The 112,973-nt window shown below is 63.1% G+C and carries 110 protein-coding genes, 4 tRNA genes and 1 other RNA gene (2 of these 115 running past the window's edge); 60 read left to right on the forward strand and 55 right to left on the reverse strand.

The features are described from left to right. The 5 genes from ACFQJC_RS05100 to ACFQJC_RS05120 form a co-directional block, all read right to left on the reverse strand. Positions 1–974 carry the 5' portion of a minichromosome maintenance protein MCM gene (locus tag ACFQJC_RS05100; protein WP_390222171.1) on the reverse strand. Its footprint begins 1,126 nt before the window's first position, so the window shows 974 of its 2,100 coding nt (coding positions 1–974); it begins with the start codon at positions 972–974; its stop codon lies off the left edge, out of view. Positions 975–1,216: 242 nt separating this feature from the next. Continuing rightward, positions 1,217–1,756 carry a hypothetical protein gene (locus ACFQJC_RS05105; protein WP_390222172.1) on the reverse strand — a complete coding sequence of 180 codons (540 nt, stop codon included), beginning with the start codon at positions 1,754–1,756 and terminating at the stop codon, positions 1,217–1,219. Next, complete coding sequence (locus ACFQJC_RS05110) at positions 1,753–1,995, reverse strand: hypothetical protein (protein ID WP_390222173.1); 243 nt, start codon at positions 1,993–1,995, stop codon at positions 1,753–1,755. The genes ACFQJC_RS05105 and ACFQJC_RS05110 overlap by 4 nt, the downstream gene beginning before the upstream one ends. A gap of 267 nt (positions 1,996–2,262) precedes the next feature. After that, a tRNA-Thr gene (locus ACFQJC_RS05115) sits at positions 2,263–2,334 on the reverse strand. Positions 2,335–2,412: 78 nt separating this feature from the next. Beyond that, positions 2,413–3,090 (reverse strand): DUF7114 family protein, encoded by a 678-nt coding sequence (locus ACFQJC_RS05120; RefSeq protein WP_390222174.1) that lies wholly within the window; start codon positions 3,088–3,090, stop codon positions 2,413–2,415. A 60-nt stretch (positions 3,091–3,150) separates the two neighbouring features. Between ACFQJC_RS05120 and ACFQJC_RS05125 the strand changes: the two genes are divergently transcribed. Then, positions 3,151–3,846, forward strand: a complete 696-nt coding sequence (locus ACFQJC_RS05125) for an enoyl-CoA hydratase/isomerase family protein (RefSeq protein WP_390222175.1) — start codon at positions 3,151–3,153, stop codon at positions 3,844–3,846. A gap of 23 nt (positions 3,847–3,869) precedes the next feature. On the opposite strand, the gene ACFQJC_RS05130 is transcribed toward ACFQJC_RS05125, so the two are convergent. After that, positions 3,870–4,700: an NAD+ synthase gene (locus tag ACFQJC_RS05130; protein ID WP_390222176.1), complete on the reverse strand. Its 831-nt coding sequence runs from the start codon at positions 4,698–4,700 to the stop codon at positions 3,870–3,872. A gap of 204 nt (positions 4,701–4,904) precedes the next feature. On the opposite strand from ACFQJC_RS05130, the gene ACFQJC_RS05135 reads away from it, so the two are divergent. After that, a tRNA-Gly gene (locus tag ACFQJC_RS05135) sits at positions 4,905–4,975 on the forward strand. 898 nt (positions 4,976–5,873) lie between these two features. On the opposite strand, the gene ACFQJC_RS05140 is transcribed toward ACFQJC_RS05135, so the two are convergent. The 3 genes from ACFQJC_RS05140 to ACFQJC_RS05150 form a co-directional block, all read right to left on the reverse strand. Next, positions 5,874–6,047, reverse strand: a complete 174-nt coding sequence (locus ACFQJC_RS05140; protein WP_390222177.1) for a hypothetical protein — start codon at positions 6,045–6,047, stop codon at positions 5,874–5,876. Between the two features lie 51 nt (positions 6,048–6,098). Beyond that, the gene (locus ACFQJC_RS05145; RefSeq protein ID WP_390222178.1) at positions 6,099–6,389 is read right to left on the reverse strand and encodes a DUF7577 domain-containing protein; all 291 of its coding nucleotides are present in this window, start codon (positions 6,387–6,389) and stop codon (positions 6,099–6,101) included. 115 nt (positions 6,390–6,504) lie between these two features. After that, a complete protein-coding gene (locus tag ACFQJC_RS05150) occupies positions 6,505–7,422 on the reverse strand; it encodes an acyltransferase (protein WP_390222179.1) in 918 nt (305 codons plus the stop codon). Positions 7,423–7,580: 158 nt separating this feature from the next. Here ACFQJC_RS05150 and ACFQJC_RS05155 point away from each other — a divergent pair, with 158 nt between their 5' ends. Continuing rightward, positions 7,581–8,912, forward strand: a complete 1,332-nt coding sequence (locus ACFQJC_RS05155) for a glycoside hydrolase family 68 protein (protein ID WP_390222180.1) — start codon at positions 7,581–7,583, stop codon at positions 8,910–8,912. Between the two features lie 26 nt (positions 8,913–8,938). On the opposite strand, the gene ACFQJC_RS05160 is transcribed toward ACFQJC_RS05155, so the two are convergent. After that, positions 8,939–11,104, reverse strand: a complete 2,166-nt coding sequence (locus tag ACFQJC_RS05160) for a GH32 C-terminal domain-containing protein (RefSeq protein ID WP_390222181.1) — start codon at positions 11,102–11,104, stop codon at positions 8,939–8,941. Positions 11,105–11,319: 215 nt separating this feature from the next. Here ACFQJC_RS05160 and ACFQJC_RS05165 point away from each other — a divergent pair, with 215 nt between their 5' ends. Genes ACFQJC_RS05165 through ACFQJC_RS05180 form a run of 4 tightly spaced genes read left to right on the forward strand, consistent with a single transcriptional unit; the run spans position 11,320 to position 13,313 of the window. After that, complete coding sequence (locus ACFQJC_RS05165) at positions 11,320–12,393, forward strand: aldo/keto reductase (RefSeq protein WP_390222182.1); 1,074 nt, start codon at positions 11,320–11,322, stop codon at positions 12,391–12,393. Next, positions 12,394–12,561 (forward strand): hypothetical protein, encoded by a 168-nt coding sequence (locus ACFQJC_RS05170; protein ID WP_390222183.1) that lies wholly within the window; start codon positions 12,394–12,396, stop codon positions 12,559–12,561. Positions 12,562–12,606: 45 nt separating this feature from the next. After that, a complete protein-coding gene (locus ACFQJC_RS05175) occupies positions 12,607–13,017 on the forward strand; it encodes an SHOCT domain-containing protein (protein ID WP_390222184.1) in 411 nt (136 codons plus the stop codon). A 44-nt stretch (positions 13,018–13,061) separates the two neighbouring features. Next, a complete protein-coding gene (locus tag ACFQJC_RS05180) occupies positions 13,062–13,313 on the forward strand; it encodes a hypothetical protein (protein ID WP_390222185.1) in 252 nt (83 codons plus the stop codon). 215 nt (positions 13,314–13,528) lie between these two features. Here the strand turns inward: ACFQJC_RS05180 and ACFQJC_RS05185 are convergent, their stop codons facing one another. The 4 genes from ACFQJC_RS05185 to ACFQJC_RS05200 form a co-directional block, all read right to left on the reverse strand. After that, positions 13,529–15,100: a heme-binding protein gene (locus ACFQJC_RS05185; RefSeq protein ID WP_390222186.1), complete on the reverse strand. Its 1,572-nt coding sequence runs from the start codon at positions 15,098–15,100 to the stop codon at positions 13,529–13,531. 132 nt (positions 15,101–15,232) lie between these two features. Beyond that, positions 15,233–16,213: an NAD-dependent epimerase/dehydratase family protein gene (locus ACFQJC_RS05190; protein WP_390222187.1), complete on the reverse strand. Its 981-nt coding sequence runs from the start codon at positions 16,211–16,213 to the stop codon at positions 15,233–15,235. Between the two features lie 157 nt (positions 16,214–16,370). After that, entirely contained in the window at positions 16,371–18,164 is a 1,794-nt protein-coding gene (locus ACFQJC_RS05195; protein ID WP_390222188.1) for a site-2 protease family protein, read from the reverse strand. Between the two features lie 71 nt (positions 18,165–18,235). Beyond that, positions 18,236–18,676: a hypothetical protein gene (locus ACFQJC_RS05200; RefSeq protein ID WP_390222189.1), complete on the reverse strand. Its 441-nt coding sequence runs from the start codon at positions 18,674–18,676 to the stop codon at positions 18,236–18,238. A 131-nt stretch (positions 18,677–18,807) separates the two neighbouring features. Here ACFQJC_RS05200 and ACFQJC_RS05205 point away from each other — a divergent pair, with 131 nt between their 5' ends. Both ACFQJC_RS05205 and ACFQJC_RS05210 read left to right on the forward strand, forming a co-directional pair. After that, positions 18,808–19,347: an LURP-one-related family protein gene (locus tag ACFQJC_RS05205; RefSeq protein WP_390222190.1), complete on the forward strand. Its 540-nt coding sequence runs from the start codon at positions 18,808–18,810 to the stop codon at positions 19,345–19,347. A gap of 146 nt (positions 19,348–19,493) precedes the next feature. Beyond that, positions 19,494–20,300 carry a DUF1801 domain-containing protein gene (locus tag ACFQJC_RS05210; RefSeq protein ID WP_390222191.1) on the forward strand — a complete coding sequence of 269 codons (807 nt, stop codon included), beginning with the start codon at positions 19,494–19,496 and terminating at the stop codon, positions 20,298–20,300. Positions 20,301–20,316: 16 nt separating this feature from the next. On the opposite strand, the gene lysS is transcribed toward ACFQJC_RS05210, so the two are convergent. Further along, complete coding sequence (gene lysS, locus ACFQJC_RS05215) at positions 20,317–21,948, reverse strand: lysine--tRNA ligase (protein WP_390222192.1); 1,632 nt, start codon at positions 21,946–21,948, stop codon at positions 20,317–20,319. 1 nt (position 21,949) lies between these two features. Then, the gene (pyrH, locus tag ACFQJC_RS05220) at positions 21,950–22,663 is read right to left on the reverse strand and encodes a UMP kinase (protein WP_390222193.1); all 714 of its coding nucleotides are present in this window, start codon (positions 22,661–22,663) and stop codon (positions 21,950–21,952) included. 93 nt (positions 22,664–22,756) lie between these two features. Between pyrH and ACFQJC_RS05225 the strand changes: the two genes are divergently transcribed. The 4 genes from ACFQJC_RS05225 to ACFQJC_RS05240 all read left to right on the forward strand — a co-directional run bounded on the left by ACFQJC_RS05225 (position 22,757) and on the right by ACFQJC_RS05240 (position 25,801). Further along, complete coding sequence (locus tag ACFQJC_RS05225) at positions 22,757–23,068, forward strand: hypothetical protein (protein ID WP_390222194.1); 312 nt, start codon at positions 22,757–22,759, stop codon at positions 23,066–23,068. Positions 23,069–23,093: 25 nt separating this feature from the next. Beyond that, complete coding sequence (locus tag ACFQJC_RS05230; protein ID WP_390222195.1) at positions 23,094–23,879, forward strand: molybdopterin synthase; 786 nt, start codon at positions 23,094–23,096, stop codon at positions 23,877–23,879. Between the two features lie 309 nt (positions 23,880–24,188). Beyond that, complete coding sequence (locus ACFQJC_RS05235; protein WP_390222196.1) at positions 24,189–24,434, forward strand: DUF7123 family protein; 246 nt, start codon at positions 24,189–24,191, stop codon at positions 24,432–24,434. A gap of 230 nt (positions 24,435–24,664) precedes the next feature. Continuing rightward, positions 24,665–25,801 (forward strand): site-2 protease family protein, encoded by a 1,137-nt coding sequence (locus ACFQJC_RS05240; RefSeq protein ID WP_390222197.1) that lies wholly within the window; start codon positions 24,665–24,667, stop codon positions 25,799–25,801. Positions 25,802–25,810: 9 nt separating this feature from the next. Here the strand turns inward: ACFQJC_RS05240 and thiL are convergent, their stop codons facing one another. Continuing rightward, positions 25,811–26,692 (reverse strand): thiamine-phosphate kinase, encoded by an 882-nt coding sequence (gene thiL, locus ACFQJC_RS05245; protein WP_390222198.1) that lies wholly within the window; start codon positions 26,690–26,692, stop codon positions 25,811–25,813. A gap of 116 nt (positions 26,693–26,808) precedes the next feature. Here thiL and ACFQJC_RS05250 point away from each other — a divergent pair, with 116 nt between their 5' ends. The 11 genes from ACFQJC_RS05250 (at position 26,809) to ACFQJC_RS05300 (ending at position 34,684) form a co-directional block, all read left to right on the forward strand. Further along, positions 26,809–27,837, forward strand: a complete 1,029-nt coding sequence (locus ACFQJC_RS05250; RefSeq protein ID WP_390222199.1) for a lysylphosphatidylglycerol synthase transmembrane domain-containing protein — start codon at positions 26,809–26,811, stop codon at positions 27,835–27,837. 136 nt (positions 27,838–27,973) lie between these two features. Beyond that, positions 27,974–28,429, forward strand: a complete 456-nt coding sequence (locus ACFQJC_RS05255; protein WP_390222200.1) for a 30S ribosomal protein S19e — start codon at positions 27,974–27,976, stop codon at positions 28,427–28,429. Positions 28,430–28,541: 112 nt separating this feature from the next. Then, positions 28,542–28,904, forward strand: a complete 363-nt coding sequence (locus ACFQJC_RS05260) for a DNA-binding protein (RefSeq protein ID WP_390222201.1) — start codon at positions 28,542–28,544, stop codon at positions 28,902–28,904. A gap of 4 nt (positions 28,905–28,908) precedes the next feature. Further along, complete coding sequence (locus ACFQJC_RS05265) at positions 28,909–29,502, forward strand: DUF7411 family protein (RefSeq protein WP_390222202.1); 594 nt, start codon at positions 28,909–28,911, stop codon at positions 29,500–29,502. A 53-nt stretch (positions 29,503–29,555) separates the two neighbouring features. Continuing rightward, on the forward strand, positions 29,556–30,461 hold the full coding sequence (locus tag ACFQJC_RS05270; RefSeq protein WP_390222203.1) for an EamA family transporter: 906 nt from the start codon (positions 29,556–29,558) through the stop codon (positions 30,459–30,461). 84 nt (positions 30,462–30,545) lie between these two features. Further along, positions 30,546–30,767, forward strand: a complete 222-nt coding sequence (locus ACFQJC_RS05275; RefSeq protein WP_390222204.1) for a hypothetical protein — start codon at positions 30,546–30,548, stop codon at positions 30,765–30,767. A gap of 59 nt (positions 30,768–30,826) precedes the next feature. Continuing rightward, positions 30,827–32,122: a histidine--tRNA ligase gene (gene hisS / locus ACFQJC_RS05280; protein ID WP_390222205.1), complete on the forward strand. Its 1,296-nt coding sequence runs from the start codon at positions 30,827–30,829 to the stop codon at positions 32,120–32,122. A gap of 106 nt (positions 32,123–32,228) precedes the next feature. Beyond that, entirely contained in the window at positions 32,229–32,675 is a 447-nt protein-coding gene (locus tag ACFQJC_RS05285; RefSeq protein ID WP_390222206.1) for a universal stress protein, read from the forward strand. A 62-nt stretch (positions 32,676–32,737) separates the two neighbouring features. Then, entirely contained in the window at positions 32,738–33,577 is an 840-nt protein-coding gene (gene truA, locus ACFQJC_RS05290; RefSeq protein WP_390222207.1) for a tRNA pseudouridine(38-40) synthase TruA, read from the forward strand. A 48-nt stretch (positions 33,578–33,625) separates the two neighbouring features. Next, positions 33,626–34,273, forward strand: coding sequence for an HAD family hydrolase (locus ACFQJC_RS05295; protein ID WP_390222208.1), 648 nt, complete (start codon positions 33,626–33,628; stop codon positions 34,271–34,273). A 108-nt stretch (positions 34,274–34,381) separates the two neighbouring features. Then, on the forward strand, positions 34,382–34,684 hold the full coding sequence (locus ACFQJC_RS05300) for an amphi-Trp domain-containing protein (RefSeq protein WP_390222209.1): 303 nt from the start codon (positions 34,382–34,384) through the stop codon (positions 34,682–34,684). Positions 34,685–34,723: 39 nt separating this feature from the next. Here the strand turns inward: ACFQJC_RS05300 and ACFQJC_RS05305 are convergent, their stop codons facing one another. Then, positions 34,724–36,061, reverse strand: a complete 1,338-nt coding sequence (locus ACFQJC_RS05305) for a M28 family peptidase (protein ID WP_390222210.1) — start codon at positions 36,059–36,061, stop codon at positions 34,724–34,726. 111 nt (positions 36,062–36,172) lie between these two features. On the opposite strand from ACFQJC_RS05305, the gene ACFQJC_RS18235 reads away from it, so the two are divergent. Together ACFQJC_RS18235 and pepF are read left to right on the forward strand one after the other, a co-directional pair. Continuing rightward, complete coding sequence (locus ACFQJC_RS18235) at positions 36,173–36,328, forward strand: DUF7563 family protein (protein WP_465261374.1); 156 nt, start codon at positions 36,173–36,175, stop codon at positions 36,326–36,328. A gap of 80 nt (positions 36,329–36,408) precedes the next feature. Beyond that, positions 36,409–38,208, forward strand: a complete 1,800-nt coding sequence (gene pepF / locus ACFQJC_RS05310; protein ID WP_390222211.1) for an oligoendopeptidase F — start codon at positions 36,409–36,411, stop codon at positions 38,206–38,208. A gap of 43 nt (positions 38,209–38,251) precedes the next feature. On the opposite strand, the gene ACFQJC_RS05315 is transcribed toward pepF, so the two are convergent. Then, a complete protein-coding gene (locus tag ACFQJC_RS05315) occupies positions 38,252–38,569 on the reverse strand; it encodes a hypothetical protein (RefSeq protein ID WP_390222212.1) in 318 nt (105 codons plus the stop codon). Between the two features lie 501 nt (positions 38,570–39,070). Between ACFQJC_RS05315 and ACFQJC_RS05320 the strand changes: the two genes are divergently transcribed. Next, complete coding sequence (locus ACFQJC_RS05320; protein ID WP_390222213.1) at positions 39,071–39,649, forward strand: hypothetical protein; 579 nt, start codon at positions 39,071–39,073, stop codon at positions 39,647–39,649. A 27-nt stretch (positions 39,650–39,676) separates the two neighbouring features. Here the strand turns inward: ACFQJC_RS05320 and ACFQJC_RS05325 are convergent, their stop codons facing one another. After that, on the reverse strand, positions 39,677–40,120 hold the full coding sequence (locus tag ACFQJC_RS05325) for a group I intron-associated PD-(D/E)XK endonuclease (protein ID WP_390222214.1): 444 nt from the start codon (positions 40,118–40,120) through the stop codon (positions 39,677–39,679). Between the two features lie 188 nt (positions 40,121–40,308). Further along, positions 40,309–40,417 (reverse strand) — tRNA-Lys (locus ACFQJC_RS05330). Between the two features lie 83 nt (positions 40,418–40,500). Between ACFQJC_RS05330 and ACFQJC_RS05335 the strand changes: the two genes are divergently transcribed. After that, complete coding sequence (locus ACFQJC_RS05335; RefSeq protein WP_390222215.1) at positions 40,501–41,745, forward strand: M20/M25/M40 family metallo-hydrolase; 1,245 nt, start codon at positions 40,501–40,503, stop codon at positions 41,743–41,745. A gap of 9 nt (positions 41,746–41,754) precedes the next feature. On the opposite strand, the gene ACFQJC_RS05340 is transcribed toward ACFQJC_RS05335, so the two are convergent. Together ACFQJC_RS05340 and ACFQJC_RS05345 are read right to left on the reverse strand one after the other, a co-directional pair. After that, complete coding sequence (locus ACFQJC_RS05340; protein ID WP_390222216.1) at positions 41,755–42,426, reverse strand: DUF7119 family protein; 672 nt, start codon at positions 42,424–42,426, stop codon at positions 41,755–41,757. A gap of 67 nt (positions 42,427–42,493) precedes the next feature. After that, entirely contained in the window at positions 42,494–42,673 is a 180-nt protein-coding gene (locus ACFQJC_RS05345; RefSeq protein WP_390222217.1) for a hypothetical protein, read from the reverse strand. A gap of 304 nt (positions 42,674–42,977) precedes the next feature. Here ACFQJC_RS05345 and ACFQJC_RS05350 point away from each other — a divergent pair, with 304 nt between their 5' ends. From ACFQJC_RS05350 to ACFQJC_RS05365, 4 genes are all read left to right on the forward strand, one after another. Continuing rightward, positions 42,978–43,298: a DUF8134 family protein gene (locus ACFQJC_RS05350; RefSeq protein WP_390222218.1), complete on the forward strand. Its 321-nt coding sequence runs from the start codon at positions 42,978–42,980 to the stop codon at positions 43,296–43,298. A gap of 91 nt (positions 43,299–43,389) precedes the next feature. Next, positions 43,390–45,162 carry a nitrite/sulfite reductase gene (locus tag ACFQJC_RS05355; RefSeq protein WP_390222219.1) on the forward strand — a complete coding sequence of 591 codons (1,773 nt, stop codon included), beginning with the start codon at positions 43,390–43,392 and terminating at the stop codon, positions 45,160–45,162. After that, complete coding sequence (locus tag ACFQJC_RS05360; RefSeq protein WP_390222339.1) at positions 45,159–45,443, forward strand: DUF6360 family protein; 285 nt, start codon at positions 45,159–45,161, stop codon at positions 45,441–45,443. Before ACFQJC_RS05355 ends, ACFQJC_RS05360 begins: the two co-directional genes overlap by 4 nt. A 364-nt stretch (positions 45,444–45,807) precedes the next feature. Further along, positions 45,808–46,728, forward strand: a complete 921-nt coding sequence (locus ACFQJC_RS05365) for a DMT family transporter (protein WP_390222220.1) — start codon at positions 45,808–45,810, stop codon at positions 46,726–46,728. 69 nt (positions 46,729–46,797) lie between these two features. On the opposite strand, the gene ACFQJC_RS05370 is transcribed toward ACFQJC_RS05365, so the two are convergent. Continuing rightward, complete coding sequence (locus tag ACFQJC_RS05370; protein WP_390222221.1) at positions 46,798–47,019, reverse strand: hypothetical protein; 222 nt, start codon at positions 47,017–47,019, stop codon at positions 46,798–46,800. Positions 47,020–47,089: 70 nt separating this feature from the next. Further along, positions 47,090–48,028, reverse strand: a complete 939-nt coding sequence (locus ACFQJC_RS05375; RefSeq protein WP_390222222.1) for a DMT family transporter — start codon at positions 48,026–48,028, stop codon at positions 47,090–47,092. Between the two features lie 203 nt (positions 48,029–48,231). On the opposite strand from ACFQJC_RS05375, the gene ACFQJC_RS05380 reads away from it, so the two are divergent. Together ACFQJC_RS05380 and ACFQJC_RS05385 are read left to right on the forward strand one after the other, a co-directional pair. Further along, positions 48,232–48,720, forward strand: a complete 489-nt coding sequence (locus ACFQJC_RS05380) for an Lrp/AsnC family transcriptional regulator (RefSeq protein WP_390222223.1) — start codon at positions 48,232–48,234, stop codon at positions 48,718–48,720. A 66-nt stretch (positions 48,721–48,786) separates the two neighbouring features. Next, entirely contained in the window at positions 48,787–49,125 is a 339-nt protein-coding gene (locus tag ACFQJC_RS05385) for a DUF7967 family protein (RefSeq protein ID WP_390222224.1), read from the forward strand. On the opposite strand, the gene ACFQJC_RS05390 is transcribed toward ACFQJC_RS05385, so the two are convergent. After that, the gene (locus tag ACFQJC_RS05390) at positions 49,122–50,879 is read right to left on the reverse strand and encodes a sensor histidine kinase (RefSeq protein WP_390222225.1); all 1,758 of its coding nucleotides are present in this window, start codon (positions 50,877–50,879) and stop codon (positions 49,122–49,124) included. The two genes, ACFQJC_RS05385 and ACFQJC_RS05390, sit on opposite strands and share 4 nt — an antisense overlap. Before the next feature lie 528 nt (positions 50,880–51,407). Here ACFQJC_RS05390 and ACFQJC_RS05395 point away from each other — a divergent pair. Further along, positions 51,408–51,788: an SHOCT domain-containing protein gene (locus tag ACFQJC_RS05395; RefSeq protein ID WP_390222226.1), complete on the forward strand. Its 381-nt coding sequence runs from the start codon at positions 51,408–51,410 to the stop codon at positions 51,786–51,788. On the opposite strand, the gene ACFQJC_RS05400 is transcribed toward ACFQJC_RS05395, so the two are convergent. Next, positions 51,789–53,021, reverse strand: a complete 1,233-nt coding sequence (locus ACFQJC_RS05400; protein WP_390222227.1) for an MBL fold metallo-hydrolase — start codon at positions 53,019–53,021, stop codon at positions 51,789–51,791. 88 nt (positions 53,022–53,109) lie between these two features. On the opposite strand from ACFQJC_RS05400, the gene ACFQJC_RS05405 reads away from it, so the two are divergent. Beyond that, complete coding sequence (locus ACFQJC_RS05405) at positions 53,110–53,403, forward strand: hypothetical protein (RefSeq protein ID WP_390222228.1); 294 nt, start codon at positions 53,110–53,112, stop codon at positions 53,401–53,403. Positions 53,404–53,421: 18 nt separating this feature from the next. On the opposite strand, the gene ACFQJC_RS05410 is transcribed toward ACFQJC_RS05405, so the two are convergent. The 5 genes from ACFQJC_RS05410 to rnpB all read right to left on the reverse strand — a co-directional run bounded on the left by ACFQJC_RS05410 (position 53,422) and on the right by rnpB (position 57,748). Beyond that, positions 53,422–54,654 (reverse strand): digeranylgeranylglycerophospholipid reductase, encoded by a 1,233-nt coding sequence (locus ACFQJC_RS05410; protein ID WP_390222229.1) that lies wholly within the window; start codon positions 54,652–54,654, stop codon positions 53,422–53,424. 178 nt (positions 54,655–54,832) lie between these two features. After that, positions 54,833–55,144, reverse strand: coding sequence for a hypothetical protein (locus ACFQJC_RS05415; protein WP_390222230.1), 312 nt, complete (start codon positions 55,142–55,144; stop codon positions 54,833–54,835). A gap of 108 nt (positions 55,145–55,252) precedes the next feature. Next, positions 55,253–56,128 carry a hypothetical protein gene (locus tag ACFQJC_RS05420; RefSeq protein WP_390222231.1) on the reverse strand — a complete coding sequence of 292 codons (876 nt, stop codon included), beginning with the start codon at positions 56,126–56,128 and terminating at the stop codon, positions 55,253–55,255. Between the two features lie 51 nt (positions 56,129–56,179). After that, positions 56,180–57,235, reverse strand: coding sequence for a matrixin family metalloprotease (locus ACFQJC_RS05425; protein ID WP_390222232.1), 1,056 nt, complete (start codon positions 57,233–57,235; stop codon positions 56,180–56,182). A gap of 97 nt (positions 57,236–57,332) precedes the next feature. After that, positions 57,333–57,748: RNase P RNA component (rnpB, locus tag ACFQJC_RS05430), an RNA gene on the reverse strand. 151 nt (positions 57,749–57,899) lie between these two features. On the opposite strand from rnpB, the gene ACFQJC_RS05435 reads away from it, so the two are divergent. Continuing rightward, complete coding sequence (locus tag ACFQJC_RS05435) at positions 57,900–58,502, forward strand: TIGR00296 family protein (protein ID WP_390222233.1); 603 nt, start codon at positions 57,900–57,902, stop codon at positions 58,500–58,502. Positions 58,503–58,881: 379 nt separating this feature from the next. After that, positions 58,882–59,907 carry an aminoglycoside phosphotransferase family protein gene (locus ACFQJC_RS05440; protein WP_390222234.1) on the forward strand — a complete coding sequence of 342 codons (1,026 nt, stop codon included), beginning with the start codon at positions 58,882–58,884 and terminating at the stop codon, positions 59,905–59,907. A 5-nt stretch (positions 59,908–59,912) separates the two neighbouring features. Here ACFQJC_RS05440 and ACFQJC_RS05445 read toward each other — a convergent pair whose 3' ends face one another. From ACFQJC_RS05445 to ACFQJC_RS05460, 4 genes are all read right to left on the reverse strand, one after another. After that, positions 59,913–61,064 carry a nicotinate phosphoribosyltransferase gene (locus ACFQJC_RS05445; RefSeq protein ID WP_390222235.1) on the reverse strand — a complete coding sequence of 384 codons (1,152 nt, stop codon included), beginning with the start codon at positions 61,062–61,064 and terminating at the stop codon, positions 59,913–59,915. 70 nt (positions 61,065–61,134) lie between these two features. Then, positions 61,135–62,529 (reverse strand): Hvo_1808 family surface protein, encoded by a 1,395-nt coding sequence (locus ACFQJC_RS05450; RefSeq protein WP_390222236.1) that lies wholly within the window; start codon positions 62,527–62,529, stop codon positions 61,135–61,137. A gap of 43 nt (positions 62,530–62,572) precedes the next feature. Continuing rightward, positions 62,573–62,947: a DUF7979 domain-containing protein gene (locus tag ACFQJC_RS05455; protein WP_390222237.1), complete on the reverse strand. Its 375-nt coding sequence runs from the start codon at positions 62,945–62,947 to the stop codon at positions 62,573–62,575. A gap of 41 nt (positions 62,948–62,988) precedes the next feature. Then, positions 62,989–64,452 carry an Hvo_1808 family surface protein gene (locus ACFQJC_RS05460; RefSeq protein ID WP_390222238.1) on the reverse strand — a complete coding sequence of 488 codons (1,464 nt, stop codon included), beginning with the start codon at positions 64,450–64,452 and terminating at the stop codon, positions 62,989–62,991. A gap of 148 nt (positions 64,453–64,600) precedes the next feature. Here ACFQJC_RS05460 and ACFQJC_RS05465 point away from each other — a divergent pair, with 148 nt between their 5' ends. After that, on the forward strand, positions 64,601–65,176 hold the full coding sequence (locus ACFQJC_RS05465) for a cysteine hydrolase family protein (RefSeq protein WP_390222239.1): 576 nt from the start codon (positions 64,601–64,603) through the stop codon (positions 65,174–65,176). A 3-nt stretch (positions 65,177–65,179) separates the two neighbouring features. Here the strand turns inward: ACFQJC_RS05465 and ACFQJC_RS05470 are convergent, their stop codons facing one another. After that, positions 65,180–65,665, reverse strand: coding sequence for a PaaI family thioesterase (locus ACFQJC_RS05470; protein ID WP_390222240.1), 486 nt, complete (start codon positions 65,663–65,665; stop codon positions 65,180–65,182). Between the two features lie 113 nt (positions 65,666–65,778). On the opposite strand from ACFQJC_RS05470, the gene ACFQJC_RS05475 reads away from it, so the two are divergent. Next, positions 65,779–68,373, forward strand: coding sequence for a sensor histidine kinase (locus ACFQJC_RS05475; protein ID WP_390222241.1), 2,595 nt, complete (start codon positions 65,779–65,781; stop codon positions 68,371–68,373). 60 nt (positions 68,374–68,433) lie between these two features. Continuing rightward, positions 68,434–69,567 carry a hypothetical protein gene (locus ACFQJC_RS05480; protein ID WP_390222242.1) on the forward strand — a complete coding sequence of 378 codons (1,134 nt, stop codon included), beginning with the start codon at positions 68,434–68,436 and terminating at the stop codon, positions 69,565–69,567. A 184-nt stretch (positions 69,568–69,751) separates the two neighbouring features. Here ACFQJC_RS05480 and ACFQJC_RS05485 read toward each other — a convergent pair whose 3' ends face one another. Then, a complete protein-coding gene (locus tag ACFQJC_RS05485; protein ID WP_390222243.1) occupies positions 69,752–70,435 on the reverse strand; it encodes a helix-turn-helix domain-containing protein in 684 nt (227 codons plus the stop codon). A gap of 407 nt (positions 70,436–70,842) precedes the next feature. Then, a complete protein-coding gene (locus tag ACFQJC_RS05490) occupies positions 70,843–71,766 on the reverse strand; it encodes a DUF8155 domain-containing protein (protein ID WP_390222244.1) in 924 nt (307 codons plus the stop codon). Positions 71,767–71,820: 54 nt separating this feature from the next. On the opposite strand from ACFQJC_RS05490, the gene ACFQJC_RS05495 reads away from it, so the two are divergent. Beyond that, positions 71,821–72,516, forward strand: coding sequence for a lipoate--protein ligase family protein (locus tag ACFQJC_RS05495; protein ID WP_390222245.1), 696 nt, complete (start codon positions 71,821–71,823; stop codon positions 72,514–72,516). 39 nt (positions 72,517–72,555) lie between these two features. Beyond that, positions 72,556–73,845 (forward strand): dihydroorotase, encoded by a 1,290-nt coding sequence (locus ACFQJC_RS05500; protein ID WP_390222340.1) that lies wholly within the window; start codon positions 72,556–72,558, stop codon positions 73,843–73,845. Here the strand turns inward: ACFQJC_RS05500 and ACFQJC_RS05505 are convergent, their stop codons facing one another. After that, the gene (locus ACFQJC_RS05505) at positions 73,846–74,298 is read right to left on the reverse strand and encodes a hypothetical protein (RefSeq protein ID WP_390222246.1); all 453 of its coding nucleotides are present in this window, start codon (positions 74,296–74,298) and stop codon (positions 73,846–73,848) included. A 100-nt stretch (positions 74,299–74,398) separates the two neighbouring features. On the opposite strand from ACFQJC_RS05505, the gene ACFQJC_RS05510 reads away from it, so the two are divergent. Further along, positions 74,399–74,920: a DUF7529 family protein gene (locus ACFQJC_RS05510; RefSeq protein WP_390222247.1), complete on the forward strand. Its 522-nt coding sequence runs from the start codon at positions 74,399–74,401 to the stop codon at positions 74,918–74,920. Here ACFQJC_RS05510 and ACFQJC_RS05515 read toward each other — a convergent pair. Further along, a complete protein-coding gene (locus ACFQJC_RS05515) occupies positions 74,917–75,717 on the reverse strand; it encodes a DUF5806 family protein (RefSeq protein WP_390222248.1) in 801 nt (266 codons plus the stop codon). The genes ACFQJC_RS05510 and ACFQJC_RS05515 overlap by 4 nt on opposite strands. A gap of 100 nt (positions 75,718–75,817) precedes the next feature. Here ACFQJC_RS05515 and ACFQJC_RS05520 point away from each other — a divergent pair, with 100 nt between their 5' ends. After that, a complete protein-coding gene (locus tag ACFQJC_RS05520) occupies positions 75,818–76,186 on the forward strand; it encodes a universal stress protein (RefSeq protein ID WP_390222249.1) in 369 nt (122 codons plus the stop codon). Next, the gene (locus ACFQJC_RS05525) at positions 76,183–76,722 is read left to right on the forward strand and encodes a GNAT family N-acetyltransferase (RefSeq protein ID WP_390222250.1); all 540 of its coding nucleotides are present in this window, start codon (positions 76,183–76,185) and stop codon (positions 76,720–76,722) included. Before ACFQJC_RS05520 ends, ACFQJC_RS05525 begins: the two co-directional genes overlap by 4 nt. Here the strand turns inward: ACFQJC_RS05525 and ACFQJC_RS05530 are convergent. After that, positions 76,719–77,174, reverse strand: a complete 456-nt coding sequence (locus ACFQJC_RS05530; RefSeq protein ID WP_390222251.1) for a universal stress protein — start codon at positions 77,172–77,174, stop codon at positions 76,719–76,721. The two genes, ACFQJC_RS05525 and ACFQJC_RS05530, sit on opposite strands and share 4 nt — an antisense overlap. Before the next feature lie 99 nt (positions 77,175–77,273). Here ACFQJC_RS05530 and ACFQJC_RS05535 point away from each other — a divergent pair, with 99 nt between their 5' ends. Continuing rightward, the gene (locus tag ACFQJC_RS05535; RefSeq protein WP_390222252.1) at positions 77,274–77,735 is read left to right on the forward strand and encodes a universal stress protein; all 462 of its coding nucleotides are present in this window, start codon (positions 77,274–77,276) and stop codon (positions 77,733–77,735) included. A gap of 75 nt (positions 77,736–77,810) precedes the next feature. Then, positions 77,811–79,034, forward strand: coding sequence for a DHH family phosphoesterase (locus ACFQJC_RS05540; RefSeq protein ID WP_390222253.1), 1,224 nt, complete (start codon positions 77,811–77,813; stop codon positions 79,032–79,034). A gap of 2 nt (positions 79,035–79,036) precedes the next feature. Here the strand turns inward: ACFQJC_RS05540 and ACFQJC_RS05545 are convergent, their stop codons facing one another. The 4 genes from ACFQJC_RS05545 to ACFQJC_RS05560 form a co-directional block, all read right to left on the reverse strand. Then, positions 79,037–79,459, reverse strand: a complete 423-nt coding sequence (locus ACFQJC_RS05545) for a DUF5807 family protein (RefSeq protein WP_390222254.1) — start codon at positions 79,457–79,459, stop codon at positions 79,037–79,039. Positions 79,460–79,531: 72 nt separating this feature from the next. Then, complete coding sequence (locus ACFQJC_RS05550; protein WP_390222341.1) at positions 79,532–80,779, reverse strand: MgtC/SapB family protein; 1,248 nt, start codon at positions 80,777–80,779, stop codon at positions 79,532–79,534. A 180-nt stretch (positions 80,780–80,959) separates the two neighbouring features. Continuing rightward, positions 80,960–81,397: a DUF7112 family protein gene (locus tag ACFQJC_RS05555; RefSeq protein ID WP_390222255.1), complete on the reverse strand. Its 438-nt coding sequence runs from the start codon at positions 81,395–81,397 to the stop codon at positions 80,960–80,962. 20 nt (positions 81,398–81,417) lie between these two features. Then, positions 81,418–81,822: a 30S ribosomal protein S6e gene (locus tag ACFQJC_RS05560; RefSeq protein ID WP_390222256.1), complete on the reverse strand. Its 405-nt coding sequence runs from the start codon at positions 81,820–81,822 to the stop codon at positions 81,418–81,420. A 153-nt stretch (positions 81,823–81,975) separates the two neighbouring features. Between ACFQJC_RS05560 and ACFQJC_RS05565 the strand changes: the two genes are divergently transcribed. Further along, positions 81,976–82,182: a rubrerythrin-like domain-containing protein gene (locus ACFQJC_RS05565; RefSeq protein WP_390222257.1), complete on the forward strand. Its 207-nt coding sequence runs from the start codon at positions 81,976–81,978 to the stop codon at positions 82,180–82,182. Here the strand turns inward: ACFQJC_RS05565 and ACFQJC_RS05570 are convergent, their stop codons facing one another. After that, positions 82,183–82,722: a high-potential iron-sulfur protein gene (locus tag ACFQJC_RS05570; RefSeq protein WP_390222258.1), complete on the reverse strand. Its 540-nt coding sequence runs from the start codon at positions 82,720–82,722 to the stop codon at positions 82,183–82,185. 188 nt (positions 82,723–82,910) lie between these two features. Then, positions 82,911–84,005 (reverse strand): aminopeptidase, encoded by a 1,095-nt coding sequence (locus ACFQJC_RS05575; protein WP_390222259.1) that lies wholly within the window; start codon positions 84,003–84,005, stop codon positions 82,911–82,913. Between the two features lie 100 nt (positions 84,006–84,105). Here ACFQJC_RS05575 and ACFQJC_RS05580 point away from each other — a divergent pair, with 100 nt between their 5' ends. From ACFQJC_RS05580 to ACFQJC_RS05610, 7 genes are all read left to right on the forward strand, one after another. Next, complete coding sequence (locus ACFQJC_RS05580; RefSeq protein WP_390222260.1) at positions 84,106–84,975, forward strand: ATP-grasp domain-containing protein; 870 nt, start codon at positions 84,106–84,108, stop codon at positions 84,973–84,975. Positions 84,976–85,001: 26 nt separating this feature from the next. Further along, on the forward strand, positions 85,002–85,925 hold the full coding sequence (gnd, locus tag ACFQJC_RS05585; protein ID WP_390222342.1) for a phosphogluconate dehydrogenase (NAD(+)-dependent, decarboxylating): 924 nt from the start codon (positions 85,002–85,004) through the stop codon (positions 85,923–85,925). Positions 85,926–86,042: 117 nt separating this feature from the next. Next, positions 86,043–86,627 (forward strand): 2Fe-2S iron-sulfur cluster-binding protein, encoded by a 585-nt coding sequence (locus ACFQJC_RS05590; protein ID WP_390222261.1) that lies wholly within the window; start codon positions 86,043–86,045, stop codon positions 86,625–86,627. Between the two features lie 226 nt (positions 86,628–86,853). Continuing rightward, a complete protein-coding gene (locus tag ACFQJC_RS05595) occupies positions 86,854–88,320 on the forward strand; it encodes an MATE family efflux transporter (protein WP_390222262.1) in 1,467 nt (488 codons plus the stop codon). 53 nt (positions 88,321–88,373) lie between these two features. Next, positions 88,374–88,446, forward strand: a tRNA-Arg gene (locus ACFQJC_RS05600). A gap of 334 nt (positions 88,447–88,780) precedes the next feature. After that, complete coding sequence (locus tag ACFQJC_RS05605) at positions 88,781–89,152, forward strand: hypothetical protein (RefSeq protein ID WP_390222263.1); 372 nt, start codon at positions 88,781–88,783, stop codon at positions 89,150–89,152. Beyond that, positions 89,153–89,482 (forward strand): hypothetical protein, encoded by a 330-nt coding sequence (locus ACFQJC_RS05610; protein ID WP_390222264.1) that lies wholly within the window; start codon positions 89,153–89,155, stop codon positions 89,480–89,482. A gap of 185 nt (positions 89,483–89,667) precedes the next feature. Here ACFQJC_RS05610 and ACFQJC_RS05615 read toward each other — a convergent pair whose 3' ends face one another. Together ACFQJC_RS05615 and ACFQJC_RS05620 are read right to left on the reverse strand one after the other, a co-directional pair. Next, the gene (locus tag ACFQJC_RS05615; protein ID WP_390222265.1) at positions 89,668–90,108 is read right to left on the reverse strand and encodes a hypothetical protein; all 441 of its coding nucleotides are present in this window, start codon (positions 90,106–90,108) and stop codon (positions 89,668–89,670) included. Positions 90,109–90,112: 4 nt separating this feature from the next. Next, positions 90,113–90,628: a DUF7342 family protein gene (locus ACFQJC_RS05620; RefSeq protein ID WP_390222266.1), complete on the reverse strand. Its 516-nt coding sequence runs from the start codon at positions 90,626–90,628 to the stop codon at positions 90,113–90,115. Between the two features lie 359 nt (positions 90,629–90,987). Between ACFQJC_RS05620 and ACFQJC_RS05625 the strand changes: the two genes are divergently transcribed. Together ACFQJC_RS05625 and ACFQJC_RS05630 are read left to right on the forward strand one after the other, a co-directional pair. Continuing rightward, on the forward strand, positions 90,988–91,602 hold the full coding sequence (locus tag ACFQJC_RS05625; RefSeq protein ID WP_390222267.1) for a DUF7437 domain-containing protein: 615 nt from the start codon (positions 90,988–90,990) through the stop codon (positions 91,600–91,602). After that, positions 91,592–92,113 carry a hypothetical protein gene (locus tag ACFQJC_RS05630; RefSeq protein WP_390222268.1) on the forward strand — a complete coding sequence of 174 codons (522 nt, stop codon included), beginning with the start codon at positions 91,592–91,594 and terminating at the stop codon, positions 92,111–92,113. The genes ACFQJC_RS05625 and ACFQJC_RS05630 overlap by 11 nt, the downstream gene beginning before the upstream one ends. A gap of 318 nt (positions 92,114–92,431) precedes the next feature. Here ACFQJC_RS05630 and katG read toward each other — a convergent pair whose 3' ends face one another. Next, positions 92,432–94,582 (reverse strand): catalase/peroxidase HPI, encoded by a 2,151-nt coding sequence (gene katG, locus ACFQJC_RS05635; RefSeq protein ID WP_390222269.1) that lies wholly within the window; start codon positions 94,580–94,582, stop codon positions 92,432–92,434. Positions 94,583–94,932: 350 nt separating this feature from the next. Here katG and ACFQJC_RS05640 point away from each other — a divergent pair, with 350 nt between their 5' ends. Then, positions 94,933–95,862 (forward strand): calcium/sodium antiporter, encoded by a 930-nt coding sequence (locus tag ACFQJC_RS05640; RefSeq protein WP_390222270.1) that lies wholly within the window; start codon positions 94,933–94,935, stop codon positions 95,860–95,862. A gap of 16 nt (positions 95,863–95,878) precedes the next feature. On the opposite strand, the gene ACFQJC_RS05645 is transcribed toward ACFQJC_RS05640, so the two are convergent. Continuing rightward, positions 95,879–96,676: a helix-turn-helix transcriptional regulator gene (locus ACFQJC_RS05645; protein ID WP_390222271.1), complete on the reverse strand. Its 798-nt coding sequence runs from the start codon at positions 96,674–96,676 to the stop codon at positions 95,879–95,881. Positions 96,677–96,904: 228 nt separating this feature from the next. Between ACFQJC_RS05645 and ACFQJC_RS05650 the strand changes: the two genes are divergently transcribed. Beyond that, the gene (locus ACFQJC_RS05650) at positions 96,905–107,344 is read left to right on the forward strand and encodes an Ig-like domain-containing protein (protein ID WP_390222272.1); all 10,440 of its coding nucleotides are present in this window, start codon (positions 96,905–96,907) and stop codon (positions 107,342–107,344) included. Between the two features lie 55 nt (positions 107,345–107,399). On the opposite strand, the gene ACFQJC_RS05655 is transcribed toward ACFQJC_RS05650, so the two are convergent. The 3 genes from ACFQJC_RS05655 to ACFQJC_RS05665 form a co-directional block, all read right to left on the reverse strand. Beyond that, a complete protein-coding gene (locus tag ACFQJC_RS05655; RefSeq protein WP_390222273.1) occupies positions 107,400–109,613 on the reverse strand; it encodes a glycoside hydrolase family 3 N-terminal domain-containing protein in 2,214 nt (737 codons plus the stop codon). Positions 109,614–109,745: 132 nt separating this feature from the next. Beyond that, positions 109,746–111,605 carry a hypothetical protein gene (locus tag ACFQJC_RS05660; RefSeq protein ID WP_390222274.1) on the reverse strand — a complete coding sequence of 620 codons (1,860 nt, stop codon included), beginning with the start codon at positions 111,603–111,605 and terminating at the stop codon, positions 109,746–109,748. Beyond that, positions 111,602–112,973, reverse strand: partial view of a hypothetical protein gene (locus ACFQJC_RS05665; RefSeq protein ID WP_390222275.1) — the 3' end only. 1,415 nt of this gene lie beyond the right edge of the window; the window shows 1,372 of its 2,787 coding nt (coding positions 1,416–2,787); its start codon lies off the right edge, out of view; it ends in the stop codon at positions 111,602–111,604. Before ACFQJC_RS05665 ends, ACFQJC_RS05660 begins: the two co-directional genes overlap by 4 nt.

Genomic DNA, 112,973 nt, shown 5'->3' on the forward strand with positions numbered 1-112,973 from the left:
GTGTCGCCTCGTCGGAAGGTGCCGTCGGGGAGTTCGGCTCGAACGCCGCTAAGCTGTTGCAGGAAGATACCGAGTTTGACGTCTTCGTCACCCTCGTGACTGGGGGCGATAGAATCGACACCGAGTTCGAAGATGTCGGTCTCGGGGTCCTCGACGACGTCGTGGATCTCTTCGATATCCTCGGGCGTGAGGTCGATGTCCTCGAACTCCGTGTCTTTGAGTTCGATGGCCTGCCCTTCGAGGTACGTCGAGAACTTCGCCGTCTTCTGGTTGTTCGACGATTGTTGGCGGAGGTGCAGGATGCCCGAGACGGTCGCTTTGTCTCCCGGCTCGACGACTTCGACCAGGTCGTCCTCGACGTAGACGTCAACGTGCGACGGGTTCTGTCCCTGGGCTATCTCTGGTGGTTCCTCGATGCGGAGCTTCTGGCCGTCGATGATTTCGGATTGGTCGAAGTCGATTTGGAACGGCCCTTGGCGCTCGCACCCCTGGCACTCATGTGGCTCCTGGAAGTCGCCGACGTTCGACGACTGTTCGATATAGCTCATCGTCCCGCAGCGCTGGCACTCGAACGCCGCCTCTTGGACGACGCCGTACACCTCGGTCGCCTTCGAGACCTGCCCTTCGACAGTGATGTAGTCGCCCGACTGGTCGCGAGGAGACTGTTGACCGGGATAGTAGGTGTCCTCGTCGGGGAGGTTTGTCAGGCGCACGTGTGCACGACTGAGCTTCACATCGGCCGGCAGGTCGAACAGTCGAAGTCCTTCTTCGACGTACTCTTGATACTGACTCGGTTTGGACGTCCACTCTTCGGCGAGTTCCGTATCGAAGTTGTGGAGGTCGGTGTAGTCGATGGTGAGCGACCGCTGTTCTTTCGGGTAGTGCTGGGCAAGCGTCCCGATCTCCGAACGGTAGTAGTCGCGGTAGAACGCGATGAACGACTCGGTGAGTTCTCGGTTGGCTGGCGAGTTCATTGGCGGCCTCCCGTGACCGAGTAGAAATTCTTCGACTCGGTTACAGCCGAGTAGAGACCTCGCAGAGCGAGCGGAGCGAGCGGATGACGAGCGGACTTGTGACTAACTGACATTTGATTTTTTGATTTGTTGTGTCTGGATTTTCTCCCAGTGCAACCGTGCTTGTGTTCGAGCACGTTCTGGAGGCGGCTTACACGTGAGGCGAGTCGAAGAATTTCTACTCGTCCTGTACCCGAGTCGAATCACCGCCCGTACTCACCCCCAGCGCGGATGCGGTGACCGGCGATGATGATCCCCTCGACGTCGCCTTCGCGAAGATCCATCCGAAGGTGGTTGAGGCGATCCGCTCCTCGAGGCGTTCGGACGTACTCGACAGCGCCCGACGAAACGTTCCGAGGGACGGCCTCGGTCATCGCGTAGTGAATGTCTTGCTTCTTCGCACCGCCACCGAGCGCCGTCTTACACGACTCCTTGTCGTACTCGGCGACAGGCTCGCCTCCGGCGTCTCCGCGAGCTTTCGCGTCGTTGAACATGTGCTGGACGATGACGGCGGCTCGCTTGTCCGGGTCGTTGGCGCTGTTCTGTTGGATGCCTTTGAGCATCGCATCGAGGCGGCCCTGCTCTTCGATCTCCTCGCGGAGGTAGGCGTTCTCCTCGCGAAGACTCTCGACCTGCGTTTCGAGGTCGGAGATACGACCCATCGCGTTCGAGAGGTTCTTGATGAGACCCTTCTGGTTCTCACGCAGCGCCGAGAGTTCCTCTTCGAGGCTCTCGCCACTCATCGCGACCACTCCTGATGCCGCTGCCACGCGTGGTAGTCGTGCCGAGACCCGTGCTCGAACAGGAGCGCCAGCGTGACGAGGTACATGGCGCTGAGTAGAGTGGCTCCGACGAGGTCGTCAACGGCGAAGGAAACCCACTGCAAGGCGACGAGACCCAGCATGAACGTCATCGAGTCGCCAAAGCCCCACTCGGTGTCGTGGACTTTGATGAGTTCGAGCGACGGTGGGCGCTCACTCATCGTCGAACTCCTCCACGATTTCGTGACCGTTGACGTGGCCTTTGCAGACGACGCGGTGGCCGTGGTCTGGGTGATCGATCTTCGCGTGGGCACCGCGAGTGCAACCCATTCGTCCACAGCCTGCGGCTTTCGAGTAGCGGCCATCACGCACTCACCCCCGATGGAGAAGTCGCTATCGCGGGATGTGGTTGATGACTCTCTGAGGCGTGAGTGCCGAAACAGAAATCAGGCGTTTCAACCCCGTAAGCTTCTGAGGTTGAGGGGTTAAGCCTAGGCCGGGATTTGAACCCGGGCTCTCGTCCTTACCAAGGACGCGCTTTACCGCTAAGCTACCCAGGCAGGCAATCATTCGTTGTCCGGGTTCCTCTTTAGGGGTTTCGATTCGAACCGGCCCGGAACCATGGTAGCGTATGTCGATTACCGGTCCGCAGCGGAGGTCACTCGGTCGTCGGTCGCGTCGCCTCGATAGAGCGTTCCGATACGTTCGACAGTGGATTCAGAAATCGACGTGGCAGCGGGGAGCAGTTGTCCGTCCTGTCCGTGTGCGAGCGTCTCTGCGTAGTCGATGAGCGCCGCTGGTGGGGCGGAGCCGACGGCGGTGGTGCCGGCGATGACCGCCAGCGTGCAGATGTTCACTTCGAGGTTGCGGTCGAGGTCGTGGCGTTCGGCGTCGGTGGCAGCGCGGGCGAGGGTCTGGTCGCGTCCGAACGCGCGAACCGTCTCGACGGCGTGGTCGGCGGCTTCGGTGCGAGCGAGGAGATAGAACCCACGCGAGACCAGTACGTCGGCGGCGAGGATATCCAAATCGGCGGCAGTGTCGTCCGAAACGGCGTCGAGATGGGCCCACGGCTCGTCGGCGGCGAGGCTCCGCGTGAGGCGGAGTCCTTCGTAGATGAGTTGCACGCCCGCAGCGCGCTCCGATAGCCCACTCAAATCGACGTTCGGGTCAACAGCCCGCGCGCTCACGAACGTGAGAACCGCCGGCGTGACCGAGGCGGTGTCGAGACGCTCGTTTAACGCCGCCAAGAGTGTCTCCGGCTCAATGTCCGAGAGCGCCTCTTTGGCGGCCTCACGGGCTCGAACGGCGTCGTCCATTAGTCGGGGGTTACGGGTGTGAGGGCAAAGACCTTTGGAAAACCACAGCCCACCGGGAGTATGATACGAACGACGGACGACGACGGGCTTCGCGTCGTCACCATCGACCGGCCGAGTCGGCGCAACGCGCTCCGCCCGCAGGACCTCGAAGCGCTCGATACGGCCATCACAGAAGCCGAGACACCAGTTGTCCTGCTTCAGGGCGCGGGCGAGGCGTTCTGTGCCGGTGCCGACCTCGACAGCGTCGCCGACCTTTCCGACCCCGAGTCGTTCGCCCGATTGGGTCAAAAGGTCGCTTCGACCATCGAATCCTCACCAGCGGTCGTCGTCGCCGGAATCGACGGCCCGGCGCGTGGCGGCGGGGTCGAACTCGCGCTCGCCTGCGACGTTCGCGTCGCCACCCCGTGGGCCACACTGGGCGAACCGGGCGTCAAACTCGGTCTCTTCGGGGCGTGGGGAGGAACGGTTCGGCTCCCGCGAATCGTCGGTGAGGGCCACGCACTCGAATTCTCGCTCTCCGGGCGCGTGGTCGATGCCGACGAAGCGCTCCAGATGGGTCTCGTCTCGCGCATCGAGGACGACCCTCGAACCGTCGCCGACGAAATCGCCGCCAACGACCACCGGTCGCTCCAGGTGATCAAAGCGCGGCTCAGAGACCGAGGTCCCGATGCCGACCGATTCGAAGCCGAAGCCGCGAGCTTCGGTGAGCTACATCGTGCGAACGTCGAAGATATCGCGTCGAGTCGTGAGAAGTAGTCGAAGTTGCGTTACTGAGCGGCTTACAGCGAGAGCGCGTCCGGCGCGGGCGGCATCGAACGCTTGTGTTCGCTGCGTTCGACCAGTTCGACCACTCTGTCGATTTGCTCGGCGGTCACGCCGAGGTGGCGACTCGTCACCGACTTCGTGAGCGGGCCATCGACGTGGAGTGCGAGAATTGCGTCGAGCACGTCGTAGGTGAGACCGAGTTCCGCTTCGTCGGTCTGGCCCGACCACATCTCGGCCGACGGCGTCTGCATCACGAGGTCCTCGGGGACGCCGACGTGGGCGGCGAGTTGGCGAACTTGCTGTTTGTAGAGATTTCCAATCGGGTTGCAATCGACGGCTTGGTCGCCGTACTTCGTGAAGTAGCCCGTCATCGCTTCGGCGCGGTTGCCCGTCCCGAGGACGATGCGGTTCTCGTGGTTGGCGACGAAGTAGTTGAGCACGCCGCGGGTGCGAACGTAGACGTTCCCGGCGGCCATGCGGTCGTCGGCCGCTTCGGGGAACACGTCGAAGAACGCCTCCGCGATGGGCTGAATCTCCACCACGTCGTAGGCGATTTCGAGTTGCTGGGCGACACCCTCGGCGTCGCTCATCATGTCTTCGGCGTTCGCCACGCTCGGCATCACCAGCCCGTGGACGTTCTCCTTCCCGAGTGCTTCGACGGCGAGGAAGGCGGTGAGCGTCGAGTCGATACCGCCCGACAGCCCGATGACGGCACCCTCGGCGCCGGCGGCTTCGACGGTGTCGGCGATGAACGAGGTGATGTGTTCGCGGTGGGCTTCGAGTTCCTCGTCGGACAGACGGAGGTCCAGCGGGGCGTCCGCGGAGAGGATGTCGGCTTCTGACATGGAGACGGATTGGGACCGGAGGGGCAAATAGTCACTCGTTGGCGAGGAATGCTGGACGGGCGTCCAATTATTGGACAGAATGTGGTCAGTGAAGCGCTATGTTCAAGTGTCAGCGCGGTCTACGAGTTTTTGCTCAGTTCCAGAGCATTGAGCGCCGATGTGTTGTCGAACGAAGTGAGACAATGCTCGGGGCGAACGAAGTGAGCGCCGATGGTCCAATGGTAGGACACGAGCTTCCCAAGCTCGAAGTCCGGGTTCAATTCCCGGTCGGCGCATTTCTGTCGAACGGAGTGAGACGAAATGCGCTCCGGAGGGAATCTGAACCCTGCCAGTCGCAGCCGACGAGCGAAGCGAGGAGGACCGTCTGGCTCAGGTTCAATTCCCGGTCGGCGCACTCCCTGTGGTCGTTTGCCGACCGACCTTCGCAAACCTTCGGTTTGCTCAGTCCCGGTCGGCGCATCTTCTGAACGGAACCAGACGAGGAGCCGAAGGCTTCGAGTCCCGCGGAGTGAAGAGATGCGGCCCAAAGGGAATTGAATCAAGGAGCGACCGCAAGGGAGCGACTGGGGTTCAATTCCCGATGAAACCTCGTTTCATCAACGCCCCGCTCACACTGTTCGCGGGATTCCCGGTCGGCGCACTTCCGGCGAAGCTTCGCTTCGCCGACGTACCACTCGCCGTACTCGTGGTACTCCCTGCGGTCGTTTGCCGACCGACCTTCGCAAACCTCCGGTTTGCTCAGTCCTGACGAGACGCTGTCTCGTCAACGTTCACTTCGTTCCACTCAATGAACTCCCGGTCTGCTCGTATTCGTAGACGAAATACGGTTGTCAGCTACCGTTTCCGCTGTTCAGAAGTAGTTGATTGCTCTTGCTTACGCTGCTCTCGTCGCAAAGAGCGCCACGGTTGTTGGAAGTACCGCCACTACTATCGCTGCGGCCACAGTTGGCATGTCGGCAGCACCATACCCTGCGACAGAGGTCGTTCCAGCAATCACCGCGAGTAGTACGAGTCCAATATCGATACGTAGCCGGAGGGCTGCGTCCATGAAAGCAGATAAACAGATTATTTTGAATAGTTACTGATTTCTGAACTATCGACTAGCGCATCGTCTGCACTGCAAGCACGCATGATATCGAACACAACGCTCCTCTTGACCGCTTCGGACTCTCCTCAAAAAAACAAATCCTGCACGTCCTCGACCTCACCGGGACCGGACCGAAACACCGGCGTGTGCGCGCGCTGGCGGACCTGCGAGTGGCGGTCGATGGCGTCGTCGAATTCGAGAATCGCCCGTTCGACGTCGCGTGCGAACGCATCGAGTTCGTCGTGGAGGTCCTCGGCCATACCAATCGGTAGTGACGAGTGGGTAAAACGGAATCGACTGCAAAAGACGGGTCAGTGAATCCGGCCGGTGCAGTTCCAACAGAGGTCGAACGTCGGGTCGGGTTCGTTTTCGGTCCCGCAGTGAGGGCAAATACGCTCGCCGGTCGGCGTGCGACGAACCCCCGTGCGGTCGTCGAAGGGAACTGCGAGTTCAGGATGACCGTACCGCTCGGTTCGGTCACTGTCACGCCCCACGCCCTCTCCCATCGTCGGCTCACCGCTCGTGACGAGGTAGCGGTAGACCAACAGCTGGAGGAGGGTCAAGCCGAGGGCGTAGACCACAATCCATCCCCACGTATCCATGTCATGATGTACGTTAGCACGCTATAATTGTTCTTCGGTTAGCCAGCGGATTCGGCAGAAAAACGACGGCGAAAGCCCGCTCCCGATGAGAATATTTTCAGCGACGAGTAGTCGTTTATTCCGACCGATGTGGCTTGACCGGACCACCGAGCGTTCGGCCGAACTCGTCGAACGCGTCGAGGTCGTCGGGGAGGGTGTACGGAATCTCTCGTTCGTCGGCGCGTTTCTCGCCGCCGGCGTCGAGCGGTTCGGCCACGTCTTCGAATCCGGGCTTGATGCGAACGCTCTTGGCGGGCGCGCCGACGACGACGTGGTGGTCCGGAACGTCGCCTTGGACGATGGAGCGAGCGCCGACGATGGCGTTCTCGCCGACGACGGTGCCGGCGTTGACCATGGCGTCGAAGGTGACCCGCGCGTCGTCACGAATCTCGGTGTGGTAGTTTCGGACCTCGGTCTGGTCCACCACGTCGTGCGAGTGGGTGTAGATGTGCGCGCCGTCGGAGATGGAGACGCGGTCGCCGATGGTGAGTTTCCCGCGGTCGTCGAGGTGGACGTCGTCGTGGATGACGGTGTTGTCGCCGATAGAGATGTTGTGGCCGTAGGAGAAGGTGACGCCCTTGAAGATACGGAGGTTGTCGCCGGCGTCTTCGAACAGGTGATTGGCGAGCATCTGACGGAACCGAAGCGCGAAATCGACGTTGTCGGCCATGGGTGTCGCGTCGAACTGTCGCCAGAGCCACTGGAGGTGTTTCGAGCGTTTGAACTGCTCCTCGTCCTTCTCGGCGTAGTACTCTGCTTCGAGCGTGGCGTTGCACGGGTCGTACCCCTGCAATCGGACTTTGGTCGCCGGCGAGACAGGCTTTCCCGACTGCCAGCGCTCCCACGCCTCGCGGTCGCCGAACAGGTCGATAAGCGTGTCTCGAACAACGAGACACGTATCTTCGTCCGAGTCGAGGCGACCGTCTACCTCGTCGATGAAGGCTCGCAACCCTTCTTCGGCGTCCTCCGGAAGCGAAACGTGGACCTTTGTCATTGCACCGTGATTTGGTGGCAGTGTTCATATGGGTTCGGTTGTGCGAACCCTGCGTCAGCGTGCCTGCTGGCAATATTCGCTGGTTTCAGCCGTTTTCTCCGGGAGCCGTCCGGTTCGAATGGTGAAACCTAACTCCCCGCGCCGAAGTTAATTCGGATATGAGTGAAGATGCCGCCGGAGACACGCCCGCGTGGACGCGAGAACACGCCGCAGGTCTCCGCCGCGACGACTCGAACGTCGCACCCATCATCTACCCGCCAGAGGAGCGAATCGACGAGGACCTGCACATCTGGGACACGTGGTTCCTCCGCAACCGCGACGGCTCTATCGCCGAAATCGACGGCTATCGCGTCATCTTCTCGCTGACCTCGCCGTCGAATCTCCTGCCGGGGAAACGCCACGACGTGGCGACCATCCGCTACTTCTACTCGCAGGACGGCGAACACTGGACCACCGGTGGCACCGTCTTCGACGGCGACACGCTCGGCCAGCGCCAGTGGGCCGGGTCGGCGATGTACGACCCCGAGGGCGACGAGGGCGAGATTTACTTCTACTATACCGCCGCGGGCGAAGACGGCGCTGACGAACTGACCTACACCCAGCGACTCGCACTCGCAACCGGCGGGACAGTCTCCACCGACGGCGGTCTCTCCGAAGGAGGGGCCTCGTCGGATGTCCCATCCGACAGCGGATTCAGTATCGAGGGACCGTGGGACCACCAAATCCTCCTCACGCCCGACGGCGACTGGTACGAGCGCGAGGACCAGTCCCGCGGGATGATTTACACCTTCCGCGACCCGTGGTTCTTCGAAGACCCCGAATCGGGTGAGACCTACCTGCTCTTCGAGGCTAACACGCTCGTTCCCGAAGGAACCGGCGCGTGCGACGACCCCGTCTGGGAGGAGTTCAACGGCAGTATCGGCATCGCCCACTCGCCGACGGGCGACCCGACGGAGTTCGAACTTCGCCCGCCGCTCCTCGACGCCGTCTGTGTGAATCAGGAACTCGAACGCCCGCACCTCGTCGTCCGCGACGGTACCTACTACCTCTTCATCTCCAGCCACGTCCACACGTTCGCCCCCGAACTGGAGGGGTACGACGCCCTCTACGGCTTCGTCGCCGACGACTTGCAGGGCGAGTACGAACCCCTCAACGGCCACGGGATGGTGCTGACCAACCCCGCCAACGCACCGTTCCAAGCCTACTCGTGGCTGGTCTACGACCACGGCGACGAGTTGCTCGCCTCGTCTTTCTTCAACTACTTCGACTACAACCGCCCGAATCTGGACGACGTGTCGCTCCTCCCCGAAGACGAGCAGATGCGTCGCTTCGGCGGGACCCTCGCGCCGACTGTGCGACTCGGCCTCGACGGCAAGCAGACGAACGTCATCGACACCCTCGACCACGGCCACTTGCCACTCCAGCGTGAGGCATTACCGAAGTCGTGGTGGGACGCAGAATCGAAAGACGGCGGCGACGGCTACTACTGACTCGGGCTCTCGGTACTGATCTCTCGTTACTCCCCTCGTCTTCGCGCGTCGAACGTCGCGTCGAGTTCCCACGCGTCGAACGAGTGCACGGTCGCCGACTCGCCGGCGGCCGACACGGACACGCCGTCGGCGTCCGAGCGAACCGGGTAGGCGCGCGTCGTGAGACAACGCTCCTCGTCGGCGAACACCTCGATAATCGAGCAATCGACGAAGACGCGAAGCGTCACGGAGTCGCCTTCGACCGGCAGCAAACGCGGTTCCTTTTCGACGCCGTGGTGGCGACTGCTGTGTTCGCGGTCCACGGTGACGTGGTCGCCGTCGTACCAAATCGACGTTCGCTCCAAGCGCGTCGGCGACTCGAACACCGAGAGTTCGAACGCCGACTCGTCCTCGACCGACACCTCGACTTCGAACTCGTAGGCGTTACCCGAGAGGTCGAGCGAGCGCCGCCGGTCGGGGGTGAGTTCGAGCGAGTCGGAGGCGACGTGATGACCGCGGAGGTCGGCGAGTTCGCGGGCGGGGCGTTGTCGGAGTTCGCCGCCCGCCGTGACCGACACCTCGCGCGGGAGCGAGAGCATCCCGGACCACCCGGCCTCCCACTGTTCGTTGACGCCGCGACTCTCTTTCACCCAGCCCCACATGAGCGTTCGGCCGTCGTCTGCGACCGTCGATTGCGGCGCGTAGAACTCGCCGTAGTCGAGGAGTCCCTCGGATTCTGGCTCGAAGTCGGGGGCTTCGAGGTCCGCGTGGCCGACGAAGTAGCGCACGTCCTCGTAGTTCGAGACGTGCAGGAGGTCGTAGTCGCCGAAGTCGAGGAGTTCAGGGCACTCCCAGACGGTCCCGTGGCCCTCAGTGCCGCTGGCGAGTTGGCCGACGAACTCCCAGTCGCGCAGGTCGGCGGAGCGATAGAGGAGCGCGACACCGCCGACGTGGGCGATGGCAGAGCCGATGAGTTGGTACCAGTCGTCGCCGACCTTCCAGACCGCGTGGTCGCGGAACTCGGCCGCCCAGTCGTCGGTGCCGAGGATGTCGAGGTCGGCGGGTGCCGCCTCGATGATGGGGTTCTCGTCGTGTCTGTCCCACCGCCGCAGGAGCGAGTCGTCGGAGGTTGCGAGACACGGGAGTTGGTGGTGGTCGCGTCCGCCCGTGTAGAGAATCGTCGGCGTGCCGTCGTCGGCGACGACCGTACACCCGGACCAACAGCCGTCGCGGTCGGGACCGTCGGGGTCGGGCGCGAGCGCGACAGGCTGGTCTTCCCAGTGGAGCAAGTCGTCGCTCGTTGCGTGGCCCCAGTGAATCGTCCCGTGGAACGGCCCGCCGGGGTTGTACTGGTAGAACAGGTGGTAGGTGCCGTCGTACTGGACGACGCCGTTCGGGTCGTTCACCCAGTGTGCGGGTCCGGCGAGGTGGAATCGCGGGCGGTGATGGTCGTCGCCGAGACGCTCGCGCATCGCCTCGAATCCGGCGGAATCGGCGGGGCGGTCCGTGAACGTCGGTCGCCGAGGTTCGTTTCCGAGGAGTGCGAGCGCATTCCTGAGAAGGTGTTCGTTCGCACCCATCGACTCGAAGTCGTGGCCGTGGTGCGAGAGGAACGAGACCTCAGCGCCGATGCCGTAGACCGCGCCCGCGCCGCGGTGCCACGAGATGGCCGACTTGAGCGCGACGAGGAAGTCCTCGCCGTGAATCGTACTCGCCAACACCTGCCCCTCTTCTGGGAGGATGTGCTCGTACCGAGCGAAGGGTCGGTGCGAGTGCGGCGGTTGCATGTGGACGCCGAGGGTGTCGAATCCCTCGAACAACGGGTGGTCGGCGTGGATAGATTTCGCCAAGAGACCCGACGCATGCGGTGGTTCTTCGCTTCCGACGGCGTCGGGCGCGACCGAGTCGATACCCAGGACATCGACCGCGGAGAGGGCGTGTAAGGTGAGGAGCAGACCGCCACCCGCTTCGAGGTAGTCGTCGAGTGTGTCGGCGCAGTCGGCGGCGAGTTCACGCGTCTCGTCGTCGAGCGGGCGTTCGCTGTGCCACCAGAGCACGTCGAAGGCGTCGAGGTCGGCGGTCCCAGCGGCGACGGCGTCGAGCGTGACGGTCTCGACGGGTGCTATCGTCGCTATCCAGTCGCGCGCGGCGCGCTGTTCGTCCGTGAGGTCGGCCGGAGAGAGGAGCCCGACCCTGACGGAGAGTTCGTCCATTGTCTCCGCCGTTTGGTGCCACCGGTCATGAATCCGCGCATTCGTGCGAAGACGTGCACCGAGCGAATGAGAGTGTGCAACGGACCGGTGAGAATAGGGACGGAACAGGGGGTGAGACGGATACGGGACAGACACGTTCACCCACGGGTGACTGTGTTCTCAGTCCGCGAGAACGAAACACACGCCCTAAGTCACCCGCCTGCTAACGCCAAGGCATGCACTACCGCGAACTCGGCTCGTCTGGTGTCGAAGTTAGCGAGGTCGGCTTCGGCGCGTGGGTCGTCGGAACCGACTGGTGGGGTGACCGCTCCGATGACGACTCCATCGAGATGATTCACCACGCTATCGACCAGGGAATCAACTTCTTCGATACGGGTGACGTGTACGGGATGGGTCACTCCGAGGAAGTCGTCGGCGAGGCCCTCGCCGACTACCGCGACGAGGTGACCGTCGCCACGAAGATTGGCTACGACTTCTACAACAACCCGCAGGCCGGTCACGGCGAGTTGCCCAAGGAAATCTCGGGCGAGTGGGTCCGCGAAGCGACCGAGAAGAGCCTCGAACGCCTCGACATGGAGTACGTGGACCTCCTGCAACTCCACAACGCGAACGTGGACGAGGTGACGCCGGACGTGCTCGAAGCGCTGGACGAACTCAAAGAAGAAGGTCTCATCAAGGCGACTGGCTGGGCGCTCGGCCCGTCTATCGGCTGGTTGGCCGAAGGCGACACGGCCATCACCGAGGAGTTCGACGCGCTCCAAATCGTCTGGAACATGTTCGAACAGGACGTCGGCGACCACTTCCTCGACACCATCGAAGAGACCGGGTCCGCGACGAGTCTCATCGCTCGCGTCCCGCACTCTTCGGGTCTCCTGAACGAGCAGGTTCGCCCCGAGACGGAACTCGGCGCGGGCGACCACCGCGGTTTCCGCCCCGACGAGTGGTACGAGACGGGCTGGGAGAAACTCGAAACCCTCCGCTTCCTCGAACGCGATGGCGAGCGTTCGATGGCACAGGCGTCTATCGCCTACCTCCTCGGCTTCGACGCCACCGCGGCCGTCACACCCACCTTCCGCACGAAGGACGACATCGACGAGTGGGCCGCCGCCAGCGACGTACCGAAGCTCTCCGACGAGGAGATGCAGCGCGTCGCAGACCTCTATGCCGACAACTTCGGCATCGACCGCTTCGACGGGATGGACTCGCTCCGCTCGTCGGTCGATGGCGAGGACATCCGCGAGGCCGGACTCGACAAGCGCGTGGCGAAGGGCGCTCGCAACGAAGCCTGAATGCGAGTTCGTAAGTTCGTCGCACTGACGGCCGTCGCGCACGTCGCCCTCGCGGCGCTCGTCAAACGTGACGCCAGCAAGCGAGGAGTGGACGCCTGTCCGTGGGTCGGGGCGACGCTCCTCACCGGCGTGGTCGGCGCGCTCGGCTACGTGTTGCGCGGTCGCTGACGAACCGACCGAACACTTTTCGCGCGAAGTTGTGAACACGGAGACATGTCTTCGCTCGATACCCTCCGCGAGCATGGATTCGGCACGTTCGTCGAGACACATCCTCTCCAATTCGGACTCGCTGTTGGTCTCTTTGTCGGCGTCTTCGCATTCTTCAACGGTGGGTCACCAACGGCCGCCTTTTTCGGATTTTTCGTCGTCGGGAGTCTCCTCGCACTCGTCTACTCCTACACCTCTGTTTTCTTCCGAGCGGCCCACAGCGTCGCCGAATCGTACACGACCACTGACGAGGCGGACCCGAATCGTGCGCTCCACCAACTCCGCGAACGGTATGCGAAAGGAGAACTGAGCGAAGCCGAGTTCGAGCGCAAACTGGAGCAGTTGCTCGAAACCGAGACGCGTGCGGCCGCCGAAGACCACCTGACTCGGCGCGAGACCGACCTCGCAACCGAGTAGCCAGACCAAAAGAGAGATACTGGCTGAGTGGTTGTCCTCCGATAATGAAACCCGGATTTCTCGAGCTGCTCCCGGAACTCGTCGAACTCGTCATCTTCGGTCTCGGCAGTCTCGGCCTCTCTATCGCCGGCGCGTACGTCGAGCGATTCGCCTTCCTGACGGTCACCGGTGGCGACGTCCAACTCGGCGCGTGGGCCCTCGTCATGGGCGCGGCGATGCTCTACTTCGCCTACCTCCTCGGCACCGACAAGGCGTACCCGAAACTGCGGGCGGTGCAGACGGCGCTGGCAGAGTAGTTAGAAAACGGATTTTCGAAGCAACGAATCGAACCGCGAGTCGAAACTCCGAACGCGGGTTCCGAAGTTACGCGAGGAACACGTGTCGCGGGCGGTCCGCCAACACCCACACGCCACCTTTTGCTGCGCTCGCGCTGCTCGCTGGCAAAATCTGGACCAAAAGGCTCGTCACCCCCTGCAGGGGTTCCTCGCCCCGCTCCCGATGGTCGCGGGCGTTACGCGAGGAACACGTGCCGCGGGCGGTCCGCCAAGACATCTCGGCCCCACTGCACGGTATCACGGAAGGCTTCCGACCGGAAGAAGGCCATCGCGTCCTCTTTCGAGGCCCACTGGCTGGCGATGAACATGTCGTTCTCGTCTTCGAGGTTGACCATCAGGTCCGTATCGAAGTGGCCGTCCATGTCGTCGAGGAGCCCACCGACGACGCCGAACTTTTCGACGAAGTCCTCGCGGGAGTCGGGCTTGACGGTGTAGAACATACCCATCGTCCCGAACCCGGACTCTTCGCCGGCGCGCTCGACGATGCCGGGGAGTTCCGAGAGGAATCCGGCGGCGGTCTCTGCGGCCGACGCCGTCTTCCAGATGGAGACGACGGCGAGGCGACCGCGCTCGTTCGCCTCGTAGACGGCCGTCTTGACGTGCGTCGGGTAGTGGTCGAAGTTGCCGCGCAGGCCCTCGACCTCGTCGAACACCTCGTCCGCGTCGGCCTCGGAGTAGAGCACCGTCGCGTACACGTCTTCGCCGTGAGGCTTGCCCGCGTAGATGTTCAGGTCTTCGAGTTCGCCGCGAATGTCTTCGTCTCCGCTCTCGTCGCCCTTCTGGTGGCTCTCGCCGTGACTGGCGTGGCCGCCGCGTTCGCCGTGGTGTCCACCTTCGCCGTGGCCGTGGCCACCTCCACCGTGGTGATGACCGCTATCGCCGTGATGATGCTCGCTGTCGCCACCGTGGTGATGCCCACCCTCGTCGTGGGCGTGGGCGTGGTGGTGCGATTCACCACCGAACTCGCTCGTCGGGACGCCCTCGCCGGCGAGGAACGCACCGAGGTCGGACGGCGGGAAGCGACGGCCGACGTAGAACTGGCCGAACTCGCCGTACTTGCTCGACGCCTCGTCGAAGCGCATCTCGTAGACGATGTCTTTGATGTCGGTCACGTCGTCGGCGAAGAGCGTGACGCCCCACTCGTGGTCGTCGAAGCCGACAGACGAGGCGATGACCTGCTTGATTTTGCCGGCGTATTTTCGTCCTGTATCGCCGTGGCCGGACATGAGTTCGCGGCGCTCGTCGAACGGCAGGTCGTACCAGTTGTGCGTCTCGCCGCGGCGCTTCGACATCGGGTAGAACGACATGTAGGTGTCGTCCGGAATGTCGGGCTTGAGTTTGCCCTCGATGTATCGAAGGAGGCCGGTGTCGATGTCCTCCTCGTTGCCTTCGAAGTAGTCGTCCGAGACGTAGCCCGAAACCTCGGTCACGGAGACGTAGGAGGTCGGTTGTTCGGTGTACGACGCGAAGGCGGTCTGTTCGAACTGGCGTTCGGCGCGCGAGAGCGCGTCGAGCGACGGTCGGAAGTGGACGATGACGAAGTCGGCCTTGTGGCCGAGCACGGAGAAGACCGCAGACGCGCCCTCCTCGTCGTCTTCGACTGCTTCGTGCGCGTCGAGATACGCCACCGCGTCGTCGAGCGCACGGCGACGTTCGTGGCGGGGCGCGTCCCGCCACGCGTCCCACTCGACGGTTCGGAAGTCGTGCAGCACGAACCAGCCCTCGTCGGTCTGGGGGGCCTCTACCATACGCCCACGTTGGGAGTCATCCCGTATTGCAGTTGCGAGTCAGTGGCGACGTTCGTGCAGTGCGCTGCCGAGCGCCGACGACGGTGAGAGTGCTCCGGACGACGGTGAGAGTGCTCCGGTGAGCAGTGGTAGTCACCCGACCCACTCGTAGCCGTCGGCGGTGTTTCGAATCGTCCCGTCGTCTCGCCACGTCTCGATAACCTGGTCTAATCCCGCACGGTACGTCGGATACTGCGGTTCCCACCCGGTCGCCGCTTTGAACCGGTCCGCACTCGTCGGCATCGAGTTCGTGAGCAGGCGTACCGTCTCCCGTCCGGCGATGAATCGAGCGAGCCACCCGGGGATGCGACGCGGACTCGGCGCGCCCAATCGGTCGGCGAACGCCTCGATGAACTCGGCGAACGTCGCCGGTTCGTCGTCCACGACGTGATACAACCCGGAGAGTTCGGCGTCGATGGCGTCGGCAAATGCTCCGGCGGCGTCGTCGGCGTGGAGCAGCGAGAGTGTCGCGTCCCGACGGCCGAGCAGTCCACCGCCGACGATTGGTACGTCGCGGGACAACAGCGATTCGCCGATGTCGCGGGTGTGGCCAGCATCGGGCGCGTAAAAGAAGCCACAGCGCAGAATCGTCGCGTCGAAACCCTCGGCCTCTGCTGTCTCTCGAAGGTAGTCTTCGACCGTCGCTGCCGACGCAGTCGCGCGGTCCGGATGCCGGGAGGCGTCCTCGTCGAACGCGGAGCCGTCGGGTTGCCGCGCGAGCCACACGATGCTCGGAAAGAGAAATCGGTCGATATCTTGGCCCGCGACGGCGACGAGATTGCGCGCTCCTTCGACCCGAACGCGGTCGTTCCGTTCCCAATCCGCGTCGGTCGGTTTGGTTTTGACCGGAAGCGACGTTGCCGCGTGAACGACCGTCTCGACGCCGGTCAGGGCTTCGACCAGCGAGTCGTGGTCGAGAACGTCTCCCCGGACCGGCGTCCCACCTCTCGATTCGACGACTTCGGCACCCGCGTCGTCGCGGACGAGTCCGTCTACGTCGTATCCGCGTGCGACGAGTCGCTCGACCAGTCGGCGACCGAGAACCCCCGTCGAACCGGTGACGAACACAGTCATGGCACACGATAGGGGCGGAAAATCCATAGTAATGTCTCCGAATTGAAAGACGGTCGTGGCCGAAAGTGGAGTGCCGGCGGGTCGGATTCTATCGGTCGGAACTCGGTAGCCGAGGGCGGTCAACCGAAACTCAGCTACCGAGGACGATTGGTCCGGCCTAACCGCCGAGTACCGTCGGTCCGAACACCATCAGCAACAGCGACATCAGCATCATCAGTCCGATGGAGGTGGTGATAGTGCGAACCAGCGTGTGCCGGTCGCCGACCGGGAGTCGTGAGACGATTGCTTCGGTCCCGGTGCGGAGGATGCGCCCGCCGTCCAGCGGGTAGCCCGGAATGCAGTTGAACAGTCCGAGTTGGAGGTTGATCCACGCCGTCCAGAACAGGAGGTTGGCGAGGAGGAACACCCCGCCGCCGAGGAAGCCGAGCGGGCCACCGACCTGATAGAAGTTCAGGAACTCGCCGGTGAAGCCCGGGAAGTTAGGAATCCCGAGGACGACGGACGCGAACGGGAGCAAGAGCGAGGCGTAGACGAGTTGCAAGGGTGAGCCTGCGAGCGCACTCTGGATGCCGCCTGCGCCTTCGCCGCCGTCACCGCCGAGGAGCGAGAGGTAGGTTCCGGCGGGGTACTCGCGCGTCCCGAAGTCCGAGAAGAGAAGTCCGCTCGTTCCGGGGAAGATGTTGACTCCGAGGAAGCCGTTCCCGTCCTGCGGGTTCTCGTCGAGCGTCACGTCGTACGTCTCGAAGCCACCGTTTCGGTACACTTCGACCGAGACGGTCTGTCCGGGACTGGTCCGGTCGAGCGCCTGCTGGAGGTCGGTCGCAGAGGTGATTCGCTCGCCGTTCAGTTCGGTGACGATGAGCGGGTCGGTCGTTCCACTCGCGTTGTAGAGCGGTTGGTCTTCCGCGACGTTCGTGATGTACGCGCCGACGGGGATGGTTCGCTCGCCGACGGAGGTGTCGAGTCGCGCGAAGCGCGAGTCGCCGACGGCCTCTTCGAACTCACTTTGCGTGTTCACGGTCGTTCCGTTCACCGCCGTGACGCGAATCGGGTCGCTATCGGAGCTGACGGTGATACCCGCCGGGTTGCCCTCGACGGAACCGGCGACGATGAGTTCGCGCGTGACCGAGACGGTCCGCTCGCCGTCGATTTCGACCGAGACGGTTCGAGCTTCGCTCTGGCGGAGCGCGGATTCGAGGTCTTGTGTCGTGTCGATTGCGACACCGTCCACGGCGGTGAGTCGGTCACCACCACCGATGCCGGCCACGTCGGCGGGCGACCCGGCGTAGGCACCATCGACGGCGACACCGGGGGCGACGGAAATCGACCCGATGACCGGACCGAAGAGCAGGGCGAACGCGACGATGGTGATGGCGAAGTTGTTCGTCACGCCCGCGGCGAACATCCGCGACTTGCCGCCGCGGTCCGCCTCTTTCTGGCTCTCCTCGGACGGTTCGACGAACGCGCCGATAGGGAGTATCGCCAATGTGACCAGTCCCATCGATTCGATGTCGATGTCTTCGACGCGGCAGAGGATGCCGTGGCCTCCCTCGTGGACGACGAGACCGACGAGGAGACCGAAGAGAATCTCGGGAGCGACAGACAGCGGGAGGAAGTCGTTGACGCCGGGGATGACGAGGAAGTTCTGCGGTTGGTTGACCGCGGTCGGTGCCGGAGGGTTCTGGATAATGAGACTCGCTTGAAAGACGAGAAGCAGGAACGTTCCGACCATGATGACGAGTGCGACCCCGAGACCGATGTTGCTCCACGCTCGCCAGAAGCGCTTGGGTTTGGCGAGTTTGTCGAGCAACACTCGGCCGCGACGGGTGTGAATCGTCGTCAATGGTCCCTGGACGCGGACGTACTCGGGGAGGATACCGCGCGTTCGGAGGAACGTCGCGAAAAGCGAGTACGCGATGAGCCCGACGAGGACCCAGAGCAACGTGTTCATCGGAGAAACGGAAGTGTCGCGGGCCAAAAGGCGTTCGGGTTACGGATGGGTCAGGCCCGCCTGACAGTCAGCTATTCTTCGTCCGATTCGTCGTCGCCGGGCGCTTCGATTTCGACTTCGACGCCGTCGTCGGACTCGTCGGTATCGGCGTCCGCTTCCTCGGCGGGTTCGTCGGGAATCACGTCGATTTTCGACGTTTCGTCGGTCGATTCTCCGTCCTCGTCGGCGTCGTACTCGACGGTGACAGTCGCGTCCTCGTCGGGTTCGTCGAGGTCGATATCGGTGAACGAGTCGTCGTCGTCGCCGCTCGACGAAGACGAGCGGAAGCGGTAGACCGCGTAGGCGACCGCTGCGAGGAGGACGAGCACGACGACGAGGCGGCCGACCGACCGGCCGCCCGAAGACGTTTCTTCGACGGCGGCTTGTTCGGAGTCCGGGTCGAACTCTTCGAGTTCGACATCGAAGTCGTCTGTCGATTCCTCGACGGCACGGATGAAGTCGATGAGAGACATGTGGTAAATCACTGCGGCGAGTGCCGCGGGCGTCGCTCGCGGGGGGCGAGATGACAGTCCGTGATACGCAGGACTGAGACATAAGTCGTCCCCCACAAGGGTTTTATCCCATCACGCGACCAGTGAGGGCCATGTTCGACGCAAGCCAGTACGAGGTTCGACAGAAGATTTCTATCGGCACGAAGTACACCGTCTACGAGGACGGCACGCCCATCCTCTCGGCGAAGAAGAAGAAACTCAAGCTCAAAGAGGACTTCCGCCTCCACGACTACGACTCCGGCGAAGAGCGCTTCCGCATCAAAGCCGACAGCATCCTCGACGTTTCGGCGGCCTACGACATCGTCGATTCGAAGACCGGCGAGCGCGTCGGCGCGGTCAAGCGCGGCGCCTTCTCCTTCGCCAAACACACCTACCAACTTCTCGGCCCGAACGGGAACGTCGTCGGCCGTATCGTCGAGGACAACGTCCCGATGGCCATCGCACGCCGGTTCCTCTCGACGCTCATCCCCTTCTCTTACCGCATCGAAGGCGCGAACGGCGAACCCGTCGGCTCGATTGGCGAGCAGTTCTCGCTCAAGGACAAGTACACCATCGACCTCGATACGAGCGTCATCGACCCCAGACTCGCCGTCGTCGCCGCCGTCGTCATCGACGCAATCGAAGAGAACTGAGCGACTGCGAGACCGATGACCTCACACGAATAGCGCAGGGCCGAAGAAAGGCCAGGGAGGAAGAGAGACGCCGCACGATAGCCGAATCCTGCCTCGGCGTGCCGCGGAAATGTTGATGCGTCCATCCGACCTATTCGTGAGTGGACATGAGTGCATCCGGCCCACTGACGGCTCAACACGTCTCCGAACTCGTGCTGGCGAACCGAGTGATCAGAGCACCCTCCTACCGTGCCGACCACGACGAAGGGTTCCGTTTCACGGATCTGGAACGAGGTCTCCAGTGGGGTGCCGACGCGATTCCGGCGTTGCTGGGTCTGTTCCGAGTCGAGAAAGACCCGCGGGACGACCACCCCGACGGCTGGGTCGGCTTCGCTCGTCACTGGCGAGGCGGGACACTGCGACTCGACGTAGACGTATTTTCCGGACCCGAATCGGCGGACGAGGTCCTGGTCGTGACCGGGATTTTCGGTCGAGAAGGAGAACAGACCATCGAGGACGCGACGTTCGGAGAAATCGAGCTACCGGAACAAGTTCCGACGCAGGAGCAGTGGGAAGCGCGGCAAAAACAGTACCAGAAGGCTCGGAAGAACGACGAGACCGATGGTTCGACGGCGGTGCACGCGTTCATCGCAGCCTTGCCGGGGTGGAAACGCGACGTTGCCGCACAGTTCGACGAGGTTATCCGACATGAGATTCCCCACGTACGCAGCGCAGTGCGGTATCACCAGCCGTTCTACGGAATCGAAGACGAAGGATGGTTCGCGGCGTTCAGTGCGTTCTCGAAGCACGTGAAACTGTCATTCGTGGTCGATTCGTACCTCGAACCAGAGCCACCGAGCGGAACGGGACCGGAGCGGCAAGCGCTGGACCTGAAAGAGACAGAAACGATGGATACCGAGCAGGTCGCCTCCTGGATACGGCAAGCCGCCGACGCTCCGGGGATGAACTGGTGAGTACGCCCGCGCTCGGCTACTCTTCGCGTCGCAGGCGCTTGACGACGAAGTCCTGTTCTAGCTCGCCGAGGAACTCGCCGAGGCGCGGTCCCTGCGTGTCGTCGAAGAAGAGGCGATAACCAGCGGCGAAGAAGTCGCCCATCTCGATGTCGTGTCGGCGCGCCGTCTCGTAAATCTCGCCTTGAATCTCCTCGCCGTCGTGGCCGTCGGCGACGAAGTCGGCGAGGTCGTCCAGTGCGTCCTCGACCGCGGGGTCGAAGTCGAACTCGGGTAATTCGACCTGCAGGCGGTAGTTGAACTGGTTGTCCATCTTCTCGGCCCAGTGGCGGGCGCGCTCGACGCGGTTGAGCGCCTCGTCGATGACCGCTTCGGGAGTCTCGTCGTCGAAGAAGCCCTCGTTGCGGGCCATCTTGATTCGCAGGTCCTCGTCGTCGGTCATGCCGAGGACGGCCGCGAAGGTAAATGGGAGACGAATCCGGTCTTCGCGCACCTCCTCGACGACGAAGGGGTAGGCGCGTTCGGCGAAGCGCGTGAGGTTTTCGTCCTCGACGTCGCCGAAGTAGGCGCGCTCGAAGCGGTCGAAGTCGTCCACGAGTTGGTCGAGTCGCGTCAGGTCCAGGTCGCGGGCCTTCCGCGGGTTGAGCGCGAAGAAGTACCGAAGCACCTCGGGTTCGAGGAGTTCGAGCATCTCGCCGACGGTGACGATGTTGCCGGCCGACGAGGAGAGCGCCTCGCCGTTGAGCGTGAACCACTCGTAGACCATCGGCACCGGGGGTTCGATACCGAGGACGTTCTCGGCGATGTCCTTGCCAGAGGGCCACGAGCCTTCGGCGTGGTCTTTTCCAAAGGGTTCGAAATCGACGCCCAAGACCTGCCACTGGCCGGGCCACTCGAAGCGCCACGGCAACTTGCCTTCGCGGAAGGTGGCGGTGCCCTCGTGGCCACAGCCATCGATGGTGTTGTCGCCGACGGTCATGTCGGTACACACGTATTCGACGGTTCCGGCCTCGATATCGACCGAGGTGACTGTCTCGGTTATCTTGCCGCACTCGGCGCAGACGGGGTTGAAGGGGACGTAGTCCGCGTCAACCTTCGACTGGTACTCGCTGAGCACTTCGTTCGCGTTCTCGATGTTTGCGAGGACGTGCTCGACGACGGGGTCGAAGTCCCCGTTCTCGTAGAGTTCGGTGTTGGAAATCATTTCCACGGGCACGTCGAGGCGCTCGGCGTCGGCTTTGAGCAGTGCGGCGAAGTGTGCCGCGTAGGAGTCTTCCTCGCCGAACGGGTCGGGAATCGACGTGTATGGCTTGCCGAGGTTGCGGCCGAGCGCGCCGGCATCGACCTCGCCGAGACCGACGATGTTGCCGTCGGCGTCGGCGAGTTTGCGGGGGAGTTTGCGAAGCGGGTCCTTGTCGTCGCTCGTGAAGACCTGTCGGACCTCGTGGCCGCGCTCGCGGAGGACGGCGGCGACGAAGTAGCCGCGCATAATCTCGTTGAAGTTGCCGAGGTGGGCGACACCCGAAGGCGAGACGCCGCCCTTGATGACGACCGGTTCCTCGGGGTCTCGGGCCTCGATTTCGTCGGCCACGTCGTCGGCCCAGAAGGCGTGGTGCGTCGTGTCGTCGGCCGCGTCGGTCTCCTCACTCATCTTACTCGGCCCAGTAGGTCGGTTCGTCGCCACCCTGCGGCACGATGTCCGTCCCGGTGTGCTCGCCGTGGAGCACGGCCGGTTCGATGCGGGTCGGGTCGGTGCCGTCGATGACGATGGTGCGCATCTTCGCGCGCTCGATGAGTTTCGCGGCGAGCAGGTCCACGGGCGCAGAAGAGCCGGCGTTCATCTCGATACCGCCGATGACGTCAACAAGTTCGGCCGCGGTCATCTCCTCGAACTTCGTCGCGGTATCGTCCTCGTTCGGGTCGGCGCTGAAGACGCCATCGACGCTGGTCGCGTAGACGAGCAGGTCGGCATCGACGTACTCGGCGAGTGCGGCGGCCACCGCATCGGTGGTCTGGCCGGGCGTGACGCCGCCCATCACCGAGATGTCGCCGCGGCGAATCGCGTCGCCGGCGGCCTCGTAGTCGTAGGCGACTTTGGGGTCAACCTGCGACCCGAGTGCGGCGATAAGGAGCCGAGAGTTGATTCGCGTCACGTCGATACCGATTTGGTCGAGTTGGACTTCGTTCGCTCCGAGGCTTCGTGCGGTACGGATGTAGTCGCGGGCGACCCCGCCACCGCCGACGACCGCACCGATTTCACACCCCTCGCGGGCGAGTGTTTCTATGACTGCTGCGTGGCCCTCGACTCGCTCCGCATCGAGGTCCGGCGCGAGCACGCTCCCACCGATGGAGATGACGACTCTCATTGCACAGGCCTATCCGGGAACGCATCTTAAGGGTTATCAAGTGCGAGACGGGCGTGTCGAGGCTTTTAACTCTATCTCGGCGCGAGCGAGTGTATGCAACTGCTCACCGTCGAGTTGGTCACCCTGCTCATCGTCGGGTGGGTGCTCGCACTCGGGGCGATTTTCGTCCGCTTCAAGCGCGGTGAGTTCGGCAGTCGGAGCGGTCTCAGTTGGGTGATGGTCGCGTGTTTCGCCGTCGGCTGGGCGCTCTGGCAGTACGAGCGGTTCCCCGCGACGGCCGATACGGTCGTCGGGACGCTCGCACCGTGGGTCGCCGTGCTGTTGAGCATGACCGGCACCGCCGTCGCCTTCTATCTCTACCGGACGCGACCCACCGGAGAGACTCCCGACCCGGAGCAATCTTAAACCGATAGGCTGCCTCAACCCAGATATGCACATCCTCGGTATCGTCGGCGCAGACGCGACGACGCTCTGCGAACGACTGGCGGCCCGGTTGGACGGGCGCGTTGCGACGCTCGAATCGCTCCCGAACGCCGAGACGGACGACGAACCACCGGCGGGTGCCGACGCCGCCTACGGACTGTCGCCGAGTGGCCAGTGGGTCGCCGCCGGCGACGACCGCTCTCTCGACGACCTCGTGGACGACCTCGCCGCTCGATACGACTATCTCCTCCTCTCCGGCTTCGCCGACGCGACCGTACCCACCCTCTCGCTCGGCGGTGCAGACGCGGCGAACGTCGTCGCGGACGCCCCGAGTGCGGACGACGTTGCCCTCGACGAGTTGCGTGAGACTATCGACTCGCACGAACCGCACGTCACCCTCGAAACGCTGGTCGAACGCGTCAAAGCCGACCCGCGAGCGGACTACGCAGGGGCGATTGCGACGTTCACGGGTCGCGTTCGCGCGAAGGAGTCCGAAGACGACGCGCGGACGACGAGCCTCGAATTCGAGAAGTACGACGGCGTCGCCGAGACGCGGATGGACGCCATTTCGGAGGAATTGGAAGCGAGAGACGGCGTCGAGCGCGTGCTCATGTACCACCGCGTCGGCGTCATCGACGACGGCGAGGACATCGTGTTCGTCGTCGTCCTCGCCGGACACCGGACGGAGGCGTTTCGGACGGTCGAAGACGGCATCAATCGTCTGAAAGACGAAGTTCCCATATTCAAGAAGGAGACCACCGTCGAAGAGCAGTTCTGGAAACACGAACGGTGAGGTGTAATCGAATTCGTCGCGCGGACCACTCAACGCGCTGGACGGTCGTTATCCAGATAACTTCCGGCCAAAATGACCGGTTGGTTGGCTCCAAACCGGTGGCCTGAGGCGTTTTTCGACCCATATCTAACCAATACATTACTAAACGAATAAAACGCTGAAAATCGGTTATAAAATATCTAAGCGAGAATAGAAGCGTTGTAAAATGAACAATTTTCCCGAATTTGAGCTGAAAGCGACCGAACTAAGGTCAACGTTCCTTCCTTTATAACACCCCAGACCGGCTTAGAGGGAAGTGAGGTGTATCAGATGAGCGCAACAGCAACTCCCTCCACCGACGGCATCTCCAAGGAAGACCGCCTCAAGCAGTACCTGCTTGACCGAGCGAAAGACGGCGAGATGTACTTCAAGAGCAAGTTCATCGCCGACGACGTTGGACTGTCGCCGAAGGAAATCGGTGCCCTGATGGTCAAGATCCGCGACTCCGCGACCGACCTGACCGTCGAGAAGTGGTCGTACACGAGTGCGACGACGTGGCGAGTCGAAGCCGCGTAAGCCCGTTACTGCCCTGTCCAGCCAGAACTGCCCCACTGTCTAGCTACCAACTGCCCCACTCCCCACAGCTAGTCAACGACTGCCCCCGAGTATCGACGGATTGACGCCCACAGTCCCACGCTTCGTCCCCCGAATCCCGTCGATATCCCGTTTTCACTACCCCCGAGCCGACGGTGTCGAGACCGCTGCCGTCACGGGGTTTATACAGACTGCAACCTTAGTCGTCGCCGATGGAACCGCCCGAGACGACGGCTGACCTTCCGATAGAGGTTCTGGAGGCCGTGTTCGAGATTACCGAGACGCGCCGCGACGGCGACCGGTTGGTGTTCTACGGTGAGTCACTGGTCCCCGAGCGGATGCTCGTCCAAGAGGTGTGGCCCGAGTTTCGGCGCGCTGGCTACGAGATGCACGCCCAACTCTCCCCGATGGGTGAGACGGACGTCGTCGTCGCCGAGCCAATCGCGGCCGGCAACGGCGTGCCGTGGAAGAATCTCGCGCTCTTCGTGGCGACGGTCTTCTCGACGATGTTCGTCGGCGCAGTCGGGTGGTACTACGTCCCCCTCTCGGATATCGTCGCCAACCCGCTCTTGATGCTCACCGCGTGGCCCTTCACCGCCGCTATCCTCGGCGTCCTCTCGGTTCACGAACTCGGCCACTACCTGATGGGCCGCTACCACGGCGTCAACGTCTCGTTGCCGTATCTGATTCCCTTCATCTTCCCGTTCGGGACGCTCGGGGCTATCATCCGTATGCGCGGGCAGATGCCCGACCGGAAGGCGCTGTTCGATATCGGGGTAGCGGGTCCTCTCGCGGGTCTCGCCGCGACGATTGTCGTCACCGCAATCGGGCTTTCGCTCGAACCCATGACCGTGCCCGCGTGGGCGTTTTCGGCGTCGGGCGACGTGATCATCTTCAACAACCCGCCGTTGCTCGATGCGATTGCGGCGGCGCTCGGTCAACCCACGGAGTACGCCGACCCACGAACCGTCGTCCACCCCGTCGTCATCGGTGGCTGGGTCGGGATGTTCTTCACCGTCCTCAACCTGCTCCCTGTCGGCCAACTGGACGGTGGGCACATGATGCGAGCCATGCTCGGTGAGCGCCAGGAGTCGCTCGCGGCCGTCGTCCCCGCGCTCCTGTTCGGTCTCGCGGGCTACCTCTACTACGTCCGCGGTCTCGGCATCAACGAGTCGGTCGGCCTGTGGTTCTTCTGGGGCATGCTCTCGACGTTCATCGCCTACAACGGCCCGGCCGACCCGGTAGACGAGACGCCACTCGACCCGATGCGGGTCGCTATCGGTCTGTTCACGTTCGCACTCGGGGCGGCGTGTTTCCTGCTCGTCCCGATTCAGGTTATCTCGGCCTGAGCGTGAGACTCAGTCGCCGCCGTGGGTGTAGCCGCGGTCCGCGACCGGGTCACCGTCTGCGAGCACTTCTCCGCTGTCAGTGACGCGCCCGACGACCGTCAGCTCTACGTCGAGTTCGTCGCGGGCGGCCGCGAAGTCGGCTTCGGGAACCGTACAGACGAGTTCGAAATCCTCGCCGAACTGCGTTGCGAGGGCGTGGAAATCGTCGTCGTCGGTCGCCACGTCGGCGACGGCGTCGTGTACCGGAAGCGCGTCGAAGTCGAGGTCGAACCCGCAGTCGCTCGCCTCGGCGAGTTGGTGAACCGACCGAACCAGTCCGTCGCTGGAGTCCATCATCGCCGACGCGTATTCCCGGAGGACGAGACCGGCCGCGACGCGGGGGGTGAACCGAAAGAGGTCGTTCGCGCGGTCGGAATCGCCACGTTCGAAGAGCCTGACGGCCGCCGCAGAGCGACCGAGTTCGCCGGTGACACAGAGCAGGTCGCCCGGTTCGGCCCCCGAGCGAAGTACCGGGTCGTCGGTCTTCCCGATTGCAGTCGTGGCGGTGGTGAACTCCTCGTGGGTGTCGAGGTCGCCGCCGACGTATGACGCGCCGACTTCGGCGCACACGTCCCGTGCGCCGGCGATGAAGTCGTCGAGCTCGCCTTCGTCGAGTTCCGGGGCGGCGTAGACGGCGACGGCGCACGTCGCGGGTGCGCCCATCGCAGCGACGTCCGAGAGCGACGCGCCGACCGAGCGCCACCCGGCGGTGTAGCGAGTCGTTCCGGTGGGGAAGTCGGTTGACTCGTGGAGCATGTCCGTCGTAATCACCAGACCATCGACGACGGCGGCGTCGTCGCCCGCGGCGGGGAGGTCTGCCGCGAGCAACCGGAGGGCGGTGCGCTCGTCCATACTCCGAGTCACTCGCCGGGACCGGAAATGTCCATCTATCCCAGATACTGACGAGAAGTGTCGTACCGTCTCCTAATTCGGAGCCTTAATGCCCGTCGTGAACCCACACTTGTCAGATGCCCCGCGAAAATATCCGAGCCACTATCCTCGGGTTCCTTGCGGCGTTCGTCGTCTTTGCGGTGTTGTTCTACTTCGCCGGCGTGGACGAACTCGTCGCGCGGTTGACGGCCGCCGACCCAGTCATCTTGCTGGCCATCCTCGGCATCTCGATGCTCTGGCTCGTCGCGTGGGGAACCTCACTCAAGACCGTCCTCGGCGTTCTCGGGGTTCACATCTCGGTCTTCCGGTCGTTCCTCGTCTTCACGGGGGCGATGTTCTCGAACAACATCACGCCGTTCGGACAGGCGGGCGGCGAACCAGTGACGGCGCTGCTCATCTCTCGAAGCGCCGACACCGAGTACGAGACCGGTCTCGCGGCGATTGCGAGCGTCGATACGCTCAACTTCGTGCCGTCGATTACGATTGCGCTCATCGGCGCGGGCTACTACGCGACGGAGGTCACACTCGGTCGCAACCTCGAAATCGCCCTCGTCGCGGTGGGGGCGCTCGCAATCGGCGTACCGACGCTCGTCTACGGCGCGTGGCAGCGACGGTACGAACTCGAAGCGCGCGTCATCGACGCGTTGACGCCGCTGATTCGGTCGGTCGCTCGGTACGTCCCTCGCGTGTCGGTGCCGTCGGTCGAGACCGTCAAGAGTCGCATCGCCGGGTTCTTCCGCTCTATCGAGCGCGTCGGCAAGAACCCCCGCGGGCTGGCAGTCGCGCTCAGTCTCTCCGGGCTGGGCTGGTTCTGCCAGATGGTCGCACTCTGGTTGGCGTTCCAAGCCATCGGCGCGCCAATCGCGTTCTCGATTGCGCTGTTCGTCGTCCCAATCGGTGCCATCGCGGGCGTGACACCGCTCCCCGGCGGTGCGGGCGGAATCGAGTGGACGCTCGCAATCCTCGTGACCGCGGCCAGTCCGGCCGTCTCGTTCGACGTTGCGACGGCCGGTGTGGTGCTGTTCCGCGGATTCGTCTACTGGGTCCCGACGCTCCTCGGCGGTCTCGTGATGAGCGTCGAAGGGACCCGAAGCTGGGGCGTTTGAACGCGACTCGTCGCCCTCGACACGCTGGGAAAATCGGTGCCGTGGCATCTGTCCACATGGGCCGTACAGACGCCCGCAACGGGCCGTATCGCGTGAATACGATGCCTTTAAACGCCGCGATTATGAACCAATAGCCATGGTAACCATCTATGACGTCCCGGCGGACGCCCTCATCGAAGAGGTCGCCGGCCGACTCGAGGACCGCATCGAGCAGCCAGAGTGGATGGCCTTCGTCAAGAGCGGCCAGACCCGTGAACTCCCACCACAGCAGGACAACTTCTGGTTCATCCGTGGTGCGAGCCTGCTCCGTAAGATTGCGATGAACGGTCCGATCGGCGTTGACCGTCTCTCGACCGAGTACGGCGGACTCAAGCGCGGAACCAACCGATACAGCGTCGCCGGCGCACACAGCGACACGGCCAGCAAGAAGGTCATCCGCACGCTCCTCCAGCAACTCGAAGAAGAAGGACTCGTCGAGACGGCCAAGGGCGAAGGTCGCCGCATCACCCCCGAAGGGACGAGCTTCCTCGACAACGTCGCATCCGACGTGTTCTCGAGCCTCGACCGTCCGGAACTCGAACGCTACGCCTAACGCGCGCCGCCGACCCCGAGCGAACTGATTCTTCTTCGACTGCAAACCCCGCCGAGAGACGCGGATATCGCCGTCCGTAACGGTTTTCAGATGTCAGACCGTGCCCTCACGTATGAGCGGCAGCCCAGACGACGAACGAATCGAAGAGCTTCGACGAAAGAAGATGCAGGAGCTTCAGCAGCAAGCCGAGTCACAACAACAGAGTGCGGAACAACAGCAGGCCGAAGAGGCCGCCCAACAGCGCGCCGAGCAACAGAAACAGGCGCTCCTCAAGAAGTTCCTGACCGACGAGGCGCGACAACGCCTCAACGCGGTCCAGATGTCCAAGCCCGACTTCGCCGAGCAGGTCGAGCGACAAATCGTCGCGCTCGCCCAGAGCGGGCGTATTCAGGGACGCATCGACGACGCGAAGATGAAGGCGCTCTTGAAAGAGCTGCAGCCGGAGTCCAAGAGTTTCAACATCCGGCGTCGGTGACGACGTGGACCTCGCGCTCCTCTACAGCGGCGGCAAGGACTCCTCGCTCGCCGCGTTACTTCTCGATACGTTCTACGACGTCACGCTCGTGACGGCTCACTTCGGCGTCACCGACGACTGGGAACACGCCCGCGACGCCGCGCTCGAACTCGGCTACGCGTTCGAGACACTCGAATTAGACGGCGACGTCGCCCATGACGCCGCCGAGCAGATGGTCGAAGACGGCTACCCCCGAAACGGGATTCAGCGCGTCCACGAGCACGCGCTCGAAGCCGTGTGCCAACTCGACTTCGACGCCATCGCCGACGGAACTCGCCGCGACGACCGGGTACCGTCTATCTCCCGCGCACAGGCTCAGAGCATCGAAGACCGACACGGCGTCGATTACCTCTCACCGCTCTCGGGATTCGGCCGCGGGGCGGTCGATAGACTGGTCGATTCGCACCTCCGGGTCGAGACCGGACCCTCCGAGGAGATTCCGAAAGCCGACTACGAGGGCGAACTCCGCGCGCTCATCGCCGAGGAACACGGCGCAGAGGCGGTCGCCGAGGTGTTCCCCGAACACGTCCAGAGCTACGTCCACGGTCGCCGCGAGTAGCAGAACTCACTCGGTATCGGGTTGTTTTTCACCCTCGCAGCGTCCCATAGGGCATGGACCCCGGAATCTTCTACTCCATCTTCGCCGCCTTCGTCTGGGGCGTGTACATCTTCACGCTCAAGCGGTACTTCCCCGAGTATTCAGGGGCGGTCATCACCGTCGTCGTGAACGCGTTTGCAATTCTGTGTTACCTCCCCGTCGCGGCCGTCACGTACGACCCGACGACGGTGCCGTCGCTCGGCGAACTCGGCCCGACCGGCATCGGCGTCATCCTCGGGACCGGCGCGTTCGTCGGCATCGCGTTCATCCTCTTCGTTGACGCGCTCGACGAGGGCGACGTGTCGTACGTCGCGCCCATCAACAAACTCGTCCCCGTCTTCGTGCTCCCCATCGAGATTCTGCTCTTGCACCAGGTGCTCTCACCGCTCCAAGTCGCGGGCGTCGTCGTCGCCACCGTCGCCGTCTACATTGCGAACTACGAGGGCGGCGACCTGCTGGCTCCCCTCGCACGTGCGGCACGCTCCCGACCTGCGCAACTCGCCCTCGCCAGCGCCGCGTTCTACGCCGCCAGCGACGTTGGAAAGCGCGTCGCCCTCCAAGAACTCGGGATGCCCACGAGTGTGTTCGTTCCGACGCTCTTCGCCGTCGCCGGCCTGACCGTCCTTCCGTTCGCACTCCGCGACTGGACGCCGATTCGTGGAAGCGTCCCGAAGTTCCTCGGCGCGGGTGCACTCGTCGCCCTCGGCGAACACGTCACCTCCACCGCCTTCGGGATGGTTCCGGCCAGTATCGCCTCGCCGATTATCAACACGCAAGCAATCGTCGCCGTCGTCCTCGGCGGTATCATCCTCAAAGAGTCGCAGTTCGCACTCCGCCTCGTCGCCGCGCTCCTCGCGGTCACCGGCGTCTCGCTGATTGCGGTCGGTGATTTGGCGACGCTCGTGGCGTTTATCTCGTAGACGAGTCCGTTAGAATCCGCTTGCCCGGAGGCTGTTGGAAGGTGGACAACGCTATGTCGCTGTGTTTCGCTACTTGGAACGACGATGGACCTCCAACTCTTCTTTGTCGGAGTTCTGATGCTCGCTTTCGGGGCGCTCAATCTCATCAAACCAGATAACTGGGTCGTCGTCAATATGGTGAGGCCCCGAGAGTGGCAGCGAAACCCCGCCGCCGCGGCAGAAAAACAACGACGAAAGGTGAGACGCGTCGGCTACGCATTTTCCGCGCTCGGAACACTCTTTCTCGTCGGCGGGGTCCTCGCGTAGCACTCCACACGCACGCCGGAACGAAAGCTTTCAAGCGCAACCTCCCCGAATCACCGCCCATGTACGACCGACTCAAGGGATTTCGTGATTTCTATCCCGGCGAGATGTCGGCCCGACGCGAGGTCATCGACACCGTGGAGTCCGCCGCGAGTCGCTACGGCTTCCGCGAAATCGGGACGCCGTATCTCGAACGGACCCAGATGTACGTGGACAAATCCGGCGAGGAAATCGTCGAGGAACTGTACGCCTTCGAGGACAAAGGCGGCCGCGACATCACCCTCACGCCCGAACTGACGCCGACGGTCGCGCGGATGGTCGTCGCCAAGCAGCAAGCCCTCTCGAAGCCGATTAAGTGGTTCTCGACGCGCCCCTTCTGGCGCTACGAACAGGTCCAACAGGGCCGATTCCGCGAGTTCTACCAGACGAACGCCGACATCTTCGGCTCGTCGGAACCCGAAGCCGACGCCGAGATTCTGGCCTTCGCGGCCGACATGATGACGGACCTCGGTCTCACTGGCGACGACTTCGAGTTCCGGGTCTCCCACCGCGACATCCTCGGCGGCCTGCTCCGAAGCTTCGACGAAGATGTTGACGTTCGCAACGCGGTTCGTGCCGTGGACAAGTCCGCGAAAGTCGAGCGCGAGGAGTACCTCGGCCTGCTCTCGGACGCCGGACTCGGCTACGACCAAGCGCGCGAGTTCGCGGACCTCCTCGAACGCGGCGACCTCGACGAAATCGCAGAGGTCGGCGGCGAGAACGTCGAATCGGCGGTCGAGAACCTCCGCGCGGTGCTCTCGGCGGCCGAGGACTTCGGCGCACGCGAGTTCTGTGAGGTGTCGCTCTCGACCGCCCGCGGTCTCGATTACTACACGGGCGTCGTCTTCGAGTGCTTCGATTCCACGGGCGACGTGTCCCGTGCCGCCTTCGGCGGCGGGCGCTACGACGACCTCATCGAGTCCTTCGGCGGCCAACCGACGCCCGCCGTCGGCGTCGGAATCGGCGACGCGACGCTCCAACTGCTCTGCCAGCGTGCCGGCGTCTGGCCCGACGAGGAACTGAGCACGGATTACTACATCCTGACGGTCGGCGACACGCGCACCGAAGCCTCGGAAATCGCCCGCGAACTCCGCGCCGCCGGCAACGTGGTCGAAGTTGACGTGTCGGGCCGGAGTTTCGGCGCGCAGATGTCGTATGCGGACTCCATCAACGCCGACACCGTCGTCATCGTCGGCGAGCGCGACCTCGAAAACGGCGAAGTGACGGTCAAAGACATGTCGAGCGGCGACCAGACGACCGCCGATATCGACGACTTCCCCGGCGACCGCGACGCGCCGACCTACGAAGACTACGAGTAACGGCCGACGAGAACGACGGGCAGCGTCCGGCGAGTACGACGAGTATCGTTCTCACCGGGTGGGATTCACACCCGGCCTTTTCGTGTCGAGCATCGTACATACACTCATGTACGACGTGATTCTCGTCCCGCTCGATAGCAGTGGCCCGAGTGATGCGGCCCTCGCGCACGCGTTCGACCTCGCTTCGAAGATGGACGCGACGGTCCACGCGCTCTCTGTGGTCGATGAGCGCGTCCTCCACGCGACGCAACTCGACGCCGGCGGACTCATCGAAGCCTACGAGAAGGAAGCAGAGCGCATCGTCTCGGAGGCCAGCGAGAAAGCCGAGCGGGAGGGCGTGCACGTCGAGACGGCGGTCAGACGCGGCGTCCCATACCGCGAAGTGCTCGACTACGGTGACGACGTGGGTGCCGAACTCATCGTGATGGGGACCCACGGCCGCCGCGGCATCGAGCGTTACCTCCTCGGGAGCGTCACCGAGCGCGTCCTCCGACTCTCGGACATCCCGGTGCTCACGATTCGCGCCGAGGACTCGCCGGTCGAAGACGAGTAGACGCGATGGCGGTTGACGCCGAAGAGTGTGGCCGTTAAGTGGGGCCACGGCAACAGTCGAACATGCGTGCGTTCCGCGTCGCGTACGACGGGCGGCCCTTCTACGGTTTTCAGCGACAGCCAGACGTGCCGACGGTCGAAGACACGATTCTCACCGCCTGCCGAAAACTCGGGATTTGCGAGACCGACGAGGTACCCGACGGCTACGCCGCCTCCGGCAGGACCGACGCCGGCGTCTCGGCGCTCGCTCAGACGATTGCGTTCGAGTGCCCCGACTGGTGTACGCCGCGGGCGCTCAACTCCGAACTCCCCGGAACCATTCGCGCGTGGGCATCCGCAGACGTTCCCGACGACTTTCACGCCCGCCACGACCCGGAACGGCGAGAGTACGTCTACGACCTCTACGCACCGGCCGAGAGCGTCGATGACGAGCGCGCGAGCGACGCACTCGCCGCCCTCTGCGGCGAGCACGACTTCCACAACCTGACGCCCGACGAGACGCTCACCGTTCGCACGCTCGACGGCGATATCGAACGCGACGGCGACTTCCTCCTCGTTCGCGTCGAGTCCCGTGGCTTCTGCCGCGAGTTCGTCCGCCGACTCGTCTCGCTCGTTCACTCGGTCGCCGCCGGGTCGGCACCGATGTCGAAGGTAGACACCGTTCTCGGTCCGGAACCACTCGACGGGCGCGAGGGAGTCGGTCCCGCACCGCCGACGCCGCTACTCTTGACGGCGGTGGACTATCCCGGAATCGAGTTCGAGCGCGACGACGAGGCCGCCGAGGTAGCAGTCGAAGTGTTCGGCGAACGCGCGCTCGAAGACCGAATCAGGTGGCGCGTCGGCAGGCGGATTCGAGACGAAATTCGGGGGTTCGGCCGGCTCAATAGTGCTCCCGAGCGATAACCCGCCCTCATAGCAACAATCTCCCTCTTCGCCTCCGAACGCCGATTCATGTGTTACGACGCTGTTCTCTTCGACAACGACGGCATTCTGACGAGACCGACGCTGCTCGAAGTACAGCGCGAGGCCGTACGGCGGGCGTTCGAGGAGTTCGGTATCGCCCCGACGACCGAAACCGTCGATGGCGTCCTCCACGGGAGTCTCACGCAGTTGCGTCACATCTGCGACGTGCACGACGTGCCCTGTGAAGTGTTCTGGGAACACCACGAAGCACACGCCGCGGAGACGCAGCGGACGTGTCTCGAAAACGGGAGCAAACCGCTGTACGACGATATCGGCGTCCTCGACTATCTCGACCAACCGCTCGCTATCGTCAGCAACAACCAGCACGCGACTATCGAATATATTCTGGACGTGTTCGGACTCGAAGGCCACTTCGAAGTCGCCTACGGCCGCGACCCGACGATAGACGGCGCTCGCGTGAAGAAACCGAATCCGCACTACATCGAGCGTGCACTGGCCGAACTCGGCGTCGAACGCGCACTGTACGTCGGCGACAGCAACGTCGATATCGTCGCCGCCAATCGCGCCGGCATCGACGTAGCCTTTATTCGGCGACCACACCGCGACGGCTACGAACTCGCGGCCGACCCGACCTACGAGTTCGACTCGCTCGACGAACTGACCGCAGTCTGCTAATTTCGTCAGTCTCGGTGCGACTCGTGTTTCCGTTCGTTCACCGGCCCAGACTCGCACATTCATGACATTCAAACAATAGCTATGCTGAGCGGCGACGTCTGTGGTGCCATGGGAGAACTCGAAACCCAGGCCCAACTGAATCGCGGAGAAGTCGCCGCGTACCTCCGCCAGTTCGCTGACCAACTCGACGGAGAGGGCGACGTTAGGTTCGAACTCGGCGGCTATCGGGCGACGATGACGCCGAGCAATCCGGTGACCTTCAAAGTCGAAGCGGAATCGGAGTGGGAAGCCGGGAACGCCGAGACCAAACAGCGTATCGAGTTCGAGTTAGTGTGGTGGCAGCAGGCGGCGACGGCCGAAGAAGGGGCGTTGAACGTCGAACGGGAGACCAGTCGTCGAGCTAAAACGTAGGGCCGCGAGACGTCCGGGTTCGGGACCGATGACGGGGGCTTAGCCCCAGTGCTCTGGCCAGATGTCGGCCGCGCGCATCCCGACTTCGAAGTCCGCCTCGCGGAACGAGTGGGCGACCGATTCGTCGTCGAGTCGAGGGATGTCGCCTTCGGCGGCCTCGGCGGCGAGTTCGCGGACGAGCAGCGCCGTCAGCATCCCGTGTTCGCGGATGTTTCTGTCGTCTACTTTGTCGCGGGTGTCGGCGTGGGTGTGACCCCAGCCTCGGCCGCGTTCGCCGCTGTCGCTGTGGAGTTGCACGGCGGGGATGCCGGCGCGGACGAACGGCCACTGGTCGCTGAACGGGTGCGGTTCGTCCTCAATGCGAATCGGATGGCGCGTGTCGTCGGCCACGCGGGCGGTGACCGCTTCGGTCCAGTCTGAGGTGTGAGTGTAGGCGACCAAATCGCGGTATCTGCCCGCGCCGTCGATGTTGACCACGCCCGCGATTCGGTCGATGTCGAGTGTCCGGGCGAGGTGCTCGGCACCGACGAGTCCCACCTCCTCCGCGCCGACGCCGACGACGCGAACCCCGATTTCGAGGTCCATCGCGGCGAGGATTCGGGCGGCGGTGACGACGGTTGCGATGCCACAGCCGTTGTCGAGCGCGCCCTCGGCGATGTCGTGGCCGTCGTAGTGGGCGCACAAGAGGAGTTCGCGGTCGGTGTCGGGACCGACGCGGCCGACGACGTTTCTGCTCGTTCCCGGTTCTGTCGTCGCGTCGATGGTGAGTCGCGCCCGGCCGCCGCGACTCGCGTAGTCGGTGAGCCACGCGCCGGTCTCTTTGCTCACCCCTGCGGCGGGCGCGACGGCTTCCTCGTTGTATCGGAGGGCACCGGTCGGCGGGAGTTGGCCGGGGACGTGGTTCACAAAGAGGAAGCCGACCGCTCCCGAGTCGATGGCGTAGCCGAACTTCTCCATTCGGTGGACGAATCGCCCGCCAGAGGGGGTGGTCGTACTTGCGACGACGAGTGCGCCTTCCACGTCGTGGTCGTCGATTTCGGCGGGCGTCCCGTAGCCAACGTCCACGAGCGGGCCTTCTACGTCGCCGGCGGGCGCGTACGGGAGTGCGATAGCTTCGAACGTCCGTTCGTCGGGCGCGGTGAGTTCGAGCGTCGTCTCGCCGCGCGTCCAGTGTGCGAGTTCGAACTCGTCGTACGCCACGTCGCGGACGCCGGCGTCGTCGAAGGTCTGGGCGACGAGTTCACCGGCGCGTTCGTCGCCGTCGCTACCGGCCATGTGGTCGCCGATTGCGGTGAGTTGCGAGATGAACTCCCACGGACGGCCGTCGGTCCACGTCCGGGCGAACTGAGCCATTCCCTCGGGCGAAAATTCGTCCATAGTATCCACACTCGCTACCGGGAGAAGTCGGTTGCGGCGACGGAGAACGTTTATACAATTAAAAAGTTACGCACAACTGATAAGTAATGCCACGTGGTATCGCCGATAACCATGCCAAAGTGTCAAAACTGCGAATCCTTTGTCACGGAGAGTTACGTCCGGGTGTTCGCACCCGACGGCATGGAGGACCCGCGAGTGTGTCCCCACTGTGAGGACATGGTGCGCGACGGAGCGCAGGTACGGCAGGCACGAGCGACGCGCCACTGACGCCACGTTTCGCATCACGCGACTCCCCGCCGCCAATCGAGAGGGAAGGCTTACCACTCCGAGAGTGCAACCGAAGGGACATGAGTTCGGTTCCCGAGCGAAGCGACATCGACGAGGAGTACAAGTGGGACCTCGACAGCATCTACGCGTCCGACGAGGAGTGGGACGCCGCGTTCGAAGACGTGGTCGAGCGCATCCCCGAGTTGGAAGCCTACGAAGGGCAGGTCACCGAGGACCCAGAAACCCTGCTCGAACTGCTCGAAACCATGGAGGAAGTCCTCCGCGAGGTGTCGATGGTCGTCTCTTATGCGAATCTCCGAAGTAGCGAAGACACCCGCAATCAGGAGTATCAGGCCCAAGCCGCCCGCGCCGAGTCGCTCGCGTCGAAAGCCCGGAGCGCCGTCAGCTACCTCGACCCCGAACTGCAGGAACTCGACCGCGAGGAGATGCAGGCCTTTATCGACGAAGAACCCGCGCTCGAAGCCTACGAACACTACTTCGACGACGTGCTCCGTACGAAAGCCCACACCCGCTCGGCGGAAGTCGAGGAAGTGCTGGCGGACCTCTCTGATGTGACCGGCTCGCCGAGCGACATCTACTCCATGCTCGCCAACGCCGACCTCGAATTCCCGACCGTCGAGAACCCCGAGGGCGACGCGGTCGAAATCTCGCAGGGGAACTTCACCAAGCTCCAGAAACACCCCAACCGCGAGTTCCGCAAGACCGTCCACGAGCAGTTCTACGACCGCTGGGCGGACGTTCGAAACTCCGTCGGCTCCTCGCTCAAGAACAGCGTCAAGAAGGACGTAAAGATGGCGCGCATCCGCGACTACGACTCCGCCCGCGAGGCCGCACTCGACGGCCCCAACGTCCCGGTCGAAGTGTACGACAACCTCCTCGAAACCGTCCGCGACAACCTCTCGCACCTCCACCGCCACGCCGAACTCAAACGCGAGGCCATCGGTGCCGACGAGTTGCAGATGTGGGACCTCTACGTCTCGCTCACGGGCGACCACGGTCCCGAAATCCCCTACGAGCAGGCCAAGGAGTACATCATCGAAGCCGTCGAACCGCTCGGCGAGGAGTACCAAGAGCGCATGGCCGAGGGTCTCGAAGACCGCTGGGTGGACGTGTACGAGAACCGCGGCAAGCGCGCCGGGGCGTTCTCCGCGGGTACCTACGACACCCAACCGTTCATCATGATGAACTATCAGGACGACGCCGCCTCGATGTTCACCCTCGCCCACGAACTCGGCCACTCGATGCACTCGGAACTCGCCAACGACGCCCAGCCGTGGCACGACGCGAGTTACGAGATTTTCACTGCCGAAGTCGCCTCGACGGTCAACGAGACGCTGCTGACCGAGTACCTCCTCGAAAACGTCGAGGACGACGAACTCCGCGTCCACGTCCTCGACGAGTACCTCGAACGCTTCCGTTCGACCCTGTTCCGACAGACGATGTTCGCCGACTTCGAACTCCAGATTCACGAAATCGTCGAAGAGGACGGCCCGCTCACCCCCGACCGCTTCGACCAACTCTACGGCGACTTGAAGGCCGAATACTACGCCCCCGCCGAGACCGACGAGCGCATCGCCCGCGAGTGGATGCGCATTCCGCACTTCTACTACAACTACTACGTCTACCAGTACGCGACGGGCATCTCGGCGGCCGCCGCAATCGTCGAACGCATCCGCGAAGAGGGCGAAGACGCCGCCGCGGACTACCGCGAGGCACTCGCGCTGGGCGGCAGCGAGTACCCCATCGAAGTGCTCGAAACCGCCGGTATCGACATGTCGTCGCCCGAGCCAATCGAGGACGCGATGGGTGTGTACGAGTCGTTCTTGGACGAGGCGGCCGAGTTGTTGGAGCTGGAATAGTAGTTAGAAACCAGTTCTGAATTTCTTAAACTGCCCTAGAGGGTCACCCAAATTTCTTGAATACGGACTTGAGGAACAAGATTCCCAAAATACCGAGAAACACTATCCCCAATTCTGACGTGGTTCGAAGCATTTCGTTGATTGCAGGAGTGAGTCGTGGGACTACAAAAGCACCAATCGCCGCAATAACTAATCCACCTACTATCCATCTCCAATAATCCTCATCTTCAGTGATGAAAATTCCTGTATCTGGATGTTGTGGCTGGCCTGCACCGTGTTCCTGACCTCTCACACTGTTTGTAACGTACAACCCCAATAGGAGAGCGATAATACCAGAGACAAACCAACTCGGAACTTCCATATTCCAGATCATAATGTCACATGAAATAAAACAACCAGGTGGAAGACGACCCGTCGTCAGCTGCATCCATTCAATGTGTAGCTTTCAATTACTTCCCTAACACTGCCGCAACTATCGCAGCAACAATTAAGAGCGCAATCAAGGCAGCCCAAGACGCTGAAAATGCAGGGGTCGATGCCAAGGAAGATTGGATATCAACGGCAAGTGCGACCAGTGGCCCAGCGATGAGGATGAGAACAAATCCCCCAACTACGAGCCGTGGAGTAACTTGGCCCCGGTTAGTCTTGCTCGAATCGGTTTTGCTACTCTGCGTCGATGTTGATTGTAATGCCGTGTCTCTGTTGTCTGACATTGCAATTTGAGATATGTTCCGGATGCCATAAATAACGTAAAGACGTTTTACAGCCACTCTAACCCGGGTTTACGACAATCAGGGGACCCCCTTATGAGCATAAACCCCGGGGTCAACGCTTTTCTTTTCGGGTTGTTTTACAATAAGCTATGGTAGGGGTTCCTGACGAGTTCCGAGATGAGTTCGATGCTAAAGGTGAGACATTCTTCGGAATTGCTGAGTTACTATACACCAACCCTGATCGGCGTTACACCCAAGACGAACTCGCCGAGAAGATGGGGCGCTCAAACACGACAATTAGCGACCACACGGGCGATATGGTCGATAAGGATTGGCTCGACCGACAAGACGGTCAAACCACCTATGCTTGGAATTCTGATGCCCACAACCCTGCCAGCACTGAAGGGATTACCGCCGTTAGGAGGTTCTATGTGGACCTCTGGAACTTGTTAAAGAAGCACTCGGAGACGGCTCCCGGTACATTCGCCATCATGGGATTCGCCATGATTCTCGCTGCGTTTGTGGTATTTTCGTTTTTTGTTGGACTCTCGTTCGAGTTCACACAGGAGTCTGGAATTCCTCTTTTGTACTATCTCGCAATCGCCTTTGGTGCGTTTCTCACTGGGGTCATCGTGACATTCCTTTCGCCGTTGCAAGCCGTAGTGAACCGTTTGGTGTGGCGGTACACCCCAAAAATTCTAACTCAAAAGCTCCAGTCCGAAGAATAGGTCCCATTTATCAACTGGAGTGGTCAGTCATCGCTTTGCTTCTAATCTGTTGCCAACCCAATCTCTCAGCAGAAACTCGTCCGCCCAATTGATGTTAGGCGAGTTTTTTCGCGCCGTTTCCACACGTAGTCCCATCGACGTATTTGGGGCATCTTCGATGGGAATGATGTACGATTCTTGAAGCTCTGGGGCGTACACCGCGAACACGTCAATCTGACCGTCATAGCCCTCTTTACTCACAGTTCGAGTCAGTGTACCGGAACTCCGTGTTTCGAATTGGACTCTGCCATTCTCCATCCGCCCCGTTTTGACCTGTACACGGACAAATTCACCAGCGAGTTCAACAACGAAATCGTAGCGTTCGTTGTCCCCAAATGGCTGAAGAACTGTGACGCCATGGCGAGTGAATTCAAAGAGAATTGCCGCTTCACTGCACTGACCTCGTTGCTTCGGGTGGTGAATGTCGTTCATACTGTAGTCACTCATCTTAGGAGTGTGAATGACAGCCACAGAGTGAAAGTGAATGTTAGAATGTCTACCGGTTTGTCGGGTTCGTAGGAGGGACTTGAACCACGGTCGCTCACTAGCGTTCGCTCCCTGGTTCAAGTCCTCCCAGTTGCGTTCTAATACCGCTCGCTGTCGCTCGCGGATTGTAGAAACGGGCTGGGAGGGACTTGAACCCCCGACCGTCTGGTATCTTCCGAAACCACGCAAAGACGCGTAGTCCCGCTAAAAGCCAGACGCTCTGCCTAACTGAGCTACCAGCCCTCACCGGTCCTTAAGTGGGGATACTGATAAGCGTTTATTTTCGTCCCCCAAATCTCCTTGTACCCCGTTCCCGTCCCTCATATATGGACCTCAGGGACTTCGTCGATACGCTCCTTCGATTCGAGAGCACCGGCGGGGCCGAAGCCCCCGCCCAAACGTGGTTCGAGAACCGACTCACCGAGTTCGGCTTCGAAACGTACGTCTGGTCGGCCGACGCCGAACGACTCGCCGAACACCCGTCGTTTCCCGACGACCCCGAAGAGATAGACACCTACAGTCGCCCGAGCGTCGGCGGCGTCCTCGAATTCGGCGACCCCGACGCCGGGAAGACGCTCGTCCTCAACGGCCACATCGACGTGGTCCCCGCCGACGCGGAGTTGTGGTCGCACGACCCCTTCGTCCCCCAGTGGGACGAGGAAGCGGGGACCGTCAGCGCCCGCGGGGCGGCGGATATGAAATCCGGCCTCGCCGCGTGTGTCGCCGCTGCGTTCGACCTCAAGCAAGCGGTCGAGTCCGGTGACCTCGCTATCGACGGGAGAATCGTTGTCGAGAGCGTCGTCGGCGAGGAAGAAGGAGGTGTCGGCGCGGCGGCCGCGGCGCTCGACAACCCGTATCCGTTCGACCGCGACGCGGCACTGGTCGCCGAACCGACCGAGTTGACTGCGGTCATCGCCACCGAGGGGTCGGTGATGAAGCGACTCCACCTGACGGGGCGGACTGCACACGCCGCCTCGCGCTGGCGCGGGGTGGACGTGCTGCCGAAGTTCGAGACCATCCGCGAGGCCTTCTTCGACCTCGAAGCCGAGCGAACCGAGCAGGTCACCCACCCGCTCTACGACTACCCGATTCCGTGGCCCATCTGCGTTGGAAAGGTGGAAGCCGGGTCGTGGGGGTCGAGCGTCGCTGGAACGCTGACTGCGGAGTGGCGACTGGGCGTCGCACCCGGCGAGACCGTGGAGGAAGTCGAGGCGGCATACGAAGAGCGACTGGCCGAAGTCGTCGCCGACGACGAGTGGCTCAGCGAGCATCCGCCGACGTTCGAGCGGTTCTCCGTCCAGTTCGACCCCGCCGAAATCTCGCCGGACGAGCCAATCGTCGGGGCGCTTCGGGCGTCACTCCGTGGGGCGGGACTCCCAGACGAGCCGCGAGGGGCGACCTACGGAGCCGATTCGAGGCTCTACGTCGAAGCGGGAATTCCGACCGTCGTCTTCGGACCGGGGAACATCGACAACGCGCACTTCCCGGACGAGGAGATTGCGTGGGAGGAAGTCGAGACCGCGCGCGACGTGATTCGAGAGACGAGTACGGCGTTCCTTCGGTCGGAGTAAGCGTCGGATTCAGTCGAAGTACCCGTCGAGGGCGTCGGCGACGAGTTCGCCCGGATGGGTGTCTTCGAGCGAGGCGCGACGGCGGAGTTCGAGGTAGATTTCGGGGGGAAGCGAGAGTTCGAAGGTTCCGATATCGACGCCGTGGTTCGAGAGGGCCGTCGTGACCGGCGTTCCGTCGTTGACTTCGCTGGCGAGACGACGGATTTCGCGGACGGTGAGGTCAGAGTCGAGTGTCGCCCACGCGAGGTGGAGTCGGGCGTCGCCGGAGACGCGGGCGATGTGTTTTGCGGCGGTGGGTGCGATGTGCCCGCGGGCGACGTGGCGGCGGACCGACTGCGGGAGGTCGTGAACGCGTGCCCACTTTCGAATGAAAGAGACAGAGACGTCGCCGCCGGCGCGCTCGGCGGCCTCTTTGTACGAGCCGACGCCGCGGACGAGCGCGGCACAGGCGGCGGCACCCCGGAGCATGAAGACGTGGTCGTCGGTGCCGGCGGTCGCTTCGGCGAACGACCGAACCGTCCGTGCGGCCTCGGCTACGCTTTCGGGGTCGCTCGGGTCGAAACCGACCGCTTGCCGCGCACGCTCACCGGTGACCGCGGGGTCGCCGCGAACGACCGGTTCACCCACCGGCTCCTCGCGCTCGGTCGCCGTCTGGGTGCGTCGGCGTTCGTTTGGATTCATCTACGGTCGAATTACGCGTTCTGGCATAAAAGCGTCCCCCCGACTGGTGGACTTCGCGCGCATCCGATTAGTCGTCGTCGCGGGATTCGGAGAGATGCGACCAGATTTCGGTACAGCCAGCGCCGTCCTCCAGGTCTTTCAGGTGGGCCGCGGGGTCGTCCTCGACGCGTTCGTCGTCCGCGTCTCCCTCGATTGATTCCTCGTCTTCACGGAGTTCTTCGACTTCGAGTTCTGGGTTACTGGTCATTCGCTGTCCTCCGAGACGGGTGGGAACAGTTCTGGGGCTGCATCGGCGGAGACGTGCTGTCGTGCAGCTGAACGGTCATCGCTCATTACACCACCATATAGAGGGCATATGGATAAGCCAATCCGCACCTGTAAACTGCACCTCTACTCCCGGGTGCCGGAACGGGTTGCCGGTATCTTCGACGGTGGAAAGACGGGAGAATCGGCAGACAGCGGTGGATAACCGGGAGATACCACTGTCGCGCACCCCCGCGGGGATTGCGGCCGCCGTCCAACCTACGTACTCGGGGCGACGTTACACATGCATGAGCGTCTCTCTCCGCGTTCTCGACGACGGAGCGTGGGTCTCGGTGAACGATGCACGCCAGGTCAGCGTCAGCGAACTGTGGCGACTCGATGCACCGGGATTCTGTTCCTGCCAGATTCCCGATTTCGTCGTCGAGAACGTCCTTCGCGTGGGTGCCGACGGTCGAACCGTCTCCGCGAAAGTCTACGGGCAGTGTATCGCCTGCGGCGAGACGGGCGTTCCAGGCTGGGTCCCAGTCGGGCGCGTGTACGAGAACGAATTCGTCGATATCGACCGCGAGCACGTCGTACTCCCGGCGACACCGACGACTGAGGAATAACCGGCAATAAACTCCTCTTTACTGAAGCACCGGGAAGGGTTGACGGTACGCTCGGGGCCTTACGTACGGAGATAGTTGGGATTTCGTACGAATGCCCACGGACGTCGAACGCTGGAAGTCAGAGGTGTACGGAAACGAAATCCGTGAACACCTGTATCGATTCGCCGAAGAGGGATGGGACGCCATCCCGGACGACGAGCGGGATGCGTGGTTCGAGCGCTTCAAATGGTGGGGACTGTACCACCAGCGCAACGGCCAAGAGTCCTACTTCATGCTGCGTATCGGGACGCCGAACGGCCGTCTCGAACCAGACCAACTCCGCGTCGTCGGCGAGGTCGCCAAAGAGTACGCGACCGGACCCGGCACGAATCCCATCTTCGGCGACGCCTACGCCGACTTCACGACTCGCCAGTCGATTCAGCTTCACTGGATAAAACTCGAAGACGTCCCAGACCTCTTCGAGAAACTTGAAGCCAACGGCCTGTCGGCACAGCAAGCCTGCGGTGACTCGTGGCGGAACATCGTCGGCAACCCGATGGCCGGCGACGACGCCGAGGAGATCATCGACGCGTGGCCGGTGATTCAGGAACTCAACGAGACGTTCAAAGGCAACGACGACCACTCGAACCTCCCCCGAAAGTGGAAGGTGTCGGTGGCCGGGTCGGCCGACGGCTCCGGCCAAGGCGACATCAACGACCTCGCGCTCGAACCCGCCTACAAGGAAATCGACGGCGAGGAGCAAATCGGCTTCAACGTCCGCGTCGGCGGCGGTCTCGCCCGCAACGAAGAGCGCTTTGCCCGCGATATCGACGTGTGGGTCGCCCCCGACGACGCCGCCGCAGTCGCCGGCGGTCTCTCCGCGCTCTTCCGCGACTACGGCGACCGCGAGAACCGCTACAACGCTCGTATCAAGTTCCTCGTGGACGAGTGGGGCCCGGAGAAAGTCCGCGAGACCCTGCAGGAAGAGTACGTGGACTTCGAACTCGAAACCGCGGGCGACGACGTCCGCGACCAGTACACCTACAACGCGGGCGGTGAGGGCCGCAACGACCTCATCGGCGTCCACAAACAGAAAGACGGGTCGAACTTCGTCGGCCTCAACGTCCTCGTCGGTCGGATGGGCGCGGACGACGTGCTCGAACTCGCCGACCTCGCCGAAGAGTACGGTTCCGGGGCGGCGCGCCTGACCCAGCGCCAGAACGTCATCATCCCGGACATCCCGGACGAGAAGCTGGACGACTTCCTCGCCGAAGACCTGCTCGAAGACTACTCGCCTGAGCCATCGCCGTTCATGCGCGGCTCTGTCGCCTGTACGGGCACCGAGTACTGTTCGCTCTCCATCGTGGAGACGAAGAACCGGCAGGTGCGCTTCGCGCGCTGGCTGAAGGAGAACGTCGAGTTACCGGAAGGCGTCGAAGAGTTCCACATCCACCTCTCGGGATGTACGGCTTCCTGTGCGCAACCGCAAATCGCCGACGTGAGCCTCCGTGGCATGAAGACCCGCAAGAACGGCGACCCCGTCGAGGCGCTCGACATCGGTCTCGGTGGCGGTCTGGGCGAGACGCCGCAGTTCGCCCAGTGGGTCACCCAGCGCGTCCCCGTGGACGAGGTTCCGGGAGCAATCAAGAACCTCCTCGCCAACTTCGACGAGGCGCGTGAAGACGGCGAGACGTTCCGCGACTTCGTCGCCCGCCACGACGAGGACGAACTGGCGGAACTGGTCGAACCCGAAGAGACCAGCTACGAGGACCCGATGATGCACAACACGAAGCGCACGTGGTACCCGTACGCCGAAGACGACAGCCTCGATTCGAGTCCGGCCCCGACCCGCGGAGACGGCACGCCCATCACCAGCGACGACTGATGGACCGTATCCTCCGGGTCAACGCCTACACGACGTTGGACCTCCTCGACGGGAGCGCGCAGGGCCACGACTTCGAGGAGTCGGCGTTCGCCGTCTGTAACGTCACCTCCCCCCGAAAGAATCCCGACGCGGTGACGCTCGAACTCGAACTCGACGGCTCCGAACTGGAGACGCTCGCTCCGCACGCCGACCGAATCACGCTCTCCCCCGACGAAGCGCGCACGCTCGCCGCGGACCTCGAAAAACACGCCGACCGGGTCGAAGCCGCACAGAGCGACTGACTGCGGTCCCCCCTTTTCGCGTCACGCTTCATTTCTCCCTTCGTTTCGTCGCCTTTCTCCCTACTCTCTCCACATTTCGTCACTCATTCGTCCCTCATTCCATCCATCTCTCGGAGTGAGAACCACTGACACCCGTGTCAATTAATAACGTAGATTGCGATTGGATAGTAAACTATTCTGTGCGTGTGCTAGTGGTTCGTACACTCATTGGGAGAATCGCTACACATATGGTGACCCATGAGAGAATCATACCTGTGCAACAGTTGAGGCTCTATCTTCGTTGTCGCACTGCGCGTAGACCGCTCTCTACCTCCCGCGCGAAACCGGCGAATCGAACGCCGGCCACAGCGCGGGGGGTGGTTGCGTGAGTCGCCACCGGAGCCTCGTCCTCTTCGTCGCCGCCGCGGTGCTGTTCGGCACGTCCTTCGTCGGCATCAAAGCCGCCATCGGTGCCGTTCCGCCAGTGCTCTTTGCGGCCTTCCGCGTCGATGTCGCCGCCGTCGTGTTGCTGACGCTCGTCGCCGTCCGCGGCGGCTACTGGCGTCCTCGCACCCGCGGCGACGTACTCGGAATCCTCGTCAGCGGTGCGTTCGTCCTCGGCGCGAACAACGTCCTCCTCTTTCTCGGCCAGCAGAGCGCAACCTCCGGCGCGGCGGCCGTGATGTACAGCCTCATGCCCATCGCCTCGCCCGTCTTCGCCGTCTTACTCCTCAACGATGAGCGCATCTCCGGCGTCGATGCCGCCGGAATTCTGCTCGGACTCGTCGGCGTCGTCGTCATCGTCGGTCCAGAGAGCGTCCTCGGCAACGGCAGCGTCGGCCAACTGTTCGTCGTCGGCGCGGCCATCTCGGTTGCCTTCGGCTCGGTCCTCCTCAAGCGCGTGAACGCCACGATTGGGACGCTTCCGCTCACCGCGTGGGCGATGCTCGTCGCCGGCGTCAGCATCCACGCGGTCAGTCTCGGTATCGGCGAGTCGCCCGCGGCCGTCGCGTGGTCGCCGACCATCGTCGCCGCGATTCTCTACGTCGGCATGCCCGCGACGGCCGCGGCCTACCCGGTGTACTTCTCGCTGCTCGCGGAGGCCGGGCCGGTGAAGGGTAACCTCGTCGCCTACGCCATGCCCGTCGTCGCCACCATCTCCGGGTGGGCGTTCCTCGGCGAAACGATCTCGGCCGCGACGATTCTCGGCTTCTGTATCATCCTCACCGGCTTCGTCGTCATCCAGCGCGTCTCGGTCCTCCGCATCCTCGGGTGGTCGGTTCCACAGGTTTCTGAGACGGACTGACCACGCTCGCGTCGGCTCTCGGTCGCGCTCGTCTCTCTTCTCAAAAGCAGTGTTGCCGACGGCGGGAGCCTACCGAACTTCGACGCGAACGTCCGGGTCGATACCGGTAGAGCGTGCGTAGGAGAGACCACCGACGACCAGCGTGAGCACTACCGTCGCCAGCGCGACCATGCCGAGCGCGAGGTCGAACACCATCAGCGCGAAGCAGGCGACGACGAGACTCAAGACGAACCACCCCGCGACCAGCGCGAGCAGTACGTCGATTCGTCGGAGGAGTCGTTCGTCAACCATGCTCAGATATCGTCGAGACGGAGCATAAACGTAGCTAGCGCCTGACTGTCAGAGAGAAGAGACCGAGAGTTCAGACCGCGACGCGCCGCCGAACCACGCCGACGAAGCCGAGCAGCGCGTCCTTCTTGATGAGCGCGAAGCCCGCGAAGATGGCGACGAAGCCGACGAGCGTGGAGTTGCTGACGACGTGGCCGAGTAGCACCCAGCTCATCAGCGCCGCGACGACGGGTTCGAGATAGCCGATGAGGTTGAGTTCGGTCGGCCCGACGCGGTCGAGGAGTTCGAAGTAGAGGAGGAAGGCGACCGCGCCCGAAACGAGCGTCAGATAGAGGAACGCCGCGACGGCCTCGGGTACCCAGTGAATCGCCGCCATCGACTCGCCGCGGGCGAGACCGGCGACGTGGAGGATGAGACCGCCGCCGAACATCGTCCACGCCTGAATCGACTGGACTGGGAGGTCGGTTCGGAGCGGGCGCGTGAGCACCGACCCGAGCGAGAACGACGCGGCCCCGAGGAAGATGAGCGCGATACCCATCGCTTGCGAAGAGCCGAGAATCCCAGCATCGGGATTGGCGACGACGACGACGCCGGCGAATCCGGCGACGAGTCCGGCGATGCCGGTCTTGCCGAGCGAGCGGGTCGAGAGAATCGCGCTCGCAAAGGCTGCGGTGAGAATCGGCGACAGCGAGATGATGATAGACGCAATCGCGCCGGGGACGTAGTTCTGGCCGAGGTAGAGCAGCGCGTGATAGGCCGCGATGATGAACACCGCGCCGATAGCGGTCATGAGCAGTTCGTCGCGGCGCTTTGGATACCAGCGGTCGGTCGAGAAAAGGGCGTAGCCGAGCATGACGAGACCTGCGAGTTCGTAGCGGAGCGCCGCGTAGGTCAGCGTGGGGAAGAACTCCAAGCCGACTTCGATGGCGACGAACGACGTGCCCCACATCGCCGCGAGCGCGACGAACATGAGACCGGTCGTCGGAATATTTCTCCAACGTGTGAGCGACATTGTTGAATCTGTTTCAAGACTCACAGACCCACGTAGTTAAAGCCTTCTACAATAGAAACATTATAGATTGTATTTTTCGTTTAGTTTTTTCCCAAAGTTCGAACCCTGATGAACAATCACACAGATAGTGAAATCGCGGGTGAGCGGTTTCGATGCGAGTTACAGCACAAGAACTTACAATCGTGCCCGCGCGCAGTGTGAGTATGGACGAACGTGACGTGCGCCTGTTGAAGGCCATCGCGGACCTCGGAACTGGGAGTCCCGAGAAGTTGCACGAGGAGACGGGGATTCCCGTCTCGACGATTCACTACCGACTCAACAACCTGAAAGACGACGGCGTCATCGAGAACGACCTCTACGATATCGACCTCGAAGCGTTCGGACTCGGCGTCACCGTCGTCATCGAAGTGCTCGCCGACTACTCCGGGTCTTACGAGTCCGTCGGGAACAAACTCCTCGAAATCGAAGGCGTCACACAACTGTACTTCACGATGGGCGAGACCGACTTCATCGTCGTCGCCCACCTCGCCGACTCCGACAAGGTCGAACGACTCATCGGCAACTTCGAAGCCATCCCGGAGGTCGAACGGACCAACTCGACGTTCGTCATCTCGACGATGCGCGACAGTCATCGCGCGCTGCAGAGCTACACCCTCGAAACGTTGCTGGACGAGTTGGGTATCGACGACTGACCACTCGAAGTGGTCGAAGGCCGACGCGCGAGCTAGTTTTTCCCCCCGCGAGCACGTATCTGAACCATGGTCAACGACGTTGCGAGCGACGTGGCCACCGACCGCTACGCTCCTGCAGACGCCGAAGTCCCCCACGACCACCTCAGAGTGTGGCTCGTCGAGCGAACGTACTCCGACGACGAACAGAACGTCATCATCCTCGTCTACGCGACGACCGACGGCGCGTACTATCACCGAAAAGAGCGGTCGCTGACGAGCTTTGAATCAGACGTTCGAGACACCTACGCCGCCATCGACCTCCCTGCGACCGGGTTGGGCGAGGTACGCGACGCCGAGACACGTGAGTCCTACGCGGAGACGGCGCGGGAGATGGCGGCGACCCACGACCCGACCGACACCGTCTAACTCGACGGCGACGCCAGCGGCAGTTCGACGATGACGACGCTTCCGGTCGGTTCGTTGTCTTCGATGTGGACCCTCCCGCCGAACGACTCGACGAGCAAGTTCACGAGATAGAGTCCGAGTCCGGTCCCGGTGCTGTCCAGCCCGTGTTCTCCCTTTCCGAAGACGACTTCTTTTCGACTGTCCGGGATTCCCGGACCGTTATCGGACACGAAGACACGAACGTGGTGGTCGTCCTCCGTCGCCGAGACGGTGACGACGGGGTCGTCCTCGGTGTGCTGGACGGCGTTGTTGAACAGGTTGCCGAACACCGAGGCGAGAAGCGGGTTCGCCCGGACCATCACGTCGGGGATGTCGCCGTCAACCTCGAACTCGGCGGTCGAAAACGCCTCTGTTCGAACCGCGAGTTCCCTGTCGATGGTCTCTTTGAGCGAGACGGGCCGGGTCTCGGTGACGCCGCCGCTCATCGTCTCGATGAGGTCGCGGGCGACTTGCGTGATTTCGATGGTGTGACGACCCGTCGAGAGAATCCGGTCGAGCACCTCGCGGCCGTCGTCGTCCACGTGGTCTTCGAGATACTCGGCCCACCCGACGATGACTGCCATGTCGTTTCGAATGTCGTGGCGGATGATTCGGTTGAGCGCTTCGAGTTCCTCGTTCGCCCGCTCTAACTCCTTTTCGCGGCTTCGTCTGGCCGTGATGTCTTGGACCGTCCCGCGGATAGCGACGATTTCGCCGCGCTGAATCACCGGCTCGCCCCACGTTCGAACCCACCGTTCATCCCCGGATGCGGTGACGATTCGGAACGTATCTTCCCAGAGAATCCCCTCGGTTCGACACCGTTCGACCAGCGACTTCATCGTCTCACGATGCTCGGGGATGTAGAACTCCAGTGCCTCTTGCAACGTCGGTTGGGAGTCTAACGGGAGGTCGTGGATGCGCTTGGTCTGGTCGGTCCATTCGAGCGTCTCCGTCTCGAGGTCGAGTTCCCAGCCGCCGACTTTCGAGATGCACTGCGTTCGCTCCAGTAGCTCGCGGTTTCGTTCGAGGTCACGTTTCCGTGTCCGTTCTTCGGTCACGTCTTCGATTGTCGAGATGAACCGTCGTTCCCCGGAAATCGTGGCGGTGGTTAGACTCACGTGGAGCCAGATGCCGTCCCCGTCTGGGTGTTCGTACGAACTCGTGAACTCGTATTTCTCGGAGCGCTCGCCGTCGAACAGGTCTCGAATCGCCGACGCAGACATGTCCGGCACGTCGGGGGCCGCACTCAGGTCCGTCGAGAAGGTCGTACAGAGCGTCTCCTCGTCGAGACCGAGCGTATCGACGTACTTGTCGTTGATATCGATGAGCGACAGCGTATCGGCGTCACGGACCGCCACGCCAACGTCTACGGCGTCGAACAGCGCACGGTGGTCAACCGAGCCGACGGTGTTCCGAGCGGCGTCGTAAACCACCTCGCCGATGTGTTCGAGTTCTTCCTGTGAAGGGTCCGTCCGCATGAACGAGACGACCGGGGTGTCCTCGGTTCGGAGCGTCGAGACGAGTCGCTCTCCCGACTCATCGACCATTCGCGTCGAGACGACCGTACAATCGACGCGAGCGGAGTCGAGGTAGTTCCGAACCGTCTCGGCGCTTCCGGCAGTCGAGACGTGCACGTCGAGCGATGACTCACCGACGACTTCGGGAAGGGAGATCGCTAACTTGTCGCGGACCGTCGGGACCGTATCGGCGACGACGATGTTCAATCTCCCAGTCATAGTGTAGCGATGGGCCGGGCGGTGAATTGTAAATCGGAGACGACGGCCGGCTGACGTGCGTTCGTGGCGGGAAGTCGTCGTGAGACCGATGGGGATGCGAGCTTGTCACCGGTGAGCGGTCGCTCTCCCGAAGGCTGTACGCGAGGAGCACTCCTGCCCTGCGCCAACGCAGTAGCCGCAGCGAGTAAACGATACAAACTGTGTACCCACTCGAAGGGCGACCCATTAACAGTTCGTCCTAAAATATCGATTCTGAGAACAAGACTCGAACGCACCGAATTCTGGTGTTTTGAGAGAACACAGCTGATAATTAGAGAACGACCGATGGACCGAACTCGGCTCCGACTTCCAATCAAAAAAGGACGACAGGACGTTCGGAATACGCTCGGGACGGTACCACCTCCACCTCGCTTTCGATTCGAAACTTTCCCCGCATGCCAGCGCCAGTTTCGCAACCACAATCCCGGTAAACTGAGCGCGCGTATCTCTAGACGAGAATCGGCACCCCGTCGATTCGGAGGTTCACTCATGACGACGACACAGACCAACTCGACACGACTCGTTAGTATCGTCCTCCTCGCGTTGGCGGCGCTCTTCGTCCTTCCCATGCTCATCGGGATATTCGGCTTCGGCGGCGGGCCGATGGGATGGGGTGGCGCGTGGATGCACGATACGTGGATGCACGGCGGGACGCAAACGGGCGTCCCGTGGTGGATGTGGGGGATGGGCATTCTCGGTCAGCTGCTCGTCCTCGCCGTCATCGTCGGCGGCGGACTCCTCGCGTTCCGCGCGCTCGGTGGCGATGACGAGGGCGACGACGCACTCGACGAGCTGCGCCGGGCCTACGCCCGCGGCGACATCGACGACGACGAGTTCGAGCGCCGACGCGCCCGTCTCGAAGAGACCTGATTAAACTTCGACGACTTCGCCCACGGCGGGTGCCGTGGCGTCGTACCCTTCCGCTCGGAGTTCTTCGGCGAAGGCCGCACAGCGGTCGCCGTGGTTGATAAAGAGCCTCGAACCGCGGTAGTCGTCGAGGAAAGAGAGCAGGCCGTGTCGGTCGGCGTGGGCCGAGAAGTCGTACATCTCCGCGCGGGCGGCGACGGGGACGACGCCGCCGTTGAGTTCGCACCGCCCGCGTTCGACGAGTTCGCGGCCGGGCGTGCCCTCGACTTGATAGCCGGTGAGACAGACTTTGTTCGTCGGGTCCTGGCGAATTTCGGGGATGTACGTCATCGCCGGGCCGCCCGAGAGCATCCCGCTCGTGGTGACGATAACCGTGTTCTGGCGGGCGATACGTCGCCGCTGACCGTCGCGGCCGGAGACGATTCGAGCGTTCGACTTGGCGCGCTTGAGCGCGTCCGGGTCGCGGACGTACTCGGGGTGATTTCTGAGCATTTCGAGGACGTACGTGCCCATTCCGTCCACGTAGCAGTCGATGTCGTGAGCGTCGAGGACCATCAGTAGTTCCTGCGTGCGACCGATGGCGAACGCCGGCACGACGACGGTGCCGCCCTCCCAGACCGTCGTCCGCACCGACTCGACGAAGCGTTCTTCGACCGAATCTCGGTCCTCGTGTTCCACGTCGGAGTAGGTGGACTCGCAGATGACCACGTCCGCCTCGGGGCGGTCGGTGGTTCCCGAGACCAGACGTTGATTGTCGGTGTGGAAGTCGGCGGTGTAGAGCAAGCGCGTCTCGCCGTCGTCGATGAGGACGTGGGCACTGCCGGGGATGTGACCGGCGTTGTAGAAGGTCACCTCGTGGCCGGCCGCTTCGAACGTCTCGCCGTAGCCGTGCGGGGCGGACTGCTGTGTCATCCGGCGGATGTGCGTCTCCGTGAAGGGACAGTCGTAGGTTCCACCCTGAAGCTTGAGCGTGTCGCGCGCGAGCGTGAGCGCGAGTTCGTACGTCGGTGGCGTCCAGTGAATCTCCGGCCAGTGGTCGCCGGAGAGGAGCGAGGGGACCGTCCCGACGTGGTCGAGGTGGCCGTGAGAGACGACGACGGCCTCGGGGGAGACCGACCCGACGGGGAACTGTGGCGGATTGCCCGTCAGCATGCCGTAGTCGAGCAGGAGCGAGTCGTTGACGAGAATCGCGCTCCGGCCGACTTCCCCGGCCCCGCCGAGGAACTGAAGTTGCATTGGGGAGTCCTACCGACTCTGGCGGCTTTTGTCCGTCGGTCGGCACGTGCGGAGGTGGCCTTTTTGCGATACGACTCGACGGAGAGCTATGAGCGACGACGTGGCACGACTGCTGACCGCGCTCCACGACCATCTCGCCCAGACGGCGACCCGTCCCGTTCGGGAAGACGCGAGTCGATGGCTCGGCGAAGCTCAAGCCGTCGCCGGCGACCTCGCGGTCGGCGAGACGCCGGCTGATGCCGTGCTTCGGACGCGACTCGGCCACGTCGAACACCTCCTGTCGAACGTCGGTGAGACGGAAGATTCGGTCGCGGATAACCACGTCGCGGCCGCGAACGCGGCGCTCGCGGAGATTTTGAAGACGCTCGACGAACGCGAATGAGAGAAGAGACGGACGGCGTTAGTTACTGAACCAGTCTTTCGCCGTCGAAGCGAGAATCGAGAGGTCTTCGAACTTGAGGAGACGGAGCATGCCGAGCAGCGAGCCTTGATTCGCGGATTCGAGTTGGTCTTCAGAGTAGTTGTGAAGGCTGGAGATGAGCGAGTCGTAGCGTTCGTTGGAAGTGCGGTAGAGCATCTCGGTCATGAACAGACGCTTTTTCACCTTCGGTGCGACTCGGTCGTGCCAGAGTTGGTCGTAAATCTTGAGTTGCGATGCGGACGTGTCGCGCTCGCTGTGGGTGAGCACGCGGTCCGCGGTGGCCGCGGCCATCCGACCCGAGCGCATACACTTGTCGATGCCCTCGCCCCACAGCGGGTCCACGGTCGGCACGGTGTCGCCGATAGCCATGAAGTTGTCCGTGCTCATGCGAGTGGGGAGTTGGATGTGCGCGGAGCCGCGGTGTTGCTTGCCCGCGATGCGTTCGGCGTTCTCGAAGCGCGGGTCGGTATCGACCCAGTACTGGAGGTAGTCGTCGATGGTGAATCCGGTTCGGGCGTTGTCGCGGTGGCCCTGATTCTGGATGTAACAGACGCCCACCTTGGCCGTGTCGCCGCCGGTGTGGAAAATCCACGAGTAGCCGCCGGGTGCGAGGTCGTGGTCGAGACGAAGCATCATCGTGTCCGTCAGGTCGGCGTAGCCGTCGGCGTCGATGTCCATGCCTTCGAACTCGTACTCGATGCCGATGGCTTGGCGCTCGCGCTGGAGGTTACAGACGCCGAGTTTCTTGGCGAGTGGGGCGCTCGGGCCGGTCGCGTCGATGACGATGTCGCCGTAGACTTCCTCGTCGCCGTTGTAGCGGACGCCGACGATTTCGCCGCCCTCCATGATTGGCTTCGAGACGCGCGCGTCGAAGTAGTACTCCGCGCCGTCGGCCTCGGACTCCTCGACCAGCCAGTTCTTGAAGTCGGCGAATTCGAGGACGGCACCGGGTTGATGGCGTTTGAAGTGGTGGTTCGGCGATTCGAGCACCACGTCGTCGGTGAAGTTCATCACGACCTCGTCGGGAATGTTGAACGAGGCCATCGTCGAGGGGAACGTCCCGGCCGTCGATTTGTTACTCCGCGAGGGGAACTCGTCCCGAGATTCGGTCTCGAGGACGCACACGTCGTAGCCGCGTGATGCGAGGTCTCGCGCCGCTTGTCCACCCGCGGGGCCTGCACCAGCAATAATCACATCGTATCGGTCTGTCATAGTAGAGTAAGCATCACTAGGAGGTTTGGTCGTACGCGTTACTCGTAATATTCTAGAACAAGTGTGTAATCTGCTTTGGTTTTACGCAGCGACGGATTGTGAGGTGTTTTCCGGAGCGTAGTACGGCTGAGATGGTCCTAAAACGCGAAAGACGAGTGAGAAAACCTGAACGTCCGACCTACGCCTTGGGGAAGCGTCTGACGCGGAACTCCTCGTAGCCACCGTAGGCGACTTCGAGCGCGCCGAGCCACCAGTTCCAGCGCGTCGCGGGCGTTCCGCGAGGGGCGTCTTCGAGATTGGAGACGATTTCTTCGACCGTGAGCGGGATGCCGCGGTCACGTATCGCCTGTCCCGAATCGGCCAAATCACGGGCCTGCCGGGCGACGATTCGCCGTTCGTCGTCGGTGCCGCCGAAGACGGCGAGTGCCTCGCGGAGCGCACGCTCGTCGAACTGGTCGTCGAAGTCGTCGTGCGCGTCTGTAAACGTCACATCCTCCCTATGGGTGCGAGGTAGAAGAACTCGGTGGCAGGGGGCACGAATGGCCGCAAAAGCCACCGCGAGGTCCAACCCGCCAGCCCGAGGTCCAACTCGCCAGCCTCAGCGTTGCGAGCGAACCGCGAGGAGGACGAACAGCGCGCCGAACGTACCCAAGAACAACGAGAAGTACGTCGCAAACCCGCGACTCGCGCGAGGAAGGTCGCCGAACTGGAGGAGAACCCACGGAGCGACCGCAAGCGAGAGAAACCCGACACCGAACACCGCGAGCACCGCTGCGGCCGTTTTCGAGACACCGGTCTCCGTGTCCGATTCGTCGGCTATCGACGCGAGCGCAACGCTCACCTCGTCGGCCCTGTCGGCTGGGACGGACATGACCGACGGGCCAGACAATCCCTTCGTACCGACGTAGCGGAGTCGGAAGACCACGGTGTCGGCGACGGGGTAGGTCGAGAACGAACGTAGTCCGTCGAGGCTGTACTCGAAGGAGGACTGTTCGTTCTTCGGAATCGTGAACGTCTTTGCTTCCACGTCGAGGGTGCCGGTCCCGTGTCGAAGCCAGCGGACGACCAGGAGAGCGAGTCCCAGCACTGGAACGGCGTAGAAAAGCGAGGGGTAGCGAACGAAAGCGACGATAGCGACGGCACCGACGACGCAGGCGGCGATGGACGGACCGAGCCGAAACGCCGTGATATTGGGGAAAATCTTGGACAGTTCGCCGCGCGAGACGGCCGCCGCGACGACGACGTAAGAGACAGGTCCGCCGAAGAGGAGCGAAGCGGCGAGAACCATCAGCACCCCGTACTCACCCTCTCGGAGTAGACCGGGTGTAATCAAGACTATCAGTAGCAACGCGAGCAGGGCCATCCCGCCGAGGAGCGCGAGGATACCGTAGCGGAGGATGGTGCCGTCCCAATCCGACGCGTCGCTCGACCACGAAATGACACTCGCCGGTGGGAGCGTGTCAGCGGAGGGCACGTACCGGGGGTTGCCCGCGATGCTATTTCAAATTATGTCACTCCGGCGTCGTTAGGTCCACCACTCGCTCCGGCGCTCTTCGTACGTCGCAGACTGGAACGGTTCGGGCTTCTCGGCGTCGTCTTCGGCACCGAAGTAGTGGGCGAGCCAGTAGCCGACGTGCCACCCGACCGCGTCGGTTTCGAGGTCCACGAGGACGATTCGGAGACCGTCGTACGTTTCGAGCGCGCCGTCGCCGTCGGGGTCGTAGCCGCCGATACTCGCGCACGACCCGGCATCAGACCCACACGGGGAGGAGTTGGTAAAGGAAATCACGATGTCGGCGTCGGCAGGGTCGGAGACGAACGTGAACGTGAGGTTGTCGGGCATGCCCGCCGCGCCGTCCTCGTAGTAGTCGAGCGTCTGTTCGACCTGGTCACGGCTCCCAGCAGGGTCGCGCGCGTTCGCGTCGTCAACGTAGATGGAGAAGTCGGTGTGCAGCCACGGGAACTCGCGCTCGGTGGCGTTCGTCTGCGGAAGGGTGTAGAGTCTGCTCGTCGCCGCCATGAGCGACTGCGGGTCGTCGTCGTGGGATAACCCGAGGGTGTGTCCGAGTTCGTGGGCGACGATTTCGGTCGTCGAATCGTCGTTGAATCCGGTCTTGACGTACACCACGACAGGCGACTCTATCTGCGACTCGTCGGTGATGTAGGGCGCGCACCCGGCGGCATTGCCGTGGCCGCTACACTCCGGAACGTGGGACCTGAATTCGACGACGAGGTCCGGGTCGGTCGCATCCGGTTGCACGTCGTAGTCGATGTCGTAGCCGAGGTATCGGGTGTCTTCGTCTTCCCAGTAGGCCGTCGCGCTCTCGACGAACGTCGTGTAGTTCCTCCCGTCGTCCGGAGCGGTTATTCCGACGACGACCGGGTCACTCCCCCACGGACCCGTCGTGCGTTGGGACATCGCGGCTTCGGTTTTGGTCGCATCGTCCGTCGCCACGGCCGCAGTATCGGGTGAGGTGGTGTCCGACGCCGTGGTGGTCGAGTAGTCCGGGGCGACCGCAGACGGTGCGGTACACCCTGAGAGAAGAACCAGCGCGACGACACACCAGACGAGGAGACGCATACCTACTGAGGGTGATGGACCAGCATGAGGGTTTCTCAAATCGGTTAGTCACCGAGAAACTCACGACGCTCGGCGCTGTCGCTCGCGTGGTAAAAGCGGCTGAGAGGAGTAAGCCCCCTTCTGTTCGTCCCAGCATTCGGCTCAGCGTCCGCGTCCTCCTCGAACGAGACGTTCGAGGGCACGTCGGGCGAACCCGAGCGTGCTGTCCAGATTACCTTCGCGGCGCGGACTTGCACCGGTGAGGATTCGCCGTTCCATCCATTCTCGACCTTCTGCCCTCGGTGGGTTATCTTCCTCCCCTCTCGGGTCGGTTCGCGCACTCACGGGGGTTCCCGTTCGCGCCGGCAACGACCGGTGGTCGTCGCACGCACGTCATCGGTCGGGTCGAGGGGTCTCGTTTCTGTTCCAGAGCCAGCCGTCTCCGACTCCGGGCTTGCGCCCGGTCACCTATCCGGACGGTGGGGGGACTTTCCTCATGCCCGTCGCGGGCACGGGAGCCGGGCTCTCTCTGCCGACGTAAGGTAGTCTCGTCTCGTGGATAAGGGGTTCGATTACGCCGGTTCTAATCCGGTTTATGCGCGTGTTAATGCTGACACAGTTACACATAACATCCAATTAACACGAAGGGGAAGCGTTGAAGTCGCTTGGGGCCTTCATGTGGTATATGTCCGAGGCGCAGACCGTGCAACTCACCTATGAGGATGGGGCGAGGGCGGTCGAACTAGCGCGGGAATCGGTAGAATCGTACGTTCTCCATGGGCAACGAGAACAACCAGGCAGCATGAGAGACGCCTTCTACGCACGAACCGGTGCGTTCGTCCGAATCAAATCCACACGCGGTCGAGGGCGGCTCCGTGGCTGTGCCGGCGCGTATCGTGGCAAAGACCAACTCGGTCACGCCATCGTCGATGCGGCTATCAAAGCTTCGTCCGGCGACTCGTGTCAGACCGAAATCGAAGCCCCCGAACTCCCGAACCTGAACATCTCCGTTTGCATCGTTAAAAATTACACACTTACTAACGACCCAGTCGCAGACATCGAACTCGGGACCCACGGCGTCGCAATCGACGCCGACGGCAAGCACGGGTGGATGTACCCGACGCTGCCGGTCGAACTCGGCTGGTCGAAAGAACAACTCCTCACCAACGCCTGCCGCAAGGCCGGTCTCTCGCCGCTCGCGTGGCAAGACGAGGATACGATGGTCACGCTCTTCGAAGGGCAGGTCTTCCGCGAGCGCAACGACGGCGGCAGCGTCGAAGCGCTGTAAACCACCGACTGAATTCGGGTGACGCGACGTGCGGTACATCTTTACCGACATAGCGGCGCGACTGCACGTTTTTCGGAGTCGGCGTGCCGACCCCCACCCGAATAGTTTTATCAGTCACGTTTCAAGATAGGCTCGTGTTCCGAGTGGTCAATCCGATGCGTGTACGCTCCACAGCGTCGGGTGGACCCGTTCACGTGTGACGTGCTGGTAAGATAGCAGTCAGACGCTGGCCGTCGAAACCGACCGACTCGTTCTGAACCGATTGTTGACCGAACAGCGACAGCGACACGATACGCCACGATGGCACACGAACGACACAGTCACACGACGAAGCCAGCCAGCACGCATCGACCATCCCCACGCACGGAGTCCACTCGCCATGACGAATGAAGATTCGACACCCGACCGGTCGGATGTGGTTCGCGTTCTCCGGGACCTCGACTCGCTTCCCGGACACGACGAGTCACCGCCACGCGAGTGGACCATCGAGTCAGCTTCGACAGGATACAACGAGGTGTACGTCTGTACTCCCCCTAACTCGAACGAACCGAAGGTGGTCGTCAAGTTTGCGACCTACTCGACGCGAGGGCACTTCCGGGCGGGAGTCGCCGCATATCGACTGCTCGACGCGTACACCGATCTTTCGGTTCCGACCCTGTACGGGGTCGAACTGGACGGCGAGGCGACACCGCCAGCGATCGTCATGGAGTTTCTGCCGGGGGAGAGTCTCGCCGAAGGGTTTCTCGATACTGCACGCGTCACCAACCCAGATGCGGTCCGACTGGTCGGCGAAATCATCGCCGCGTCCGCGACGATTCCCGACCACGCTACCGAGGACTACGGATACATTCGAGACCACGAACGACGCCCAAGTGGGCCGTGCGCAGTCGGAAACTACGACGACTGTCGGTCGTGGTTCCTCGACTACGCGGCGCAACTGTACTCGAACCCGCCAGAACACGAAGCACTCCAATCGGCCGTTCCCGAGGTGAGGTCGTACCTTCGTGCGAACGCCGACCGCCTCCCGAAGACACCCACGCAGTCCGTCGTCGTCACCGACTTCTCACCCGAGAACTTGCTGAGTTCCGACGGCACCCCACCCACCAGCCTCGACGGAGTAACGGGAATCATCGACTTAGAGCGCGCGAAATTGGCACCCGCGGAATTCGCGGCGGTGAACGTAGAGTACCTCCTGACGCGGTTCGTCTCCGACACGAGTGCCGTCAAAGAAGCGCTCTACGACCCGCTTCCGTTCTCGGCAGAGATGCCCGCCCGCGACCTGTATCGACTGATTGCGATGGGCCGGTCCGTCGGAGGACTGCCGCACTGGTACGAACCGGGAAGTGGAACCTTCGAAGAAAGAGGGAACGCAATCGCGTCGGAAATCGAGGAGATGCTCGACTGAGAGACTTACTCCGCGCCGAAGCCGACGCGTTCGGCGTCCCGCGCCGAGTAGTCGGCCGCCGCGTCGATATCGAACTCGCGGACGAGTTCGCCGTCGCGGATGAGCGGTTCGAGCAACGGCGTCGCATCGTCGGGCGCGTCCTGCCCGCGAAGGCCGATGTGGTGGCCGCCGTCGTCGGTGCGGTAGACCTCCTTCGCGCCGGAGAGTTTGCCGCGTTTTGCCGCGAGTTCGCCCTCGACTTCGACGATGTCGAGCGCGAAATCGACCGGGTTCGCGTTGGAGATGTAGCCGCCGACGCCGAACCCGGAGACCACGTCGCGCAGTTCGCGCAGCTCCTCGGGGCCGAGACCGCCGCTCACGAAGATACCCACGTCTTCGTGGCCGCGGGCGTCGAGTTCCCAGCGAACCTCGCGGACGATGTGACGGAAGTCCCCGCGACGCGACGAGGTGGTGTCGAGACGGACGCTGTCGAGGTTGTCGCCGAGCGCATCGACCGCCGTGAGGACTTCGCCGACCTCGTCGCCGTAGGTGTCACAGAGCGCGACCCGCGGGACGCCCTCTGGGACTGCCTCGTCGAAGGCGCGGAAGGCGGCTTCCTGTTCGTCGCGGCCGAAAGCGATGACGAGCGCGTGGGGCATGGTGCCGCTGGCTTCGCGGCCGAGAATCTCCCCGGCGGCGACGTGCGAGAAGCCGTCGAGGCCGGCGACGAGCGCGCTTCGTTCGACCATCGCGGCGATAGACGGGTGGACGTGGCGCGCGCCGAACGAGAGGACGATAGAGTCGGGCGCGGCGACTCGCGCTTCGAGGGCCGCCGTCGCGCACCCGGAGGCGTGCGAGAGAAAGCCGAGCAGCGAGGTTTCGAGGCGGGCGAAGTCGAGGTAGTCGCCTTCGATTCGCATGACTGGACCGCCGTCGAAGAGGCAGCCCTCGGGGACGGCATCGACGTCGAGGTCGTGGCCTTCGAGCAGCGCCGCCGCGTCTTTGACGCCGGCGAACACCTCGAACTCCCCGTCGGGGAACTGGTCTGCGGTCACCTCGGCGACGACGTGGGGGTTCTTCCCCGCGTGCCGAAGCGTCGCCTCGGTCCGCTGGAAGTAAGCATCGGTCGCGTCGCCGTCGCGGATGGCGTCGGGACCGACGATGTCGAACTCGGTCATTTCCCGTCAATTCCATCCGAGCGATGAAAAGGTTGCATAATCGGTCCGGGCGGTCGAAGAGGAATTTTCTTCAATCGCCGTTAGAATGGACTGCGTCCAACGCCTCGACCGTCGGCGCGTTGACGACGGTCACCGTGTCGCCGTCTCGCGTCACGCGATAGGCGTCCGCGAACGGTCCCTCGTCGATGACGTAGGTGTTTGGCGCGACGCGAGAGGCGCCCATCCGGAGTTGGAGCATGACCTTCGTGTAGGTCGCCTCGAAGTTCTCCGCATCGGCGTCGGTGTCCCACGTGATTCGCCAGACGTAGGCGCGCTGGTCGGGGTTCTCGGTGGCGACCGTTTCGTTGGCGGGGCGGTACGGAACCACGAGGTCACCCGCCCATCCCGACGACGGCCCGCTCGTGTAGTTGTACGCCGAGTACGCGCCCGTATTCCGCTGGAGTTTGCCGCGGTCGATGGCGCGGTTCGCCCGCAACATCGCGTAGATGGAGGCTTCGCCCACCGTGTCCCCGGCCGGGTCGTGGTCGAACCGACTCCAGTTCTCGTTCGAGCGGTCTTCGATTTCGACCGCAACCGGGCGTTCGTCGGGGTAGCGGGCCGGATACAGGAGTTGTTCAGTGGAAACGGGGGGGTTCGCGTAGGCGTCGTTCACCGCCTCCCAGCCACCGCGTTCGTGGAGTTCCGAGACGAACGTCGGCCCCTCACTGTACGGCGTGTAGATGACGAGGAACACCGAGAAGTCGAACGACCCGCCGGACGCCTCGCGCTCCGGTCGGGGGACGCACTCCCACTCCTCGCCGCACCGGTCGCCGTAGAGGTACTCGACGTAGCGCGCGTCGCCCTCGGTGAGACCGTTATCTGCGAGTTGTTCGTCCTGCGTCGGTGGCGACGCGTCGAGTCCGAAGTGCTGGTCTTGGAGGGCATGCACGAGTTCGTGCGCCAGCGTCCCGCGCTCGATAGCCGGCGTGGGACTGTCGCTGACGATGACGATTCGGTCCTCGGCCGGGTCGTAGTAACCGAGCACCACACCGCCGTACAACTCGTCGAACACCTCCTCGATGGTTCGGTCCTCGCCGACGAGCAAGAGCGCCTCCCAGACCTGGTCGTTCCAGTCGGCGTGGACGGGGTCAGTTGGCGCGTCGGACTGCGCTCGGTACTCCTCGCGGGTGATGACTTCGACGGGGACTGGCTCTTCGAATTCGAGTTGGCGAACGAGTTCGACCCGCGCCATCGTTCGGGCGACGAACGCCTCGCGTTCGCTCGCGTTCAAGCCGTCGGACTGGTCGATGTCGATGGACTCGTTGTGCCAGTAACCGTTCTCCCACCCGAGTCTGTCAGTGGGTGGGTCGTCGGGCCACGACCAGTCGTCAGCCGACTGCGACAGTGTCGGGTCTGCGACTGGCGCGGCACACCCCGAGACGAGGAGGAGGAGGGCGGCGAGAATCGGTGCGAGGTGTGACCGCATCTATGCGAACCTGCGCGGGAGAGGAGAAAAGGAGTTCGGCGCGTTAGCAGACGACGATAAACGTTTGATAGGTCGTGTTTCCCTTTTCGACGTAGCGCGAACTTTTCCAGAACCAATACGCCTCCGTTCCTCGACCGAACGAGACGCCTCCGTTTAGTTCTCGGTCGAACTCTGACTGCCGGTCCGCGGGCATTTCGTCGTACTCTGTGATGGATTCGTCGTCGGGGACTGACTCGACAGCGGAGGTGTAGAGACTGGCGTTGCAGTCGTGAGACGAGGTAGTTTGAGTAGTCGTCGTCGAGGTCTCCGAGGCCGTCGTCTCAGTCGTCGCCGTCACTATCTCATCGGTCGCAACGGGCGCACCAACACATCCAGTAAGAAGCACGAGGAGAGCAACGGGGAGGAGAAAACGGGCCATGCCACCCAATGAGAGGTGACAGCTAAGTATCTTGTCGCAAGTTACGACGCCAGTTCGGGTCGAATTTGGTCCACGTCTTCGGGTTCGGGTCCGTTGACGATGGTGACGCGCGTCCCGTCGCGGACGACGCGGAAGGCGTCGTTGAACTCGCCGTCGGGGACGACGTAGATGCCGTTGTCGAGAGTGTTGACGCCGTTCGCTCGAAGGATGTTCAGGTAGGCCGTCTCGAACTGTTTGGCGTCCTGTTCGGTGTCCCACTCGGTCACCCAGACGTAGCCGTACTCGGTCTCACCGCTGCCGGTCGTCTTGTAGGGGAACAGGCGGTCGTTCCCCCATCCCGCGGAGGGTTTCGCGTCGTAGTTGTACGTGTCGTACTGGTCGCTCGTATCGAGCAGGCCGCGGATGTTGATGGTGTCAGCGCCGTTCATCCGCGCTTGGTACCACATCATCGCGTAGATGGAGGCCTCGCCGACGGTGTCAGAGCCGTCTTCGCCCTGATTGGGGAAGGTCTCCCAGCCGTTCGTGGCGGTGCTCTCGAACTCGATGGGAACCGGCTCTTCGTCGGTGAGGTGAATCGTCTGCTCGGAAGAGACCGGCGGGTTGCGAAGCGCGTCGTTCACGGCTTCCCAGCCACCCTGCTCGTAGAGCGAGTGGACGTACACCGGACCGTCCGAGTACGGTTGATAGATGGTCAAGAGGACGCCGAGGTTCGGCCCAGCGCCGCCCGACCCACCCGACCCCGACCCGCCGTTGGCGGCGGGCGGGGCGACACAGTCCCACTCGCCGGAATTACAGCGCTCGGAGTACTGCTTTTCGACGTACGAAGCGTCGCCTTCGACGATGCCGTCGATAGCGAGGTCACCGTCTTGGGTCTGGCCCGAAAAGCGCTCGCTGGTGAGGTCGAAGTGCTGGTCTTGGAGGGCGTGGACCAGTTCGTGCGCGAGCGTGGCGTTGTCGATAGTCGGCGAGTCGGGCGTGCCGGTCACGACTTTGATTTCGCCCGCCCGCGGCGAGTAGAAGCCGAGGACGGCGCTACTGGTCGTGTTGCCGATGGCGCTCGAACTACTCTCTCGCTCGCCGGTGATAAAGAGCGCCTCCCAGACTTGGTCGTTCCAGCGGTTGAACTCCGAGTCGGACGCGCCGGTGTTGTTCGCGCTCCCTTGTCGGTACTCGTCACGCGAAATCACATCGACTGGGGCCTCCTCTTTAAATTCGAGTTGGCGAATGTGTTCGACACGCGCCATCGACCGAGCGACGTAGGCTTCGACTTCGGCGTCGCTCAGGCCGTCGGACTGATTCACGTCTATCGATTCGTCGTACCAATACCCGTTCTCCCACCCGAGCACGTCGCTGTCGGGGTCAGAGAACCCGTCTCGGTCCGGTGTCGAAGTCTGCGTCGTCTCCTGCGACGGCGCGGAGGCAGCGGGCCCGGAAACTGGTGCCGCGCACCCTGCGAGGACGACGAGGGCGACGACGAGAAGCACGCGGGGACCTGTCATTCGCATACATGATTCTTAGCCCGCACAGTGAAGTACCTTGTCTGATTCACTCACGCAGGAGTCTCCCGGTTGGCGACGAGTTGCGCGCCCTCGTTCGACTCTCCCCAGCGCTCACTCGCCGCACCATTTTGGTTCGCGCCGCCCAAGTTCGCGTATGAAGTTTACACCGAGTGAGACGGCTATCGTCGTCGTGGACATGCAGAACGGCTTCTGTCACCCGGAGGGGAGCCTCTACGCGGCCGGGAGCGAGGCCGCAATCGAACCCGTCACCGAGTTGGTCGCCGCGGCCCGCGAAGCAGGCGCGCGAATCGTCTACACCCGCGACGTGCACCCACCCGACCAGTTCGACGACTCGCACTACTACGACGAGTTCGAGCGCTGGGGCGAACACGTCGTCGAGGGGACGTGGGACGCCGAACACCTCGCCGAACTCGACGTGCGCGAGGAGGACCTCGTCGTCGAGAAACACACCTACGACGCCTTCTACGAGACGCAACTCGACGGCTGGCTCGCCGCCCACGGCGTCCACGACCTCCTCCTCTGCGGAACGCTCGCCAACGTCTGCGTCCTCCACACCGCGGGCAGCGCCGGCTTGCGCGACTACCGGCCGGTGCTCGTCACCGACGCAATCGGGGCGCTCGAAGACGCCCACAAGGAGTACGCCGTCGAACACGCCGAGTGGTTGTTCGGCGAGACGGCGACGCTCGAAGATATCGAATTCCAGAGATAGAAATTAGTCGCGGAAGAGTCGGTACGCGCCCTGTCCGGTCGCCACCGCGTCGTCCCACTCGTTCGCGGGCGTGGTGCGAGCGGCAACGTCCTCGTCGTCCTCGGGGTCGGTGCTGACGACCGTAATCGTGCTGACGCCGACGCTTCCACCAGCGCGGACCACGTCGGCGACGGCCGTGAGGTCGCCCGACGCGCGTCGGAGGTAGTTCACGTTGAGATTGATAGTGGCGACGCCGCCGGAGAGCGGGTCGTCGAACGTAGTTCGGAGCGCAATCCCGCCCGCGGTGTCGATAAGCGTGGCGGCGATACCGCCGTGAATCGTCGGCGGCGACACGGTGTTGGTGAGTTTCTCGTCGTACGGGATGGTCATCACGAGACGACCGCGTTCGATGGCATCGACCTGCGTGTTGAGCCACGAGAGATAGCCGTGTTCCTCCTCGATGTGCCGCTGGACGATGGTGGCGGCTTCCGCGGGGAATTCTTCGCTCATGGCACGACTGAAGCGGCCCGCTGTCATGTAAGCGACGGTCGCCAGTCGGTCGAAATGCGGGCCGACGTATCGGCGAGCGTGGGATATATACCGAATGCCGTGGGTCAACACATATGCAGGGATTCCGTGTCCTTCTCGTCGCCTCAGAGGCGACATCCGCACTCGACGCCGCGCTTGCAAACCGTGGCCTTCGTGTCGAGCAGCGAGCAGAGAAGGACGCGGTGTTCGAATCGGGCACCGATTCTCCAGACTGTGTCGTCGTCGTCGGGGAGTTCGACACCGGGTTCCTCTCGCGGGTCAAGACGCACGTCGGGTCGGTTCCCGTGTTCTTCGTCACGGACGGCGACGGGTCGGCGGCCGACAACGAGGGCGTCACGAACGGTGCGTCGGTCATCGACCACCCACAGACGGAGAGCGAACGTGCGGCGCTCGCCGCGCGCATCGAGCGAGCGACGCAGTTCGCCGACTGGTCGTCGCCGGGCGAACCGGACTCGCTGTATCGAACGGTGGTCGAACAGAGCTTCGATGCGATTTTCATCGCCCAAGACGGCGGGTTCCAGTTCTGGAACCGAAAACTCACCGAGTTGACCGGGTTAGACGACGCCGAACTGAGCGAGACGCCGCTACTCGATGTCATCCACCCAGACGACCGCGAGCGCGTCGCATCCATCTCCGAGCGCCGGCGGTCGGGGTCGGACGCCCCGGAACGCTACGACGTTCGCATCGTCACCGCCGACGGGGAGACGCGGCAGTGCCAAGTGAACGTCAAAGACATCGAGTACCACGACAACTACGGCGTGCTCGTCTCGATGCACGACGTCACCGAGCAGCGCGAGACCGAAGCGCGATTTCGGGCGTTCGTCGAGAACAGTCGAGACATCGTCTCGTTCATCGATACCGACGGCAACATCCGTTACCACAGCCCGGCGGTCGAATCCGTCCTCGGCTACACGCCAGACGAGCAGATTGGTCGGTCTGTCTTCGACTTCGTTCACCCCGAGGACCGAAGTGAAATCGAGCGAGCCTACCGAGACGCAGTCGGAGAGGAGTCGAACGCCGGCAAGTCCTATCGGTATCGCTACCGCCACGCCGACGGCTCGTGGGTCTGGTTAGAGTCGATTGGCTCTCGTCAGCACTCGTCGCTACTGGACGGATTCGTCGTCAGTTCGCGCGACGTCACCGAACAGCAACGCCGCGAGTCGCAACTCGAACAGTACGAGACGATTATCGAGAGCATCCAACTCGGTGCCTACGTCGTCGATTCCGACTGCGTCATCCAGTACGTCAACGAGGCGGCGATGTCGAAGATTGGAGTACCGCGAGGGCGGTTCGTCGGAGAACACGTCTCGGCTGCCGTCGAGAGCGGCATCGTCACCGAGGCACAGTTCGAACGCATCGAATCGGTTCTCGATTCGGTGTTAGCCGGGGAGACCGATGGCGTGCGATTCGAAGTTCCGATATCGTCCAGTGGTCGGTCACGAGTCGTCGATTTCGGGATTACGCCCGTCGTCGAAGACGATGGGTCGATAACCGGCGCGGTCGGCATCGCCACCGACATCACCGACCAGAAGTTGTACGAACAGCGCCTCAACGCGCTCCACTCGGCCTCACGAGACCTGAGTGCCGAGACAACGCGGGAGGGCGTCGCAGAAATCGTCTCGGAAGTCACCGCCGACGCGCTCGAATACGAAGTCAACCGAGTGTTCCTCTACGACGAGGCGACCGACGCGCTCGTTCCGACGGCCGCGACGGAGGCGGCGACGGCCATCTCGGAAGCCGTCACGCCGGTCACTCGAAATCCGGGGCGTCTCTGGGCGGTGTTCGAGTCGGGCGAGGACCGTTTGCTTCCAGACGTTACGTCGGGAACGTGGAGCGAGGAGACGCCGATGGGCGAGACGCACGCGGAGTTGCTCGTCTCGATTCCGAGTCACGGCGTCCTCGTCATCTGCGAAGACGACGAAGCGATGTTACGCGACCACCGTCGTCCGTTGGCGAAAGTGCTGGCGTCGAACACGAAAGCCGCACTCGACAGGGTCGAACGCGAGCAACTCCTGCGACGACGCGAAGCGGAACTCGCACGACAGAACGAACAACTCGACTCGTTCGCCTCGGCCGTCTCGCACGACTTGCAGAACCCGCTCAACGTTGCGATGGGGTATCTCGAACTCGCCAAGGAGACCTGCGATGCGCCCGAGTTGGACCGAATCGGCGAAGCACACGAACGGATGTCCGCAATCGTACAGGACGTGTTGGCGCTCGCTCAGAACGGCCAGCGAGTCGAAGAGGTCGAACCGGTGTCGCTCACGCAGGCCGCGCTCGAAGCGTGGAACATCGTCTCGCCGGGCACGCCGGACGCGTCACTCGAAATCGACACCTCACTCACCATCGACGCGCACCCGGGTCGCTTGCGACAACTGCTCGAAAACCTCCTGTCGAACGCGATTCGGTACGGTGGTGACGACGTGACGGTCAGCATCGGCCCACTCGACGACCGCAACGGGTTCTACGTCGAAGACGACGGCCCCGGAATCGACGACGACGAACGCCCGCGAATCTTCGAAGCGGGCTACACGACCGGCAGTGAAGGAACTGGATTCGGCCTGAACATCGTCCAGAGCATCGTGAGTGCACACGGCTGGAGCATCTGGTTCACGGACGGTGTCGAGGGCGGTGCGCGATTCGAAATCACGACGGAAGCCGACCGCTGAGGGTCGCAAACGATACCCACAGTGTAAACGCCTAACCGCTGGGCGACGCAACGGGGAATCATGAGTCGCCCAGACGAGGAGACGAGACGAGCAGTCGAGTCGTGTCGGGAGGCGCTCCCGCCGAGCGTATCGGGTGGACGCGTCGTCTTCGGCTTCGACGGCTACATCGACCGAGTGCGAGAGGTGGTTTCGGAACGACAGTCCGCGACGGAGTTCGACCGTGTTGCGACCCTCGATGCCTTCGCCGACCGCGTGAACGAGTCGATAGAAGCCGAGAGTTCGCTGAGTTTCGAGTGGATACAACGAGACGTCAGAACCGGCGGTCACGTGAGTCACCTCGCCCGCGCATTCGGCGTGTTCGGCTTCGACCCCGCAATCGTCGGGTGTCTCGGTCACCCGCCGGAAGACCCCTTCATCGAGGAGTTCGGCGAGTACACCCTGGAGTCGATCGGCTCGCCGGGCTACACCGACGCCGTCGAGTTCGCCGACGGGAAGCTGATGCTCACCGAGATTGGCACGCTGATGACACTCGGCTGGGACGAAATCGACTCTCGCGTCGGCGTGGAGAGACTCGCCGAACTCATCGACGGGTGCGACCTCTTCGGGATGGGCTACTGGTCGGAGATGCCCGAACTCCCCGACGTCGCGCGCGGCCTGCGCGAAGAACTCTGGCCGACGCTCTCGAACCCACCGGAGACGCTACTGCTCGACCCCGGTGACCTGCGAAAACGAGAACCCGACGTAGTCGCCGACGGCGTCGAGCAGGTGTCGAAGCTCGACGACGTGGTCGATGTTGTCGTCTCCGCAAACCGCTACGAGACGCGGTATCTCGCGCAACTCGCGGACGCGCCCGAAGGCGAGTTCGTGGCCGAATCTCGGGTCGCGTTCGACCATCTCGGCGTCACACGCTTCGTCGGCCACGGCATCGACGCCGCTCACCTCGTCGATGCGAACGGCACCGCGTCGGTACAGGTGCCGCGAACCGACGACCCGGTTCTGACGACGAGTTCCGGAGACCACTTCAACGCCGGACTCGCACTGGGACACATCATCGGTCTCGACGCACACGAGATGCTCGTTCTCGGTAACGCCGTCGCCGGTGATTTCGTCCGGACTGGGTCGCCGCCAACCTATACCGAGATTGAAAGGTTCGTGTCGTCGTATCTCGGCGAGTTTTCGACCCCTTATAAATAGGTTGTAATATAAGGCAAAAATTCCATCTAGCTAGTTTCCCTACTTTAAATGTCGAGGCACGGGAGATTCACTGCACTTGTTCAGAGGATTGACAGTTGCCCCGACATTCACGTCCCACGAACACTCCCGTTTGGCCCCGTGGCAGACACGCCGCGTGCCAAACAGGTGTTCTACTGGTCGTCGATTACTCGTCACTCGGTTCTTCTTCGACTAAGTCATCGACGAGTGACTGGACCATTCTGCGGGTCGCCCGCCGGAGTCGCTGCGAGAGCGCCTGTTCGGAGATATCGAAGTTGTCGGCGAGTTCGGCCAACGTCGTCTCCGTCGGTGTCTCGAAGTACCCCCGTTCGTAGGCGAGACGGACCGCTTCCAACTGCTTTTCGGAGAGTTCTCGGTCGGGGCTGTAGCTCCCGAACCCGCCCCGTTGGACGCGGAGAATTTCGACGTCGTGGTCGCGCTCTCTGCACCGTTGGTAGAACGAGGTCGCCAACTCGTGCGTCGGGAAGAAAATCGACGTGAGCCATCCACTCGCACTCCCTCGCATCTTTCGGACGATTCCATCGCACTGGTGGACAGTCGAGACCAACCCTTCTCGTTGTGGTCTCCACGAGCACTGGTACAGTCGCTCTGTCGGCCGTGCAGAGAGCAACTCGAAGCACGTCACTCGGTCGTGGTCTTCGAGCAACGCGTCTACCTGTTCGACCGCAGACCCACGGACGTAGAAATACGGAATCGGAACGGGAGCAACTGGGACGCTCTGGACGAACGTGATTTCGACGTTTAACTGTTCGATTACAGGTCCGAGATAAACGCTTCCGACCGGACAGCGGAGTTCGACTTCGTATCCTTCCCGGTTTTCGTCACTCATTCCTACCCAATGAGTGAAAGGCAGTTGCCACCGCGGCTTTTACACAAATAACGCACATCAATCAACGAACACCGAAAACGTAGGGTTACAGAGGCATATTAGTTTCTAACCTTAGACCTTTCACGATAAAGTCATTTAAATCTGAACGGACGAAAGTCCATTTCTGAAAGATTGGCAACCAAGTGGGAGGTTGTTCCCCGGCTCGATGCGAGCGACGATAGCCACCCGGCGAACAACCCCTTTGCTTCCGGTGGAACTCAACGGGAATTCCCACGAGCAGCGTGAGACACCGGTGCTGTCTCACTGGCCGTGCGGGCGGCCCACAAGTCGCCCGCAGACGACAGCGAGTGGGAAGTCGTCGGGGAAGTGAGGCTGAAGCCCGAACAGACCAGACGAAAGTTCGACACTCATCCAAGCCGAATCGGGTCCTCACTGGTACCTATCGACAGTTCCAGTTCGTCGCCGACGCCGAAGTCGTGGCCGGGACAGACGACTTTCGCGCCGTGTTCGATTTGCGAGGCGAACAGTGAGAGTCCAGTCACGCGCTCGCCGTTCGCAAACACGTCGATATCGGCCCACGGAACGTCGCCATCGGTAACAGTCCCGACGTGGGTTCCGAAGAGCGACAACTCGGTTCCGTCGGGGATCGACGACAGTGTTCCACCCGCGACGTAGTGGGCGAGTCCGCCGTCGAGGACAGCCCCTTCGTCGCTGGCGATGCCAACGAATCCCGACCCCGAGCGGTCGATTGGGTCGTCGAGGACGACGTACGTCTCACCGGTTTCGACGACGGTTCCGCACCCGTCCCACGACAGCGGCGTGACGTCGGTTTCGACGGCGAGCGGGAGCGACCCGCGGGCGCGGTGATGGTTCGCGCTCGCCCGCCGAAAGCCGAGGTGGATGTGGTTTGCGACCCACGGGGCGAAGAAACCGGACCTGACGAGACGGCCGAGCGGGTCGCCAACGTCGAGTTCGTCGCCGGCCGAGACGGACGGCTCGACGTGAAGTATCCGCGCGACGAGTCCATCGGCGGCGTTCACGTCAGAGCCGCCGCGGTTCCCATCGCTCTCGTCTTCGCCGCCGTCCCACTCCAGCCCCGTCGCCGCCACATCGACATCGACGAGAATCAGATACTCCTCGTCGTGGGCGTAGGGCTTCGTCGGGGCGCGAACCGTCCGCGTCTCGCGGACGACGCCGGCGACGGGCGAGCGGGCAACCGGGTCTTCGAGGTAGAGGTCGATTGCACAGCGGTGGTCGTGCGCGGGATACGGCGAGTTGTAGAGCGAGAACCGCTCGTAACGGGAGATGAGCGCCGCAGGGAGGCCTACCATGCGTGGCCGAACGGGACGGGTGCGCTTAGATACATCGAGCGTCTTCGAAGAGACATGCGCGTCATCCGCGGCCGTGGACCCGACCCGACGACCGACCGCGAGGTCACCGCAACGATGCTCGAAACGACGGCCGAGGCGGGAGACGCCGCGTTTCGGGCGTGGACGCCACATCGACAACTCGCCTTCGGCCGCCGAGACACCCGCGCCGAGCGGTACGACGAGGCCGCCGAAGCGGCCGAATCTCGCGGCTTTCCCGCCATCGAGCGCTCCGTCGGCGGGCGCGCCGTCGCCTACACCGGAACGACCGTCGCGTTCGCGCACGCCATCCCGCTCGAAGACGCGCGAGCGGGCTTAGACGACCGGTACGAAGCCGGGACAACGGCGGTGATTCGCGCCCTCCGACGACTGGGCGTCCCCGCACGTAGAGGCGAGCCACCGGCGTCCTACTGCCCCGGCGACCACTCGGTCCAAGCCGGCGGGAAGATTTCGGGACTCGCCCAGCGAATCGTCAAGTCGGCCGCGCTCGTCTCCGGCGTCGTCGTCGTCACCGACCGCGACGAAATCGCCGCCGTGCTCGACCCGATTTACGAGGCACTCGACGTGCCGTTCGACCCGGACTCCGTGGGCAGTGTCGCGGACGCAGGCGGTCCCGGTGACGCCGACGCCGTCTGCGAGGCGCTCGAACAGGTGTTCGTCGGCGAGGCGGAGACCGTCATCGTCGATGCCGAGACGCTCGCTCGAAACGCCTGAACCGCCGGACTTAGGATGCGACACGTCACACCGGCAGACATGCGAATCGAGAACGCGACACTCGCGGACGGGCGCGTCGTGGACGTTCGCGTCGAAGACGGCGAAATCACCGCCGTCGGCGACGTGGAGGGGGACACGGACGAGACGGTCATCGACGCCGACGGCAACCTGCTTTTGCCGGGTGCAATCGACGTACACGTCCACTTCCGCGAACCGGGATTCGAGCACAAAGAGACGTGGGAGACCGGCTCGAAGAGCGCCGCCGCGGGCGGGGTGACGACGGTCGTGGACCAGCCGAACACGACGCCCACGACCACCACCGGCGAGGGATTCGACGCGAAGGCAGAGCGCGCCGAGCACTCGCTCATCGACTACGGCATCAACGGCGGTGTCACCCCCGACTGGGACCCAGAGAGCCTGTTCGACCGGCCGCTGTTCGCCCTCGGCGAGGTGTTCCTCGCCGATTCCACGGGTGACATGGGCATCGAGGCCGACCTCTTCGCCGAGGCCGCCGCCCGCGCCGCCGAGGCGGGGATTCCGGTGACGGTCCACGCCGAAGACGCAGACCTGTTCGACGAATCGGCCATCGAGGGCGACCTCGGCGGTGTCGGCCGCGACGCGAACGCGGATTCGTGGAGCGCCTACCGAAGCGCCGAAGCAGAGGCAGTCGCCGTCGAGCGCGCCGCTCGCGTCGGTGACGAGGCGGGTGCACAGATTCACATCGCCCACACCAGCACGCCCGAGGGTGTCGATGCCGCCCGCGACGGCGGTGCGACCTGCGAAGTCACGCCGCACCACCTGTTTCTCTCCCGCGACGACCTCGACGAGTTGGGCACCTACGGCCGGATGAACCCGCCGCTCCGCTCCGAAGCACGCCGAGAAGCCATGTTCGAGCGACTGGCCGCTGGCAAAATCGACATGGTTGCGACCGACCACGCACCGCACACAGTCGAAGAGAAAGAACAGTCACTCCTCGACGCTCCGAGCGGCGTTCCCGGCGTCGAGACGATGGTACCGCTTCTGCTCGGCGCGGCCGTCGAAGGCGACCTCAGCCTCGAACGCGTCCGTGACGTGGTGGCGACGAACCCCGCCGACGTGTTCGGCCTGCCCGCGAAAGGGAAAATCGAAGCGGGTGCGGACGCCGACCTTTCGCTCTACGACCTCGACTCGCCCCGCGAGATTCGGGGCGACGACCTCCACTCGAAGTGCGGCTGGACGCCGTTCGAAGGCTTCACCGGCGTCTTCCCCGAGTGGACGATGGTCCGCGGCGAGATGGTCTGGGACGGCGAGTCGTTCGGCGACGTCGCGGGCGAGAACGTCCGCGAGTAGTTAGATTCGCGCCGTAGCGACTTGCACCGCTTTCCAGCCGAGACCCGCGAGAAGCGCGAGTGGCGCGGTCGAAAGAGCGACGAAGAAGACGGACACGGCGGCCTCGAACAGGCCGCCGACTGCCGCCGACAGGGTGAGAGAAGCGAGGAACGCTCCGACCCCGACGAGAGGGGCGGCGAGTGCATAGGCGAACAACCAGCGTTGCTTTCGAGTGAAGTGGATGCCGTACCCCGGTCCGGGCGGGATGAGCAGCCCGGCGACGAGGAGGACGAACCCAATCGCGCCGAACACGAGGATGAAAAACCCGGCCAGTCCCTCGACGAACCCGTCGCTCTGCGGAGGTGACGGTGGTATCGAGTTCGCGTACAACAGCGTCAACACCAGTAGCCCGAAGCCAACTCCCGCGACGGGAAGTTGCAAGGACCCGAGTATCGCACGCGGTGACCACTCCATTGGTTCGCCGGTCTGAGGGGAAACGTAAATCTCTTCTGTCACTTTCGGTCGAACACAAGCGAATCCTTTTCACACCAGACGGTCCGAGACATCCACACGCATGACCGACGAGCCAACTCCGCCGCGAACTCCCGACCCGACCGCGGGCGAACCGCACGTACTGACCGACCTCGTCGAACGCTGGGAGACCGTGGTCGAAGACGCCGAGGCGATGGCCGCCGAGTACGCCGAAGACGGCTGGGAGACGCTCGTGCTCCACCCCGGCGACGTGACGCCGATGCCGCCCGCGAATCTCCCCGATGCGACCGACCGCGTCGGCTTCGACGTGCTCGTTCCCGGCAGCGAGTTCGACCTCCTCTCCGAGTGGGTCGCGGACGCAGACTTCGACCGCTACGACGTGTACCGCGCCAAGGAGAAGGGCGTCATCTTCGCCGTCTCGGCCGTGGAAGCCCCCGAGTCGGAACAGGTGGTGCTCGTCCCGCTGTACTACGGCGTCGAGAAGGTGATGGAGACCTCGAAGAAGGCCCGAGAACAGGGAGAACTTCGGTTGTACGTCCGGCCGCTCGAATACGACGAACACGTCGAACTCGTCCAGTCCGAACCGAGCGTGCTGTTTCCCTAGTTGTCGGTGGCGAGTTCGTCGGCGCGGAGGTCCTCGCTCGCTTCGCGGACTTCGCGCATCACGCTCGAAATCCGTTCTTCTGCTTCTAACTCTTCTTCGACCGAGAGGTCTACGCCTTCGACTTCGAGCAGGAACTTCGCAATCTCGGTCACCTCGTACATCATCTCGTCCAGTTCTTCGGCGGTGAAAAAGCCGGACATCGCGCCGTAGAGGAACGTCGCGCCCGACTTGCGCACCTTGTCGCGGAAGGCCGAGCGGGCTTGGTTGACCGCCTGCGGCGTGTAGGTGTCGGTCATGAAGGGGACGAGTTCGGGCAGGTTGTTCCCGATTTTCGTCATCTCGACGCCCGTCTCGGTTCGGAAGTCGGCACACAGGCGGGCGATGGCCCACTCGCGGGCGGTGACGTACGTTCGGTCCCGGAGGAAGTCGTTGACGCGGTCGTACTGCGCGCCATCGACCTTCTTGAATCGGGCGTACTTCTGCACGTCGTCGGGGACGCTCGGTTCGTCAGCGGTGTCGGTGTCGTCACCGTCTGAGTCGTCAGCGTCGGAGCTAGACTCGGCGGCCTCGGGTGCTTGGCCAACGGTGTCTCCATCCTCTAGCGCGTGTTCCTCGTCAGCGACCGCGTCGCCAACGCCGGACTCGACGGTCTCTACCGACTCCTCGGACTCGGCCGCATCGGCGGCGGCAGTCTCCTCAGCAGCAGACTCCACACCAGACTCGGCGTCAGCACTCGATTCCGCGTCTCCCTCGGGTTCGACATCGTCGGTGTCGAACCGCTCGGCGTCGTCAGTCATTACCGCGGGCTACCGCCCCACGGCCGAAAAGCGTTCCGCGTGGGTGTCGGCGGGAGATTTCGGGCAAGGGTTTTCTAACGGGACCACGACAATGGCACTCATGAAGGTACTGCTCGGAATCGGTGGTAGTGACGATTCCATCCGGGCACTCGAAGAGACCGCAGCACGCGCGGCGAAAGCAGGCGACGACCTCAGCATCGCAATCGTCGATAACCCCGCCGCCGAGCGCTCGAAAGAATACATCGAACAGACCGTCAGCGAGGTGCTCTCGGAGACGGGCATCGACGCCCGAATCGTCCACCTCGAGGGCGACCCGGGGAGCGAACTCGTCGATATGGCCGAGAGCGAGGGCTACGACCAACTCGTCCTCGGCGGCGGGCAGACGAGTCCGATGGGCAAGATACAGATCGGCGGCATCGCGGAGTTCGTCCTCCTCAACTCCCACATCACGGTCACCTTAGTCCGATGAGCACGCGCATCTACCCCGACGACATCGCCTCACCGTTCGACCCTCCACCACAGTCGTTTACCGACCGTGAAGACCGAACTATCGAACTTCGCGCCTACGACGGCGACGACGAGGAGTTCGAACGGCTGGTCTCGATGTACGACAGTTTCGACCCGGCCGACCGCGCACAGGGCATCCCACCGGGGCGTGAAGACCGCATCCGCGAGTGGCTCGACAACATCCTCGGCGGAGACTGTCTGAACGTCATCGCGTGGGACGGCGACGAAGTCGCGGGCCACGCCACGCTCGTTCCCGACGGCGACGCCTACGAACTCGCCATCTTCGTCCACCAGACCTATCAGCGCGCGGGCATCGGCACGAAACTCATCAAAGCACTCCTCGGCCACGGGCGCGAGAACGACGTGGAGAAGGTGTGGCTCACCGTCGAGCGCTGGAACCGCGCCGCCGTCGGTCTCTACAAGAGCGTCGGCTTCGAGACCAGCGACTCCGAGAGCTTCGAACTGGAGATGACGATTCGGCTCACCGAGGGGACCTAAACGGAGAGTACCGGCTGGCTGGCGTACAAGAGCACGTACTCGGCGGCTTTGGCGAGAATCTCGCCGGGGTCGCTCGTGACGGGTTCGCGCGGGACGACGATGAAGTCCGAGGCTAGCTCTTCGGCCGTATCGAGGACGACGCTCCCCGGGTGGAGGAGTTTGCTCGTCGTCGAGAAGCCGTAGGCGACCGAGGTGGTCATCGAGACGCCCGCCTCGTCTGCGATTTCGGTGACCGTGTCGGTGACGACTTTCCCTTCTGCGGCGACCGCATCTTCGTCCACGACACCCTGGTCGATTGCGCGGACGACGTCCTCGCTGAGGACGTGAACGGCGTGGACTCTGGCCCCGTACTCGGCGGCGATAGCGACCGCGTACTCGGCCGCGCGGGTCGCTTCGTCGCTCTGATCGACCGGGACGAGAATCAGGTCGAGCGAAAGCGGGCGTGCTGACATAACCCCACGTCGGTCGGGCGACGACAAAAAATCTCCCCCACGGGGCGGATGTCTTCCCACCGGGCGGGTTTTATACCGCCGCGAGGAGAAGACGCGAGCATGTTCGACACCATCGTCATCGCCACCGATGGTTCGGCGAGCGTCCGCCGGGCAGTCACGGTCGCACTCGACCTCGCCGAACGGTTCGATGCCGACGTTCACGCGCTCTACGTCATCGACGCCGGAGACGTGGAGACCGCGCCGGAACGCCTCCGAAGCGAGATGCGCGAGGCGCTGACCGAACGCGGCGAGGAAGCGCTCGCCGACGTGCGGGCAGAAACCGAGCGCAACGTGACCATCGCCGTCCGCGAAGGGCGACCCGCCGCGGAAATCTCCACCTACGCCCGCGAAGTCGATTCTGACGTGGTCGCCATGGGAACCCGCGGCCGCCACGGCGAGAACCGATTCCTCATCGGCAGTGTCGCAGAACGCGTGGTCAGGACGTGCCCGGTGCCGGTACTGACGGTGCGCCAACTCGAATCGGGAACGACGGACCCGCTGCTGGGCGACGAGTCGGCCTAACGGGGCGAACCGAGCGCGACTCGCCGAGCGCGTCGAATCGGGGGAAGTTTTCCCCATCGCGCGCAACCTGACGATATGGAAGACGAACTCATCGACAGTTCCCGGCTCTCGCTCCCGCGGAAGTCTGTCTTGCCGGGTGCTGGATTTTTCTACCCCGACTCGTTCGACGAAGCACGCGCCGAAGAGCGTGCGAAAGCCAAACTCGAATCCGCCGAAGTCGCCGTCGTCACCGACACGGACGCCGACGGACTCGGGTGTGTCGCGCTCCTCCGCGAGATGTACGACGCCGCCCTCGACGTGGCCGAGTTCGAGGAACGAATCGCCGAGCGACTGGCCGACGACGACGAAGAAGAAGAGGAAGAAGCCGAAATCGAGGACGAGGAAGAAGAGCGTCCCCAGTCACCCGTCGCACTCGTCGGGTCGAGTCCCTACTCGCTCGAAGACGACCTGCTTCGGGTCGCCGAGTACGCCCCCGAAGGCATCGACGTGTACGTCTGCGACCTCTGCCCTGACAAGTACGAGTACGTCGAAGAAGAACTCGAGGCGCTCGCCGAGATGGCCGGTGAGATTCACTGGTACGACCACCATCAGTGGAAACCGGAAGTCGCCGAAGCGGTCCGAGACGCGGGCGTTGACCTCGTCGTCGGCGAATCGGACGAAGAGTGTTCGACCGACGTAACCCTCCGCGAGTTGGACTACGAGTTCGACGACCACTTCACCGAACTCGCGGCCGTGACCCGCGACCACGACCTGTGGCTGAACGAGGACCCGCGAAGTAAGGACCTCGCGGATTACGCCTACTGGACCTCGAAAGAGGAGTACGTCGCCGTCGTCGGCACCTACGGCGCTGACCTCCCGGACATCGTCGAGGCGTACATCGCCGAGCGACGAATCGAGAAAGAGGCACTCATCGAGGCAGCCGTGAGTCGCGCCGACTTCAAGTCCATCGGCGAGTGGACCGTCGGCATCACCTACGGCCGCTGTTCGCAGAACGAAGTCGCCGACGCGCTTCGAGAGGAGGGTGCCGACGCCGCAGTCATCGTCAAACCCGCCGGGAGCGCCAGCATCCGCGGCTCGGAGGACTTCGAACGCTGTCACGAAGTCGCGGACCTCGTCAACGGTGGCGGCCACCCGAAAGCCGCTGGCTGTAAGCCCGATATCTACGACGACATGCTCGACTACGCCCACCACTGGACGACGGAGGGCGCGACGACAAAGCGCGTCATCCTCAACGCGTTCGAGCGTGTCGCCGAGACGCCGGCCGAGGACGACGACGAAGGACTCGATACAGAGTTATAGAACTATTCGACGACCCAGCGCTCGGAGTACGCCGTCCCGCAGGTACACTTGGCGTAGGCGTGAATCACGTCGCCGTCTTCGTACAGGCCGCCGACACCTTCGTTCTGCTCTTCTGCGAACGAGAAGATGAACTTCACTTCGTGGTTCTCGTCGGGTTGGGCGTCGGGGCAGACACCGCCGCCGAGGTTTCGGTCGATTTCGCTCTTTTCACCCATCGCGCTCTGTGCGAACTTCATCGCGTCCATGCCCGTTCCGGCGGCGAACGCGCGGCGGCCCTCGTCGCCCGGAACGACGAGCACGTAGCCGTTCTCGACGGCCTCGCCCATGTTCGGGAGTTTGCCCTGACTGTCGAGATACTCCTTGGTCAAGTAGAGTGCGACGTCGTCGAGTCGCTCGCCCGCGAGGAATTCCTCCAGCTTGCTCATACACCGGTGTGGGGTTTCACGGCGTAAAAACGGCGGGTTTCTGGGCCGAACCGTCGGCCGACTGCACCGAACTCAGAGGAGAAAGAGCAGTACACCGCTGAGTGTGCCGACGACGATGAGGGCGGCACTGACTCGCGCGACTGGCCTGAGCAGTGCGCGATTGATGCTCGCCGCGAGGACGATTTTCACGATGATGCTCGCCGTCGTCCCGGCGAGGACGCTCGCCGCCGCGACGTCCGCGGATATCTTCCCGGCGAGATACAGCGTCACCGCGGTCGTCGTCGTCGAACCGCTGGAGACCAACCCGCCCAAAAAGCTCGTCGTAATCAGCCCCGCCGTGCCGAATAGCTCCTGTGCGCCCGTCGAGACGACGAGGATGACGAGGAAGAGACCGCCGAATGTGAGGGCGTTCGACAGACTGAACGGCGAGTCGAAGTCGAGGTGGAGTTCCACGTCCCAATCGGTGAGAGTAACCGCCAGCACGATTCCGGCGAGGGCGATAGCCCCCAGCGGGACACCCACTTCCGGAACGACTGCAGGGGTGAACAGCGCGACGAGGAACAGGTTCCGAACCGCCATCGCGGCGTCGGCTAACAACACCGCGCCCACGGAGAGCGACAGGAGACCGTCGTTCCGTTCTGCGCGGTTGGCAATCTCGCCGATGACGGCCGTCGAGTTGACCAACCCGCCGAAAAAGCCCGTGATTGCCAGTCCCTTCGTCCCGTATCGTTGGCTGATGATGTAGTTGACAAAGCCGAGTCCGCTGACGGCGACGACGAGCAACCAGACGAGCTGCGGTTGGATGGCGTTCCACGGGCCGAGTGGCTCCGAGGGGAGCAACGGGTAGACGACGAACGCCAAGATTGCGAACTCGGCGGCGCTCTTGACCTCCTCTTTCGACAGTCCGTAGGCGAACTGGTGGAGTTCTCGCTTCAACACGAGTAGCATCGAAGAGAGGATGACCAACACGACCGCTTCGAGGATGAACTCGGCGGCGACCATGACGCCCGCGCTGAAGGCGATGAACAACGACGCCGACGTGGTGAGCGAGAGATTTCGTGACTCCTCATCGTCGAGCAACCCCTCAGCGCCGATGAGGGCCGACAGGAGGATGACGAACAGGCCGCCCAACGCGAGTACGATTTCGCTCTCGACGGTCATCGAAATCGCGCCGATGAGACTCACCAGTGCGAACGTTCGAACCCCGGCTGGCTTGTGCGACCACTCGCGTTCGAGACCGAGATACATGCCGAGTGCGGCCGCGATGAACAGGTGGGTAATCCGCGGGCTAATCGGGAGCGTGGTGACGTCGATTTGCATCATCGACGAACCATCTCCGGCGTTCGAACCCACACGGACGAAGTCCACTTCTGTACGCCACCCATCAACCTCCCTAAGCTATCCACTCGAACACACTTAACGCCACGTAGACGAGAGACGATCAACGGGTGTGAGCCGAGCAACGCCGGACGTACGCGAGCGTGCGGACCTGAGCCGGCCTTACTCGTCCGAGCGGCCGAACTTCTCTGCGATATCGGCGAGCGAACTGTTCGGGCGCTTGGTGATTCGATAGACGGTTCGCACGCCGGGGACGCGCAGACCGAACTGATAGCCGCCGTCGAGTTCGTCGAGTTCGACGGCCTCGCCCGCACCGCGGTCGTTGTCTCGACACCACTCGACGAGACGGTTCTCGCCGTCACCGGGCACGCGAGCGAGGCGCTTGTTGTCGTAGGCTCCGCGAATCACGAGACCGGAAGCGTCCGACGAGACGCGGGCGTGGTACGCCGTTCCGTCGAGGTGGAGGCGGACGAAATCACCGTCGGCGGCCGAGACGCCGTCGGGAAGGCGCAAGCAGGGGCGACGAGTGCCGCCGCTGCGGGCGAGTTTCGCGCGGAACGTCTGGACTGACGGGTGGTCGGAGGGGAGTCGTTCGGGCACGGAAAGAGAATAAAGGTTAGTTACTCTTCGTCGGCTTCGTCGTCGTCGCCAGCGAGGGCGTCGGCGACACTGCCGTCACCGGAGACGACTTTCGCGTTGATCTGGACGGTCTCCTCGTTGATTTCGCGGCCGCGGACGGTGACGCGCTTTCGCTCGCCCGGTCGGGACTCCTTGAACCCGATATCGACGTCCTTGGCGAGGATTTCCTTGAGGTTGCCGCCGGGGACCTTGGGGTGCATCGGACGGCCCGCCTTGTCCGAGCCACCGGTCAGTTCGAGCGTGAAGCCGTCGAGACCGACTGCGCCGCCGTCAACTTCGTCGCCGAGGTCACGGCCGAGGAATCGGTTTGCGTCCTGTCCTTCAACGTCGAATTGGTGGGAGTCGCCAGCTTCGGGGTCAGCGACGACGACCATGAATTCTGCCATGCGCGGATGAAAACGGTCGCAGATAAAAAGTACGTCGAAAACAGGTCTTGAGTCTGGGTGGCCGGATGTGGCCTGAGATGCCAGAATACCGGACTTTCACCCCTGAAATTGTATGTGTCAAAAGTTAACATATGGCAGTGCGTATCCCTTCGCATGACAGTGGACACCACGAAGAAAGAAACGACAGAGTTGGTCGAAGCCGAGACCAGAGACCTGGTCGAACGACCGACCGAAGCGCTCGTCGAACGCGCCTGGTACGAGTGCGTCAAGTGTGGGTATCGCTCCGGGTACGGCGTCCACGAACGGCTCTGTCCACGGTGCGGGGGGACGTTGAAGAATATCGGCGTCGCTCAGGAGTGACTACATCTCGTAGACGATTTCGCTCCCGTTCTCGTCTCCTTCTGTTTCGCCTGTTCCCTCTGCCTCAGCTTCCTCGATAGACTCCCAGAGAGAACACCAGTCGTCGGCGGCGATGTAGCCTTCGACCTTCGCACACGCGCCAAACCCGTCTCCGTTCATATCGGGAATGAACTCCGCGCAGTTCTCGCAGCTACTCCCCTCGACGGAGAGACCTGCCTCGGCCGCCTCTGAGGCCTCTTGGAACTGCACGTCTGCTTTCGGAACTAACTCCTCGACGACTCGCGGTTCTCCCGCCTGCGACCTCGCATCCTGATACACCGCGGGAACCGGTCCATACTCGAACTCTTCTTTCGAAACGCCCTCCGGTAGCTGTTCGTGGTCCGCCCCCTCCTCTTTTTGCTCTGTCGTGGTCGTCTCCGCCGTGGTCTCCGTCTCCTGTTCCCCTCCGTTTCCACCGCCCAAACACCCAGCGATGCCGACGACCGCTCCGCTTCCAGCCAGTTGCAGGAACCGTCGTCGTGTTTGCCCAACTCGTGCCATACCATAACATACTGGAGCAGGTCAGATTGGTAGGCGGTGAGTTACTAAATCTGAAGAAGGAGGACCGACTCTACCGGGACTTCTCGAGCCCCTCTTCCCACCGGAACGTACCGTTCCACTTCCACTTTTTCCGAGGTTCGCTCCGCTCACCTCGCAAAACCTGGAGGAAAAAAGAGAGTGAGGTTCCGTTAGAACCCGTCTTCCCACCGGAACGTGCCGTTGCGCTGGATGACCTCACCGTCGATTTCGATGCGCGAATCCTCGCTCATGTCCGTGATCATGTCCTTGTGGACGGCGGACTGGTTTCCTTCTTCACCCTCGGGAAGACACGCATCGTAGGCCCGGCCCACCGCGAGGTGGATGGTATCGCCCATCTTCTCGTCGAAGAGGATGCTGTTCGTAAAGCGGTCGATGCCGCGGTTCATGCCGATGCCGAGTTCGCCCAGGTAGCGCGCGCCCTCGTCGGTCTCCAAGATGCTCGCTAACTCGTCTTCGCCGGCGTCCGCGGAGAAATCGACGACTTCGCCGTCTTCGAACGTGAGATGGACGTTCTCGACGCGGGCACCTTCGAGCGTCATCGGCACGTCGAAGAACACCTCGCCCTCGACGCTCGTCTCGACGGGGGCGGTAAAGACCTCACCCGACGGGAGGTTGTGCGAGTCGTAGGCGACCGAGGCCGCCGAGTTGACGGCGGTCCGCCCCTCGATGGACATCGTGAGGTCGGTGTGCTCTTTGACGATTCGGACTTCCGACCCGGCGTCGAGCGCCTCTTTCATCTTCGCCATCTCGTCGGCGAGTTCCTCCCAGTCGCGGAGGATGGCGTCGTAGACGAAGTCGGTGTACTCTTCGTAGGACATGCCCGCCTGCTGGGCGAGGGCGCGCGTCGGGTGAACGGTCGAAACCCAGTCGGTTTCCATGCGCGCCTCGCGGAGTTCGACCATCGCGCGGCCGTAGGCTTGCTTCGTCTCCGAGGGGATGTCCGCGGTGGCGGTGGTGTTGCGTGGCGCGCCCAAGAAGAGCACCGAGTCTGCCGCCTCGTACAGTGCGAGTTCGTGCTCCGGGAGTTCGAAGTCGCCGTCGTGCGCGAGCAGGTACGCGCGTTGAACCTCTTCGGAGGCGTACGTCGTGACGACGTTCGCGCCGCGTTCGCCCAGCGCGTCTGCGACGGCGACCGCCAGGTCGTGTGCGCCCTCACCGACCGAGACGACCACGTCGTCACCGGACTCGATTCGCGCGCTCCACTCGACGAGCACCTCGGCGTGCTCGGAGATTCGTTCGTCCATACGCGCCCGTCGGGTGGGAGCGTAAAAACCTCCGCGACAAGGGGACGGCCCCGCGACCCGGACCGAAATCTTATCCTTCTACTCATGCCTCGTCGCCGACGTGACAACTATCGCGCTCGCCACCGGGGCCGAGTTCCCCACGCTCATCGACGACGACGACTCGTTCGTCGCCGCACTCGAAGCGCACGGCGTGACGGTCGAACCCGCGGTCTGGTCGGACGAATCGGTCGAATGGAACGAGTTCGATGCTATCGTGATTCGCTCGACGTGGGGCTACTACGAGCACGCCGAGGCGTTCGTCGCGTGGATAGACTCCCTGAAATCGGTGTCCACGCCGGTCTGGAACCACCCCGAGATGCTGCGGTGGAACACCCACAAGTTCTACCTCCGCGACCTCGCCGACCGCGGCGTCTCGACGCTCCCGACCGAGTACGTCGAACAGAACGAGGGAGTCTCACTCGAATCGGTCTTCGAGGAACGGGACTGGGACGAACTCATCGTCAAACCCGCCGTCAGCGCGGGTGCGTTCGAGACGAAGCGAATCACGCACGACGAGCACGAGAGCGAGCAGTCGTGGGTCGATTCGCTCAATCAGTCTCACGATCTGTTAATTCAGGAGTTCGCACGCGAAATCACGGGGGGCGAGTGGTCGATCATCTTCTTCGGCGACGACTACAGCCACAGCGTCGTCAAGCGCCCGAAAGAAGGCGATTTCCGCGTCCAAGACGACTACGGCGGGAGCGTCCACGTCGAAGAACCGAGCGAGTCGCTTCGGGAGCAGGCTCGTGAGGTGCTCGACGCGGTCGAAGCCGAGACGGCCGAACGACCGCTGTACGCCCGAATCGACGGCGTCGAGCGCGACAGCGACTTCTGTCTGCTCGAAGCGGAACTCATCGAACCGGAGTTGTTCTTCAGGGTCGATTCGGAGGCGGGCGAGCGGTTCGCGGGCGAGATTCTCGACGCGCTCTGAGCGACGGGGAAACCACAACCACTACCATCCCGGCAAGCGGAGTCGCTCGCATGCAACTAGGCGTCATCGGACTCGGACGGATGGGCCAAATCGTCGTCGAGCGCGTGCTTGAGGCGGGCCACGAAGTCGTCGCGTTCGACCTCTCCCCAGAAGCAGTGGCGACGGCGGCCGACGTGGGTGCCGAACCCGCAGACAGCGTCGAAGACCTCGCCGACACGCTCGGCGACGACAAGCGAATCTGGTTGATGGTCCCCGCGGGCGACGCGGTGGACGCGACCCTAAATGACCTCGACCCCCACCTCGACGAGGACGACGTGGTCGTCGATGGCGGTAACTCGCACTTCGAAGCCTCGGTCCGCCGCGCCGAAGCCTGCTCTGCGGCGTATCTCGACTGCGGCACCTCCGGCGGTCCCGCCGGTGCCGAACTCGGCTTCTCGCTCATGGTCGGCGGTCCCGAGTGGGCCTACGACGAGATGACGCCCGTCTTCGACGCCGTCGCCACCGGCCCGGCGGGCCACGACCGCATGGGTCCCGCCGGCTCCGGCCACTACGTGAAGATGGTCCACAACGGCGTCGAGTACGTCCTCATGCAGGCCTACGGCGAAGGCTTCGAACTCCTCGCCGAGGGTCGCTACGACCTGGATTTAGAGGCGGTCGCGCGCACGTGGAACAACGGCGCGGTGATTCGTTCGTGGCTCCTCGAACTCTGCGAAGAAGCGTTCCGCGAGGAAGGCTCCGACCTCGGCGACGTGGACGACCACATCGCCGGCGGTTCGACGGGTACGTGGACCGTCCAAGAGGCACTCGAACAGGAAGTGCCGGTGCCGCTCATCTACCAGTCGCTCGCCGAACGCTTCGGGTCGCGCGCCGAAGAGCGCTTCTCTCGTCGCCTCGCCAATCGCCTCCGTTACGGCTTCGGTCGTCACGAAGTCGCCCGGAAAGACGACTAACGCGGTCGGAGCGCCGTCAGACTGGCGAATTCTCTGAGTATTTTCCACATCGAACTCGCGGCGAGCGCCGCCGACACAATCACAATTTCCTTAACCCCTCACTCCAAATCTGCGACTATGTCGTACATCAGCTTGGTGGGTGTCGGGGCTGGCGCGGCCCTGGCGCTTCTCGCCGTCGCCCTGCACCTCTCGAAAGGGACCGGCTGGGAGCCGACCGCCGACATCTCGCAGGAGGTTCTCGAGCGACGCGCGGCGACCGTTCCGGCGACCGACTTCCCCGAACCGATGAACCGCTCTATCGGCGGCGGAGCCGTCGCTGGCGCAGTCGCGGGCGGCGCAGAGGGTGCCGAACTCGAAGAAGGCGAAGCCGAGGAAGAAGAGCCGAGCCCGGCGGACATGCCCGAAGACGAAATCGAGTACTTCGAAGTCGAGTTCGCCAAACAGGGGACGACCATCGAGCTTGCGAGCAACGAGACCATCCTCGACCAGGGTGAAGACGAAGGGATGGACCTCCCGTACGCCTGCCGTCAGGGCCAGTGTGTCTCTTGTTCCGCGAAGATTACCGACGGACCAGCAGAAGAGTACGTCACGCACTTCAAGCAAGAGACCCTCTCCGACGACGAGATGGAGAAAGGGTACACACTCACCTGTGTGGCCTACCCGAAAGCCGACTTCACCATCGAGACCGGCGAAGCACCGTAACGGAACGACCCACCACTCGTTTTTCTCTCCCACTGGCTGAGTCGCCACGCGCAGTCTTCGTTTCGAATCTTCGAATCTAACCCCGAGATTCGAGTGTCGCTCTCCAGTCGCCGACTGCGCCCGCCCAAAATCTCCTGCTCACACTTGCTTCGAATCCCCCGACTGCGGCCGGACCTTCCACGAATATCGACGCTTTCAAACGGTCGCCGCGTGTTTCACATCGTCAGTGTCTGTCCCCGAAGGAGGTTCGCTGACCGAAGGCGACCTCAAACGTCCAATGTTCGCACTGGCGTGGCCGATTATCGTCACCGAACTCCTCCAGGTGGCGTACAACCTCGCCGACACCGTCTGGCTCGGCCGCCTCTCGACCGACGCCGTCGCCGCCATCAGCCTCGCGTTTCCGCTCATCTTCCTGCTCATCTCCGTCGGTGGCGGCTTCACCGTCGCCGGGAGCACGCTCGTCGCCCAGTACACCGGCGCGAAAAGCGAAGGCTCCGCGGGGACCGTCGCCGGCCAAACCCTCACGTTCATCACCCTGATTGCGATTACCGTCGGCATTATCGGCTTTTTCGCCACCGACGCGATGCTCGCAATCCTTCCGAGTTCGCCCGCCACCGCCGGCCAAGTCATCCCCCTCGCCGGTGATTACATGCGCATCTTCTTCCTCGGGATGCCCTTTCTCTTCGGCTTCTTCGTCTTCTCGTCGCTGATGCGTGGCTACGGCAACACCCGCGCGCCGATGATTGTGATGTTCATCAGCGTCCTCATCAACGTCATCATCGACCCGGTGTTCATCTTCGGCTTCGAGGCGAACCCGCTCTTCGAGATGCTCGGTCTCACCGGTCTCGAAGCGAGCCTATTCGCCTCGACTGGATTCGAGGGCTTCGGCGTCGCTGGCGCGGCATACGCGACGGTTCTCTCACGAGCAGTCGCCACGTTCATCGGCATCTACATCATCTTCGGCACCTCCGCCGGTCCCGACGTGACGCTCGCGGACTTCCGCCCACAGTTCGAGTTCATCAAGAAAATCATCGACATCGGCGTCCCGAGCGCCATCGAGCAGTCCGCGACGGCACTCGGGTTTATCACCCTCACCGCGATGGTCGTCACGTTCGCCCCCGAAGTCGTCGCCGCGTTCGGTCTCGGCAATCGGCTCACCTCGCTCGTGTTCCTCCCCGCACTCGGTCTCGGCCGAGCGACCAACACCATCGTCGGCCAGAATCTCGGCGCACAGAAACCCGAACGCGCTGAGAGCGCCGTCTGGCTCGCCGCCAAAGTCGGCGCGAGCGTCATGGTCGTCACCGGCGTCATCGCCTACATCTTCGCCGAACCAGTCGTCGGCTTCTTCATCTCGACGGGGACGGCCTCCGCCACCGAGACTATCGACCTCGGTGTGCAGTACATCCGTATCCGCGCCTTCGAGTTCGGCTTCATCGGCGTCTTGCAGGTCGTCCTCGGTGCCTACCGCGGAGCCGGAAACACGAAAACTGCACTCGGGTTCTCGCTGTTCGCACTCTGGCTCGGCCGTATCCCCATCGTCTACGTGCTCTCGTTCCAGTTCGGCTTCGCCGAAACCGGCATTTGGCTCGGGATGGCTATCGGGCAGATTCTCGGTGCGATTGCGGCCACGCTGTGGTTCACCCGCGGCACGTGGAAACAGAGCGTCATCGAGAGCGAACCGGCACCCGCCTAATCGACCGGCGACGGTACGCTTTTACGTCGGTATCGTGTATCAGTTTTCGCTGAGGGCCCATAGCTCAGTGGACAGAGTGCTTGGTTCCGGACCAAGATGTCGCGGGTTCAAATCCCGTTGGGTCCGCTATTCTATCACGAACGAAGTGAGTGTAGAATAGCAACAGCCAACGGATTTGAATCAGGGAGCGAACGAAGTGAGTGACTGAGGTTCAAATCCCGTTGGGTCCGTTCGCTTCGCTCACTCCCCCAACGTACTCACACTCGCTACTGCTCGCGTGAGTCCCGTTGGGTCCGTACATTTCTGGAACGCTTTAGAACCAAAGAGCGAGTGCTGTAGCTATCGAATCATACATTTTCTCCAGACAGAGTCCGTCACGTAGCATGACGAATTCACTGACGATATTAAGCACACACAGTACAGCAGTACACTCATTACATCAGCACGTCTATTTCACCGTATGCCCGTGAGTATCGACGACTTCGAGTCCGGCGACCTCCCACGAGGACCAAGCGTCCCCGAGCAGGTGGTCACGTATCTCTACACCCACAGTGACCAAGCGTTCACGCGCTCCGAGATTGCGACAGCAATCAGTGAAGACCCGAACACAGTCGGCACTGCACTCTCTCGTCTCAAGGGCCGAAGCCTCGTTCGACACAAGGGCGAGTTCTGGGCGATTACAGACGACGAAGAACGTGTCGCCGCCGCATACGACCTCCACACGACGAGCGGACGACTCGACAACGAGGATGGCGGCATCGACCCCGATGAGTGGGACTCAGTAGCACCAGAGACCCCGCATCCGAGCGAACGAGACGAGGACGAACAATAGATGCAGCCAGACCGCGGTGATATCGTTCGAAGTTCTGACCCGTTCAAATTCGGAGACGACCGGCAGCGGCCGTGGCTTATCGTCAACAACGACACCCATCCGTTCGGCGACCAGCAGTACATCGCTGTCGCCATCTCGACGAAAGAATACGGTGACTCACTATCACTCACAGATGACCTGTGGGAGGTCGGCAGCGTCCCGCGAGAGTCGTTTGTCTCGCCGTGGGCAGTTCACTCTCCTCGAAAAGAAGACTTCGTGGCGTGGCAGGGTCGAGTCGAAGACGCGTTTGTAGACAGGGTTGTCGAGCAAGTCGAAGGTTATCTTAGATAGTTTTAGACTGTGTCCCTAATCGCCAGACAACACCCCGATTAAAACAATTCTGTCACAGCCTATGACGCATTCCCGTTGGGTCCGTCATTTTCTAAAACCGCATATTCAACGCATAGAGGCCCCAGAAAGCCCCTCAACAATTCAACGAACGAACTGCCGTAGAGTTCGTTCGTCTCCATCTCCACCTACTCCATCATAAGTTCCGGCAGTCGCTCCTGAAACAACCTATCGAGAACCGTCCACAGAATCTCCGTCGGAATCTGCTTCTCAAACTGAGCCGCCTCGTGATTGGTCTCTTTTTCGTCGGGCAAATAATACTGGAAGTGAACCTCCCCGAGTTCAGGATGGTCGTCGTCACGATGCCATCCGCAATTGAACCCTGTACTCGGGTCTACGTAATGAATCCGAAATTGCGACTCATCTCCGACGAACCGCCACTCGACGTCAAGCGTCGGCGGTTCTGGCCCAGTCGTCGGCACGACTCGATTTGGGTCAATCTGCGCTTGGATGAACTTCTTGACGATGCTGTCCGGTTCGTAGGACACCGAGGTGACCGCAGGATGTCGCTGCAGGACATCTTTCAATCCTTCGTAGACCGAGCTGTCGATAGTTCCTGATAGCCCCATTTGGTCACGCGGAGATAGAGTCTCGTTTGGTCGCCCAATCGTACTCGTTGAGCGCCGCTCGAACGACCGGGATGCGGTCAGCGAGGTGTTCCCACTCGCTGGCGACCTCTCGCCGCGTCTCGACTTCGTCAGCGTCGTCGAGGTCGGCGATACTCGCTCGAAGTTCACCCGGCGTCTCGACGTCGTACGACTGCTTCCAGTCCGTAATCTTGCTCCGCATCGAGTCGAGGGCGCTCGTCAACTCTTCACGGCTGTGTTCCCGCTGGAGTGCCGCGACCTCGCGATAAGTCGCCATGAGTTGGTCAACGCAGTAGAGCGTCTGGTCGCCTTGTTCGATTTTCCGAAGGACGTTGTCCTCGACGAGTTGGTCGAGGTACTTCTGTGCCGTCTTGACGGAGACTTCTGTCTCGTTTGCGACCCACGACGCGGTTCGAGGCGTTCGAAGCGTCCGGGCGGCAGCACGGATTCGCTCACCTCGGGTCATCGAAGCGTGGAGGTCGTTCCGGGTTTCGTCGGGCATACTCAATTCTACGAGGTAGTGGAACATATATCCACTAGATTGGAAATATGAGTCTGACAAAGGACAGCGTTCGTCTGGCGAACGAAATGAATCCAAAATTGCGACCTATTGACCACGTTGAAAATGCGCCGTATAGCCCCTCAGCCACCCGAAATATAGACCCCGTTCGCCCACTGAACGAAAGCCCGTTGGGTCCGTACACTTCTGGAACGCTTTAGAACCAAAGAGCGAGCGCTCTAACTATCGAATTAACATATTTTCCCGCCAACCGATCTCGTCACGCACCGTGACGGACTCGTACTCCGGAGGACGAGCACCACCAGCATAAATCTAAAATACATAGATTTCGTACTTCACGTATGCCCACCCTCTCTGACCGTGGAGACGCCCCACCACTCGACGACGACGCACCACAGTCATTCGACGATTTCGATGGGCTGCTGGCCGCCACGACGTTGCTACAGAACCCGCGCCTCGCCCGTGAGTACGTCTATCTCTGCTACTATGGGCCAGCAACCATCCAAGACCTCATCGACGAACTGGACCTCGCTCGGGCGACAGCCTACGACGATGTCGAACGACTCGAACAACTCGGCGTCGTCGACCGCGACGAGAGCACGCGCCCACACCAACTCACTGCGGAGCCGTTCGCGTTCGTCGACGGCCGCGAAGTCGCAATCACTCCGACACTACTCCACGCAGTCGCTCTCACAGAGTTCGACGACGACGCCGAATACTTCCACAATCGGTACGGCGTCGGACGACTCGTAAGAGCGGTCCGAGCAGCAGCAGAGTACTACGCTGGAAAGCTCACCCAGCGGATGGCGGCCAAAGAGATGGACGTCCAGCCAGTCGAAGGGATGGCCATCATCTATGCCGTTCAGCCCGTTCTCGAGGCCGGTCGGAAGCACGACCCGTACTTCGGGCAGCTACTCTCTTCTGACCCTGACGAACTGGAGTTCGATGGGGAATAGCGACCTCCACTCGGATGATTTCGTGCTCGCAGACACGAATCTGTTCGTCGCCGTCGGTGGCCCGGAGAATCCGAAGTTCCAGAAACTTCGGAAGTTCACTGCCCGGCATCAGATTACCTTGCAAGTTCCCCAGCGTGTCGTCGAGGAACTGAGCACGATGCACGTCGCTGACCGGGTAGAAACAGCCATCGAAGAAGGGTGGGCTACCAAAATTAATCCACCATCTCCGACCAATTCCGATGCAGTCGCAGCGATGGACTACGTTCGCAGAGAGATTGCCAGAAAGTCCGGCAAAGACGAACACCAAGTCGAGAAAGCCGACACCGTATTCGCCGGCTTAGCAATCGAGTTTCTTCGAAATGGCCATCCACGAGTTGTCGTTCTCACCGACGACAAGATTGCAGCGGCAGCGATAGAAGGTGCGGTCGAACAGCAGGGGTACGACGAATCGATTCTCGTGCTTCGCCGAAGCGACATCATGGACGATGGTGGCGACGTCCGAGTGATCTGAGGACTGTTTGAACAAAATCGCCAGACTGCGAACCGATTAACACAGTTCTGTCACACCCCGTGGCGCATTCCCGTTGGGTCCGTTCGCTTTGCTCACTCCCCCAACTACTTCCCACTCATTAGCGTTCGTGGGAATCCCGTCGAGTCCGTGTTTGTGACGAACACCCCGGCGAGCACCGCGTAGCGTCTACTTCAACCAGACGGGTGGCCACATCTTCAATCAACGAACAGCAACCCCGCGAATTCACGTGAGGAAAGCGGAAACGTAAAGAGATAGTTTGATCGCCGTGCGACAGTCAGCGAACGCTTACGACCGACGTTATTCGAGGTCGAAGCGGTCGAGCGTCATCACTTTGTGCCACGTCTCGACGAAGTCCTCGACGAACTTCTCTTCTCCGTCGTCGGTTCCGTAGACTTCGGTGAGGGCGCGAAGTCGGGAGTGCGAACCGAAGATGAGGTCCACACGGGTGGCCTTCTGCGTGACTTCGCCCGTCTCGCGGTCGATGCCTTCGAACAGGTTGTCCGACTCGGCGGACTGCTCCCACTCGGTGTCCATGCTGAGCAGGTTCACGAAGAAGTCGTTGGTCAGCGTCTCAGGCTGGTCGGTGAAGACGCCGAGGTCGGACTGCTGGTAGTTAGCGTCGAGCGCGCGCATGCCCCCGACGAGCACCGTCATCTCGGCTGCCGTCAGGTCAAGCAGGTGCGCCTTGTCCACCAGCATCTCCTCGGGCGAGAGGTCGGTGTCGAGGTCGTCGGCGACGTAGTTCCGGAAGCCGTCCGCGTCCGGCTTGAGCGCCTCGAACGACTCGACGTCGGTCTGTTCCTCGGTGGCATCGACGCGGCCGGGTTCGAACGGCACCGTCACGTCGTAGCCGGCGTCTGCGGCGGCCTGTTCGACGCCGACGGCTCCACCGAGTACGATGAGGTCGGCGAGCGAGACTTCGGTCCCGTCGTCCCGCGAGTCGTTGAACTCCTGCTGGATGCCTTCGAGCGTCTCCAGCACCGTCGCAAGCTGTTCCGGCTCGTTGACTTCCCAGCTGTTCTGGGGTTCGAGGCGGATGCGTGCGCCGTTGGCGCCACCGCGCTTGTCGCTGTCGCGGTACGTCGATGCGGAGGCCCACGCCGTGGAGACGAGTTCGGAGACCGAGAGGTCCGACGCCAGAATCTCGTCTTTGAGTTCGGCGACGTCGTCCTCGTCGATGAGGTCGTAGTCGCGCTCGGGGAGCGGGTCTTGCCACAGCATCTCTTCGTCCGGAACCTCGGGACCGAGGAACCGAGACGGCGGACCCATGTCGCGGTGGGTCAGCTTGTACCAGGCCTTCATGAAGGCTTCTTCGAGTTCCTCGGGGTTCTCGTGGAAGCGCTCGGCGATTTCGCGGTAGTCCGGGTCGCGGATGAGCGCGATGTCCGTCGTGAGCATCATCGGCGTCTGCTCTTTCGACGCGTCGTGTGCGTCGGGTGCCTTGTCGATGGCGTCTTCGTCCGCGCCCTTGGGCTTCCACTGCCACGCACCGCCGGGACCCTTGTGGGGTTCCCACTCGTACTCGAACAGGTTGTCGAGGTAGCCCATGTCCCACTGAATCGGCGAAGAGGTCCAGGGACCTTCGATACCGCTGGTGATGGTGTCGGGACCCATGCCGGAGCCGTGTTCGTTCTCCCAGCCGAGACCTTGCTGCTCGATTGGTGCTGCTTCCGGCTCTGGGCCGAGGTTCTCGCCGCCGTCAGCACCGTGAACTTTGCCGAACGTGTGACCGCCGGCGATGAGCGCGAGCGTCTCCTCGTCGTTCATGGCCATGCGGTCGAACGTCTGGCGGATGTTCTTCGCGGATGCGAGCGGGTCAGGCTGGCCGTCCGGTCCTTCCGGGTTCACGTAGATGAGACCCATGACGGAGGCACCGAGCGGGTTTTCGAGGTCCCCGTCTTCGTCGAAGCGGTCGGAGGCTTCCATCTCGTTCTCGGGACCCCACCAGACCGACTCGTCGGGTTCGAAGGCGTCCTCACGGCCGCCGGCGAAGCCGAACGTATCGAAGCCCATGGATTCGAGGGCGACGTTCCCGGTGAGAATCATCAGGTCGGCCCACGAGAGCTTCTTGCCGTACTTCTGCTTGACGGGCCAGAGCAGTCGGCGTGCCTTGTCGAGGTTCGCGTTGTCCGGCCAACTGTTGAGCGGGGCGAACCGCTGCTGGCCACCGGCCGCACCACCGCGTCCGTCACTGGTGCGGTAGGTGCCGGCGCTGTGCCACGCCATCCGGATGAATAGCGGCCCGTAGTGACCGTAGTCGGCCGGCCACCAGTCCTGCGAATCGGTCATGACCTCCTCGATATCCGCTTTCACGGCGTCGAGGTCGAGTGATTCGAACTCCTCAGCGTAGTCGAACTCCTCGCCCATCGGATCGACGCTACGCGCGTTTTGGTCGAGGATGTTCAGGTCTAACTGATTCGGCCACCAGTCTTGGTTCTGGCGTTGCATGGTCGGCACATTGTATCTTCCGCATGTAAAGATTGTCTAATTCGCCAACGAAGTTTTACTTCGGGAAGGAACTCTTGGTGACAGCCCAAGCAATCTATCGATTTGGGGAATAATTATCAGCGAAGCTGTCTCTCGTGGGTTCCCACACGGGTCCGAAATACGAACGTGGTGGGGAGTTCGGCCGCGAAGTCTACCCACATCTATCGCGGCAGGCACGAAAAAGTCACTTACTGACTCACGAAAGCAGTGATTACCTCTGCGTTCGAACGGAGTACCAAGTCTGTGCTGTATCACGACAAGGAAACCGAGAGACAGAGAGTCGTCACCGACTTCGACGAGGAGGAAGGCAGTTGGTAAGCGCCGTTCTCCTCGCCACCGCGACGTTTCTCGTCAGTATCGTCGTACTGTGGGTCGGTTCCGAACTGTTCGTCACGAACGCGGCGAAAGTAGCCCGACGAGTGGGGCTGTCGGACCTCACCGTGGGACTCACAGTCGTCGCCCTCGGAACCTCGGCACCCGAAGTGGCGGTGAGTATCGACGCCGCACTCGTCGGTGCCGGCGACATCGCCATCGCCAACGTCGTCGGGTCGAACCTGTTCAACGTCGGACTCATCCTCGGCGGTATCGCCGTCGTCGCGGGCGTGCGAAGTTCGCCGCTGTTGATATGGCGAGACGGCGTCGTGATGGTCGGGTCCTCGCTCGTAGTGTTACTCTTCGTCTGGGACCTTCGAGTGACGCGCGTGGAGGGCGCGATTTTACTGGGTCTCTTCGTCGCGTATCTCCTCGTGCTGTTCGTTGCGTCACGGGGCGAACAGTCACACTCACCCTCGAACACGGAGATGACCTGGTGGACGCCAGTCTTGCTCGTCGTCGGATTCGTGGCAATCGTCGGTGCCGCACAGTTCTTGGTCGAATCGGCGGTTTCGATCGCCAGAACCGTCGGTCTCTCCGAGTGGGTCATCGGAGAGACGATCGTCGCCGTCGGAACGTCTACACCGGAAATCGTCGCGTCTGCGGCCGCTGCCCGAAAGGGAATGGGAGACGTTGCCGCCGGAAATCTCATCGGGAGCAACATCTTCAACGCGCTGTTCATTCTCGGGATAACGACGACTATCGCCCCGGTTTCGGTGGCCGAAACGGCGACGGGGACGACGCTCTGGTTGGTCGCCATCTCCGCGCTCGCCGCAGTGCTCCTCGGGACGGAACGAGTTCTCGGCCGTCTCGAAGGGCTGACGCTCGTGATGATTAATCTGAGTCGCTGGGTGCTCGACGTACTCTAGGCGTTCGAACGGCGGTTCAAACCCGCTCCGTCTCGAACGAATCGACCGTCTTGCGGTCTGCCTCCGCTCGGTACCGTTCGTACAACTCGAAGGCCCACTCGCGGGCCGCGGGTGAATCGGTATCGACGAACACCGAGAGCAATCCGGTGTCGTCGTAGCCGCCGATACCGACTCTGTCGTCGAAGATTGCGAGTCCGAACGGCAGTTCGTCGTGCGTCGAGAGGACGAGTTTCCCGCTCTCGACGGCTTCCGTGACGGCCTCGGGGTACGCCTCGAATATCTCTCGAACGACCGCCGAGAGGTAGACGATATCCGTCTCCATCCCGCCGAGAATCTCGTCGCGGATGTCTTCGACGTAGATGGGCGCAATCGTCGTCGTATCGAACCCGCGGAGCGTCTCCGAGTCTCGGAGGAGTTCCATGAATCGTGCGACCGGTCCGTAGGGATTCGTCGGCTTGGACTCGGTTATCGTCGCGTTATGAAACAGACCGATATCGAAGTCCGTCGAGTGGTCGGAAAGCGTTTCGAGAAACGGCCGGAGACGGCGTGCCATCGTCACCCGTCGCCGGTAGCCCGAGACTTCTTCGGCGACGGTGTGACCGAGCGTCGAGAGTTTCAGTTCACCGCCCTCCTCGACGAGTAACTCGTGGCCTTCGAGTCCACGGACGATGCGATGAATCGTCGTTCGAGAGACGTCGAGCGACGACATGAGTTCGCTCCGCTCCATCGGTCCGTCGGTGAGCGCCGCCAGCGCATCGGCCCGCTTGAGTGCCTCGATCGAGAGTCGGTTCCCTTCTTCCGTTCCGCCGCCCATAAAAAAGACATTCGGGCAGGGTGTGATAACTGTTCGTACGGCGTTCCCAGCCCGGTTCGTGTGGGAAATCGCCGGAAGAGCGTCGGACACCCCGGCGCGTTACGGACCCCGGACACCTGTTCACATCCCGGAAATTGTCCGGGAGATGCATATAGAACGACTGATTGAGTGGGTCAGACCATCATGCAGTCTTTCGGGAATTTCTGTCGAAGTATTACAACACGCGCCGTGGTCGCGGTCACGCTCTCGATACTCCTCGTTCTCTCTGTTGTCGTCGGTCCGGTCGGAGCGAGTCTCGAATCGGCGACATCGGCGGCCGAACTCGATTCGGAAGCGGGCGGTGAGTTCACGGCGACCGACGGGACGATACCGTGGCCCTCACTCGACGGTGGCGACTGGCCGACGGCGGGCCGTGACCCCGGACGAACCGGTTACAACCCGAACGCGTCCGGACCGAAATCCGCGCCGAACGCCCGGTGGAGATTCGAGTTCACCGACGACGTCTCGACTGTCCCCGCCGTCGCCGCGGACGGACTCGTGTTCGTCGCGGGCGACGACACGCTCCGAGCGGTCGATAACGACACCGGCGACGTGGTCTGGAACGAGTCCGGCGTCGAGTTCGACGTCCTCTCGGTGGCGAACGGCACCGTCGTCGCCGGCGACAGCAGTTCCGACGGCGGCGTCTACGTCTACGACGCGTCGAACGGGAACGAAGTGTGGAACGAAACCGACTACGTTCCCGAGGCGACGGTCGTCCTCGACGGGACGCTCTACGTCTCTCGGGAGACCTACACCGGCCAGCAACTCGTCGCGTTCGACCTCCAGAGCGGGACGCATCAGTGGTCGAGCGAGTACGACGGCGACTCCCTCGCGGGCGGTCTCTCGGCGAGTGGGGACACGGTATATCTCACGGGGGAGCTATCGACGCGTGATTACGCCCTCCAAGCTTTGAACGCCAGCGACGGGAGCGAACGATGGCGGTTCGAGATGGAAGGCGTCGTCACGATGACGCCCACGGCCGCCAACGGGTCGGTGTTCGTCGGCGCGGGCGATACGACGTACGACCCGACGTTCTACCGACTGAACAGCACCGACGGCCACGTCGAGTGGGCCTACGACAGCAACGCGCGACCACAGGGTGCCGCGGTCGCCAACGGGTCGGTCTACCTCGTCGGGGGCAACACCATCCGGTCGCTCGACGAGACGACCGGCGAGCGCGAGTGGCGCTACCGCCTCCCCGGCAATCTCGACTACGGACTCGTCTACGCCGACATCGACGCGCTCGCACCGACCGTCGCCGACGGCGTCGTCTACGTGGCCAACGACCGCGGCAATCTGGTCGCGCTCGACGCCGACACCGGGAGCGAGCGCTGGGAGTACGAACTCCACGGCCAGACCACGCAACCGGCGCTCGCCGACGACCGAATCTACGTCCTCGCGTACGACACGCGCACGTACAATTACGACGTCAGTCGCGTGTACGCACTCGAAGAATCTCCGTTCCAGTTCACTGGATTCGCCCCCTCGACGACGAGCCTCGACCCCGGCGAGCAGTTCACGGTGGACGTGAGCGTCGAGAACGTCGGCGAGGAGACGCGCGACTACAACCTCTCGCTGATGGCCGACTCGCCGACGCCCGCCGACTGGTGGGCCGTGGACGAGGCCAACGGCACGCTCGCACCGGGACAGAACACGACGGTCACCTTCACTGCGCAGTTCAACAGTACTGGGCCGTGGAACGTCTCGGTGAAACGGCCGCTGGAGTGGGACGCCGCCACCGACCCGGTGACGGTGACGGTTTCGCACCCGACGCCGTCCGACGACTGGTCCCACCGTGACTTCGACGCTGGCCGAACGTCGAGTAATACGAACACGACGGGGCCAACGGAACACGTCCAAGAGGTGTGGAACCTCACGCACTTCGACGAATACGTCGAGCCGGTCATCGCCAACGGCAGCGTCTACGTCGCCCAGGAGAACGGCACGAACGTCGAACACGTCCGCGCCTACGACGAGGCGACCGGCGCGTTCGAGTGGGAGTTCAACGTCTCCGAACGAGACCGGCGAATCGCCGGGTCATCCACGGTTTCGAACGGCACCGTCTACCTCTACACGACGCCGACGAACGAGTTCACGTCCGGTCCGACGGTGTACGATGCCTCGGTGTTCGCGCTCGATGCGACCGATGGTTCGGTCCAGTGGGTCCGCAACACCACGATGAACTACTCCTCGTCCAAGGACCAAGCCCCGGTCGTTGACGAGGGCGTCGTGTACGTCGCGGGTGCTCGGTTAGACGAGACCGGCGACGAGAACGCGACGGTGCTCGCCATCGATGCCGACACGGGAACGCCGCAGTGGTCCTACGACGTGACCGAGGACGGGAGTACGGAGGTGTTCAACTGGGTCGCAGTCGAGAACGGAACCGTCGTCGCATCGCTGAGCGACGAAGTGGACAACACCGGACAGGTCGAAGACGAACTCGTCGGAATCGACTCCTCGGGGAGCCAAACGTGGATTCGAACGGACTTCGAGTTCGAGATGAACTATCCGCCTGTCGTCCGCGACGGACTCGTCTACGTCGTCGCCGAGAACCAGTCCGACGGCGACTCCATCGAGGAAGTGCGCGTGCTGAACCTCTCGGACGGCGGCGACCACCTGACGTTCAGACCGACGGACGTCGCACCGTCCGACGGCGGGTGGGACCTGACGAAACCGGTCGTCACCGACGACGCGCTGTACGTCCACCAGATGACCGACGGCAGTCTGGACTCCAACACGAACGAACTCTACCGGGTGAACGCCACTGGAGACATCGTCTGGAACCGAACCGTTCCGGACTTGGCGTCGGTGCTGGCGGTCGATGGGGTGCTCTACGCCGCCAACCTCGACGGCAAGAGCACGTACGTCTACGACGCTGAGACCGGCGCGTACTACGGAGATACCGACATCACGGAGCGCGGTCACGGTGCGGCACAGGTCGTGGCGAACGGGACGATGATTACCTACGCCGACTCGACGACGCCCAACGACTTCCGCGTCATCCGCGAGGGTGGCATCGTCAAGTACACCGACCTCTCGGTCGATTCGAACACCCACCTCGTCGATGACAACGTCACCGTCACCGCGACGGTGACCAACGTTGGCGCGTACGCGAGAGCGTACGACGTGAACCTCCTCGTCGCCCCCGACGACGGCAACTCACAGCACTACTTCTGGAACTACTCCAGTAGGGACGGAGAACTCGACCCCGGCGAGAGCAAAACGCTCACGTGGACCGTCGAGGTTCGGGAACGCGGCGACGTGACGTTCGTCCTCCGACGCGGCGACGACGGCGATTCGTTGAACCGTCACATGTACATCGACACCGGCGGCGTCACGGTCAACGTCGGTGACGCCGAGGACGGCACCCTCGTCTCGCTCGGCGAGCGCCGAACCGTCTCGGCGACCGCCGGGTCGTGGCCGAAAGAGAGCTTCGACGCGGGGAACACCGGCGCATCGCCCGAGACCGACGCCCCCACAGAGGTCGGGTCGAACGCCGTCAACTGGTCGGTGAACCACTCCTACGAGTGGACCAGCGGACCGACCGTCGCCAACGAGACGGTGTTCGTCGGCGGGAGCGACGACAGCGTCCCCGAGTCGATTTTCGCCTACGATGCCGCTGACGGAACGCTCCGATGGCGCTACTCGACCGTCGAGTCGAACGACATCGAAGTCCCGCCGACCTACGCCAGCGGCTACCTCTACACGGCCGACGACGACGGTAGGGTCTACCAGTTGAACGCGACGACGGGCGAACGCCTCTGGACGTACACCGGTATCGACGACGTTGGCGGCATCACCGTCGTGAACGACACGGTCTACGTCGCCGGCTCTGGCTACGCCGACTCGGAGTACTTCGGGACGGTTCACGCATTGAACGCCACAACCCGCGAGGTCCGATGGACGTTCACGAACGCGAGCGAGTCCAGCGGCATGGAGATGAAACCCGCCGTCGAGAACGGGACGGTGTACGTCACGAACGACGAGGACGCCACCTACGCGCTCGACGCCGATACCGGCGACGAACTGTGGAGCCAACCCATCGCGGGGTTGAGGCTCCACTCGCCGGTCGTGAAAGACGACGTGGTCTACGTGGACGACGGAACGAACGTCTATGCGCTCGATGCGACCGACGGCGGCAGCACCATCTGGAGCACCGCCGTGAGTGTAAGCGGGTACACTGGGTCGTCGCCCGTCCTCGCAAACGACACGCTGTACTTCGTCGGCGACGGGTCGGTCCACGCGCTGAACACCAGTTCCGGTGACGCCCGTTGGCAGACGAGTATCTGTACGGCTATCGACTACTCGCCCGCGTACGCTGGCGGTGTCGTCTACGTCCCGGCCGACGACAGCAGCATCTACGCCTACGACGCCGACTCCGGTGAGTTGGTCTGGCGCTACAGTGCGGACGACTACGAGTCGTTCACGCCGGCACTCGCCGGTGGCGTCCTCTACACGACCGGTTTGGAGAACGCCGATTACACGCATTCGCTGACGGCACTCGACGGCGGCACGAAGAACGAGTCGCCCTCGCACGTGGACTTCAGTGCCCTGACGCTCTCCGATTCGACCGTCGCCACCGACGAGACGTTCGCGCTCTCGGCGACCGCCGATAACGAGGCCGACGCGACCTGCGGATACACGGCCGACTTCGCAGTCGATGGAACGGTCATCGACAACGCCACCGGGACGCTCGGCTACAACGACGACGAGCAGGTAACGTTCACGCACTCCTTCTCGACCGAGGGAACCTACAACGTCACCATCGAGGACTTGCCGCCGCTCGAAGTGACGGTGACCGGTGCGTCGCCCGAAATCAGCGTCGCGCCGACGAGCTACAATCACGGCGTCGTCAACAAGAGCCAGAACAACTACGGCACCGTCTTCATCTCGAACGACGGGCAAGCGCCGCTCAACTGGACCGGGACGGGGTTCTCCGGCCAGAACGCCTCGGAGTTCAAACTCTCGACGGCACCCAACTCCACCATCCAACCCGGTGATACGGAGACAGTCAGTTTCTACGTCGATGTGTACGTGGTCGATGAGGGGCCGAAGAGCACGACGCTCGAAATCTACAGCAACGACACGTCGAACCCGACGGTCAGCGTGCCGCTGTCTGCGACCGTGGACGAACCCGACGGGAACGCCTCGGTCGCACCGACGAGCCACGACTTCGGCACGGTCGATATCGGTGAGACGACCACGCACAACGTGACGGTGACGAACGACGGGGAGGCGGCGCTCACCTTCGACGGCGCGACCGTCTCCGGGAGTTCGGCGTTCGACGTGACCGCCGGCAACGAGACGACGGCGCTCGCCGTCGGGGAGTCACACGACTTTACCGTCTCGTTCAGCCCGACGGTCGAAGACTCAGTCAGCGCGACGCTCGAAGTGCTGAGCGACGACCCGGACGACCACCCCGTCAACGTCTCTGTCTCGGGAGCGGGCGCACACCCACCCGCACCGGACATCAGCGTCGAACCGAGGTACCTCGACTTCGGAAACGTCTCCCACGGGTCGTCCGGAACGGCCATCGTCACCATCAGTAACGACGGCGACGTTGACCTCTCGATTACCGGAGAGACGTTCGAAGTGTTCTCGCCGACGTTCACCATCACCGACGGCGGTGGCCCGACGGTGGTCGCCCCCGGCGAGCACCACAACGTGACGCTTCGGTTCACGCCGCCATCGACGGGTGACCACACGACGACGATGTATCTCACGAGTAACGACTCGGACGAACCGACGGTGTCGGTCGAACTGGATGGAACCGGCGTCGTCCCACCGTCGAACCGGGGGCCAGTTCCAGCGGCGGACCACTACGCAGTCGCCTCCGGTGAGAATCTCACGGTCGATTCGCCGGGACTGCTCGCCAACGACATCGACCCCAACGGTGACTCGTTCTCGCTCACCCACTACGGAGAGCCGCAGAACGGCACGCTCACCGTCGTCTCCGACGGGAGCTTCGTCTACGAACCGGACGACGGCTTCGCGGGGACCGACAATTTCGTCTACCGAACGCGGGACGAGTACGGCGACTACTCCTCGTACGTCACCGTCACGGTCGAAGTCCTCCCGGACCCGAACCGCGAACCGACCGCCGTCCCCGACAACTTCACCGTCTACGAGGGCGAGACGCTCACGGTGAGCGGTCCCGGCGTCCTCGAAAACGACCGCGACGCTGACGGCGACTCGTTCGACGCCACCCATCACAGCAACCCCACTGACGGAACGCTCTCCACCTTCGCTCAAGACGGGAGTTTCGTCTACGCCCCCGATTCCGGCTTCACCGGCACCGACACCTTCACCTACCGGCTTCAGGACGAACACGGCGAGTACTCCGACTTCGAGACGGTCACCATCGAAGTCGTTCCCGACCCGAACCGCGACCCGACTGCCGTCGCTGACACCTACTCGGTCTTCGAAGGCGAGACGCTCTCGGTGAACGGACCGGGCGTCCTCGCCAACGATTTCGACCTTGACGACGACTCGTTCGACGCGAGCCACCACGGCAACCCGGACCACGGGACGCTCTCGACGTTCGTCCAAGACGGAAGCTTCGTCTACGAACCGGACAATGGGTTCACTGGCACCGACACCTTCAGCTACAGAGTTCAGGACGAACACGGCGAGTACTCCGGCTTCGAAACTGTCACCATCCACGTCGCGCCGAACAACACGGCTCCGACCGCCGTCGCAGACACGTACTCGACTCGGAAGGGCGAAAACCTCACCGTCAGCGGACCCGGCGTTCTCGCCAACGACTACGACGTGGACGGCGACTCCTTCGATGCGCCCCACCACGGCAACCCGTCGAACGGAACCCTCTCGACGTTCGTCCAAGACGGAAGCTTCGTCTACGTCCCCGACCCAGGCTTCACCGGAACTGACACCTTTAGCTACCGCCTCGAAGACGACCACGGCGAATACTCCGGCTACGAGACGGTCACCATCGAAGTCGTCGATACCGCGGAGACGGCACCAGTCGCGCTCTCGGATACCTACACAGTGTACGAGGACGAGACGCTCTCGGTGAGTGGACCCGGCGTCCTCGCCAACGATATCGACCCCAACAACGACTCGTTCGATGCGACCCACCACGGCAATCCATCGAATGGGACGCTCTCGACGTTCGTTCAAGACGGTAGCTTCGTCTACACGCCCAACCCCGGCTTCACCGGGGCGGACACGTTCTCGTATCGCGTCCAAGACGAGAACGGCGAGTACTCCGGCTACGCCACGGTCACCGTCGAAGTCCTCCCCGATCCGAACGACGAACCCACGGCGGTCGCGGACACCTACACGGTGTACGAAGGTGAGACGCTCACCATCGACGGACCGGGCGTCCTCGCCAACGATTACGACCTCGATAACGACTCGTTCGACGCACCTCACCACAGCAACCCGTCGAACGGCGACCTCTCGGTGTTCTACGGCAGTGGCGGATTCGAGTACACGCCAGACCCCGGATTCACCGGCGTGGACACCTTCAGCTACCACATCGAAGATGAGCACGGCGAGTACTCCGACTACGAGACGGTTACCATCGAAGTCGTCCCGGACCCGAACCGCGACCCGACTGCGGTCGCGGATACGTACTCCGTCTTCGAAGGCGAGACGCTCACCGTGAACGGGTCGGGCGTCCTCGCCAACGACTACGACCTCGACGACGACTCGTTCAACGCGCCTCACCACGGCAATCCGTCGAACGGCGACCTCTCAGTCTTCTACAGCAGTGGCGGCTTCAAGTACACGCCCGAGGCTGGCTTCACTGGTACCGACAGTTTCGTCTACCACGTCGAAGACGAACACGGCGAGTACTCGGGCTACGAGACAGTCTCTATCGAGGTGCTGCCCGAACCGAACCGCGAACCAACTGCCGTCCCCGACAACTACGTCGTCCTGCAAGGCGAGTCGCTGACTGTGAACGGACCGGGCGTTCTCGCCAACGACTACGACCTCGACAATGATTCGTTCGACGCGCCTCACCACGGCAACCCGTCGAACGGCGACCTCTCGGTCTTCTACGGGAACGGCGGATTCGAGTACACCCCGGACCCCGGCTTCACCGGCGTCGATAGCTTCTCGTACCACGTCCAAGACGAGCACGGCGAGTACTCCGGCTACGAGACGGTCACTATCACCGTCGTTGACGCCGTCACCTCGGGGAGCGCCGAAGTCGCGGTCACGCCCGAAGACATCGACTTCGGAACCGTCGCCGTCGGAACGAACGACACCCGGACGGTAACCGTCGCCAACATCGGCGACGAGAACCTCTCTGTCTCCGGCGTCTCCCTCTCGGGTGCGAACGCGAGCGACTTCGAGATAACTGCCGGGAACAACTCCTCGGTACTCGGCTACGGCGCGACGCAAACAGTCGAAATCGAGTACGCGCCGACGGACCTCGGCACCTCGACGGCGACGCTGACGATACACACCAACGACACCGACGAATCGACGGTGAACGTCACCCTCCTCGGCGAGAGTGACGACGACACCGCCCCGACTATCGACGCCGTCACACTGGACGGAAATCACGAGAACGGGTCGGTCGTCTACACGAACGATACCGTCGATGTCGAAGTGGACGTCAGCGACGAGCACGGGAGCGTCGATAGCGTCTCCGTCACCCTCGACTCGCAGTTCTCGACCTACGACGAGCAGAAGACTGCCAGCTACGACAGTTCGTCTGGAAACTGGACGGTGACGTTCGGCACCGCCGACGTCGCCGACGAAGGTCGGTACGACGTCGTCGTCGAGGCCGAAGACGACCGCGGGAACGAGCGGACGACGACGGCGACGGGCCACGTCGTGTTCGACTGGACCGCCCCGGAGATTCCGATGACCGTCGCCCGAATCAACGCCTCCGCGGCGAACGTCTCGGTCAATACGAGCGAGACCGTCCGTCCCGGTTCCCTCGAAGTCGATGTCGAACGACCCGACGGAAGCAACGTCACCGTGACGCTCCGCGAGACGACCGACGGCTGGAACGGGACGTTCGCACTCCCCGAAGACGGTCAGTACAACCTCTCTGCGACCGCGACCGACCTCGCTGGCAACCGCGGAAGCGACGACGCGACGGGTCGGTTCACGACCGCGAGTACGGACGGCAACGACACCATCACCGTCCAGATGCAGCCCTCGGGGCTGTTCGTTCGGTTCACGACGAACCAGACGGTCAACAATACGTTCGTCACGATGACGGAGCGCCGGGCCTCGGCCGTTCCGCTCGTTCGCGGACAGGCAGGTGTGAACTTCCTCAACGCGGCGCTCGGAAAGCGACTCTCCGAGAACCTCAGTTACGCCATCGTCGGCATCCCGGTCGATACGTCGCTGTTGAAACCCGGAACGGACGTGGACGACGTGACTATCAAACACTTCAACGAGAGCACGAAGGAGTGGGAGAAAGTGCCGACGACGGTCCAAAACGAGACGCTGAACGGGACGACCGGCCGGTACTGGGTTGCGAACGTCTCGCACTTCTCGACGTACGGCGCGATTGCGACGGACACGGCCGCGCCGACCATCGAGTCGGTGAGTCCTGCTGACGGCACGGAACTGGCAGACGGAACCACGTCGAAGACCCTGCGAGTCGAGTACAACGATTCGTTCACGGGCGTGGACGTGAGTCGAACGTCCGTCCTCTTCGACGACTCGCTCGTGACGACGGCCGACGCGACGACGATTACCAGCGACTACGTCGAGTTCGAAGCCGACGGACTGGCCGACGGGTCGAGCCACACCTTCGAGGTGACCGTCGAGGACGAGGCCGGAAACAGTCACACCGAGACGCTCTCGTTCAGCGTCGATAGCCCGCCGAACCCACCGTCCGACGATGACGACGATGGCGGGTCGCCCTCGGGTGGAGACGGCGGCGACGACGGCGACAACGACAGTTCGTCCTCGGACGGCGACTCCTCGCCCTCGCTCGGCGGGGACGATATCGAACAGCCACCCGAACCGAGTCCGTCGCTCTCGGTGACCGCGCTCGGTGACGGCGGGTTCCTGCTTCGCACCGACAACGTCACCCACGGCGACTCGCTCTCGGCGACTATCGAAGACGGAACGCTCGGAACGACCGGCGTCTCCATCGAGTCGCTCACCCTCGACTTCGCCGACGGTGGCGACCGGACCATCCGCGTGTCCGGTAGACCGACCGCGAACGCACCCGAACTCGGTTCCGAACAGGGCGCGCCGCTCGCGTTCGTGACGTTCGACGACGCGGACACGGTCGAATCGACGGTCAGATTCTCGGTCTCCCGAACGACACTCGCCGACCGGGGCGTTGAATCGTCCGACGTGGTCGTCTACAGCCTCGTCGGTGGCGAGTGGTCGGAACTCGACGTCGCACGGATAGATTCGACCGCCGATGTGCTCGTCTACGAGGTGACTGCGGAGTCAGCAACGATGCTCGTCGTTGGAACGCGCTCGCAACAGCAGACGAGCGAGGCGACGACCGACCAACCAGCCGAGACGACGACGGCCGAATCGACGCCGACGGCGACACAATCGACGACCGAGACGACGACTTCGACCGGGACGCCCGGATTCGGATTCGGTGTCTCGCTGGCCGCGCTCGTCGCCGTGCTGTGCCTGCTCGGCCGGCGTGGACGCTTCGGCGGCGAGTAGTCGTCGCTTCGGCGGCGCGTCGGCCCGCCCTTCCGAGTAGACCAGCGAGGCGCGCTCAGTTGACGACCGCTTCTATCGACGCCTCCAGCGATTCGCATCGGAGCGACAGCGTGCCCGGTTCGAATCGACTCGTTCCGTCCGGCCGAACCACGTCGAAGGCGTCGGACGGAATCTCGAACTCGACGGTGGTCTCCTCTCCGGGAGCGAGCGAGACGCGTTCGAAGTCGAGGAGTTCCTCGACGGGCGTCACGACAGAGGAGTAGTCGCGGCCGCCGAAGAGTTGGACGACTTCGTCGCCGGCGCGCTCGCCCGCGTTTTCGAGGGTGACCGAGACGGAGAGTTCCTCTCCTTCGAGTACGGCGTCCTCTGCGACGGCGAGGTCCTGGTACTCGAAGGTCGTATAGGAGAGTCCGTGGCCGAAGGCCCACAGCGGGTCGTACGACGGGAGGTGTTCGTCGGGGCCGATAGGGTGCGGGTGGGGCAGGTAGTTGTGCCGGACGGGAAGGTGACCCTCCGAACGCGGGACCGAGATGGGAAGCTTTCCGCTGGGGTTGAGTTCGCCGAAGAGCGTCTCGGCGACTGCAATCCCGCCGTCTGCGCCGGGGTAGTAGGCCTGCACGATGGCATCGACGTGTTCGGCGGCCCACGAGACGGCGAGCGGGCGACCGGAGACGAGCACGAGCGCCGTCGGCGTGCCGGTCTCCACGACCGCTTCGAGGAGTTCCTGCTGGGCGTCCGGTAAGGTGAGTTGGGCGCGGTTCGGGAAGCGGTCGGTCGGGCCGTTCACGTCCTGCGGGCCGAACTCGTGGAGATACCAGTTCTCGCCGAGGACGACCACGGCGGCGTCGGCGTCTTCGGCGGCCGAGACGGCCGCATCGAGGTCGTCCGGGTCGTCGATTTTCGAACCCCGTTCGTAGGTGACCGACGTGTCGGCCGAGACGACCGATTCGATGCCCTCGCGGACGGTCGTCCCGTCGAGTTCGTCGTTCTCTTTGAGGCTCCACCCACCGACCTGATGCGTGAGTTCGTCGGCGTTCGGGCCGGTCACGAGCACGTCGTCGAGGTCCTGGTCGAACGGGAGACGGTCGCTCTCGTTCTTCAGGAGCGTCATCGACTTCCGTGCCGCGTCGAGAGCGACGGCGCGGTTCTCGTCGGTGCCGAGCGTCGCGGCCGACTCGTCGGCATCGACGTACGGGTCGTCGAACAGGCCCACGTCGGCTTTGAGTTCGAGGACGCGACGGACGGCAGTATCGACCACCGACTCGTTGAGTTGGCCGCTCTCGACCAGCGAGACGACGTGGTCCACGTGGTCGGTTTCGCCGAGCGAGTGTACGTCCACGCCGGCGGTGAGCGACCGGAAGACGGACTCTCGCGGGGTCCGTGTGACGCGGTGGTCCCGGTGGAGCATGTCGATGCCGTTCCAGTCGGAGGCGACGTAGCCCTCGAAACCGAGTTCGTCGCGGAGGACCTGCGAGAGCCAGTAGCGCGACCCGTGCGACGGCTCGCCGTTGATGGAGTTGTAGCTGGGCATGATACCCTCGATGCCTTCGGCGATGACCTTCTCGAACGGTGGCAGGAAGTCGCGGTAGAGCGACGAGAGCGACTTGTCCACGGGCGAGGCGTCCTCGCCGCGCTCTGGTTCGCCGTAGGCCGGGAAGTGCTTCGCCATGGCCGCGACATCGACTGGCGCGCCGCGGATGCCGCGGGCCTTCGCCGACGCGAGTTCCCCACAGAGGGACGGCGATTCGCCGAACGTCTCGAAGGTGCGGCCCCATCGGGGGTCGCGGGCGACGTCGCACGTCGGGCCGTAGGTGAGACTCGACCCGGTGGCGGCGACTTCGGTCGCCGTGACGGCACCGATTCGTTCGACGAGGTCGCGGTCGCGGGCCGCCGCGACACCGAGGTTGTGGGGAAACACCGTCGTCTCTTCGACGTAGGCGTTGCCGTGGATGGCGTCGATAGGGATGCAAATCGGGATGCCGAGGCGCGTCTCCTCGGTGGCGATTCGCTGGAGTTCGTTCGCAATCTCGACGACTTCCTCGGCGTCGCGGTGTGGCGACGCCCCGTACCCAAAGGGCGTCACGAAGCCGATTCCGTGGTCGCGGACCATCGATTCGGCGTCGTCGAGGGTTCGAGTCTCCTCCATCGTGCCGACGTAGGTGCCCGCGAGTTGACCGGCCTTCTCGCGGAGCGTCATCTCGCCGAGGAGCGTCTCGACGCGGTCGTCGGTCTCGTCAATCTGCGTCATCTGTGTTTCGTGAGTTGTCATACGTTCGTCGTGTTTGTAGTCGTCCCGCTTGCGGCATCGGTCACGGGCAACGTAGCAACAGTCGTCACTGCAGTCACAGTCGTCACTGAGGTCACAATCGTCAACGCAGTCACAGTCGGCGTCCGCGAGAGTCTACTCGACGGCGACTCGCCGCCCCAGAAGCGCCGCCGCACCCAGTGAGACGAGACATCCCACTGTCAGAGCGAGTCGCGGAACGCGCGGACCCATTCGCGGCCACGGCTCCTCGCCGTGGTCGAAGGCGAGGTTCTCGTACACCGTGATATCGTCGCGCTCGAAGACGACGGAGAAGTCCGAGTGAGACTCCAGCCAGTCGTACTGCCGGTAATCGGCTTCGTGGGCGAGGACGACGTACCGAACTCCGACCGACGCCAGTTGGTCGCCGAACGTCGGGTCGCTCGGCGATTCGAGCGCCTCGCGGACGCGCGTGTGCGTCGGGTCGGTCGCGTGGCTCTCGATACCGCCGATTTCGAGGTTTCTTCCTTCGACGACCGGTCGGTCGAAGTAGATCGAGGCCGGCGTGGCGATTCGTCGCTCGGTCCACGAAAACGTCAGATACTGGTGCCACGGGAGAAAGAGCGCCCGGCCCGTACCGTCGGTCCCCATCGCGTCGTTCGCGTCGTCCCACGACGCCGGATACGTCGTCGTATCGAGTTGTCCCGAGAAGCCCGCGAACATCGGCGCGGTGTAGGCGAGCGGTGACAACACGAGGAGTGCGACGAGCGCGAGAATCGTGAGACGGACGGTGTCGCGCCGGGGAGAGAGCGCCGCGAGACCCGACCGATGCTCTGGAAGGAGGGTATCGACACCGCGACTCCCGAGGACGGCGTAGGCCAACACCAACAGCCCCGCGAACTTCTGCGTGTCGCGCATCCCGCGGAAAAGTGGGATTACGTCGAACAGGGTTCGAACGAGGGGTTCGGAAAGGGCCGTGCTCACGCCGAGACTCAGCACGAATCCGACTACTCCGGCGAGGGCGAGGCCGCGAACCGTGGCATCTCGCCAGTGGTGGACGAGACCGGTGAGCGTACAGAACACCACGCCAGCGAACAGGAGACCGACGACCCACGTCGGGAGGAGTTCGAACGACGTGGTCGCCGCGCCGCGCCAGAAACCGTACAGCATCGCCACCGAGAGCGGGACGTTGCCGGCGACGGTACCGCGGGCGCTGAACACGGATAAATCGGTACCAGAGATGGACGAGAGGTGGCTCCCGCCAGCGAACGTGGCACTGGCGGCCGGAACGAGCCAATACGCGTTCACCGCCGCGGCGACGAGGCAGAACGTGCCGAATCGGCGGGCGTGCCTCCGTACGGCGTCGGTCCACGCGAATCCAGCCTCCCACGCGACGGAGGTGACTCGAACGTCCCACAGACAGCATCCGGCGAGTGCGACGAGCACCGTCGCGTGCGGGTCGAAGACGCTGACGAGGGTCGTCCAGCCGACGGCGCGGGCGAGCGAGCCATCGGACTCGGAATCGACGTACTCGTCGAACGCGACGACCGCCAGCGGGACGAAGGCGTAGCCCAAGAGGAAGTACCAGTGGCCGGCGAGGAGGCGGACGTAGACGAACGGGTTGATGGCGTAGAGCGTCCCCGCGAACAGCATCGCGGCGCGCGCTCGCGTGTGCGACTCACAAGCTACGTACATCGACAAGCCGGCACAGATGGGAATCGACAGCAGGACGAGTTTCTGAATCACCCAATCGTCGAGGACGAGCGCGAGCGCGTCGAGGGCGACGAGAAACGGGAGTCTGCCGTAGTACAGCGGTCCTTTGGTGTGCAGACCGAACCGGAGGTAGTCGGCGTTCGGCGCGAAAATCATGTCCAACGAGAGGACGTATCCCGGTCGCAACAGCGGGTAGAAGACGAGGAGGCTCAGTACGGTAAAGTACGCCGCGGGGAGGGCGTATCGGGGTGAACGACCGCGTATTCGCTCCGTGAAATCGGCGACGAACGCGGTCTGTCGGCTCATAGCCGCGCGCGGTCCCACTGCCGAGCGCGACGGCGGCGTTTTCTGACGGAGATGACGCCGAGCGCGCCCAGTGTGAGCACCCAGCTACCGGCCCACGCGTTCACGACCCAGCGACGAATCGTGCCGCCGGTCCACCGAATCTCGGACGGTTGGGCGTCGATGTAGCCGTTCGCCCAGCCGTAGGCGCGGAAGTGAGTGGCGTCTTCCGGTCCCTCCCAGCGTTCGTCGTAGGAGGTGTAGAGCACCGTCACCGGTCGGTCGTCGAACTCGCCTTCGACCCAGTAGTCGAGGACGACTCCGTCCGGGTGGTCGAAGGTGACCGCGCGGGCATCCTCGGGAACCACGTCGTCGAGTTCGTCGTCCGAGAGGAGCACACCGACGCCCTGCCGGTAGTCTTCGTCGTAGACGAGTTCGCCATCGAGGACCGTCTCGGCGTCGCGGATGCGAACGTCCGGGTCAACTTGGGCCGCCTCGCTGTCGTTCAAATTGACGCCGACGGCGAGGCCGACCGATTCGTTCGACTGCCTCCCGTCGATGACGACGCCCGGAACCGCATCGGTGTTGCTGGCGAACCCGACGTCACGTGGATACGTGGTCTCGCGGAGCGCCACTCGGTCGATGTGGACGCGCGTCGAATTGGGTCGGATGCGAATCGAGAGCGTCGAACCCTGTGCGACGACGGTCTGCGGCGTGTCGTCGAGCGCGTAACTCTCGCGTTCGACGAGGTTCTCGGCCGAGCGCGTTCCGTTGTACCAGTAGAGGAAGACGTTTCCAGAACCGGCGGCGTCGAGCGTGAGTTCGTAGGGTTGGCCCCGGCTCACGCCGGTCTCCTGGGCGATTGGGTAGATGTCGCCCGATTCGGTCACCATCTCGACGGCGTGGCCGTCTGTGGTGTTGACGACGGTGGTCTGGGTTCCGTTCTCGCCGTCCCACGACCACCAGCCTTCGAGTCCGTCGTCGAAGTCGCCGTTGGCGACGAGGTTCGGCCCGTCGGGGTCGATGGTATCGGGCGATTCGGGGTAGTAGAGTCGGTGGACGCCTTCCGACGTTTCGATTCGCTCGTGGTCGGTCGCATCCCTGACGCGGTAGACGGTGTACTCGCCCGAGGTGTAGGCGTAGTCGTAGCCGGCGCTCTCGTTGAGCGCGGCGTTGTAGTCTTCCGGCGACCCCCAGAGCCACGGTGCACCCCACCGTTCGACCACGCGCGGTTCTCCGAAGGTGATGTCCTCCGGCGGGTCGGACTCGACGACGACGTATTTCACGCCCTGTCGTGCGAGTTGAGGGCGGACCGACTCGGGGTCGTCGGTGAACTCGGAGAACAACCGCGAGACGTACTCGGTGTTCTGGATGCCGTGGAGGACGCCGCCG

Origin of the sequence: Haloferax namakaokahaiae (genome assembly GCF_042663225.1) — an archaeon.
In the GTDB taxonomy this organism is placed as follows: domain Archaea; phylum Halobacteriota; class Halobacteria; order Halobacteriales; family Haloferacaceae; genus Haloferax; species Haloferax namakaokahaiae.

Coding starts and splice junctions, on each gene's coding strand:
- ACFQJC_RS05105 (WP_390222172.1), bottom strand. CDS start 1,756: ATGAGTGGCGAGAGCCTCGAAGAGGAACTCTCGGCGCTGCGTGAGAAC.
- ACFQJC_RS05110 (WP_390222173.1), bottom strand. CDS start 1,995: ATGAGTGAGCGCCCACCGTCGCTCGAACTCATCAAAGTCCACGACACC.
- ACFQJC_RS05120 (WP_390222174.1), bottom strand. CDS start 3,090: ATGGACGACGCCGTTCGAGCCCGTGAGGCCGCCAAAGAGGCGCTCTCG.
- ACFQJC_RS05125 (WP_390222175.1), top strand. CDS start 3,151: ATGATACGAACGACGGACGACGACGGGCTTCGCGTCGTCACCATCGAC.
- ACFQJC_RS05130 (WP_390222176.1), bottom strand. CDS start 4,700: ATGTCAGAAGCCGACATCCTCTCCGCGGACGCCCCGCTGGACCTCCGT.
- ACFQJC_RS05140 (WP_390222177.1), bottom strand. CDS start 6,047: ATGGCCGAGGACCTCCACGACGAACTCGATGCGTTCGCACGCGACGTC.
- ACFQJC_RS05145 (WP_390222178.1), bottom strand. CDS start 6,389: ATGGATACGTGGGGATGGATTGTGGTCTACGCCCTCGGCTTGACCCTC.
- ACFQJC_RS05150 (WP_390222179.1), bottom strand. CDS start 7,422: ATGACAAAGGTCCACGTTTCGCTTCCGGAGGACGCCGAAGAAGGGTTG.
- ACFQJC_RS05155 (WP_390222180.1), top strand. CDS start 7,581: ATGAGTGAAGATGCCGCCGGAGACACGCCCGCGTGGACGCGAGAACAC.
- ACFQJC_RS05160 (WP_390222181.1), bottom strand. CDS start 11,104: ATGGACGAACTCTCCGTCAGGGTCGGGCTCCTCTCTCCGGCCGACCTC.
- ACFQJC_RS05165 (WP_390222182.1), top strand. CDS start 11,320: ATGCACTACCGCGAACTCGGCTCGTCTGGTGTCGAAGTTAGCGAGGTC.
- ACFQJC_RS05170 (WP_390222183.1), top strand. CDS start 12,394: ATGCGAGTTCGTAAGTTCGTCGCACTGACGGCCGTCGCGCACGTCGCC.
- ACFQJC_RS05175 (WP_390222184.1), top strand. CDS start 12,607: ATGTCTTCGCTCGATACCCTCCGCGAGCATGGATTCGGCACGTTCGTC.
- ACFQJC_RS05180 (WP_390222185.1), top strand. CDS start 13,062: ATGAAACCCGGATTTCTCGAGCTGCTCCCGGAACTCGTCGAACTCGTC.
- ACFQJC_RS05185 (WP_390222186.1), bottom strand. CDS start 15,100: ATGGTAGAGGCCCCCCAGACCGACGAGGGCTGGTTCGTGCTGCACGAC.
- ACFQJC_RS05190 (WP_390222187.1), bottom strand. CDS start 16,213: ATGACTGTGTTCGTCACCGGTTCGACGGGGGTTCTCGGTCGCCGACTG.
- ACFQJC_RS05195 (WP_390222188.1), bottom strand. CDS start 18,164: ATGAACACGTTGCTCTGGGTCCTCGTCGGGCTCATCGCGTACTCGCTT.
- ACFQJC_RS05200 (WP_390222189.1), bottom strand. CDS start 18,676: ATGTCTCTCATCGACTTCATCCGTGCCGTCGAGGAATCGACAGACGAC.
- ACFQJC_RS05205 (WP_390222190.1), top strand. CDS start 18,808: ATGTTCGACGCAAGCCAGTACGAGGTTCGACAGAAGATTTCTATCGGC.
- ACFQJC_RS05210 (WP_390222191.1), top strand. CDS start 19,494: ATGAGTGCATCCGGCCCACTGACGGCTCAACACGTCTCCGAACTCGTG.
- lysS (WP_390222192.1), bottom strand. CDS start 21,948: ATGAGTGAGGAGACCGACGCGGCCGACGACACGACGCACCACGCCTTC.
- pyrH (WP_390222193.1), bottom strand. CDS start 22,663: ATGAGAGTCGTCATCTCCATCGGTGGGAGCGTGCTCGCGCCGGACCTC.
- ACFQJC_RS05225 (WP_390222194.1), top strand. CDS start 22,757: ATGCAACTGCTCACCGTCGAGTTGGTCACCCTGCTCATCGTCGGGTGG.
- ACFQJC_RS05230 (WP_390222195.1), top strand. CDS start 23,094: ATGCACATCCTCGGTATCGTCGGCGCAGACGCGACGACGCTCTGCGAA.
- ACFQJC_RS05235 (WP_390222196.1), top strand. CDS start 24,189: ATGAGCGCAACAGCAACTCCCTCCACCGACGGCATCTCCAAGGAAGAC.
- ACFQJC_RS05240 (WP_390222197.1), top strand. CDS start 24,665: ATGGAACCGCCCGAGACGACGGCTGACCTTCCGATAGAGGTTCTGGAG.
- thiL (WP_390222198.1), bottom strand. CDS start 26,692: ATGGACGAGCGCACCGCCCTCCGGTTGCTCGCGGCAGACCTCCCCGCC.
- ACFQJC_RS05250 (WP_390222199.1), top strand. CDS start 26,809: ATGCCCCGCGAAAATATCCGAGCCACTATCCTCGGGTTCCTTGCGGCG.
- ACFQJC_RS05255 (WP_390222200.1), top strand. CDS start 27,974: ATGGTAACCATCTATGACGTCCCGGCGGACGCCCTCATCGAAGAGGTC.
- ACFQJC_RS05260 (WP_390222201.1), top strand. CDS start 28,542: ATGAGCGGCAGCCCAGACGACGAACGAATCGAAGAGCTTCGACGAAAG.
- ACFQJC_RS05270 (WP_390222203.1), top strand. CDS start 29,556: ATGGACCCCGGAATCTTCTACTCCATCTTCGCCGCCTTCGTCTGGGGC.
- ACFQJC_RS05275 (WP_390222204.1), top strand. CDS start 30,546: ATGGACCTCCAACTCTTCTTTGTCGGAGTTCTGATGCTCGCTTTCGGG.
- hisS (WP_390222205.1), top strand. CDS start 30,827: ATGTACGACCGACTCAAGGGATTTCGTGATTTCTATCCCGGCGAGATG.
- ACFQJC_RS05285 (WP_390222206.1), top strand. CDS start 32,229: ATGTACGACGTGATTCTCGTCCCGCTCGATAGCAGTGGCCCGAGTGAT.
- truA (WP_390222207.1), top strand. CDS start 32,738: ATGCGTGCGTTCCGCGTCGCGTACGACGGGCGGCCCTTCTACGGTTTT.
- ACFQJC_RS05295 (WP_390222208.1), top strand. CDS start 33,626: ATGTGTTACGACGCTGTTCTCTTCGACAACGACGGCATTCTGACGAGA.
- ACFQJC_RS05300 (WP_390222209.1), top strand. CDS start 34,382: ATGGGAGAACTCGAAACCCAGGCCCAACTGAATCGCGGAGAAGTCGCC.
- ACFQJC_RS05305 (WP_390222210.1), bottom strand. CDS start 36,061: ATGGACGAATTTTCGCCCGAGGGAATGGCTCAGTTCGCCCGGACGTGG.
- ACFQJC_RS18235 (WP_465261374.1), top strand. CDS start 36,173: ATGCCAAAGTGTCAAAACTGCGAATCCTTTGTCACGGAGAGTTACGTC.
- pepF (WP_390222211.1), top strand. CDS start 36,409: ATGAGTTCGGTTCCCGAGCGAAGCGACATCGACGAGGAGTACAAGTGG.
- ACFQJC_RS05315 (WP_390222212.1), bottom strand. CDS start 38,569: ATGGAAGTTCCGAGTTGGTTTGTCTCTGGTATTATCGCTCTCCTATTG.
- ACFQJC_RS05320 (WP_390222213.1), top strand. CDS start 39,071: ATGGTAGGGGTTCCTGACGAGTTCCGAGATGAGTTCGATGCTAAAGGT.
- ACFQJC_RS05325 (WP_390222214.1), bottom strand. CDS start 40,120: ATGAACGACATTCACCACCCGAAGCAACGAGGTCAGTGCAGTGAAGCG.
- ACFQJC_RS05335 (WP_390222215.1), top strand. CDS start 40,501: ATGGACCTCAGGGACTTCGTCGATACGCTCCTTCGATTCGAGAGCACC.
- ACFQJC_RS05340 (WP_390222216.1), bottom strand. CDS start 42,426: ATGAATCCAAACGAACGCCGACGCACCCAGACGGCGACCGAGCGCGAG.
- ACFQJC_RS05345 (WP_390222217.1), bottom strand. CDS start 42,673: ATGACCAGTAACCCAGAACTCGAAGTCGAAGAACTCCGTGAAGACGAG.
- ACFQJC_RS05350 (WP_390222218.1), top strand. CDS start 42,978: ATGAGCGTCTCTCTCCGCGTTCTCGACGACGGAGCGTGGGTCTCGGTG.
- ACFQJC_RS05355 (WP_390222219.1), top strand. CDS start 43,390: ATGCCCACGGACGTCGAACGCTGGAAGTCAGAGGTGTACGGAAACGAA.
- ACFQJC_RS05370 (WP_390222221.1), bottom strand. CDS start 47,019: ATGGTTGACGAACGACTCCTCCGACGAATCGACGTACTGCTCGCGCTG.
- ACFQJC_RS05375 (WP_390222222.1), bottom strand. CDS start 48,028: ATGTCGCTCACACGTTGGAGAAATATTCCGACGACCGGTCTCATGTTC.
- ACFQJC_RS05380 (WP_390222223.1), top strand. CDS start 48,232: ATGGACGAACGTGACGTGCGCCTGTTGAAGGCCATCGCGGACCTCGGA.
- ACFQJC_RS05385 (WP_390222224.1), top strand. CDS start 48,787: ATGGTCAACGACGTTGCGAGCGACGTGGCCACCGACCGCTACGCTCCT.
- ACFQJC_RS05390 (WP_390222225.1), bottom strand. CDS start 50,879: ATGACTGGGAGATTGAACATCGTCGTCGCCGATACGGTCCCGACGGTC.
- ACFQJC_RS05395 (WP_390222226.1), top strand. CDS start 51,408: ATGACGACGACACAGACCAACTCGACACGACTCGTTAGTATCGTCCTC.
- ACFQJC_RS05400 (WP_390222227.1), bottom strand. CDS start 53,021: ATGCAACTTCAGTTCCTCGGCGGGGCCGGGGAAGTCGGCCGGAGCGCG.
- ACFQJC_RS05405 (WP_390222228.1), top strand. CDS start 53,110: ATGAGCGACGACGTGGCACGACTGCTGACCGCGCTCCACGACCATCTC.
- ACFQJC_RS05410 (WP_390222229.1), bottom strand. CDS start 54,654: ATGACAGACCGATACGATGTGATTATTGCTGGTGCAGGCCCCGCGGGT.
- ACFQJC_RS05425 (WP_390222232.1), bottom strand. CDS start 57,235: ATGCGTCTCCTCGTCTGGTGTGTCGTCGCGCTGGTTCTTCTCTCAGGG.
- ACFQJC_RS05435 (WP_390222233.1), top strand. CDS start 57,900: ATGTCCGAGGCGCAGACCGTGCAACTCACCTATGAGGATGGGGCGAGG.
- ACFQJC_RS05440 (WP_390222234.1), top strand. CDS start 58,882: ATGACGAATGAAGATTCGACACCCGACCGGTCGGATGTGGTTCGCGTT.
- ACFQJC_RS05445 (WP_390222235.1), bottom strand. CDS start 61,064: ATGACCGAGTTCGACATCGTCGGTCCCGACGCCATCCGCGACGGCGAC.
- ACFQJC_RS05450 (WP_390222236.1), bottom strand. CDS start 62,529: ATGCGGTCACACCTCGCACCGATTCTCGCCGCCCTCCTCCTCCTCGTC.
- ACFQJC_RS05455 (WP_390222237.1), bottom strand. CDS start 62,947: ATGGCCCGTTTTCTCCTCCCCGTTGCTCTCCTCGTGCTTCTTACTGGA.
- ACFQJC_RS05460 (WP_390222238.1), bottom strand. CDS start 64,452: ATGCGAATGACAGGTCCCCGCGTGCTTCTCGTCGTCGCCCTCGTCGTC.
- ACFQJC_RS05465 (WP_390222239.1), top strand. CDS start 64,601: ATGAAGTTTACACCGAGTGAGACGGCTATCGTCGTCGTGGACATGCAG.
- ACFQJC_RS05470 (WP_390222240.1), bottom strand. CDS start 65,665: ATGAGCGAAGAATTCCCCGCGGAAGCCGCCACCATCGTCCAGCGGCAC.
- ACFQJC_RS05475 (WP_390222241.1), top strand. CDS start 65,779: ATGCAGGGATTCCGTGTCCTTCTCGTCGCCTCAGAGGCGACATCCGCA.
- ACFQJC_RS05480 (WP_390222242.1), top strand. CDS start 68,434: ATGAGTCGCCCAGACGAGGAGACGAGACGAGCAGTCGAGTCGTGTCGG.
- ACFQJC_RS05485 (WP_390222243.1), bottom strand. CDS start 70,435: ATGAGTGACGAAAACCGGGAAGGATACGAAGTCGAACTCCGCTGTCCG.
- ACFQJC_RS05490 (WP_390222244.1), bottom strand. CDS start 71,766: ATGGTAGGCCTCCCTGCGGCGCTCATCTCCCGTTACGAGCGGTTCTCG.
- ACFQJC_RS05495 (WP_390222245.1), top strand. CDS start 71,821: ATGCGCGTCATCCGCGGCCGTGGACCCGACCCGACGACCGACCGCGAG.
- ACFQJC_RS05500 (WP_390222340.1), top strand. CDS start 72,556: ATGCGAATCGAGAACGCGACACTCGCGGACGGGCGCGTCGTGGACGTT.
- ACFQJC_RS05505 (WP_390222246.1), bottom strand. CDS start 74,298: ATGGAGTGGTCACCGCGTGCGATACTCGGGTCCTTGCAACTTCCCGTC.
- ACFQJC_RS05510 (WP_390222247.1), top strand. CDS start 74,399: ATGACCGACGAGCCAACTCCGCCGCGAACTCCCGACCCGACCGCGGGC.
- ACFQJC_RS05515 (WP_390222248.1), bottom strand. CDS start 75,717: ATGACTGACGACGCCGAGCGGTTCGACACCGACGATGTCGAACCCGAG.
- ACFQJC_RS05520 (WP_390222249.1), top strand. CDS start 75,818: ATGAAGGTACTGCTCGGAATCGGTGGTAGTGACGATTCCATCCGGGCA.
- ACFQJC_RS05525 (WP_390222250.1), top strand. CDS start 76,183: ATGAGCACGCGCATCTACCCCGACGACATCGCCTCACCGTTCGACCCT.
- ACFQJC_RS05530 (WP_390222251.1), bottom strand. CDS start 77,174: ATGTCAGCACGCCCGCTTTCGCTCGACCTGATTCTCGTCCCGGTCGAT.
- ACFQJC_RS05535 (WP_390222252.1), top strand. CDS start 77,274: ATGTTCGACACCATCGTCATCGCCACCGATGGTTCGGCGAGCGTCCGC.
- ACFQJC_RS05540 (WP_390222253.1), top strand. CDS start 77,811: ATGGAAGACGAACTCATCGACAGTTCCCGGCTCTCGCTCCCGCGGAAG.
- ACFQJC_RS05545 (WP_390222254.1), bottom strand. CDS start 79,459: ATGAGCAAGCTGGAGGAATTCCTCGCGGGCGAGCGACTCGACGACGTC.
- ACFQJC_RS05550 (WP_390222341.1), bottom strand. CDS start 80,779: ATGCAAATCGACGTCACCACGCTCCCGATTAGCCCGCGGATTACCCAC.
- ACFQJC_RS05560 (WP_390222256.1), bottom strand. CDS start 81,822: ATGGCAGAATTCATGGTCGTCGTCGCTGACCCCGAAGCTGGCGACTCC.
- ACFQJC_RS05565 (WP_390222257.1), top strand. CDS start 81,976: ATGACAGTGGACACCACGAAGAAAGAAACGACAGAGTTGGTCGAAGCC.
- ACFQJC_RS05570 (WP_390222258.1), bottom strand. CDS start 82,722: ATGGCACGAGTTGGGCAAACACGACGACGGTTCCTGCAACTGGCTGGA.
- ACFQJC_RS05575 (WP_390222259.1), bottom strand. CDS start 84,005: ATGGACGAACGAATCTCCGAGCACGCCGAGGTGCTCGTCGAGTGGAGC.
- ACFQJC_RS05590 (WP_390222261.1), top strand. CDS start 86,043: ATGTCGTACATCAGCTTGGTGGGTGTCGGGGCTGGCGCGGCCCTGGCG.
- ACFQJC_RS05605 (WP_390222263.1), top strand. CDS start 88,781: ATGCCCGTGAGTATCGACGACTTCGAGTCCGGCGACCTCCCACGAGGA.
- ACFQJC_RS05610 (WP_390222264.1), top strand. CDS start 89,153: ATGCAGCCAGACCGCGGTGATATCGTTCGAAGTTCTGACCCGTTCAAA.
- ACFQJC_RS05615 (WP_390222265.1), bottom strand. CDS start 90,108: ATGGGGCTATCAGGAACTATCGACAGCTCGGTCTACGAAGGATTGAAA.
- ACFQJC_RS05620 (WP_390222266.1), bottom strand. CDS start 90,628: ATGCCCGACGAAACCCGGAACGACCTCCACGCTTCGATGACCCGAGGT.
- ACFQJC_RS05625 (WP_390222267.1), top strand. CDS start 90,988: ATGCCCACCCTCTCTGACCGTGGAGACGCCCCACCACTCGACGACGAC.
- ACFQJC_RS05630 (WP_390222268.1), top strand. CDS start 91,592: ATGGGGAATAGCGACCTCCACTCGGATGATTTCGTGCTCGCAGACACG.
- katG (WP_390222269.1), bottom strand. CDS start 94,582: ATGCAACGCCAGAACCAAGACTGGTGGCCGAATCAGTTAGACCTGAAC.
- ACFQJC_RS05645 (WP_390222271.1), bottom strand. CDS start 96,676: ATGGGCGGCGGAACGGAAGAAGGGAACCGACTCTCGATCGAGGCACTC.
- ACFQJC_RS05655 (WP_390222273.1), bottom strand. CDS start 109,613: ATGACAACTCACGAAACACAGATGACGCAGATTGACGAGACCGACGAC.
- ACFQJC_RS05660 (WP_390222274.1), bottom strand. CDS start 111,605: ATGAGCCGACAGACCGCGTTCGTCGCCGATTTCACGGAGCGAATACGC.